The following is a 111,427-nucleotide window of genomic DNA, read 5'->3' on the forward strand; positions in this document are numbered from 1 at the left end:
TATGCCCACCGCCCGCGTGACCGGCTATGATGCCGACCCGGAGGTCCGCGCCATCGCCGGCCGTATCGACCTGTGCGACGATATCGCCGACACGCCCGGCACGGCGGTGATCGACGCCGATCTCGTTATCCTGTGCGTGCCGGTCGGCGCGATCGGCACGGCAGCGGCGGCCATTGCCGACGATCTGCCGGCCGAGGCGATTGTGAGCGACGTGGGCGGCGCCAAGGCCAGCGTGTTCAAGGCGATGCGCGAAGCATTGCCCCAGGCCACCATCGTCCCGGGCCATCCGGTGGCGGGCACCGAGCATAGCGGGCCGGAATCGGGCTTTGCCAGCCTGTTCCGCGGCCGCTGGTGCATCCTCACCCCGGACGGCGCGACGCCCGAGGCGGCGACCGCGCGCGTCTCCGCTTTCTGGGAGGCGCTGGGCGCCAATGTCGAGCTGATGTCGCCCGAGCATCATGATCTTGTGCTCGCCGTCACCAGCCATGTTCCGCATCTCATCGCCTATTCGATCGTCGGCACGGCCTCCGACCTGGAACAGGTGACGCAGAGCGAGGTCATCAAATATTCGGCGGGCGGTTTTCGCGACTTCACCCGCATCGCCGCGTCGGACCCCATCATGTGGCGCGACGTGTTCCTCAACAATCGCGAGGCCGTGCTGGAAATCCTCCAGCGGCTGACCGAGGATGTGTCGATGCTGCAGCGCGCCATCCGCTGGGGCGATGGCGACACATTGTTCGACCTGTTCACCCGCACGCGCGCCATCCGCCGCGCGATTATCGACGAGGGGCAGGACGATCCCGCGCCCGATTTCGGCCGCAGCCACAAATAGAGCATGATCCGGGTCGTCAGGGGAGTCCACCTGACCTGAAAATGCTCTGGCCCGTCGGCAGGTTCAGTCTGCCGCGCCGTTCAGCGCATTGATCGCCGCATGGGCGCGCGCTTCCGCCTCCGCGCGCGGCAGGCCCGGCGGGATGGTTTCGCCGACGCGATAGGTGATGATGCCGGGCCGCTTGCGCAGCTTGCCCCGTGGCGCCAGCCGGCCGGTGTCGAGCGCCACCGGCACCACCGGCACGTTCAGCAGCGCGTACAGGCCGGCAAAGCCGGCGCGCAACGGCGGCGCTTCGCCATGGGGCACCCGCGTCCCTTCCGGGAACAGGCAGATCGGCCGGCCGGCGGCCAGCGCTTCCTTCGCGGCGGCGCGTAGCGATCGCATCGCCCTCGCCCCCGCCTGCCGCTCCACCGGAATGACACCGAAGCGGCGCGCCACCCAGCCCCAGAGCGGAATGTCGATCAGCTCGCGCTTGGCCGCGATGGCCGGCGTGCGGAAGAAGCAGAGCAGGTCGATCGTCTCGAACATCGATTCATGCTTGAAGACATAAAGGCAGGGCCGGTCGGGCAATATCCCTTCCAGCCGCACCTTCTGGCCCAGCAGCACATAGGCGCATCGGCGGTGGAAACGGCTCCATCCGCGGGCGACGGCATGCAATGCCCCCGGCCCCAGCATCGCGGCGGCAATCGCCGCCAGAATCCAGAAGACGGTCAGCCCGTAGAAGACGACGGTGAAAGCAAGGGAGCGGAGAAGAATCATATGCCTGGGGGACCGGAAATCTCTCTGGGATGCACGATCAATCTGTCTTTTTCGTTTGCCGCATTTTCCGAATCGTCCGGCGGGTCCGGCTGCTTCGAAAACGCTCTAGATACCCAGCAGGGCGGCGGCCCGGCGGAGCAGATATTTATTATATTCCTTGACCAGCACGGTCAGGCTGGGGCGGCTGGGGACCGCATCATAGACCAGCTCCACCCGCGCGGGGAGCGCCTGTCGCAGCTCGAAGGCGGCGCGGCGCATATGCCAGTCCGTCGTGATCAGGCGGACCGTCATCGGCTTCCCCTTGTCGCGGCGGCCGATCCAGCGCGCGGTTTCCAGCGCATTGGAACGGGTGTCGATGGCTTCGCGGCCCAGGGTCACGCAACAATCGAACAGCCGGCGCGGCGTGTGATAGCGCACAGCCAGTTCCTGCGCCCGCACCGACCGGTCGACGCCCGAAATCAGCACCCGGCGGCTCGCCCCGGCCCTTAGCAGCGCCAGGCCGCGATCCACCCGCCCTGCCCCGCCGGTCAGCACCACGATCGCATCGGTGGTGCGTTCGTCCAGCGGCTGGGGCAGCAGCAACGCGAACCAGGCAAAGCCCAATATCCAGGCCAGCACCAGCAGCGATGTGAACCGCGCGATCACAGCCGCCGCCCCAGGGCACGCAGCACCGTCATCCGCGCCGTCAGCGTCGCCAGCGCCACGCCGGCGACCGGCAGCGCGACCAACGCGGCCCAGGCAAGGGGCGAGAGCGCCGTCGCCTGCAGCAGTTCCGATCCCGTCGCGGCCAGCCGCTGCCCGACCAGCAGGATGGCCAGCAGCGCCACGACAAAGCCCAGCGCCGATCCGAACAGCGCATCCAGCGCGATCCGCCGCTGGAACAGGCGGGCGATCTGCACATCGGTCGCGCCCATCAGGTGCAGGATGTCGATCGTCCCCTGATGCGCATCATAGGCACTGCGCGCCGCCAATATGACGACGGCGCCCGTCGCCACCGCCATCAGCAGCACCAACGCCAGGGCGATCCACCCGAGCGTGGCGGTAAGGCCCGCCACCGGCGCCAGGAAATCGGCATGGGCTTCCACCCGGGCCTGCGGCGCGATCCGTTCCACCAGCCGCCTGAGCCCGATTATGCCCGGCCCGCCCTTTCCCTGACCTTGGCCCAGACCTTGGCCCAGACCTTGGCCTTGCCCCAGTTCCACGTCGATCAGCGCCGGAACGGGCAGCATGTCGCCTTCGACATCGCTGCCCAGCCATGGGCGCAGCTGCGCCATCAGCACATCCTCCGCCACCGGGCGGACCGAAAGGATGCCGGGGGCGCCGCGCAGCCCGCCGGTCAAGGCCCTGACCGCCTGCGCCCGGCGTTCGGCATCGGCCTCCACGATCTGGATCGTCGCGCCGCCCGCCAGGTCCGCGCTCATCGCCCGCGTGGCCGAGGAAAGCGCGAGCGCCGCCGCCCCGGCCAGCACCATCAGGCACATCATGATGGCGATCACCCAGGGCATCGGCCCGGCCACGCGGCCTTCGGGCAACAGCCGGTTGCGGGCCGCCGTCGCGCTGCCCCCGCCTCTTGTCGGGCGCGCCATTGTCATGCCGGTTCCACCTGGCGCGGGGGATAGCGCAGCGATCCGGTGGGGTCGGCCAGCCGCCCCTTGTCCAGCCGCATCATCTGCGCGCCCGGCACCCGGTTGATCAGCGGCAGGTCGTGGGTCGCGACCACGATGGTCGTCCCCAGCCGGTTGAGCGCCTCGAACAAGGAGAGCAGCCGCTGCGCCATGTCCGGATCGACGTTACCCGTCGGCTCGTCCGCCACCAGAATCTCCGGCCGGCCGATCACCGCGCGGGCGATGGCGACGCGCTGCTGCTCGCCGCCCGAAAGCGTCGCCGGGCGCGCATCGGCCCTGTCCGCCAGCCCGACCCAGGTCAGCATCTCCTCCACCGGCGCGGCGATCGCCGATTCCTCCAGGCCGGACACGCGCAGGGGCAAGGCGATATTGTCGGCGGCCGACAGATGCGGCACCAGCCGGAAATCCTGGAACACCACGCCGATGCGCCGCCGAAACCCGGGCAGGCGGCGGCGCGGCAATGTCACCACATCTTCGCTGAACAGGCGGATGACGCCCCGGCTGGGGCGCTGCGCCAGATAGAGCAGCTTCAGCAGCGACGTCTTCCCCGCGCCGGACGCGCCCGTGAGGAAATAGAATCCGCCGCCGTGAAGCGAGAAACTGACATCGGACAGCGTCTCCGCGCCCAGCCCATAGCGCAGGCCCACATTCTCGAACTGGACGATGCTGGACATCGAAAAACCCTGTGAAAAACCGTGTATCTGCCCCCTTCGCGCGTCCATGCCGCGCGCCCCGGACCCGAGCCATCGCACAGGCGGGAAGGCCCGTAAAGCCTGCCGCGGGACAGGACGCCTGTGCAGTGCAGCAGCGTCGGTGCTTGCCCTCGACTCCCGCTGGTGCTTATGAAGCGGAATGATCCTGCTGTGTCCGAACTGCGCCACACGTTACATCGTGCCCGACAATGCGATCGGGCCGGTCGGGCGGCAGGTCCGCTGCGCCTCCTGCAAGCATAGCTGGTTCCAGGAGGCAGCGCCGCTGCCATCCCCTCCCGCCGCGCCGGCGGAAGCGCCCCAGCCGGCCCCGCTTGCCTCGGCCCCGCTCACCTCGCCCCCCCTCACCTCACCGGCGTCTCCTGTGGAAGCGCCGCCTCCCCCGCCACCGGTGCGGGCAGCGGAATCGGCGGTTGCAGATCCGGTTGCACCGGTAGCAGCAGCCGATGAGCCGGATGATGAACAGGCTGGCGAAGCGGCCCCGGTCGCTCCGGCGGTCGCGGCCCCCATTTTTCCGGCCAGCGCGGCCGAGACCCCGGATTGGGCGGCGGAAGGGAGCAGCTTCGCGCCCGAGCCGCCCTTCCGCGCCCGTCGCAACCCGGCAAAGCTGTGGACCGCTGCCGCCATTGCCTTCGCGCTGGCGATCAGCGCCGCCGCCGGCGCCGTCTATATGTTCGGCATGCCCAGCTGGGCGGTGAATCTGGGGCTGGTCGCCGACAATGGCGAGCCTGACCTGCTCTTCTATCTCTCCAAGCCCGCCGAGCGGCGCAAATTGCCCACGGGCGAGGAATATTTCGCCTTCAGCGCGCGAATCGTGAACAGCGGCGACCGCGACCTTTCCGTGCCGCCGGTGCTGGTGGAACTGCGCGACAAGCAGGAACGGCTGGTGTTCAGCTGGACGACCAAGGCGGACAAGGGCCGGCTGAAGCCCGGGGAGGAAGCCGCGATCAACGAAAGCCGGCTGGATATCCCCAAAAATGCCGAGAATCTCTCGCTGACCTTCGTCGACAAGAGCCGCTGAGGCGCGGATATCGGGCCATGGCGCCCCTGTTCGCGCGACAATTGCGATTTCCCATGGTCCGCATGTAAAAGGGCGGCTTGCAACGCCCATCGGGAGTTGCTAATGGCCAGCGCCTACCAGGTGCCGGCCCGTCCGGTTCCCCTTGAAATGTGCGGTCGTGGCGGAACTGGTAGACGCGCAACGTTGAGGTCGTTGTGGCCGAAAGGCCGTGGAAGTTCGAGTCTTCTCGACCGCACCATTTCAATATTTTCCGACATGATATCAAAGTGATAGACGGGCATTACGCCCGCCCTACACTTTGTGTCCAGCCGCCGCGCAACCCACCATCCGGGCGCGGCATCCCCGTCTCAGATACGCTCGCCGGACAGGCGCAGGCACAGCATGTCGAGCTGATCCAGCGTGGAATAGCGCAAGGTCAGCGTGCCGGCCTGCCCGGTCGGCAGATGGGCGATTTCCACCTTCAGGCCCAATATGTCCGCCAGATGCTCTTCCAGCGCCGCCAGATCAGGGTCCTTGTTATATGCATGGACATCCAGCTTGGGCAGCCTGACCGAATCGCCACCGCGGCTGGTGCGCACCAGCTTTTCGGTATCGCGCACCGAAAGCCCCTTCGCCTCGACCGTCCGCGCCAGCCCCTCGCAATCGGGTGCGCCGATCAGCGCGCGGGCATGGCCCATGGTCAGCCGCTGCTCGACCACGGCCTGCTGCACGACGGCGGGCAGATCGAGCAGGCGCATCAGGTTGGCGATATGGCTGCGGGATTTCCCGACCAGCCGGCCCAGTGCCTCCTGGCTATGGCCGAATTCGGCGATCAGCTTGCGATAGGCCTCCGCCTCCTCGATCGGGTTCAGGTCCTCGCGCTGGATATTTTCGATCAGCGCGATTTCCAGCGTTTCGGCTTCGCTGAATTCGCGCACGATGGCCGGGATGCGATGCAGCTGCGCCTTTTGCGCGGCGCGCCAACGGCGTTCGCCCGCAACGATCTGATAACCGCCGCCAAAGGGCCGCACGATGATCGGCTGGATGACGCCCCGCTTGCTGATGCTGTCGGCCAGTTCCTGCAGCGCGTCGGCGTCGAAGTGCCTGCGGGGCTGCTCAGGATGCGGCTTTATAAGCGCGATTTCAATGCTTTGGATTGATTTTCCACCGGCGCCATCATTGGCGGCGGGGCTCGACGCGACCGGCGCTTCCTGTGCGACATCGCCCAGCAATGCGGAAAGGCCCCTGCCCAGCCCGTGGGGCCGGCGGATGGGCTTTACGGCCTTGTCACCCTCGCTCACGCGGCAATCTCCTGTGCGGGCAGGCGACCGATCAATTCACGCGCCAATTGCATATAGGCTTCGGACCCTGAACAGCGATAATCATAGATGAGTGCCGGCACGCCATGGCTGGGCGCCTCCGACAGCCGCACATTGCGGGGAATGACGGTGCTGAACACGACATCGCCCAGGCAGGCCCGCACATCGTCGGCCACCTGATCGGTCAGGCGATTGCGCCGGTCATACATGGTGAGCGCGACCCCCATGATCGACAGGCCGGGATTGAACCGCCCGCGAATACGCTCGACCGTCTGCAACAGCTGCGACAGGCCTTCGAGCGCAAAAAATTCGCACTGGAGCGGCACCAGCAGCGCGCGCGCCGCGACCATGGCATTGATGGTGAGCAGGCCGAGCGACGGCGGGCAATCGATCAGGCAGATATCCCAGCGCCCCTCCTGCCCGGCGTTCAACGCCGCGTCGAGGCGGTGGGTGCGCTCTTCATAATCGATCAGTTCGATCTCCGCACCCGACAGATCCTGGGTCGCGGTGACGATGTCCAGCTTGGGAATGCGCGTGGGCATCACCGCTTCGTCCAGCGTGCAATCGCCGATCAACAGGTCGTAGCTCGACCGACTGCGTTCGGCATGGGAGATGCCCAGCCCGGTCGACGCATTGCCCTGCGGATCGAGGTCGATCAGCAGCGTGCGGTGGCCGGTCGCCGCCAGCGCCGTCGCCACGTTGATCGCGGTGGTGGTCTTGCCCACCCCACCCTTCTGGTTGGCGATAGCGATACGGATCATGTGCGGCCCCTTCGCTTGCGCACCTGCTTGGCGACGACAATCGCGCTTTCTGCATCGGTGACGCTTTGTTCCACGTGAAACATACCCTGCCACGTCGGACCGATGCTTTCCAATTCATTCTTCCAGTTTCTGCCTTTTGGCAGCAGCCAGAGAGTCGAGTCGTTCGCCAGATGCGCCGAACCGGAAAGAAGACGGGGCATGGGCGCGAAAGCGCGCGCGGAAATCACGGCCGCGGGCTCATCGATCTGGAGCGTTTCCGCCCTGCCCTCCCATAATCGTGCATTATCCAGGCCGAGCGTTTCGATCACATGCGCCAGAAATTCGGTCCGCTTGCGCCGGGATTCCACCATCAGCACCGGCCAGTCCGTCAGGATCGCCACCACGATCCCCGGCAATCCCGCCCCGGAACCCAGGTCGATCCAGCCGCCCGCCGTCGCTTTGCCGGCCATCGGAATGAGCTGCGCACTATCGACAATATGCCGCGCCCAGACATGCTCCCTGGTCGATTCCGCGATCAGATTCTGCCGGCTCATCTCATCGAACAGCAGGGCGATATAGGCTTCCAGCCGTTCCAATGTTCCACGTGGAACAGAAAGACGGTCCGCCAACCAGGCGCGCGCCTCGTCTTCCGTCACGCCGCGCGCCGTGTCACATGGACGAGGATCGCGGCGACGGCGGCCGGCGTCACGCCACGAACGCGCGCGGCCGCCGCCAGGGTTTCCGGCCGCGCCAGTTCCAGCCGCTCCCGCATCTCCAAAGAAAGTCCCCCTATCGCCCCATAATCCAGACTCTCCGGAATGCGCACGGCTTCATTGTGCCGCATGTCCCGAAGCTCGGCCGCCTGCCGTTCCAGATATGGCGCATAGCGGGCATCCTCCAGAATCTCCGCGCGCAGGGTCTCATCGGCCTGCCCCAAAGCGGGTGCCAACGCGACCAACAATGCCTCGCTCACTTCAGGGAAACGCGCCCATGCAAACAGGGTACGGCGCATGCCGTCCTGCCGGACCGGCGCGCCGGCCTTGGCCATCTCCGCGGTGGTGAAGCTGCGTTCCAGTTGCGCGTCGATCGCGGACCGTTGCGCCTTCCGAGCATGCCACCGGGCCCGGCGCTCTTCGCCGATCAAGCCATGGGCGATACCCAGGCCCGTCAACCGCGTCGCCGCATTGTCCGCACGCAGGCTCAGTCGATATTCCGCCCGCGCAGTCAGCATGCGATAGGGTTCGGTCACGCCCTGCAGCACGAGGTCGTCTATCATCACGCCGATATAGCTGCTACCACGATCCAGGATCAGGGGCGGACGATCCAACGCATGGGCGGCCGCATTCGTGCCAGCCACCAGCCCCTGCGCCGCCGCCTCTTCATAGCCGGTAGTGCCATTGATCTGGCCGGCGCAGAAGAGGCCCGGCATCGCCGCCAGTTCCAGGGTCATGTTGAGCGCGCGCGGATCGACATGATCATATTCGACGGCATAACCCGGCACGGCGATCTTCGCCTGCTCAAGCCCGGCGACGGACTGGATCATGGCCAATTGCACATCGCTGGGCAACGATGTGCTGATGCCGTTGGGATAGACAAGCGCGTCGTCCAACCCCTCCGGTTCCAGAAAGATCTGGTGCCCTTCCCGATCGCCGAAGCGGACAACCTTGTCCTCGATCGACGGGCAATAGCGTGGACCGCGCCCTTCGATCGCGCCGCTGAACAATGGCGAGCGGCTCATGCCCTCGCGGATGATGTCATGGGTCCGGTTGTTGGTCCGCGTGATCGCGCAGGCCAGTTGCGGCAACAAGCGCCGCGATGTGAGGGAAGACATCGTCCAGCCGCCGCCGTCCGATGGCTGCTCCTCCAGACGCGCCCAGTCTATCGTGCGGCCATCGATCCGCGGCGGCGTGCCGGTCTTGAGCCGCGCCATCGGCAGGCCCAATGCGCGCAGCTGCTCAGCCATCGCGGTCGAGGCCCGCTCACCCACGCGGCCACCGACCTCCCGTTCCTCGCCCCGGAACAGGCGGCCGCCAAGGAATGTTCCGGTCGCCAATATGACGGCGCGGGCGCGGATGAGACGGCCGTCCGCGAGGAACACACCGGCGATGGCCCCCTGTTCCACGTGGAACAATGCGGCTTCGCCCTCGACGATATCCAGACCATCCGTCGCCGCGAGCAATACCTGGATCGCAGCGCGGTAGCGCTTGCGGTCGGCCTGGATACGTGGGCCCTGAACCGCCGTGCCCTTGCTCGCATTCAGCATGCGGTGATGGATCGCGGCGGCGTCTGCCGCCCGCGCCATCAACCCGTCGAGCGCATCGACCTCCCGGACCAGATGCCCCTTGCCCAATCCCCCGATGGCCGGGTTGCAGGACATGGCGCCCACCGTCTCGCGCGAGAAGGTGAGCAAGGCCGTCGCCGCGCCCATGCGCGCCGCCGCTCCCGCTGCCTCGCAACCGGCATGGCCGCCTCCGACCACGATCACATCATATACTGTCCGCATCGCCCGCTCTTACGGGATTTGATTTATCCGGTCAAAGCACTGTTCCACGTGGAACACCCAACGGCATCATTTGCCGATGCAGAAATTGCCGAACAGGGCATCGAGCATCGCTTCCGTGCCCGACCGGCCGGTCAACGCATCGATCGCCCGCCGGGCCTCGCGCAGATGCTCGGCGACCAGCAGCATGTCCGCCTGCGCCAATGCCTCACCCAGCGCATCGGTCATCGCATGGACCGCCGCGCGCTGACGCGCATGTAGGGCATAGTCTCCCTCCCCCGGCAGCAGCGCGCGGGCACGGGCGAGCAACAGGTCGCGCAATTCGTCCATCCCCTCCCCTGTCACGGCGGAGAGTTGAAGGTCAGCGCCCGCCGCATCATGCCCCGGCTCATCCATCCGCGCCGCAATCCGCACGGCGCCCTCGGGTGCGTCGTTCACCGGGCCGAGCCACAAGATGATGTCGGCCGCCGCAATCGCCTGCGCCGCGCGATCCATCCCGATCGCCTCGACGGCGTCGTCCGTTTCGGCGCGAAGCCCGGCGGTGTCGGTCAGGAGAAACGCGATGCCGGCGATGGCGACGGGCACTTCGATGCGATCCCGGGTGGTGCCGGCGATGGGCGAGACAATCGCCGCCTCTCGCCCGGCCAGCGCATTCAGCAATGTCGACTTACCGGCATTGGGCGGCCCAGCGAGCACGACACGAATGCCATCGCGCAAGCGCTCGGCATGCGGCCGCATGGATTCCGCGACGACCGCCCCGTGCAATGCCCCGATGCCGGCGACGATCATGCCCTCGATCCCCGCATCCGGCACATCATCTTCATCGGAGAAATCGAGCGCCGCCTCGACAAGGGCGGACAGGCGCAGCAGCTCCGCTTCCCAGTCCGCCACCAGCCGGGAAAAGCCGCCTTCCGCCATGGCCAGCGCGGCGCGGCGCTGGGACTGGGTTTCCGCCATCAGCAGATCGGCCAGACCCTCCGCGGCGTTCAGGTCCATCCGGCCATGTTCGAAGGCGCGTCGGGTGAACTCTCCCGGTGCGGCCAATCGCAATCCCGGAAGCTTTGCCAGCGCATCCAGGATCGCCGCGATCACCGCCCGGCCGCCATGACAGTGAAATTCGGCAAGATCCTCGCCCGTCGCCGCATCGGGTCCGGGGAACCACAGCAGCAGGCCGCGGTCGATCAGTTCGCCGCCGTCGGGATCACGCAGCGTCGACAGACTGGCGCGGCGCGGGGCCGGCATGCGCCCGGCCAGGGCTTTCATGGCGTCGCCCGCCGCCGGGCCGCTGACACGAATGATGCCGATGGCGGCAGGCGGCAGGCCGCCCGATGACGCGAAGATGGTATCCAGAACTAAATACCTGATTATTCGTCTTTTTTTGTCGATGTGCTGGCGCCGGCAAGGCCGATGTCCATCATCTGCTTGAACAGCTTGATACCGGTTTCGCCCATCGGCGAAAAACTGCGGATCAGATTCTGCATCTGATCCATGCTGACCTGCCCATTCATGCTTTCCATCATGGTCTGCACATATTTGTCATGGATCGGCGATAAGTCAGGCAGGCCCAGGAACCCACGTGCTTCTTCGGGTGTGCAATCGACATTGAAGGTGATCTTCATGGGCTCCGTCCTTCCCGCCTAGCGCGGCGTTCCCGCCTTCATGCCGCATGGCGCGGGTAAATGCCAGTTCCGCGCGCAAATGCCCCAATCCGCATCGCTGACCGCTTCCGTCCCTCTTTCCGCCATGGCATAGACGACCATCCACAGCGCATTTGCATTCATGTTTTCAGGAGTATGATCGATGGGTGAATTCACCGCCATCACCACCTTTGAGGGCGAGGGCGCGTTCGACGCCTATGTCGCGACGCCCGCAGCGCCCGCGAAGGCCGCGATCGTCGTCATCCAGGAAATCTTCGGCATCAATCCCGGCATCCGGCAGAAATGCGAAAAATGGGCCAAGGCCGGTTATCTCGCCATCGCGCCCGACCTCTTCTGGCGGATCAAGCCCCATATCGAGCTTGACCCCGACGTGCCCGAAGAGATGCAGCAGGCCCTGGGCCTTTACGGCCAGTTCGATCAGGACCAGGGCATTCGAGACATAGAGGCGACGATCAAGGCGGTGCGCACGATGCTGCCCGAAGGCGGCAAGATCGGTTGCGTCGGCTATTGCCTGGGCGGGCGCCTGGTCTTCATGTCCGCCTGCCGGACGGATGGCGATGCGTTTGTCGGCTATTATGGCGTCGGCATCGACGGGCTGCTGGTGGAACAGCATGCGATCGGCAAGCCGGTGATGCTGCACATCCCCACAGCCGACGGCTTCGTATCGCCCGAAACGCAGAAAGCGATGCATGACGGGCTGAAGGACAACCGGCATGTGACCCTTCACGACTATGAGGGGATGGACCATGGTTTCGCGGTGGAAAGCGGCAAGCGGCGCAATGATGCCGCCGCCACGCTGGCCGACGGCCGCACCGCGGAATTCTTTGCCGCCGCGCTGCTGTGAGCACCGGAATGACAGCGGATATCGCAGAAGGCTGGCGCCTTGTGGTACGGACGCCGGGCGGGCCGGAGGCGATCGTGCGGGAAGGCTTTGCCCTTCCCGCGCCCGGCCCCGGCGAACTGCTGATAGCGCAGGATGCCGTTGGCCTCAACTTCATCGACACCTATTATCGCAGCGGGCTCTATCCGGCGGAACCGCCCTTTACGCTCGGTTCGGAAAGTGCCGGCCATGTGATCGCGCTGGGTGATGGCGTCACCGGCTTTGCAGTGGGCGACCGGGTGGGCTGCGCCAGCGGCCTTGGCGCTTATGCGACGCACCGGATCATAGCGGCCGACCGCGCAGTGCATATTCCCGATGGCATCAGCCTGGAGGATGCCGCGGCGATGATGCTGAAGGGCATGACCGCCTGCTATCTTGCCGAAGACACGATATCGCTGGGCAGGGGCCAGGTGGCGCTGGTGCATGCGGCGGCGGGCGGCGTGGGCTCCGTGCTGGTGCCCTGGCTGATGGACAAGGGCGTGACGGTGATCGCCCATTGCGGATCGGCGGAAAAGGCGGCGCTGGTGAAGGCCGATCACAGCCTGCATGGGCCGTTCGACACGCTGGCGGCCAGGGTGCGCAACCGGACGGACGGCAAGGGCGTGGACGTGGTCTATGACGGCGTGGGCAAGGACAGCTGGGCGGTCTCGCTCGCCTGCCTCAAGCGGCGCGGCCTGATGGTCAGCTATGGCAATGCCTCTGGCGCGGTGCCGCCCGTCAGCCTGCTGGAATTGAGCCGGGGCGGATCGCTCTATGTCACCCGCCCCACTCTGTTCGACTATATCGCGACGGCCGAAGAACTTGCACACACCGCTGGCCGGCTGTTCGACCGAATGGAACGCGGCGTGGTGAAGGCGGTGATCGGCCAGCGTTTCGCCCTGGCGGACGCCGCCGAGGCGCATCGTGCGCTGGAGGGACGGAAAACGACGGGATCGACGGTACTCATCCCTTGAATTTACTTGCTCCTAGAGCGTTTTTCGATCATTCCGGATCATACCCGCATGACCTGAAGTAGCTGGTGCATTCGTGGGGCTGGAAGATGTCGAGGAGTTTGCCGATCAAACTCCACAGGCCGCTAACGGTACGCTCGCCCGCCTTACGGAGCATGGCCTTGAGGCGGGAGAATGCCTTCTCGATCGGGTTGAAGTCCGGGCTATAGGGCGGGAGAAAGCGCAGTGTAGCGCCGGCTGCTTCGATCCTGTCCTGCACTGCCGCCCGTTTGTGGCTCGACAGGTTATCCATGATCACAGTGTCGCCAGGCCGAAGCTCGGGCACAAGCACCTGGGCAACGTAGGCTTCGAACCAGTCGCCGTTGATCGGGCCGTCGAGTACCATCGGTGCGACCATGCCCGTCATGCGCAGACCCGCTACCAAAGTCGTGGTCTTTCGGTGTCCATGCGGGAAGCCCATCCGCAGCCGCTCGCCTTTCGGGCAACGACCGTGGCTTCGGGTCATGTTGGTCGCGGTCCAGGTTTCGTCGATGAAGACCAGGCGTTCCGGCTCGAGATCGAGTTGACCCTCGAACCAGTCCTGACGCTGCTTCAGGACGTCAGGCCGGTCCTGCTCTATCGCATGACCTGTCTTTTTTTGCGCGTCAGTCCCCGTCGAACGAAAAAGCGATGTAGCCCGGCAACGGAAACATCCATGCCCTTGTCAGCCAGCGCCGAACGCAGTTCTTCGAGGGTGATGTCCCTGCGCCCCTCCCAAATGGCCAGAATGTCCGCTGCCCGCTCTTCCATCCGCCGCGAGCGCATATCGCCGCCACGTGGCTTTGGGGCAAAGTCACCCGTCTCGCGCTGTTGTGCCCGCCAGCGGACTGCCGTTGATGCTGCAACACCAAACCGGGCTGCCGCAGCACGGCAACTCGATCCGCTATCCACCGCTGCCAATAGCCGAGAGCGCAAATCCATTGAGAGAGCCATCCATGCCGGCCTCCTTCACCAGCACGGATTCTGAACCACAAATCGCGGCCGAGGGGAATCCCTCGCGATTCAGAACGGTCGAAAACCGCTCTAAATGCCAGCTTCCGCGCACATTTTCTGGAGGATTGGCAAATCAACCTTTAGATTGCCTCGCTTTTTCATTTCATAAGCGTCGACTACGCTTATCACAGCACTACTCGCAGCTTTCAGGTCGATCATGAAACCAAATGCAAGCTGACCTGAAGCGGTTAGACTCTCGATATTTCGGTTATCAATTATGTAAGCCTCTTCTTTCCCCACGAAGAGACGTACACCTAACGTTGTTACCAAAGCTCGTGCTGCATTACGATCTTCGGATAGACCCTCAATTTCAGCAATTTTTCGGATCACAGTTTTTATACGAGCAGGCCGCATACCAATTTCAAGCATTCGATTAATAGATCGGAGAATGAGAAGATCTAAAAATGTGTATTTTCTCGCTCGGCCATGACGCCGGTCTTGGAAATTCTCACGGATGAAAATTCCTTCTCGCTCGAGATGTCCAAGCATCCAAGGCTTTTCAAATCCGGCCAGTCGACTGACTTCCGCTGCTGTAAATTCTGCCTCCATTTCCTGAGTAATGCGCAAAACTCATTATCAAACAAGAAGAACAAGACAGCAACCCAATATATAGGTTCTCGACTAAGTATCAGTCACAGGATGTTGATATGGTCGTCGCAGAAATCAGTTTTACTCACCTGAACGATTGGCGAGGCCAGCTCCGGGATACCGAAACTGGTTCAAAAATTGGTGGAGAATGGCGCGCAGAGCAACGAGGACAACTCATCGGAATGATGCGCAGTAAAGTTCCTCTCAGCCATCTACAATTTGTAGATTCCGAGCGGATACTTTAGGCAAACAGCGTCAGGATGCCCACATTGTGATCCACGATGCCCTCGTAGATCATCTTCACCGCCACATAGACGATCACGGCCAGACCGATATAGGCGATCCAGCGGAAGCGCTCGATATATTTGGCGATGATGTTGGCGGCGATGCCCATCAGCGCGACCGACAGGATCAGGCCGATGATGAGGATGCCGGGATGGTCGCGCGCGGCACCGGCCACCGCCAGCACATTGTCGAGGCTCATCGAGACGTCGGCAATGGCCACGGCCCAGGCGGCAGCGGCAAAGCTCTTTGCCGGACGCAGGCCGGAAATATCGTCATCGGTCGGATCGTCGGGCGTATCGCCGCCCCGCTTGGGGTGCAGCTCGCGCCACATCTTCCAGCTGACCCACAGCAGCAGCAGGCCGCCGGCAAGGATCAGGCCGACAATCTGCATCAGCTGGCTGACGACCAGCGCAAAACCGATGCGCAGCACCAGAGCGGCGATGATGCCGATCATGATGACCTTCTTGCGCTGCGCGACGGGCAGTCCGGCGGCGAGCGCGCCGACCACGATCGCATTGTCGCCGGCCAGCAGCACGTCGATCATCAGCACCTGGCCAAAGGCGGCGAGCGCGCTGGCAGACCCGATGTTCGAGAAATCGGTGACGATATGATCCACCACCGTCCCAAAAGAGAGCGGCACGGCAGCAGCGGAGGCAATGAGCATGTCAAGCATGGCAGGCTGATGTCACTCGCTTTTACTGGTTCATCGAGTCGAAGAAATCTTCGTTGGTCTTGGAGTCCTTCATCTTGTCGAGCAGGAACTCCATGGCGTCGACCGTGCCCATCTGCATGAGGATGCGGCGAAGCACCCACATCTTGGAGAGCTTGGCCTTGTCGACCAGCAGCTCTTCCTTGCGGGTGCCGGACTTGCCGACATCCAGTGCCGGGAAGATGCGCTTGTCCGCCACCTTGCGGTCGAGCACGATTTCCGAGTTGCCGGTGCCCTTGAACTCTTCGAAGATCACCTCGTCCATGCGGCTGCCGGTGTCGATCAGCGCGGTCGCGATGATGGAGAGCGAGCCGCCCTCCTCGATGTTGCGCGCGGCGCCGAAGAAGCGCTTGGGGCGCTGCAGGGCGTTGGCGTCGACACCGCCGGTCAGCACCTTGCCCGAAGACGGAACGACGGTGTTGTAGGCGCGGCCGAGGCGGGTGATGGAATCGAGCAGGATGACGACATCCTTCTTGTGCTCGACCAGGCGCTTGGCCTTTTCGATCACCATTTCGGCGACCTGGACATGGCGCTGCGCGGGCTCGTCGAAGGTCGAGGAGACGACCTCGCCCTTCACGCTGCGCTGCATGTCGGTGACTTCCTCAGGGCGCTCGTCGATGAGCAACACGATCAGGAAGACTTCCGGGTGATTGTCCGTGATCGCCTTGGCGATGTTCTGCAGCATCACCGTCTTGCCGACGCGGGGCGGCGCGACGATCAGCGTGCGCTGGCCCTTGCCCTGCGGGCTGATGATGTCGATGACGCGGGCCGACTTGTCCTTGACCGTGGGGTCGACGGTGTCGAGCACCAGCTTCTGTTCGGGATAGAGCGGGGTCAGGTTGTCGAAATTGACACGATGGCGCACCGCGTCGGGATCGTCGAAATTGACCGAGTTCAGTTTGGTCAGGGCGAAATAGCGCTCGCCATCCTTGGGCGCACGAATCTCGCCTTCCACCGTGTCGCCGGTGCGCAGGCCGAATTTGCGGACCTGGTTGGGCGAGACATAGATGTCGTCCGGGCCGGCGAGGAAATTCGCCTGCGGGCTGCGCAGGAAGCCGAAACCGTCGGGCAGCACTTCGATCGTGCCTTCGCCCATGATCTGCTCGCCATTCTCGGCCTCGGCCTTGAGGATAGCGAACATGAGATCCTGCTTGCGCAGCGTCGACGCGCCCTCGACACCCAGTTCCTCCGCCATGGAGACGAGTTCGGCAGGCGTGTTCTTCTTGAGGTCCTTGAGGTGCATCCGCGATGATCCGGGAAATAGAATAAATGGAAGGGGTTGTTCGAGGTCAGACCGGCTCCGGCCCACAAGGCGCGGGCGCCGTCGACTGGGAAGGCGTGGGAATCGTTAGGCGCGGGCCGGGTTCAAGTCAAGCTGGCGCGGGCCCTTAAGGGTTCAGAATGGCCGCACAATGACCAGGACGACGACCAGAGTCACCAATATGCCGGGCACTTCGTTGAGCAATCGCAGCCTCTTGTCGGTCAACGGCCGCTCGCCCCGCGCGAGTTTCTTCACATAGCCGCCGATCCAGCCATGATAGCCAGACAATGCCAGCACCAGCAGGAATTTCAGCTGGAACCAGCCCTGCGACCAGGCGCCCAGCTCCACCATCAGCATCAGGCCGAACAGCCACACCAATGTGATCGAGGGGTTGAGGATGATCTTCAGCAGCTTGCGCTCGCGGTCGATCCACTTCCTGTCCTCGTCCGATCCGGGCGCGCATTCCTGATGATAGACGAAGAATCGCGGCATCATGAACAATCCCGCCATCAGGAAGATGACGAAGATGACATGGGCGGCCTTCACCCACAGATAGGCGTTCCCCAGAAACGGCATCAGCGCGGCTCCCGCACCAGATTGATCAGTGCTTCGACATGGTCCAGCGGCGTGTCGGGCAGGATGCCGTGGCCAAGGTTGAAGATATGGGGCCGGCCGGCCAGCGCGGCGCGGATGTCGGCCACCGCCGCGCGCACCGCCTCGCCGCCCGCGATCAGCGCCAGCGGATCGAGATTGCCCTGGACGGGCATGCCGGCGGGCAGCACGGCATCGGCCCACCAGGGATCGACCGTTTCATCCAGCCCCACCGCGTCCACGCCCGTCTGCCGCGCATAATCGGCGAGCTTCGCGCCGGCGCCCTTGGGGAAGCCGATCAGCGGCACGTCCGGATGCAGGGCCTTCAACCGTTCCACGATGCGGGCATTGGGCGCGATCACCCAACGGTCGAATTCGCGCGGGGCAAGGCTGCCGGCCCAGCTGTCGAACAGCTGCACCGCTTCTACCCCCGCCGCGATCTGGCCGGAGACATAGGTGACGGTCGTATCGACAATGGCGTCGATGATCGCCTGGAACCTGGCCGGATCGCCATAAGCGAGGCGCCGGGCCGCGCCCTGATCCTTGCTGCCCTGCCCCGCCACCATATAGGTCGCGATCGTCCAGGGGCTGCCGGCAAAGCCCAGGAAAGTGACATCGGGGGCGAGCGTGGCCTTCACCTGCCGCACCGTTTCGTAGATCGCCTCGAAATGCCCGAAATTGGGGATGAGCACGGACAGGTCGCTGGCCGCGAGGATCGGGGCTAGGCGCGGCCCCTCGCCCGCCTCGAACCACAGCATCTGTCCCATCGCATAGGGGACGATCAGGATGTCGGAAAAGAGGATCGCGCCGTCAAAGCCGAAGCGGCGCAGCGGTTGCAAAGTCACCTCCGCGGCGGCGGCGCTGTCATAGACCAGTTCGAGGAATCCGCCCTTTTCCGCTCGCAGCGCCCGATATTCGGGCAAATAGCGGCCCGCCTGGCGCATCAGCCACAGCGGCGGCACCTCCGGGATGGCGCCGCGCAGCACGTCGAGCAGGGGCTTTCCCCTGCCCCGTCCTTCGGCGCTGGTCTCGGGCGCGGTGCGCTCCATGTCGGTCAACCGGTCGACTCCACTCATAATATAAAGACTTTATTAAAAGGTTGTTGGAAGTTGTTGGTCGGTTGGCAGCGGGGTTTATGCATTGTGCCCGCTTTTGCCAACAGATTGACTCATCGGCTCTACGGATTTCCCCGTGAGTCATCGCGGTTGTCCCCGTTATCCACAGGCTGTGGATGGAATTTTCCGCCTGTGCGCCGCCTGTGGATGAATCGCCGGACAGCGTGCGTGAAAGTGGCCGGGCGACTTATCCACCATTCTCTCCCTTGCTTTATCCACAAGGGGCCAACAGAACAGTCCCCATGACGCGGTTGCACCTCCATCTCCTGTCCGACTCCACCGGCGAAACGCTGGAAAACATCGCCAAGGCGGGCATCGCCCAGTTCGAGAATGTCGAGGCGATCCGGCATTTCTGGCCGATGGTGCGCTCCGACGTGCATCTCGACCGGATCATGCAGGAAATCGCGCAGCATCCCGGGCTCGTGCTCTTCACCCTCTCCAACCCGCTGCTGCGGCGCAATCTGGAAAACCGCTGCCGCGCGCTCGGCCTGCCGCATGTCGCCGCGCTGGATACGGTGACGGATGCGATGTCGAACATCCTGGGGCAGGAAACGCGCAACCGGCCGGGCCGCAAGCACATCCTGGACGAAGCCTATTTCGCGCGGATTGAGGCGATCCAGTTCACCATCGCGCATGACGACGGGGTCGCGCATGAGAATTGGGAGGAGGCCGACATCATCCTGGCCGGGGTGTCGCGCGCGTCGAAGACGCCGACGTCCATCTATCTCGCCAATCGCGGCTACAAGACGGCGAACATCCCGCTGGTACCCGAATCCCCGCCGCCCGACAGCCTCTATCGCCTCAAGCATCCGATGGTCGTGGGGCTGACCATCGGCCCGGACCGGCTGGTGCAGGTGCGGCGCAACCGGCTGCTGTCGCTCAACCAGGCGCCGGAAACCGCCTATGTCGACCTGGAGCAGGTGCAGGCCGAGCTTGCCTTTGCCCGGCGGATCTTCGCCGACAATGACTGGCCGGTGATCGACATGACCCGCCGTTCGATCGAGGAAGCGGCCGCGGCGATCATCAATATCTTCCACGAACGCGTGCTGGGCGCGGGCAGCGGTTCGACGGGGAGCGGTTTGGCCGGGAGTGGTCCGGGGGGCGCGGCAGGGGGCGAGATCGTGCCATGACCCTGATCCTCGCCTCGCAAAGCGCCAGCCGCCGGGCGCTGCTCGCGGCGGCGGGCGTGCCGTTCGAAGCGGTCTCGCCGGGCGTCGACGAGGACAGCGCAAAGGAAGCGCTGCGCGCCGACGGCCTCAACGCCCGCTCGCTTGCCGATGCACTGGCGGAACTCAAGGCGGTGAAACTCTCCCGCCGGGCGCCGGGCGACCTGGTGCTGGGCTGCGACCAGACCCTGTCGCTGGACGATGGCACGATGATCGACAAGGCGGTGGACCGGGCCGACGCGGCGCGGATATTGCGGCTTCTTTCCGGGCGGACCCATAGACTCCACAGCGCGGCGGTGGTCGCGCAGGGCGGCATCCCCGTCTGGCGCCATATCGAGCGGGTGGCGATGACCGTCAGGCCGTTGTCCGACGATTTCATCGCCGCCTATCTGGACGGCGACTGGGACGATTGCCGCTGGTGCGTCGGCTGCTATCGGATCGAGGGGCCGGGCGTGCAACTGTTCAGCCGGATCGAGGGCAGCCAGTTCGCGATTCAGGGGCTGCCGTTGCTGCCGCTGCTTGACTTCCTGCGCCTGCGCGGTGTTGTGGCGACATGACGGACAAGAGCGGACATGATAGCAACGGCAGCGGTGGCCTTCCCTATGCGGAGGTGATCGGCGACCCCATCATCCACAGCAAATCGCCGCTGCTCCACAATTTCTGGCTGCAAAAGCTGCAGATCGAGGCGGAGTATCGCAAGACGCATGTGACGCCGGACGGGCTTGCGGCCTATTTCCTGCAGCGCCGGGCGGACCCGGACTGGCTGGGCTGCAACGTCACCCTGCCCCACAAGATCGCGGTGATGGACTATACCGACGATCCGGGCGGAGTGCGCGAGCGGATCGGCGCGATGAACACCATCGCCTGCGAAACCGGCAGGCCGCTGGTGGGCACCAACACCGATGCCGGCGGTTTCCTGCAGCCGCTGATCCGCGACACATGGCGCGGCGACCATGCGGTGCTGATCGGCGCCGGCGGCGCGGCGCGGGCGATCCTGTTCGCGCTGTCGACCTTTGGCGTGCCGCGCATCACCGTGATGGTGCGCGATGTGGCGAAGGGCCGGGCGCTGCTGGACCGTGCCGGGCTTTCGGGCGACGTATTGGCGCTGACCGATCCGGTGCCGGCGGCCGACCTGCTGGTCAACAGCAGCCCGCTGGGCATGACCGGGAAGCCGCCGCTGGAGATCGACATCTCGCACCTGGGCAAGCACGCGACCGTCTATGACATCGTCTATGCGCCGCTGGAAACGCCGCTGCTGGCGCAGGCCCGCGCTCTGGGCCTGAAGACGATCGACGGGCTGGAAATGCTGATCGGCCAGGCGGCGCTGGCCTTCGACATCTTTTTCGATGCGCAGGCGCCGCGCGAGCATGATGCGGAACTGCGCGCGCTGCTGATGGCATGAAGCCCCGCAACATCTGGGGTTTGACCGGGTCCATCGGCATGGGGAAGTCCGCCGTGGTGCAGATGCTGCGCACGCTGCGCGTGCCGGTGTTCGATGCCGATGCGGAGGTTCACCGGATGCAGGGCCCCGGCGGCATATTGATCCCGGCGATCGAGGCGCGCTTTCCCGGCACCACCGGTCCGGCGGGAGTCGATCGGCCGAAGCTGGGCGCCGCGGTGTTCGACAAGCCGCATGAACTCAAGGCGCTGGAGCGGATCGTCCACCCCGCCGTCCATGCCGCGCGGGCGCTATTCCTGCGCCGTTATCGGGCAAGGCCGCTGGTCGTGCTCGACATCCCCCTGCTGTTCGAAGGCCATGGCGAACGGCGACTCGCGGGCGTTATCGTCGTGTCCGCGCCGGAATGGAAACAGCGGCGCCGGGTGCTGGCGCGGCCGGGCATGACGGAAGGAAAATTCCGCCGAATCCGCCATTTGCAGATGCCGGACGCGGAAAAGCGCCGGCGCGCCACCTATGTCGTGGACACGGGCGGCACCTTTGATCGCACGCGCGGGCAGATTCGGACGGTCGTCGCTTGCCTTCGCGGCCAAGCGCGCCGATAACGAAGATCAAGAGTCGGAAGAGGCGATGCGCGAAATCATCTTCGACACCGAGACCACGGGATTCGATCCCGCAACGGGCGACCGGATGGTCGAAATCGGCTGTATCGAGCTTATCAACAGGGTGCCGACCGGCATCACCTTCCACGCCTATTATAATCCGCAGCGCGCCATGCCTTCGGCGGCCGAGGCGGTGCATGGCCTGTCCGACCAGTTCCTGAACGACAAGCCTCTCTTTGCCCATGGCGTGGACGAGCTGCTGGCGTTTCTGGGCGATTGCCCGCTGGTCGCCCATAATGCCCGGTTCGACTTCGGCTTCCTCAACCATGAATTGAAGCTGTGCGGGCGCGACGCCGTGTCGATGGACCGGATGATCGATACGGTGGCGATGGCGCGGCAGCTGCATCCGGGCGCCAAGCACAGCCTGGACGCGCTCTGCACCCGTTATGGCATCGATCGCAGCCATCGCGTGAAGCATGGCGCGCTGCTCGACGCCGAATTGCTCGCCCAGCTCTATATCGAGCTGCGCGGGGGCCGACAGATCGGCCTGACCCTGGCCACCATCGAAGAGGAACGACAGGAAAGGCAACCGGATGTGCATGCCATGCAGGCGGCGCGCCCGGTTCGCCCCGCACGGCCCCACCAGGCCAGCGCGGAGGAGCTGGAGCGGCACAGGGCGTTCGTCGCAACGCTGGACCGGCCGCTCTGGCTTGACGGGGTTCAACCGGCCTGACCGGGGAACTCCTGATTACCGGCAGGCGTCCCCGACGGGATAGAGGCCGGCAAAAGCAAAGGAGAAGGCACTATGGATATTCGTGTTTCCGGACATCAGGTCGACACGGGCGACGCGCTCAAGGAGCATGTCTGGTCCCGGCTGGAGGCGGTGGCCGAGAAATATTTCTCCCGCGCGATCTCCGCGCAGGTGACCTTCCGGCCGGCACCCCATGGCGCGTTCCATTGCGATATCGTGTGCCATGTGATGACGGGCCTGATCCTGAAGGGGGCCGGCGAGGCGCAGGAAGCGCATCCGGCGTTCGATCAGGCCGCCGACCGCATCGAAAAGCAGCTGCGCCGCTACATGCGTCGGCTCAAGGACCGGCATAACCAGGCCGCCGCCGCCGAATCCGTCAAGAACGGCAATGGCAATGGCAATGGCGCCGTCAAGCTCAACGGCTTTGCGCCCGACGCGCTGGACGATGCCGGCTACACCGTGTTCGCCGTGCATGCGGAAGATGACGAACCGGCCGAATCGCCGCTGATCATCGCCGAAACCAAGGTGGACATCCCCCAGGCATCGGTCTCCGACGCGGTGATGATGCTCGACCTGCGCAACACCAATGCGCTGCTGTTCCTCAATGCCGGCACATCGGCCTATAATATGGTCTATCGCCGGCATGACGGGACGATCGGCTGGGTCGAACCCCGGGCCTGAACGGAACCTTGCGCGCAGGCGGCGGGGCCTCATCCCGAGCCCCGCCGCCTGCGGCCTTCCCGCCTCATTGCCCAAGGCCGTTGACCTGAGGCTCTTCCCGCTCTATGGGCCCGGCCTTTAGTTTCGGTTCCGCATGAAGGAACCTGCGTCGGATATGCCGGGCTACCGGGCGGCGGCCACCAGAGTGCGACATGACAGATTTTAACGATCTCATCGTGCCGGAAGCCCTGACCACGGGGCTGACCGTCAGCGGCAAGAAGCAGTTGTTCCAGAAAATCGCTGATCTTGCGACGAAGGCCTATGGGCTGGATACGGCATTGATCTTCGAACGGCTGATGGACCGGGAAAAGCTGGGTTCCACCGGCTTTGGCGGCGGCGTCGCCATTCCCCATGCCAAGATCGAGGGGCTGGACCGCGTGCGCGCGCTTGTGCTGCTGCTGGAACAGCCGATCCCGTTCGAGGCGGTGGACGATGCCCCGGTGGACGTGATCTTCGCGCTGCTTTCGCCGGTCGACAGCGGCGCCGAGCATCTGAAGACGCTGGCCCGCGTTTCCCGCTACCTGCGCAACGCGACGCAGCTTGCCCGCCTGCGCGGCGCGGGATCGAACGAGGCGCTGTACGCTCTGCTCTCCGGCAACGAAGCGCGTGACGCCGCCTGAAGACGGCCCTGCGCCCAGCGGCGAGGCGGCGCATTTCCGCGCCCTGGAACAGCTTTACCGTTCCGCCCCGATCAACCGGCTTTTCCCCTCGCGCCTGACGATATCGGATGCGGGCGTGTCGCGCATCGACTTCGATGTGGACGAGCGCGTCCATCATGCCGCCGGCGCGGCGCATGGCACCATCTATTTCAAGATGCTGGACGATGCGGCCTTCTATGCCGCCAACAGCCTGGTGACGGACCGTTTCCTGCTGACCACCAGCTTCAACCTGCTGTTCACCCGCCCGATCCGCAACGGGCCGATCCGGGCCGAAGGCCGGTGGATCAACGGCCGCCGCCGGGTCTATGTGGCGGAGGCGAGCCTGATCGATTCGGACGGCGAAGAGGTGGGGCGCGGCACCGGCACCTTCATGCGATCGCAATTCCCGCTCGCCGGTCTTCCGGGCTATGCCAGCGCGATGCTGGATGACTGAACGGCTGGCCAGCCACATGCTGATCGGCGCGCTGATCCGGCGCGCGCAGGATGCGGGGGGCTTTGCGACGGTGCTGCGCAAGGGCGATGCGACCAGCGGGGCGATTCTGGTCCAGTGCCTGGAAAAAGGGCGGGAAACGGCGCTTCTCGAACGGGTGCCGGATTATGAGGGCGGCTATCGCCTGATGCCCTGTGGCCCGGCATCCGGGGCGGAGCCGCAGGAGCGCGCGCACTATCTTGACCGCCGCCGCCGGGCCGACCCGGATCTGTGGGTGATCGAACTCGACATCGCGGAAGCGGAACGGTTCGCCGCTGAAACGATCTGCTGAACATTGACTTAATAAGGTGCCCCGGCCATAGGCCCCGGCAGCCTAACGCGCAGGTTGCCGAAAAACGTCCGAGGGGGGCGCCATCGGTGAACACGCAGACGGGGGGCGGATGGACGACAAGAATATAAGAGGATGCGTCGTCCCGGTCCGACCCACCGCATGATTTTGAGACGTAATGAGTTTTCGTTTGAAGGTCGCGACCGTGACCGCCTTTACATTGTCGGTTCTTGCCGCTGCCCTGGCAACCGACGCTTCCTTCGCTTCCGGCACCAGCGCCGGTGCGATAGAGATTATCCCGACCGCTGTCGTCGCGCCGCAAAGCCAGGCGCGCCCGGTCGGAAACGCGCAGGCCGTGCGCTTTGCCGCCCGCAGCGAGATCGTCCAGCCGCTTGAGGCGCCCGCGACGACCAACGCCAATCTGGTCATCAACAGCCAATCCATGCCCCAGGCCCTGCCGGGCGCGAACAGCCTTGCCGACCTGGTCGAAAACCAGGGCGCACCGGAAGATGTGGATGGCGACATGCGCTGCCTTGCCGGCGCGGTCTATTTCGAATCCAAGGGCGAAAGCCTGGAAGGGCAGCTTGCCGTTGCCCGCGTCATCATCAACCGGGCACAGTCCGGCCGTTTCGCCAGCAGCCTGTGCGGCGTCGTATACCAGCCCGGCCAGTTCAGTTTCGTGCGCAACCACGATATCCCGCCCGTGCCGCAGGCCAGCCGCGACTGGCGCGAAGCCGTCGCCATCGCCCAGATTGCGATGCAGGACAGCTGGGAAACCCCGGCCGAAGGCGCGCTGTATTTCCACGCCCGCCGCGTATCGCCCAACTGGGGCAAGACGCGCCTCGCCGCGATCGACAATCACGTCTTCTATCGCTGATCCCCGCTATCGGTGATCCCTTGGCGGATCGGGAAATGAAGGGCCGCCGGTCGACAACCACCGCGCGGCCCCTTTTCTTTGTTCCTGTCCTGTTCTAATCTATCGTCATGGCAACGGACGGGATTCGGGCGGTGGATGCCGCGCAGGGTGAAGGGGGCGTCACGCCATCCGGCGATGGCGCGCCGCTGACGGACGGCACGGCGCTCGCGGTGTCACGCGGTATCCTGCGGCTCTTCCGCCGCCACGATATCTTCGGCGTACTCGAAGCGCCGCTGCCCAATGGACGGCGGGCGGACATCATGGCGATCGATCAGTCGGGCCATCTGGTGATCGTCGAAATCAAGTGCAGCCGCGCCGACCTGCTCGGCGACATGAAATGGCCCGATTATTACGACTATTGCGATCGTTTCTACTGGGGGGTGCCGGCGGGATTCGATCTTTCGCCCTTCGATGGCGAGGCGTTGTGGCCGACCCGGTCGGGCCTGATCGTGGCGGATCGCTACGATGCCGAAATCCTCCGCCCGGCCCCCACGGAACCGCTGGCGGCGGCGCGGCGCAAGGCGGAAACGCTGCGCTTCGCCCGCCGGGCGGCGCGGCGGCTCACGGCGCTGGCCGATCCCGGAAGCGGTGACGAAGCGTCATTTTAGCGCCCGGACCTGATCCGGGGGCGAATGGGGATAGGTGCGCCGCAAGGCACGGGATTCTGTCCCGCGTGGCAGGGCCGTCAGAATGTCGGGCCCTGCACCGGCGCCTTGGTCGCGGTGGCGGCCTTGGCGGTGGAGAGCGCCTCCACCAGGCCGGGGGTGCGCGCATCGCGCTGGGCATAGTCGCGGGCGGACATGCCGGCGATGCTGTCCCGCTTGTCGGCATTGGCGCCCTGCGCCACCAACAGCCGCACCATGGCGATATCCCGCAGCTGCACCGCGCGGATCAGCGGCGTTTCGCCATTGTCATTGGGCTTGTCGACGGTCGCGCCACTGGCCATCAGCAGGCGGGCGCCTTCCTCGAAACGCAGCTGCACCGCGCTCATCAGCGGGGTGTCGCCGGCATCGTTGGCGATATCCGGCTTGGCGCCCTTGCCCAGCATGAAGCTGAGCCAGGTGATGTCGCGGCGCGCCACCACGACATGCAGCGCGGTTTCGCCGGTCTTGATGTCGCGGGCGTTGATGAGGGTCGCGCCGCCGGGCTTCTGGATCAGTTCCATCGCCTTGGTGCCATCGGCGTCGCGCACCGCTTTCAGGAAATTATAGCCGTCGGAAAACTGCGCATGCGCGGCCTGGGGCGCCATTGCGACACCGGCCAGGGGCATGGCGACCGCAGCCATCCATATCAGTTTTGGCCATATCGGCTTTGACCGCATCAGCTTTGAAAAGCCCCCTGATCCCCGCATCACGTCTCACATCCCGTTTGCAATTGCCAACGCCCCGCTAGCAGGGCATGGCTGGCTTCACCATGAACAAAGCATTGACCTGGGCACTGATCTGGTTTGCCGGTGCCGCACTTGCAAGCCTTTCCGCCTGTAGCGGTGGCAATAACGCCGCCACGGCCGACGCCGAACAGGGCGCGCTGGCCGGCGCCGCCATCGGCAAGCCCTTCACGCTCACCGACCAGGACGGCAAGCCCGTCCGCTGGGACGATTTCAAGGGCAAGTACCGCATCGTCTATTTCGGCTACACCTATTGCCCGGATGTGTGCCCGGTCGACCTGCAGCGGATCATGCAGGCCTATGCCCTGTTCGCGAAGCAAGACCCCGCGCGCGCCGCAAAGGTGCAACCGATGTTCATCACCGTCGATCCGGCGCGCGACACGCCGGCGGTGCTGAAAAATTATGTGACCGCCTTTTCGCCGAAGCTGATCGGCCTCACCGGCACGGCGGAGCAGATCGCGAAGGTCACGAAGGACTTTGCCGTCGTCTATGCGGTGGAAAAGACCAAGGGGTCGACCGACTATCTGGTCAGCCACAGCCGCACGCCCTATCTGTTCGGTCCGGACGGAGAACCGATGGCGCTCATCCCGGTGGACGATCCGGCGACGCCGGGCGACGACGGCGCGCCGCAGGCGGTGCTCGCCGCGCTCGACCATTGGGTGAAGTGAAGCGGGATTGGACAGCGGGACATTGAACGCAGGACCGACGAATTTCTGGGAAAAACCCCTCGACCAGCTCGACAGCGCGCAATGGGAAGCGCTGTGCGACGGCTGCGGCAAATGCTGCCTGCACAAGGTCGAGGATGAGGATACGGGGCGCATCTATTTCACCAATGTCGCCTGTCGGCTGCTCGACAGGCAGACGGCGCGCTGCACCAATTACCGTCAGCGCCGCCAGTTCGTGCCCGATTGCGTGCGACTGACCCTGGCGAAGCTCGATTCGATCCCCTGGCTGCCGCGCACCTGCGCCTATCGCCTGCGCGCCGAGGGTCTGCCGCTGCCGGACTGGCATTATCTGGTCAGCGGCGACCGCGAAGCGGTGCATCGGGCCGGCGAGTCGATCCGTGGCTGGACCGTGGCGGAAGTGGAAGCGGGTGATCTGGAAAACCATCTTGTCGAGCGCGCGCTTTAGCGTGGTGTCGAGCCGGATGGATTCATCTGGCGACCGGGGAATCACTGAACATAGGGCATCCCCTAGCGGGTTCCGGTTCAATCATCGGAAGCGGAACCCGCCTGGCGCGCGCCACGAACCGGCCCATGTTGGCGGCAGCGCGATGCGCCCCTCCGCCTGTGAACCAGCGGCGGCCTGACCGCATGTGGAGCGCCTTCAAATCGCGCCGGGGCCGTTCCGCAACGCCAAAGGCCGAGCCCCTTCACCAGATTATCGTCGATGGCGCGGCCATGCCCATCCGCGTGCGCAAGATGGCGCGGGCGCGGGGCTATCGGCTGACGATGGATGTCGCGCGCAGCGAACTGCGCCTGTCGATGCCCCCGCGCGCCGCCATTCGGCAGGCGCTGGCCTGGGTACAGGGGCAGGAGGCGTGGATCAGGGAGCAGATCGCCGCCGCGCCCGATGCGGTGCCGCTGGCGCCGGGCATGGCGATCCCGCTGGAGGGGCGGGAGGTGACGATCGTGCATGACCCGGCCCTGCCGCGCGGCGTGCGGGAGGATGGGGATCGGCTGCTGGTGGGTGGCGCGGCGGAATCCGTCGGCCCGCGCCTGCTGCGCTGGCTGCGCACGCGGGCGAAGAGCGTGCTGGAGGCGGAGACTCTGGCCTGCGCGGCGCGGGAGGGGTTGCGCGTCGGCCCCATTTCCATCGGCGATCCGCGCTCGCGCTGGGGGAGTTGCGCCTCGTCGGGCGCGATCCGCTATAGCTGGCGGTTGATCCTCGCCCCGCCGGAGGTGCGGCGCGCGACGGTGGCGCATGAGGTCGCGCATCTGATCCATATGGACCATAGCCCGGCCTTCCACGCGGCCCATGCCCGGTTGCTGGGGGCGGACCCTGCGCCAGCGCGGGCGTGGCTGCGTCGCCATGGCGCGGCGTTGCATCGGGTGGGGGGATAGAGTTTCCAATCGTCATTCCCGCGGAGGCGGGAATCCATCTCCCTTGCGTTGCGCTTGGTGAAGCGGTGGGAGATGGGTTCCCGCCTCCGCGGCAATGACGATGTGCGGCGTTTAAACCGTCTCGCCCAGTAATAGCCGGGGCAGCGATCCCGATTCCCCGCGCGCCTCGGCCATGAAACGCCCCTTGAGCGGCCCGGCCTTCTGCACGGTGGCCAGGCCAAAGCGGCGGATGGCCGAGGGCAGCTTGCCCGGCACGTCGAACAGGCGGACGAGGCCGTCCATCGCCACGGTGACGCTCAGCGTATCGAGCGCGCGCCAGCGCTGGTAGCGGCGCATGAGCTGCGCGTCGCCGGGGTCGAGGCCCAGGCGCATGCCCTCCACGATGACTTCCGTCAGCGCGGCGACATCGCGGAAGCCCAGATTGACGCCCTGCCCCGCGATCGGGTGGATGCCATGGGCGGCGTCGCCCACCAGCGCCATGCGCGTGTCGGTGATCCGCGCGGCATGGTGGAAGCCCAGCGGATAGCTGGAACGCGGCGCGGCGACCGAAATCTCGCCAAGGAACCCGCCCATGCGCTTTTGCGCTTCGGCCAGCCAAGCGCGATCGCCGAGCTTGAGCATCGCGGGGGCATGTTCGGTCGGCACCGTCCACACGATGGCGGAGCGGGTGCCCGGCTGCATCGGCAGCAGCGCGAAGGGGCCGCCGGGATAGAAGATCTCATAGGCGGTGTTGGCGTGCGGAATGTCGTGGTCGATCGCCGTCACCATCGCGACATGGCGATAGGCCCAGCGGGCGACGGTGATGCCGGCGGCCTCGCGTGTCGGGCTGTTGCGGCCTTCGGCGCCCACCAGCAGCGCGCCGTGCAAGGTGGCGCCGCTGGCCAGCGCCACGGTGACGCCATCCTCGTCGCGGTCGATCCGGGTGGCGCTGTCCGGCTGGAACAGGCTGAGCATGCCCTTTGCCACCATCTCCGCTGCCTGCGCCGCCAGTGCGAGCCGGGTTTGCCGATTTTCGAACATGATGCCCATCGGGCCGTCGCCCTGCGGCGGCACGAAATCCAGCGCGCCCGGCTCCAGCCCGTCGCTCACCCAGATGCGGTCGATGGGGCAGCCCTTGCCCTCCATCCGCGCGCCCACGCCGATGGCGGACAGCAGCTTCCAGCTGGCGCTGGCGATGGCGGACACGCGGCCGTCGAAATCGGGGGCGAGCGTGCTGGCGGGCTCGGCCGGGTCGATCACGGCGCAACGCACGCCATGGTGGCCCAGTGAAATGCCGAGCGTCAGGCCAACCAGCCCGCCGCCCAGGATGATGACGTCGAACCGTTCCATCTGCGCCTTCCCCTTGTCCGTCAGCCCTGCGCGCTGAAGCCGTACATGCGCCGGCTCCACTGATAGGCGATCACTCCCGCCTTGGCCGGGCGGATCATCAGCAGGCAGAGCATGAGGCCGATGGACGGCCACAGCGCGATCTGCACGCCCATGGGAATCGCAAAGGCCAGGTTCACCTCGATCATGGTCGGCACCAGCAGATGGCCGAGCAGCAGGATCACGATATAGGCGGGAAAATCATCGGCCCGGTGGTTGAGCCAGGATTGCCCGCAGGCGGGGCAATGGTCCACCGGCGTCAGGAAACCGGAGAAGAGCGGCGCATTGCCGCAGGCCGGGCACCGGCACCGCAGCGCATGGCGAAGGGCCGGGCCGAAGGGCCGGTCTTCCTGCGCGGGCTGTTCCTTGGACATGCCCTGCCGATAGGCCATTGGCCGGCATCGCGCAATCGCGGGCTTTCCCCGATGGCGCGATGGCACGAAAGATCGTGCCCGGGGGGCTGGCCATCGGTGCCGGTCATTGCTTCCGGCGCTTTGCACTGGCCGTAAACGCCGCGCGGTGCCAAGAGATGCCGATGCACCTGCCCGATCCGACAGAGCCGTTCCTGCTGCTGGATGACGCCCGCGCCACCGGGGCGGCGCCGGCGCGCTTCTATCGCGATCCGGTGGAGATCGTCGTCGCCCGCACCCTGGACGACGTGCAGCCCGCGCTCGACCGGATCGGCGAAGCGCGCGAGGATGGGCTGCATGCGGCCGGCTATCTTTCCTATGAGGCGGGCCATGCGCTGGAACCGCGCCTGTCCGGCCTGTCCAGGGCCTGTGGGCCGCAGGACATGCCGCTGCTGTGGTTCGGCCTGTTTTCGGATTATCACCCGGTCGCGGCGGACGCCGTCGCGGCAATGCTGCCCGATCCTGCCGGTGTGCAGGTCGGGCCGCTGCGCCCGCGCGTGTCGCGGGAGGATTATGGCGTTGCCTTCCGCACGGTGCAGGCGCTGATCGCCGCGGGCGACATCTATCAGGCGAACCTGACCTTTCCCTGCGACCTGCCGCTGCGCGGCGATCCGCGCGCCATCTATGCCGCGCTGCGTGGCCAGGCGCGGGCGGGCTATGGGGGGATCGTGCATACGGGCGAGGACTGGCTGCTGTCCTTTTCGCCCGAGCTGTTCTTCACGCTGGTGCGTGGCCAGCTGACGGCGCGGCCGATGAAGGGCACGGCGGTGCGGCGGGCGGACCCGGCACAGGATGCCGCCGCCATCGCGGCGCTGGTCGCCGACCCGAAGCAGCGGGCGGAAAACCTGATGATCGTGGATCTGCTGCGCAACGACCTGTCGCGCGTGGCGCGTGTCGGCAGCGTCACCGTGCCGGAACTGTTCCGGGTGGAAAGCTACCCCACCGTCCACCAGATGATCTCCACCGTGCGCGCCAGAATCCTGCCGGGGCTCTCCGCCATCGACGTGCTGCGCGCCATCTTTCCCTGCGGTTCCATCACCGGCGCGCCCAAGATTCGCGCGATGGAAGTGGTCGACATGGTGGAAAGCGCGCCCCGGGGCCCCTATACGGGGGCCATCGGCCGCATCGATCCGGATGGAAATGCCGCCTTCAATGTTGCCATTCGTACGATTTGTGCGAAAGGCGGTTCTGACGTCGGGCGGATCGGCCTGGGGTCTGGGGTGGTCGCGGATTCGGACGAAGAGACCGAGTGGCGCGAATGCCTGGACAAGGGGCTGTTCCTGGCGGGAACGGCGCTGGAGCAGGCATGACCGGAATGATGGACGTTGCAGGGAGGGACCGGGGGCTGGTGTCGGACACGCGCTTCGATCTGCTGGAAACCATGGCCTTCGACCCGGTCGAGGGCATTCAGCTGCTGGATTTCCACATGGCCCGGCTGGATGCCAGCGCCATCGCGCTGGGCTATGCGTTCGATCGCCATGGCGCGCGCAACGAGCTGCAGGCCGCGACATTCCGCCTGCGCGAGAAGAGCCGGTTGCGGATGCTGCTTTCCCGCCAGGGGTCCATCGCCATCGAAGTGCGCGAGCATCGCACCTGGCCGGCGGCGATCCTGCCGCTCGCGGTCGTGCAGCGCCCGGCCGCCGCCAGCGATCCGCGCCTGCGCCACAAGACCACGGACCGCAGCATCTATCGCGAGGCGCTGGCGGCCGGCGGCACCTATGAGGTGCTGATGACGGACGAACAGGGCTATCTGACCGAAGGCTGCTTTTCCTCGCTGTTCGTCGAGCGGGGCGACAAGCTGGTGACGCCGCCGCTTTCGCGCGGGCTGCTGCCCGGCGTGCTGCGCGCCAGCCTGATCGCGCTGGGCGAGGCGGTGGAAGGCGATTTGCGCCGGCATGATCTGGAAAACGGCTTTTTCATCGGCAATGCGGCGCGGGGGCTGGTCGCCGCGACGCTGGCGCCGCGTTGAGTGAAGGGCGATCGGGCGCCAATTTCCTGACGCTGGCGGTTGCCCCTCCGATCATTGCGCACTAAGGAGCCGACCGTCGCACCACCTGTGCGAACCATGGGTTAGCCACGAAAGATTATTGCCATGACCAGGACTTCCGCCGCCTTGGGCCGTATCCAGCCGAGTGCCACTCTCGCCATGAGCGCGAAGGTGAACGAGCTGAAACGCGCGGGCGTGGACGTGATTGGCCTGTCGGCGGGCGAGCCCGATTTCGATACGCCCGATTTCGTCAAGGAAGCCGGCATCGCGGCCATCCGCAATGGCCAGACCAAATATACCGATGTCGACGGCACGGTGGAATTGAAGGACGCGATCGCGCTGAAGTTCAAGCGCGACAACGGCCTTGCCTATGATCGCAGCCAGATCAGCGTCAATTCGGGCGGCAAGCACACGCTGTTCAACGCGCTGGTCGCGACCGTGGACGTGGGGGACGAGGTCATCATCCCCGCGCCCTATTGGGTCAGCTATCCCGATATCGTGAACTTTGCGGGCGGCACGCCGGTGTTTATCGCCGCGCCGGCATCGCAGGGCTACAAGATCACGCCGCAGCAGCTGGACGCGGCGATCACGCCGAAGACGCGCTGGGTGCTGCTCAACTCGCCGTCCAACCCCTCGGGCGCGGCCTATTCCTTCGATGAACTGAAGGCATTGGGCGAGGTGCTGCTGCGCCATCCGCATGTGCTGGTGATGACCGACGACATGTACGAGCATGTCTGGTACGCGCCCACGCCCTTCGCCACCATCGCCCAGGCATGCCCCGATCTTTACGAGCGCACGCTGACCGTCAACGGCTGTTCGAAGGCGTTTTCGATGACCGGCTGGCGCATCGGCTTTGCCGGCGGCCCGGCCTGGATCATCAAGGCGATGGGCAAGCTGCAGTCGCAGTCGACCTCCAACCCCTGCTCGATCAGCCAGGCGGCGGCGGTCGCGGCGCTGACGGGCGACCAGGATTTCCTGGAAGAGCGCAATGCCGCCTTCAAGAAGCGCCGCGACATGGTGGTGGCGATGCTGAACGATGCGCCGGGCCTTAACTGCCCGATGCCCGAGGGTGCGTTCTACGTCTATCCCGACGCCAGCGGCCTCATTGGCAAGACCACGCCCAAGGGGGTGAAGATCGACAGCGACGAGACGCTGATCGCCTATTTCCTTGAGGAAGCCCGCGTCGCGGCGGTGCATGGCGGCGCCTTCGGCCTCAGCCCCGCCTTCCGCATCAGCTATGCGACGTCGGACGAGATCCTCAAGACCGCCTGCACCCGCATTCAGCAGGCTTGCGCGCTGCTGAAGTAAAAACGGAAACGCTGCGTTCCACGCGTGCCCTCTTGAATGCGCGGGCGCGCGTGCTACATGCACGTTGCGTTTTGCAACCAATTGTCACTGGTCGAAAATTATATGCCGTTCGCCGGGTCCATGTGACCTTCGTCACGGCATTCAGCCACAGGCAATGCTGTAACGCGCAGGCAGACTCGCTACCCGGCGAATATGTCGGCGCCGTGACATTATGGACCAAGGTTATGATGACGTTCTTGAAATCCGATCTGTTCGCCAAGTTCATGGGCGGTTTCGTGCTGGGCGCGATCGGCGTCTTCACGCTGAACCCCGTGCTGGCCAGCTCGCATGCCCCACGGGACAGCGATGCCGTGAGCAGCATCACCCAGGTCGCGGCACCCACGGATGGCGCGCGCTAAGCCCCTCGCTTTTTCCCTGATTGCAGGCGCCGGCCTGTTCGGCGCCCTGTGGGCCTTGCCCCTCGCGAATATCGCCCCTGCCCTTGCCGCCGAACATGCGGTGGCAGCGCCAGTCCCCCGGATCGACCCGCCTTCTGCCAGCAGCAGCGAGACCGCGATCTTCGCCGGCGGCTGTTTCTGGGGCGTCGAGGGCGTCTTTTCCCATGTGCGCGGCGTGCGCTCGGTCGAGGCGGGCTATGCCGGCGGGCCCAAGGGCCGGCGCGTCACCTATGATCTGGTGGGCGGCGGTGACACGGGTTTCGCCGAATCGGTGCGTGTCACCTATGATCCGCGACAGCTGCGCTACGGCACGCTGCTGCGCATCTTCTTCTCGGTCATCGCCGACCCCACGACGCTCAATTATCAGGGGCCGGACCGGGGCAGCCAGTATCGCAGCGCGCTGTTCCCGCTCAACGACGCGCAGGACAGGGTGGCGCGCGCCTATCTGGCGCAACTGGACGCGGCGAAGCTGTGGCGCGGTCCGATCGTGACGAAGGTGGAGCCGGTGGGCAGCTTCCAGCCGGCCGAGGGCTATCATCAGGACTTCATGGCGAATAATCCGCGCCACCCCTATATCCTGCGCTGGGATGCGCCCAAGCTGGCGGCGTTCAAGGCGATGTATCCCGCGCTCTACAGCCCGCGCGCCGTGCGCTGAGAGCATCCTGCTGTAAATCGGGATCAGCCAATCAGCCACCCCGTTCGGGCTGAGTCGAAGCCCTGTCCTTCCCTGCAAGAAAGAACGGCCCCTTCGGCAGGCTCAGAGCCTGCCCCGGACCCGATCCGCGGGCGAACGGTTCCGTTGGATCGGGACTGTTTCCTCGCGCGCGAGGACGGCCAGCGCCCCAAAACCTTCGGGCGAGGCCCGTTTCCAGACCCCGCCCGTAAAATTTTGCGATTCGCCCCGCCTTATTTCGGCGCGAGCACCATCAGCATCTGGCGGCCTTCCATCCGGGGATAGGCCTCCACCTTCGCGATTTCCCCGACATTTTCCGCCACGCGCTGGAGCAGCGCCATGCCGAGTTGCTGGTGGGAAAGCTCGCGGCCGCGGAAGCGCAGGGTGATCTTCACCTTGTCGCCTTCGCCGATGAAATCATGGACCTTCTTCATCTTCGTATCATAATCATGATCGTCGATGTTCGGACGCATCTTGATCTCTTTGAGTTCCTGCGTCTTCTGGGTCTTGCGGGCGATATTCGCCTTTTTCTGGGCTTCGTACTTGAACTTGCCGATGTCCAGAAACTTGCAGACCGGCGGATCGGCATTGGGGGAGACCTCGACCAGGTCAAGGCCGACTTCGGCCGCCTGCTCGATCGCTTCCTGCGTAAACATCACGCCCAGATTTTCGCCTTCATCATCAATGACCCGAACCTTGGGCACGGTGATGAACTCATTATAGCGGGGGCCGGATTTCGGCGGCGGCGCCAGTGGTCGGCGCATCATGGGGGGACGTATAGCGGCTTCTCCTGTAGTTCCTGAATCGGACGGCTCTTAGCGGCATTTGGCAATGCCGAAAAGGGGCGGCGCCACGACTCGCGTCGAGGCTGCCGACCCTGTGGCATTGCTGCCTCACTGCATATCGGGCGCACGCGCCTCTTTTGCAAGACGTGCGATGGCTTCATCGACCGAAAGCATGGTCTGCCCCTCGCTGCCCAGCACGCGCAGGGCAACGGTGCCCTCATCCGCCTCGCGCCGGCCGACAACCAGCAAATTCGGGACTTTTGCGAGGCTGTGCTCGCGCACCTTGTAGTTGATCTTCTCGTTGCGCACGTCCACTTCGGCGCGGATGCCGGCGGCGCGCAGCTTCTCGACGACAGCATGCGCATAATCGTCCGCATCGGACACGATGGTCGCGACCACGGCCTGCACGGGCGCGAGCCAGAGCGGGAATCGCCCGGCATGATGCTCGATCAGGATGCCGATGAAGCGCTCGAACGTGCCCAATATGGCGCGGTGGAGCATTACCGGACGGTGCCGGCCGCCATCTTCGCCGACATAGCTGGCGTCGAGTCGTTCGGGCAGCACCGTGTCCGTCTGCAGCGTGCCGCACTGCCATGTGCGCCCGATCGCGTCGGTCAGGTGGAATTCCAGCTTGGGCGCGTAGAAGGCGCCCTCGCCCTCCAGCTCTTCCCAGCCATAGTCCGCTGTCGCGCGGCCGGCCTCCGCCACCGCCTCGCGCAGCGACTGTTCCGACCAGTCCCACATCTCGTCGGAGCCGAAGCGCTTTTCCGGGCGCAGGGCGAGCTTGATCGCATAGCGTTCGAAGCCCAGATCCTTGTAGACCACGTCCAGCAGGTCGCAGAAGGCCTTCACTTCCTCGACCAGCTGATCCTGCCGCACGAAGATATGCGCGTCGTCCTGCGTGAACTGGCGCACGCGCATGATGCCGTGCAGCGCGCCATGCGCCTCGTTGCGGTGGCAGCAGCCGAATTCGGCAAGGCGCAGCGGCAGGTCGCGATAGGATTTGATGCCCTGGCGGAAGATGAGGACATGCGCGGGGCAGTTCATGGGCTTCAGCGCCATCATGTCCGCCTCGCCGGAGAGCACCGGGCCTTCGTCCTCGGTGTTCGGCACTTCGTCGGGCACGACGAACATGTTCTCGCGATATTTGCCCCAGTGGCCGGACTGCTCCCACTGGCGCGCGTCCATCAGCTGCGGCGTCTTCACTTCCTCATAACCCGCCGCGTCCAGGCGGCGGCGCATATAGGCCTCCAGCTGGCGCCAGATCACATAGCCCTTGGGATGCCAGAAGACGGAACCCTGCGCCTCGGACTGGAGGTGGAACAGGTCCATCTCCTGCCCGATCTTGCGATGGTCGCGCTTGGCCGCTTCCTCCAGCCGCGTCAGATGCTCCTGCAGCTGCTTTTTATTGAGCCAGCCAGTGCCGTAGATGCGGGAAAGCATCGCATTCTTCTGGTCGCCGCGCCAATAGGCGCCGGACACGCGCGTCAGCTTGAACGCCTGCGGGTCGAGCCGGCCCGTGGAGGCAAGGTGCGGGCCGCGGCACATATCCAGCCAGTCGTCGCCCGACCAGTAGACGGTCAGCGGCTCGTCGCCCGGCAGCTCGGCGGCCCACTGCGCCTTGAACGTCTCGCCTTCCGCCTGCCAGCGGGCGATCAGGTCTTCGCGGCTCCACACTTCGCGGCGCAGCGGCTTGTTGGCGGCGATGATCCTGCGCATCGCCTCCTCGATCGCGGGCAGGTCTTCATCGGTGAAGGGCCGGTCCTTGCCATCGATTTTTGGCGGTGCGAAATCATAATAGAAGCCGTCGTCCGTGGATGGGCCGAAGGTGATCTGCGTGCCCGGGAACAGCTGCTGCACGGCTTCCGCCAGCACATGGGCATAGTCGTGGCGCGCCAGCTCCAGCGCATCCGCCTCGTCCCGGCTCGTCACCAGCGCGAGGGCCGCATCGGCCTCCAGCGGCCGCATGATGTCGCGCAGCTCGCCGTCCACCCGCGCGGCGATGGCCGCCTTGGCAAGGCCGGGACCGATGTCCGCCGCGATGTCCGCCGGGGTCGTGCCGAGCGCGACTTCGCGCACGGAACCATCGGGCAGGGTAATCTTGATCATGGCGGACACAGGATGGGCTTTCTGTCGAAGGGGGCGCAAAACCCCGGAAATTGCAGGGCATCCCTTAAATGGGCGCCCTTGGCTGTCAATAGAAGGTCTGGCAATAGAGGGTCTGGAGCGCGGGCAAAAGGATGCAGCCTTTAGTCTAGCGGGGCGTATCCCGGGGGCACAGGGCGTTATTACCCAACGGCCCGGACAATCGCGGCGTCGAAAAATCAGGAGCGGTTCCGCGTGAACGCAAACCATTCTAAGCCACCATCATGACCGATGCTCCCCCTCCCCGCTTTCTTGCCCGCCCCGATGGCCTTCGCCTTGCCTATCGCTTCACGCCCGGCGACGGCCCCACCATCGTCTTCCTGCCGGGCTATATGTCCGACATGGCCGGGTCCAAGGCGACGGCGCTGTTCGACTGGGCGGTGGCGCGGGCGCGCGCCTGCCTGTTGCTCGATTATGCCGGCAATGGCGCGAGCGAGGGCGCGTTCGTGGACGGCACGCTCACCAGCTGGCGGGACGATGCGCTGTTCCTGATCGACAGCGTGACGCAGGGGCCGTTGGTCGTCGTCGGATCGTCCATGGGCGGGTGGATCGCGCTGCTGGTCGCGATCGCGCGGGCGGAGCGGATGGCGGGGCTGGTCGGCATCGCCGCCGCGCCCGACTTCACCGACTGGGGCTTCACCGATGCGCAGAAGGCGCGGCTGCGGGCCGACGGGCGGATCGAGGAGCCCAGCGATTATGGCGACCAGCCCTATGTGACGACGTTGGCCTTCTGGGAGTCCGGGCAGGCGAGCCTGTTGCTGGGCACGGCCATGCCCATCGACTGCCCCGTCCGCCTGCTGCAGGGGCAGCAGGATGCGGATGTGCCGTGGGAAACGGCGTTGGGCATCGCCGCGGCGGTGCGTTCATCCGACGTGCAGACGTTGTTGATTAAGGATGGCGACCATCGCCTGTCGCGCGATGCGGATATCGCCCGGCTGATCGCCACGGTCGCCGCGCTTGTCCAGCCCCCGGAGCCTGCATGATCCTGACCGCCCTGCTGCTGTTGCAAGCCTATTCCCCCGAGACAGAGGCGGTGATGAACCGGTCCCGCGCCAGGGCAGCGGAAACACGGGCGGCGGCGGAAAATGCCGCGAAGCCGGCCGCTTCGAATGGCGGGACGGCGGCTTCCGCTGCGCCCGCCACGCTTCCCCTGCCGCCGGAGGTCGCGGCGAAGCTGCAGGCATGCACCGACGCGGCGGTGGCGGACCCGGACAGGGGCGTCGCCTTCGCCAATGCCTGGCGGCTTGACGGCGGCGGCTATCATGCGCGGCAATGCATGGGCTTTGCCTATGCGCGCGCCGAGCGCTGGTCGCCCGCCATGGTCGCCTTCAGCCAGGCCGCCGACGAGGCGGAGCGCACCGGCGGCGATGGCAGTGGGCGGCTGTGGGCGCAGGCGGGCAATGCCGCGCTCCTCGGCGGCGAACCCGCCAAGGCCCGCGAATTTTTCGATGCGGCCTTTGCGCGCGGCCTGCCGGACGGACTTGAGAAAGGCGAGGCCTATCTGGACCGCGCCCGCGCGCTGGTGGCGCTGGGGGACATGGTGAAGGCGCGTGGCGATCTGGACAATGCCGTGGTGCAGGCCGCGCCCGATCCGCTCGCCTGGCTGCTGTCGGCCACGCTGGCGCGGCGCACCGGCAATCTGGCGCTGGCGCGCACGCATATCGCGCAGGCCGTGAAGCTTTCCCCCGACGATGCCTCGGTCGCGCTGGAGGAAGGCAATATCGCGATACGGTCCGGGCAGGACGACATCGCCCGTGCCGCCTGGAGCCGCGCGGCGAAGCTCGCGCCGCAGGGCGATGCGGGCAAGGCCGCCGCCGACAGTCTTTCCCGGCTGGAGGCGGAGGCGAAAGTACCGCCAGCTGCCGGCAGCAAATAATCCCCGGCCTCTTTATCGGGAACAGCGTTCGGGAGATGGCTCCCCACCTGCGCGGGGATGACGGTTAATCTCTCCGGGAATTTCTCTTACGCCACCAGCGCGCGTGCGACCTCGCGGATATAGTCGCCGATATCCTCGCGCTCCAGCGCCAGCGCCAGATTCGCCTCGACATAGCCGGCCTTCGATCCGCAATCGAAACGGCGGCCGTCGAAGGTCAGGCCATGGAAAGGCTGGGTGCCGATCATCGCGGCCATGGCGTCGGTCAGCTGGATTTCACCGCCGGCGCCCTTTTCCTGAGTCGCCAGGATCTTCATGACTTCGGGCTGCAGGATGTAGCGGCCGGGCAGGATGAGGTTGCTGGGCGCGGTGCCGGCGGCGGGCTTTTCGACCAGGCCCTTGACCTCGGTCAGCGGACCGTCGCGGAAACCGGGATCGATCACGCCATAGCTCGGCGTCTGCTCCATCGGGATTTCGAGCGCGCAGACGAGGTTGCCGCCGACATGCGCATAGGCATCGACCATCTGCTTCATGCAGCCGGGCGCACCATGCATGAACTCGTCCGGCAGGATGATGGCGAAGGGTTCGTCGCCGATGATGTCGCGAGCGCACCAGATGGCATGGCCAAGGCCGAGCGGCTCCTGCTGGCGGATGAAGACGGCATTGCCCGGCGCGAGCCGCGTGCCTTCCAGCGCGGAGAGATCCTTGCCGCGCTCGCGCTGGGTCGTCTCGCATTCGAAGGCGATGTCGAAATGATCCTCGATCGCGCCCTTGCCGCGGCCGGTGACGAAGATCATCTGCTCGATCCCCGCTTCCAGCGCTTCGTCCACCGCATATTGGATGAGGGGCCGGTCCACGATCGGCAGCAATTCCTTGGGAACGGCCTTGGTCGCCGGAAGGAAGCGTGTGCCGAGACCGGCGACGGGGAACACCGCCTTGCGAATTGTCTTGCTCATTGACCTCGCCTGCATGGATTTGCCTGTGTGGACTTGCCCATATGGACTTGCCCGCGTGGATTATGCTGCGCCGCAACACTTCGCTGCTTGCCTCGCGGAGGTCAAGCCCCATACCGGTCCGCAAGCGGAGCTATCGGATCGTGCGGGCGGATCGTGCGGGATGCGCGGCGGGATCAGAGCGCCAGGACGCGCTCGCCGATGGTGTCCAGCCGTCGGGTCTCGCCATCCAGCTGGTCGATGGAGACATGGACGAGATTGTTCTTCGCGTCGCGGCAGGCAAAGCCGCAGTCCTCCGGCGTGACGAAGCCTGACAGCACGAGGCCGCGAAAGCGGTCGATGCGCTGGATGTCGCTCTCGATATGCGCGATTTCCTTGAGCGCGGCGGCGTTGCGGCGGTCGCGCATGGAAATCATCGCGCGCAGTTCGCCCATCAGCCGGGCGGTGCTGGGCTTGGTGCGCGATCCCAGGATGCGCACGTCGCCGGAGGCCGCGCGCAGATCGGCGATCTTGGCTTCCAGCCGCTGTTCCAGCCGGCTCCAGGCGCAGATGATCCGGCCCAGCCCGCACAGCAGCCTGACCTCACCCATGTCGCCCAGTTCGTTCCATTCCCCTGCGACCGTCATATGACCCATTTTCACACCGTTTCTGTTTTGCATGCGTGCCCGGCAACCCGCGCCCTGTGGACGCCGGAGCTTAGACGAGCCGGGCGTGGGTGCCATGCCGGCTGCCCGCATCACGGGCACGCCCCGGCGAGAGCCGTGCAAAAATCCGGTCGAACGGTGGACGGCTTTCGCGCGGCACACCGGAAAATGTCATGATTCCATGCGTCTGCCATTAGGGGCCTCTGCCATTCGGGCAGATGTCAGAAATCTGTCAGAAATCGACGGCGATGCCCTTATGCTCCCAATCGCCATAGCGGGTGGGGCTGAGTTTGCCGTCATGGTCGACGCTGCCGTCGACCGCCGCGTCGATGGGGTCGGGCTCGGGCACGGGCGGGCTCTTGGAGAGATGGGCGGGCGGTTTCACATGGGCGGGGCGCTGGGCCATATTTTCAAATCCTTCCAAAGCGTTTTCGAAGCAGGGATAATGCCCTGCTGACTCGGAAAACGCGGTAAACCAAAACGACCCTGGGGAAGAGGCTCCGATTGACGGACGTCGGCGGCAATCCCACATTCATGGCTGATCCACTATCTGGGCGATGAAGGCGTATTTCTCAAGTGAACGGTTTGAAGACCACCCTGCTGCTTTCGGCGCTGACGGCGCTGTTCATGGCGCTCGGCTATACGCTGGGCGGCAGTGGCGGCGCGGTGATCGCGCTGCTGGTGGCGGCGGGCATGAACCTGTTCACCTTCTGGAATGCCGACCGCATCGTGCTCGCCATGCACAATGCGCGGGAGGTGGACGCGAATAGCGCGCCGGAATTTCATGGCCTCGTCGCGGCACTGGCGGCGCGTGCCGGCCTGCCGATGCCGCGCGTCTACCTGATCGACGAACCGCATCCCAATGCCTTCGCCACGGGCCGTGATCCCCGGCATGCGGCGGTGGCGGCGACCACGGGGCTGCTTTCCATGCTCTCGCGTGAGGAGATCGCCGGCGTGATGGCGCATGAGCTGGGCCATGTGCGCAACCGCGACACCCTCATCATGACGATGGTGGCGACCATTGCCGGCGCCATCTCCATGCTGGCGAATTTCGGCCTGTTCTTCCGTGGCGGCGGCAATGAAGGCAATCACAACATGGCGGCGAGCCTGATGGCGGTGATCGTCGCCCCCTTTGCCGCGATGATCGTGCAGATGGCGATCAGCCGCACCCGCGAATATGGCGCGGACCGGGCGGGCGCGGAGATCAGCGGCAATCCGCGTGCGTTGGCCTCCGCCCTTGCCAGGATTTCCGGCATGGCGCAGCGCATCCCCAATCCGGTGTCGGAACGCAATCCGGCGGCGGCGCAGCTTTACATCGTGCCGACGCATGTGAGCGCGCTGTTCTCCACGCACCCGGCGACCGAAAGCCGCATCGCCGCGCTGGAGGAACTGGCAGACAGCATGGGCGCGCCTGCTCCGGACATGACCCCGCGCGCGGCCCCGCATATAGCCCCGACGGGCACCGCGCCCGGCTCCGCCCTCTTCCCCTATGGCCGGCCGGAGCGCGTGCGCCGCCGCTCCAGCGCGCTCGACCCGCTGCGGCGCGACTGAGCGCTGTGACCAGCAGGTGACGGCGCGGGCAAATGGCGTTAGGGACCGGCGATGACGACCCCACGCTATCCCGCCAAGCCACCCCGCCCCGCGACCCCGCCCGGCGTCCCTGCCCGCCGCGCCGCTTTGAAGCTGATCGATGCGGTGCTGCGCCGTGGCGAGCCGCTGGAGATCGCGCTGCATGGCGCGACCCAGGGGCTGCCCGACCGCGCCGACCGGGCGCTGGTCCATGCGATCACCGCCGAGACGCTGCGCCACCTGCCCGATCTGGATGCGCTGATCGACAGCGCCACCCCCAATCCGCTGCCCGACGATGCGAAGGCGCGGGCGGTGCTGCGCATGGCGCTGGCGCAGGCGCTGCTGCTGGGCACGCCGCCCCATGCGGCCATCGCCACCGCCCTGCCGCTGGTCGATGGCGGCCCGCGCAAGCTGGTGCATGGCGTGTTCGGCACGCTGATGCGCGGCGGCGCGCATTTGCCCGCAATCCCCTCGCTCCCGGCCGATCTTGCCGCGCGCTGGTCCGCGATGTGGGGCGAGGCGATGGTGGAGGGCGCGGCGCGGGCCTTTGCCGTGCGCCCGCCGGTGGATGTCACCCTGCGCGATTCCGCCGATACGGAGGGATGGGCGCAGCGTCTGGGCGGCGTGTCGCTGGCGCCCGGCCATGTGCGCCTGTCCAGCGATCATGACGCCATTGCGGCGTTGCCCGGCTTTGTCGAGGGGGCGTGGTGGGTACAGGATCTCGCCGCCTCGCTGCCCGCGCGGCTGCTGGGTGCCGGCGAGGGGCAGCATGTGCTGGACCTGTGCGCGGCGCCGGGCGGCAAGACGATGCAGCTTGCCGCCGCCGGCTGGCGCGTGACGGCGCTGGACCAGTCGGCCAAGCGGCTGGCGCGGCTGGCGGAGAATCTGGAGCGCACCGGGCTTGCGGCGCAGACCGTCACCGCCGACCTGCGTGCCTGGGAACCGGAGGCGCTCGCCGACGCGGTGCTGCTCGACGCCCCCTGCAGCGCGACCGGCATCTATCGCCGTCACCCCGACGTCATCCACCGCATCGGTCCGCGTCAGATCGCCGAACTGGCCGAATTGCAGGCGACCCTGCTGGATCGCGCGGCATTGTGGGTGAAGCCGGGCGGCACGCTCGTCTACGCGACCTGTTCGCTGGAGCGGGCCGAAGGCGAGGACCAGATCGCCGCTTTCCTGGCGCGGACGCCGGGCTTTGCCGTCGTCCCCCCAGAGGCCGACGAACTGCCCGACGGCATCGTGCCGACCGCCGAGGGCTGGGTGCGCACATTGCCCGGAACGCTTGCCGAAGCGGGCGGGACGGACGGCTTTTTCATCGCCCGGCTGCGGCGGGGCTGATCATATTATCATGCCCTTTCCATAGCTTCGCGAATCGCCGCCCGATATGCCTCCACAATGGTTGCATGGGCCGATTCGCCCGGCTAGAGCGGTTTGCGATCCGATTGCATCGGATCAACCGCTCCATGCTTTTTATGTGCCGCATTTTCCGGGCCGCCAGGTGATTCCACCCGACTGGAAAATGCTCTAATGCGATGCTTCCATGACGATATCCACACCCCGCCCCGTCCTGATCGCCCCCTCCATCCTCTCTGCCGATTTCGCGCGGCTGGGCGAGGAAGTGCGCGCGATTGACGAGGCCGGTTGCGACTGGGTGCATGTGGACGTGATGGACGGCCATTTCGTGCCCAACATCACCATCGGCCCGATGGTGGTGAAGGCGATCCGCCCGCACACGCAGAAGCCGCTGGACGTCCACCTGATGATCTCGCCGGTCGACGCCTATCTGGAAGCCTTCGCGGCGGCCGGAGCGGACATATTGACCGTGCATCCCGAAGCCGGGCCGCATACCCATCGTACCGTTCAGGCGATCAAAGGGCTGGGCAAGCTGGCGGGCGTGGTGCTGAACCCCGCGACCCCGGCCAAGATGCTCGACTATCTGATCGAGGACGTCGACCTGGTGCTGGTGATGAGTGTGAACCCCGGTTTCGGCGGGCAGAGCTTCATCGAAAGCCAGTTGCGCAAGATCGAGGCGATCCGCAAGATGATCGACAAGACCGGCAAGGACATCAGGCTGCAGGTCGACGGCGGCATCGACATGGGGACGGCGCCGCGCGCCATATCCGCCGGCGCCGACGTGCTGGTGGCGGGCACGGCGACCTTCCGCGGCGGCGCGCACGCCTATGCCGACAATATCCGGGGGCTGCGCGGGGGGTGAACGACTGGTCCCGCCTTCCGCCCCGCTCCCAGCCGCCGGCCGGCGAAGAGGAGATCGAGGAGGGCAAGCGCCTCATCCGCCTGCCGGATGACAAGGGCGTGTCGCTGGCGACCCGGCTGGCCAATCATTTCTACCGCCTCACCTGGGCGACGCCGATCCACGCCAAGCGGCTGAAGGGCAAATATCCGCTGAAGCTGCTCGCCGTGCCGGAGGATACGATCCCCGGCGATCCGCGCGCGGGCAAGGCGATGCGCGCGGGCTATTTCCTGTTCCGGGGCATGAAGCAGCCGATCGACACGCTGGATTTCGCCACGCTGGACGTGGCGCCGGCCTTTTCCGACTATATCCACAGCTTCCGCTGGCTGCGCGACCTGTCGACCGTCGCGACGCGCGAACAGGGCGCGCCGATTGCCGAGGCGATCATGCGCAAATGGCTGGCCGCCCATGGCGACCGGCCGAGCGAGCCGGCATGGCGGGCGGACAATGCCGGCTGGCGCATCTTTTTCTGGACAGCGCATGCGCCGCTGATCCTCTCCTCCAGCGATCTCGTCTATCGCTCGCTGGTGCTCAACTGCATCGCGCGCACCGCCCGGCATCTGGATCGCGGCGCGGACAAGGCGCCGCAGGGCCTGCCCCGCCTGGTCGCCTGGGGCGGCATCGTCGCCGCGTCGCTGCTGATCCCCGGCGGCGGCCCGCGCCGCCATTTCGGCGAGGCCGGGCTGCGCCGCGCCGTCGACGATGTCTTCTATCCCGATGGCGGCACGATCTCCCGCTCGCCGATGGCGCAGCTGGATGGCATCATGCTGCTGGCGATGGTCCACGCCGTCTATGAGGCGATGCGCGAAGCGGCGCCCGGCTTCGTTGCGGAGGCGATGGCCCGCACGGTGCCGGCACTGCTGGGCCTGACCCATGGCGATGGCGGGATCGGCAACTGGCAGGGCGCGGGTGCCGTGAGCGCCGAGAAGCTGGCCGCTGTGATCGCGGCCACCGGCGTGCGCGCACGGCCACTGCGGCAGGCGCGCGACTGGGGCTATCAGCGGCTTTCGGCGGGCTCCACGATCATTCAGGTGGATGCAGCCCCGCCGCCGGTCGCGCGGCTGGCGGTGGCCGGCTGCGCCTCGACCGGCGCGATCGAGGTGAGCGACGGACAGCACCGCCTGATCGTCAATTGCGGCGGCGCCGGGCTTGCCGGCGCGCAGATTCCCGAAGGGCTGGCGCAGGGCCTGCGCACGACCGCCGCGCACAGCACCCTCATCCTGTCGGACAGCAACAGCACCGCCATCCTGCCCGACGGCACGCTGGGTCGGGGCGTGACCGAGGTCGAGTTCAGCCGGCAGGAGTTCGAGACCGGCAGCCGCCTCGACATCAGCCATGACGGTTATGTGCGGCGGCTGGGCTATATGCATCGCCGGCTGCTGATGCTGTCGAACGACGGCAAGGAAATCCGGGGCGAGGACATGTTGCTCCCCGCCGAGCGGCGCAGGAAGCCCGCGCCCGTGCCCTTCGCGCTGCGCTTCCACCTCGCCCCCGGTGTCGAGCCGACATTGACGGCGGATGAAAAGGGCGCGTTACTGCGCATCGACATGGGCGCCCTGTGGCAATTCCGCGCGGGCGCCGGCACTATTTCCATTGAGGAAAGCCTGTGGGTGGATGGCGATGGCCGCCCCCACGCCACCAACCAGCTTGTCGTTACCGGCGAAGCATTGCCGGGTGGCATCAGTATCGGCTGGCTGCTGAAACGCGTAGGATAGAAAGACGAACATGACTGACGTAACGATCCGCCGGGCTCTGCTTTCGGTGTCGGACAAAACCGGCCTTGCCGATCTGGGCAAGGCGCTCGCCGGCCATGGCGTGGAACTGGTGTCGACCGGCGGCACGGCGAAGGCGCTCCGTGAGGCTGGGCTGGAGGTCATGGACATCTCCGACCTCACTGGCTTCCCCGAGATGATGGACGGGCGCGTCAAGACGCTGCACCCCAAGGTGCATGGCGGCCTGCTGGCGGTGCGGGGCAACCCCGAGCATGTCGCGGCGATGGACGCCCACCAGATTGGCGCGATCGATCTGGTCGTCGTCAACCTCTATCCCTTTGCCGCGACCGTCGCCAAGGGTGCCGAGCGTGAGGAGATCATCGAGAATATCGACATCGGTGGCCCCTCCATGGTCCGTTCGGCGGCAAAGAATCACGAAAGCGTCGCGATCCTGACCGATCCCGCCGACTATGCCCGGCTGATCGCGGAGATGGCGGACAATGCCGGCGCGACCAGCTATGATTTCCGCCGGATGCTGGCGGGCAAGGCCTATGCCGCCACCGCCGCCTATGACAGCATGATCGCCGGATGGTTCGCCCATGCCGACCAGGGCGTGATGTTCCCCGAGACGCTGAGCGTCGCCAGCAGGCTCTCGACCACGCTGCGCTATGGCGAGAATCCGCACCAGTCCGCCGCGCTCTATTTGCCGCTCGGCCCCACGGCCAACGGCATCGCGCAGGCGAAGCAACTGCAGGGCAAGGCGCTGAGCTACAATAATTACAACGATGCCGACGCCGCGCTGGAACTGGTGAGCGAATTCCGCGACGGGCCGCCGACCGTGGTGATCGTGAAGCACGCCAATCCCTGTGGCGTGGCGACCGGCGAGACGCTGATCGAAGCCTATGAGGCGGCGCTTGCCTGTGACAGCGTGTCGGCCTTTGGCGGCATCATCGCGGTCAATCGCCCGCTGGATGGCCCCACGGCGGAAGCGATCAGCGGCATCTTCACCGAAGTCGTTGCCGCGCCCGATGCGGACGAGGATGCGAAGGCGATCTTCGCGAAGAAGAAGAACCTGCGTCTGCTGCTGACCGGCGAACTGCCCGATCCCGCGCGGCCCGGCCTGGCGATGAAGAGCATCGCCGGTGGGCTGCTGGTCCAGAGCCGCGACAATGGCCGTGTCGACCGCGCCGCGCTGCAGGTGATGACGAAGCGCGCGCCGACCGAGCAGGAACTGACCGATTGCCTGTTCGCCTGGACGGTGGCCAAGCATGTGAAGTCGAACGCCATCGTCTATGCCAGGGGCGGCAGCACGGCGGGGATCGGCGCGGGGCAGATGAACCGCCTCGAATCCGCGCGCATCGCCGCATGGAAGGCGAAGGATGCCGCCGACAAGGCCGGTTGGGCGGAAGCCCGCACCATCGGTTCCGCCGTCGCATCGGACGCCTTCTTCCCCTTCGCCGACGGTCTGCTGGCCGCGGTGGAGGCGGGCGCGACGGCTGTCATCCAGCCCGGCGGCTCTATTCGCGACGCCGAAGTGATTGCCGCGGCGGATGAGGCCGACCTGGCCATGGTCTTCACCGGAATGCGCCATTTCCGCCATTGATGGCGGTTCTGGTGCGGCGCAGCGCCGTCTGACGCGTTGCAGCAGATAGGCAAGAGATGGCGGAAAAATGCCGGGAGACTGGCATTTTTCCGCCATTCTCCTTATGTTTCACGCACCCGATCGGCCCATGGCGCGTTCTGCGTCGGCCGGGCGGCAAAAAAGATATGAGAGGATGTTCGATGCACAAGACCCTGATGATGGCGGGGGCAGCGCTGCTGTTGCTGCCGCTGTCGACAATCGCCGACAGCGCGGGCTGGGCCACCCAGCTGGACAATGACGACATGGTGGTGACGGGCCAGTCCGGCCGGGAAACCCGCACCATGCGCGTGTCGCTTGCCGACCTCGACCTGCGGCAGGATCGTGCCGTCACCCGCGCGGGCTATCGCATCCGCTATGCGTCCAAGACCGTCTGCCGTGCTGACGATGTGCGCGACCTGTATCAGCTGGGCGATTACCGCCTGTGCTATGATGGGGCCTATTCCGGCGCGCAGCGCGATCTTTCCGCGCGCGTGGCGGCTATGCGCGCCAGCTGACGCCCAATGGCGTGGGGCGGGCCGGCCCGATCGCCAGCCCGCCCCTCCCCTTCCGTCGCCAGAAGTTATGGCGGCGTTAACCACTTCTTAGAGCATTTCCTTCACCCCGAAGCTACGAAGCTTATCCGGGGGATCAATATCATGCCGCGTTCGGAGCAGGACGTCGACGTCGCGATCATCGGGGCTGGCCCGGCGGGCCTGACCGCCGCCTATCTGCTGACCAGGCAAGGCTACAGCGTCACCGTGATCGAGAAGGACCCCGTCTATGTCGGCGGGATCAGCCGCACCGTGGAACATGACGGCTTTCGATTCGATATTGGCGGCCACCGCTTCTTCTCGAAATCGAAGGAGGTCGTGGACCTGTGGAACGAGATCCTGCCGCATGATTTCATCCAGCGGCCGCGGATGAGCCGCATCTATTATGAGGGCAAGTTCTACAGCTATCCGCTCCGCGCGTTCGAGGCGCTGTGGAACCTGGGCCTGTGGCGGTCGACCCTGTGCATGGCGAGCTTCGCGAAGGCGCGGCTGTTCCCCAACCGCAATGTCCGTTCCTTCCAGGACTGGACTGTCAACGCCTTCGGCCACAAGCTCTTCTCCATCTTCTTCAAGACCTATACCGAAAAGGTGTGGGGCATGCCGTGCGACGAGATGTCGGCGGACTGGGCGGCGCAGCGGATCAAGGGGCTGTCGCTCTGGGGCGCGGTGAAGGACGGGCTCAAGCGATCGCTGGGGCTCAACAAGCGGCCCAATGACGGCATGGAAACCAAGACGCTGCTGGAAAGCTTCCGCTATCCGCGCCTTGGCCCCGGCATGATGTGGGATGCCGCGCGCGACCATGTGGTGGCCGGCGGTAACAGCGTGCTGATGGGCCATGCGCTGAAGCAATTGTCGCAGGATCAGGTGACGGGCCGCTGGACGGTGCAGGCGACGCGCGCCGATGGGCAGATGGTGGCGATCAATGCCGCCCATGTCATCAGCTCCGCGCCGATGCGCGAGCTGGCCGGGCGTATCCATCCGCTGCCGCAGATCATGCCGCAGGCGCTGGACCTTAAATATCGCGATTTCCTGACCGTCGCGCTGATGATCCGGTCCGACGACCTGTTCCCGGACAACTGGATCTACATCCACGACAGCAAGGTGAAGGTCGGCCGCATCCAGAATTTCCGCAGCTGGTCGCCCGAAATGGTGCCGGACGAAAGCCTTGCCTGTGTGGGCCTGGAATATTTCTGCTTCGAGGGCGACGGCCTGTGGGCGTCGGCCGACGACGATCTGATCGCGCTCGCCACGCGCGAGATGGCGACGCTGGGCCTGTGCCGACCGCAGGATGTGGTGGGCGGCGCGGTGGTGCGGCAGGAAAAGGCCTATCCGGTCTATGACGATGCCTATGCCGCCAATGTGCTCGCCATGCGCACCGAGCTGGAGGCGCGCTATCCCACGTTGCACATGGTCGGCCGCAACGGCATGCACCGCTATAATAATCAGGACCATGCGATGATGACGGCGATGCTGACCGTGCGCAACATCGTGGCGGGCGCGCGGGTCTATGACATCTGGGCCGTCAACGAGGACGCCGAATATCATGAAAGCGGCGAGGAAGGGCAGGATGCGGCGGGCGAGCGCGCGGCGCTGGCCAGCGAGCGCCTGGTGCCGAGCCGCGTGCGTAGGGCGGCCTGAGCGACGATGGGCGCGCGGCGATGACCTGGCCGGCCGAGCGGATGTGGCGCCGCACCTATGCCCGCTATCTCGCGGCCAGCGCGACGGCGCTGGCTGTCGACGGCGGCCTGTTCCTGCTGTTGCTCAATGCCGGCATGCCCGCTGCCGTGGCTTCGGTGCTCGGCTATGGCGCGGGCATCGGCGCGCACTGGCTGCTGTCCAGCCGCTCCGTGTTCATCGGCCATATCGCCTATTCGCGTGAAGGGCGTGCCCGGCAGAAGGCGCTGTTCCTGGGATCGGCGGTCGCCGGCCTTGCGATCACCGCCGCGATCGTAGGCATTGGCGACATGCTCGGGCTTGATCCGCGCATCGCCAAGCTTGTCGCCGTCGCCGTCAGCTTCCAGGCGACCTATATGCTGCGCAAGTCGGTCGTGTTCGCATGTCGATAGTCCAAGGGGTTGACGTGCGATGACCGATTCTGGCCCGCGCCTGATCGACCGGCGGCCATATCTCGTCATCATGCTGCTGTGGCTGGCCTGCTGCCTGTTCATGCTGTGGCAGTCGGGCGACGGCCTGTGGCGCATGGGCTTTCGCGATCCTGACGATGCCATGCGGTTGCAGCAGGTGCGCGATCTGATCGCGGGGCAGGGCTGGTTCGACGTCAGCCAGCATCGCGTCAATCCGCCGCTTGGCGGGCCGATGCACTGGTCCCGCATCGTCGACCTGCCGATCGCCGCGATCATCCTGCTGTGCCGCCCGTTGCTGGGCGCGGCGCAGGCGGAACTGGTCGCCTGCATTGCCGTGCCGATGCTGCTGCTGCTCGCGCTGTGCATTGCGTTGCACCGCGCCGCGCGCCTTGTCGCCGGGCCCAGGCTGGCGTTGCTGGCGGTGGGCCTGCTCGTCACCACGCTTTCCATCCTCGTGCAGTTCACGCCGCTGCGGATCGACCATCATGGCTGGCAGATCCTGATGGCCGCTGTCGCGCTTGGCGGCGTGTTCGATAGCAAGGCGCGGCGCGGCGGCATGGTCGCCGGGCTCGCCATGGCGACATGGTTGCAGATTTCCAGCGAAGGGCTGCCCTATGCCGCGATGATCGCGGGGCTGCTGGCGCTGTGGCAATTCGTGCGGCCGCAGGAGGGGCCGCGTCTGCGCGCCTATGCCGGCGTGCTGGCGGGGGCTTCGCTGCTGTTGCTGCTGGGCGGCAGGGGATGGAGCGCCGGGCTGGTCTCGCACTGCGATTCGCTTTCGCCGGTCTATCTGTTGCCGCTGATCGGCTTTGCCCTGGCATTGGGTGTGGGGCGGATGATGCTTCCGATGCCGGGGCCGGTCGCGCGCCTTGCGATTCCGGCGGCGGGCGGCGCGCTCGCCATTATACTCTTCCTTGCCCTTGGGCAGCAATGCCTGGCAGGGCCGTTCCAGACGCTCGATCCGCTGGCCTATCGGCTGTGGTATCTGCAGGTGATAGAGGGGCGGCCGGTCTGGGAACAGGCGCCTGCCCTGCGCGGCGTGCTGCTGCTGCCCTCGCTGCTCGGCCTTGCCGCGACGCTCGGCGCCATGCGCGCCGCGCGGGACCGGGACGCTGGAGCATTTTCAAGTCAGGTGGCATCAGCTGACGACCCGGAAAATGCGGAAAACAAACGGACCCGGAGCCGGTTCTGCTTCAATCCGGGCGAAACCGGCGCCCAGGATCGCTGGATCGCCATGGCGCTATTACTGGCCGGGGCCATTCTGGTTTCCGTCATGGTCCTGCGTGCGATGACGGTCGCGCATCTCTTCGCCCTGCCCGGCATCGCATGGATGCTCGCCACGCTTGCGGCGCGGGTGCAGCGTTTCGCGCGCGCACCGGCGCGGGTGGCGGCCATGGTGCTGCTGGTGCTGCTGACCCCGGTCGGCATCGCCTCGGCGTGGATTGCGCTTGCGGGCGATCGGCAGGCAAAGGCGGAAGCGCCGAAGGCCGATTGCGCTGCGGCGGCCACCATCGCGCCGCTCAATGCGCTGCCGGGGGGCGTGATCCTCGCGCCGCTCGATATCGGCCCGGCCATCCTGATCGGCACCGGGCACAGCGTCGTCGGCACCGGCCATCATCGCAACGTCGCCGGGATCACCACCGTCATCCGCGCCTTCACCATGCCGCCTGAACAGGCGCGCAGGGCAATGGCGGGCATCAATGGCGGGCGCGGGCCGGATTATCTGGTCGTCTGCCCCGGCCTCAACGAACTGTCCGGCTATGCGAAGGAAAACCCCGACGGCCTTGCCGCGATGCTCGCCAGGGGGCGGTTGCCGCATTGGCTGCGGCCCGTGGCGATCAAGGGGCCGCTCAAGGCGTATCGCGTCGTCCGCTAGAGCGTTTTCACTATGAGCGAAAACGCTCTCGTCCTTTGTTGTCGCATTTTCCGAGCCATTGACCGTAAACGGTCAATTTGAAAATGCTCTAGGCTTGTGTCGGCGTGAAGATCATCGCGTCGCCATTCATGCAATAGCGCAGGCCCGTGGGCTTCGGCCCGTCATCGAAGACATGGCCCAGATGGCCGCCACAGCGCGCGCAATGCACTTCCGTCCGTGCATAGCCCAGCATCCGGTCGGTGCTGGTGCCCACGGCGCGGGGCAGCGGTTGCCAGAAGCTGGGCCAGCCGGTGCCGCTGTCGAACTTGGTGGCGGAGGAAAACAGCTTCTGCCCGCAGCCCGCGCAGGAGAAAATGCCCTTGCGATGTTCCTTGTTGAGCGGGCTGGTGAAGGGATATTCCGTCGATTGCTCGCGCAGCACGGCATATTGCCGGGGCGTCAGCTTTTTCTTCCACTGCTCGGGCGTCATGGTGACGGGATAGGTGGCGGCGTCCGCTGCGCCCCAATTCGGGCCCCAATCCGGGCCAATGCCGATCGCCAGTGCCATGGCGGTTAGCGCGCCGCCGGCCAGCGCGGCCCGTCTGCTCATCATTGCGTTCATGCGCTGCTCCTTCCATGCCGGTGCTGCGAGGGCATCCGCGTGTCCGCCCGCTGACGTCACGGATGGCGCGTCAGGATGGTACGGATCGTTTCCGGAATGTGAAGATGCGGCCGCCGCCGCCCGATTTCAACACATGGCGGCGGAACAGCCGCACGCCCACCCGCAGGATGATCGCCACCCACAGCAATTGCCAGCCCAACGCCAGCACATGCGGCCAGATCGCATCGCTTTGCGTGGCGCGGGCGATCATCGCGAAGGGGGAGCTGAAGGGAAAGACGGCGGCGCCGATTTCCTGCGCGCTACCCATACGGTCGACCGAATAGCTGGCGATGAAGAACATGACCAATTGCATCATCGTGACCGGCATCGACAGCGTCTGCACCTCTCGCACCGTCGTCGCCTGCGCGCCGATGCCCAGGAACAGCGACCCCAGCAGCGTATAGGCGGTGGCGAAATAGAGGATGCCGAGCAGCGCGAAGAGCGGCCAGCCCACCGCCGGCGCGGGCAGGCCGCCACCGCTGCCGCCGCTGACCAGCGCGATGCCGATCGCGGCGGCCGACCCCCAGACCGCGATGCCGGTGAGCGACATGGCCAGCATCGCCAGCAGCTTGCCCAGGAAGATCGCGTCCACCGGCACGGCGGCGGCCAGCACCTCGATCACCTTGTTGGTCTTTTCCTCGACCATGTTGGAGAGGACCATGCCGGCGAGCAGCATCGTCAGCATGAACATCAGCACCTGCGCGGCGCGGCCGGTGAGGAGCCGTGCCCGGCCGGGCGCGGCGCCGCCCGCCACCTTCACGATCTGCGTGCGGACGGCGGTCTGTGGCAGGGCATTGCCCGCCCGCGCCATGCTGGCCATCAGGGCGACGTTTCCGCGCAGCATGTCGATTGCGCTCCTGGGGCCGGTCAGCACAGGGGCCTGTAGCGTGCCGGAGAGGACGAGCACCGCCTTCTGGTTCTTCGCCGCCAGCAAGGCGCGGGGATCGCTCCCCTGCGGATGGCCGATGAGGTTGGGCAGGTCGCCCTCCCCCATGTCCCGCGCCAGCCGGGCGTGGACGCGCTCGATCGCGGCGGCATCGGCCGGCGCCATGGCGATGGCGATCAGCGGGCGGGCGGCGGCATCGCCCATGCGCTCGCCCAGATTGCCGGCCACCACGCCGATCAGCAGCGGAAAGAGCGGGCCGATGAGGAACAGGATGAACGCCTTGGAAAAGATGACGGCGGTGTAATCCCGCCGGGCGATGACGAGCGCGGCGCGCCAGATGCTCATGCCGCTGCCTCCGCTTCGTCTTCGATGGGGGCATCCGGCCCCATGTCCAGTGCGGCCGCTTCGCCGGCGATGGCGACGAAGGCATCGTGCAGGCCGGGCCGCTCGATGGAGAGGCTCTCGATTCCCGCATGGCCGGCGATCAGCGCGCCGAGCAGCGGTTCGATCCCCGCTTCGGGCAGCGGAAATTGCCAGACGCGGCCATGATGCTCCGCCCCGGCGGGGATGGCCGTGCGCCATGGCCCGTCCTGCGCGCGGGTTTCCAGCCGCACCTGCGGCGCCAGCCGGTCGCGCGCGTCGCTGACCGATCCTTCGAAGCGGATGCGCCCGCCCGCGACGATGGCGATGCGTTCGCACAACCGCTCGGCATGGGCGATGACATGGGTGGAGAACAGCACCGTCACGCCGCTTGCCGCATGGGCGCGGATCAGCGCTTCCAGCTTGCCCTGGTTGATCGCGTCGAGCCCGGAAAAGGGCTCGTCCAGCACGATCAGCCGGGGGCTGTGGACGATGGTGCCCATCAGCTGCACCGTCTGCGCCATGCCCTTGGAGAGGGTGCGGATGGGCTTGTCTGCGGCGTCGCCCAGGCCATGGGCGTTGAGCAATGCGCGGGCCTTCACCCGCCCGATCTTCAGCGGCAGGCCGCGCAGCGCGCCCATGAAGGCGATGGCTTCGGCCGCCTTCATCGCGGGATAGAGCCCGCGCTCCTCGGGCAGATAGCCGACCTGGCGGGCCATCTTCAGCGGCTGGGCATTGCCGAGCAGCGATCGGGTGCCTTCATCCGGGTCGATGATGCCCAGCAGCATGCGCAGCAGTGTCGTCTTGCCCGCGCCATTGGGGCCCAATATGCCGAAGATGCTGCCTGTCGGCACGTTGAGGTCGATGCCGTCCACCGCGCGGAAATCGCCGAATGTCTTGACAAGTCCGTGCGCTTCAACGGCATAGCGGTGCGATGTGGGATTACCGGTCATTGGCCCCACGATAGCGACACGTGATGACGGATCAAACACAAAGCCTGGAAGCGCGCCTGAAGGCGCAGGCGATCGCGCTCGGCTTTGCCGATTGCGCCATCGCGCCTGCCGATGCCGCGCCGGAAACGGCGGCGCGGTTGCGGGCCTGGCTGGATGCGGGCTGCCATGGCGACATGCTGTGGATGGCGGACCGGGCGGAGCAGCGCAGCGCGCCCGTAGCGCTGTGGCCGGAGGTGCGAACGGTCATCATGCTGGGGATGAGCTATGCGCCCGGCCGCGATCCGCTGGCGCTGGAGGGGGTGGGCGACCGGGGGCGCATCTCCGTCTATGCGCAGGGGCAGGATTATCACGACATCGTGAAGAAGGCGCTGAAGGCGCTGGCCCGCTGGCTGGTGGAAACGGTGCCGGATACGCAACTCAAGGTGTTCGTGGATACCGCGCCGGTCATGGAAAAGCCGCTGGCGCAGGCGGCGGGGCTCGGCTGGCAGGGCAAGCACAGCAATCTCGTCAGCCGTACTGCGGGCAGCTGGCTGTTCCTGGGTGCGATCTACACCACGCTGGATCTGAGCCCGGACGCGCCGGGGCAGGACCATTGCGGGCGCTGCACTGCCTGCCAGACGGCGTGCCCGACCGACGCTTTTCCCGCGCCCTACCGGCTGGATGCGCGCCGCTGCATCTCCTACCTCACCATCGAGCATAAGGGGCCGATCCCGGAGGAATTCCGGGTGGGCATGGGCAACCGCATCTATGGCTGCGACGATTGCCTGGCGGTGTGCCCATGGAACAAGTTCGCGCAGGCGGCGTCTGCGCATCGCGCCTTTGTGGGCCGGGCGGAACTGGCCGCACCCGCGCTTGCCGATCTGCTGGCGCTGGACGATGCGGCGTTCCGGGAGGTGTTCTCGGGATCGCCGATCAAGCGCATCGGGCGCGGGCGGATGGTGCGCAACGCTGCGATCGCGGCGGGAAACAGCGGCGATCCGGCGCTGCTCGGCGCGCTGGCGCCGCTGCTCCAGGATGAGGATGCGGTGGTCGCGGAAGCGGCGGCATGGGCGACGGCGCGGTTGCTAGGCAATGCCCCTCTCTCGCCGTCATCCTGACGAAAGTCAGGATCCATGGGCGCAAGCCAAGCATGGCATGAATGCTCTGGCGCTTGCGCTCCTGGATCCCGGATCAAGTCCGGGATGACGGCAAGGAGAAAGCTGCTTGCTCAGTCCCGCAGCAGGTCGTTGATCGCGGTCTTGGAGCGCGTTTGCGCGTCCACGCGCTTCACGATCACGCAGCAGGCAAGGTTGGGGCCGGGCGTGCCGTCGGGCAGGGGCTTGCCGGGCAGGGAGCCGGGGACGACCACGGAATAAGGCGGCACGTGCCCGACGAAGACTTCGCCGGTGGTGCGGTCGACGATCTTGGTCGTGCTGGTGATGAACACGCCCATCGACAGGACGGAACCCTTGCCGATGCGCACGCCCTCCACCACTTCGGAGCGCGCGCCGATGAAGCAGTCATCCTCGATGATGACCGGGTCCGCCTGCAGCGGTTCCAGCACGCCGCCGATGCCGACGCCGCCCGAAAGATGCACATTCTTGCCGATCTGCGCGCAGCTGCCCACCGTCACCCAGGTGTCGACCATCGTGCCCTCGTCCACGAAGGCGCCGATGTTGACGAAGCTGGGCATCAGGATGACGTTCTTCGCCACATGCGCGCCGGCGCGGGCGAAGGCGCCGGGCACCGCGCGAAAGCCGGCGGCGCGGAATTCCGCCTCGCCCCAGCCGGTGAACTTGCTGGGCACCTTGTCCCACCAGAAGCTGGCGCCGGGGCCGCCGGGGACCAGCGCATTGTCGTTGAGGCGGAAGGAGAGCAGCACCGCCTTCTTCAGCCACTGGTTGACCTGCCAGCCGGCTTCGGTCGGCTGCGCGACGCGCGCCTCGCCCGCGTCCAGCATGGCCAGCGCCTTGTTGACCGCGGTGCGGACATCGCCGCCGGTCGAAAGGCCGATGTTCGCGCGGTCCTCCCACGCGGCCTCGATGGTGGAAATCAGCTGCTCGCTCATGTCAGGCTCCAAGAATGTGCCCCAGAAAAGGGGTCAGATGGTCGGTTTCATGGTCGATATGGTCGGGATGGGCATCGACATGGCCCGCCTCCGATCCGTTATTGACCCAGATGGTGGTCATGCCGATCGCCTTGGCCGGCTTCAGGTTGCGCGCCATATCTTCGAAAAAGGCGGCGCGGGTCGGCGCCACGCCATAGGCGCTGCACAGCGAGCGATAACCCGAGGGATCGGGCTTGGGCACATATTCGCAGGCGTGGATGTCGTGGATCAGCTCGAACGCGCCGGTCAGGCCCAGCTTGTCGATCACGCGCACGGCATAGTCATGGTCGCCATTGGTGAAGATCAGGCGGCGGCCGGGCAGTGCCGCGATATGCGCGTTCAGCGCCGGATCGACCTCCAGCCGGTCCAGCGAGATGTCGTGGACATAATCGAGGAAAGCGCGCGGCTCGATGCCATGATGGCGCATCAGCCCCGACAGCGTCGTGCCATGCTCCATGAAATAGCGCTTCTGCACGACACGCGCCTGCGCCGGGTCGCAGCCCAGCAGGCCCTGGATGAACTCGCCCATCTTCACGTCGATCAGGGCAAACAGGTCCACCTTCGCCGGATACAGCGTATTGTCCAGATCGAAGATCCAGGCGTCGACATGGGCGAATTCGGCGCGCATGGCCGCGTGCCTAGTCCCCGCCTGTGGCAAGGGCAAGCGGCGAGCGCATGGATCGCGTCAAATTTATGGGCGCGCGATGGCGGCCGGGCTATGAGGGGCGTGGGGCGCATTGGGGGATATGGGATGGGCGGGACCGGATTGCGGGAGAGGCGTTGCCGTCTTTTGCGGTCGCTGCCGTGCATCGGCCTGGCGCTGATGCTGGCCGGGTGCGGCGGTGGTGGCGTGAACGCGACGCCCACGCCTGCGCCCGCCCCCACGCCCGCGCCCGCGCCCTCCCCTGCGCCCACGCCCGGCGCCTTTGCCACAAGCGAATATGCGCGCTCCGGCGGGCCGGCCGCCCATGGTGCGCTGACCGCCTATGCGGCGGGCGCGAGCGGCGCGGGCGTTGCCGTGGGCGTCATCGATTCGGGGATCGCCACGGCCAACAGCGAATTTGCCGGGCGGATCAGCAGCGCCTCGGCCGATTTCGCGGGCAATGGCGGGATCGAGGATGCGGGCGGCCATGGCACGGCGGTCGCCACCGTGCTGGCGGCCGCGCGCGACGATCGCTTCGTGCTGGGCATGGCCTGGGGCGCGACCATCATGGCGCTGCGCACCGACACGCCGGGCAGTTGCGCGGGCGGGATCACAAGCGAGGGCAGCAGCTGCAGCCACAGCACCACGGCCATCGCCAGCGCGCTCGACCATGCGCGGGTGAACGGCGCGCGGGTGGTCAACATCTCGCTTGGCGGGGCGGCCGCGACAAGCGATCTGGTGGCGGCGGTGGATCGCGCGACGGCGGCCGGCATCGTCATCGTGATCGCGGCGGGCAATGACGGCGCGGCATCGCCCGATCCGCTGCCCGCCTCGCTCGCGGGATCGGCGGTGGCGCGCGGGCTGGTGATCGTTGCCGGATCGGTGGATGCATCGGGCACGAAGAGCGCGTTTTCCGACGGCGCCCAGGGCTTCGAGGACGCGACCCTGTTCGCGCTGGGGCAAGGCGTGCTGTCGCAGGACCAGAACGGCACTGCCTATGATTTCGACGGCACCTCCTTTTCCGCGCCGCAGATCGCGGGGGCGGCGGCATTGCTGGCGCAGGCATTCCCCAATCTTTCCGGCGCGCAGATCGTGCAGTTGTTGATGAACCGGGCGAAGGACGCGGGCGCGACGGGCACGGATGCCGTCTATGGGCGCGGCATATTGGATGTCGCCGCCGCCTTTGCCCCCTCCGGCACGACCAGCCTTGCCGGCAGCGCGACGCCGATCTCCCCGACCGCCAATGGCACGCTGTCGGCCGCGATGGGCGATGCCTCGGCGCAGGCTTCGCCGATGGCGGTGATGGTGGACGGGCTGGGCCGCGCCTATGCGCTGGACGTGAAGGCGACGCTGCAACGCGCTGCGCCCGAACAGGTGCTTGCGCCCGTGCTGGCCTTTGCGCAGCGGCAGGTGGCGTTGGCGAGCGGGCCGCTCTCCCTGTCCCTGCGTTTCGCGCCGGGCATGGCTGTGCGCGACGATGATGGAGGCGCTTCGCTGACGTCGACGGGCCGGGCGCGGGGCCGCGCGCTTTCGGGCAGTTTCAGCATGGCGCTGGGAGGCGGAACCGCCGTGACCATGGGCTTTTCCCAAAGCGCGGCGCCGGCCTTGGCCGATGCGGCGGGCGGATCGGATGCGGGCGCTTTCCTGCTGGCGCAGCGCGCGGGCAACGACCATGGCTTTGCCGCGCAGGGGATGGAGAGCATGGCCGTGCGCCAGCGGCTGGGCGGCGGCTTCGCGCTGACGGCGTCGATGGCGCGGGGACAGGTGGGGGCCACGGACCTCGCGCCGGATGCCGACGCGCCCCGCCTCGATCCCCGGCGGGATGCCCGTGGGGATGGCTATGCCAGCGCTTCCGTGGCGATGGACCGGCAGTTCGGGCCGATCGGCCTGTCCGCCGGCCTTGGCTGGCTGAAGGAGGACCGGACCTTGCTGGGCGCGCGGTTCGATGCCGCCATCGGTCCGCGCGCCGGGCAAAGCCTGTTTCTGGATATGGCGGCACAGGCCGCGCTTGGCGGTGGCTGGCACTTGGGTGCTGCCATGCGGCAGGGGTGGACGCGGGCGGCCGATACGCGGCTGCGCAGCGATGCCTGGTCGGTCGATCTGTCGCGGCGGGGGCTGCTTTCCCGCGACGATCATCTGGCGCTGCGCCTCGCCCAGCCGTTGCGGGTCAGCCATGGCGGGATCATGCTGACCCTACCGGGCGCCTATGATGATGCGACCGGCACCGCGCAATGGACGCGCCAGCGCCTGGGCCTCGCACCGCGCGGGCGGGAGCGGGACGGCGAGCTCAGCTATGGCCTGTGGTTCGGGCCGGGCCGGCTGGATGCCAATGGCTATTGGCGGCATGAAGGCGGCAACAATGCCTGGGTGCCGGCGGAGCTGGGCGGCGCGCTGCGTTATGCGGTGGGATTCTAGAGCGGTTTGCGGCTCCATGAGCCTCAGACCGTGAAGCTCTCGCCGCAGCCGCAGCTGCCCTTGGCATTGGGGTTGTTGAACACGAAGCCGGCGGTGAAATCGTCCTCCACCCAGTCCATCGTCGATCCGATCAGGTACAGCACCGATGCGCCGTCGATGTAGAAGGTGCCGCCGGGTGTCTCGATCTTTTCATCGAACTTGGCTTCCTGCGTCACATAGTCGACCGAATAGGCAAGGCCCGAGCAGCCGCGGCGTGGCGTCGACAGCTTGACGCCGATGGCCCCTTCGGGTGCCTTCGCCATCAGCTCGGCGATGCGCGCCTCCGCGGTTGCCGTCAGGATGACGGCGGCGGGGCGGGCGCGGGTCTTGGTCTCGGTGGTCATTACAGCATTCCCAGTTCGAGCTTCGCTTCGTCGCTCATCTTGGCCGGGTCCCATGGCGGGTCCCAGACCAGGTTGACTTCCACGTCGCCTGCGCCCGGCACCGCGCCGACACGCAATTCGACCTCGGCCGGCATGGATTCGGCGACCGGGCAATGCGGCGTCGTCAAGGTCATGGTGACGATCACATGCCCGCCATCGGCGATGTCCACGCCATAGATCAGGCCAAGGTCATAGATGTTCACCGGGATTTCCGGGTCGTAGATTTCCTTCAGCGCATCGATCACCGCGTCATACAGGTCGCCGCCCGGTTCCCCGGCCGCGACCGGCGTGGGGGTGGTGGACAGGAAGCCGTCCAGATAATCGCGCTTGCGCTCGCCGGTTCCGGCCCCGGTTCCGGCGACGGGTGCCGGATCGGGGGCGTCATCGACGCGCACCTTGGGCGGGGCCGCGACCTCGCTCACTTCTTCCACCACGATCTTGCGTTCTTCGTTCATATGCTCAGCCATTGCCGAAAATCTTCCTTACGCGCGCAATGCCGCGCACCAGCGCATCCACGTCGCTTTCGTCGCTGTAGATGCCGAAACTCGCCCGCGCCGTTGCCGCCACGCCCAGATGCTGCATCAGCGGCTGGGCACAATGGTGGCCGGCGCGGATCGCCACGCCTTCCTCGTCCAATATGGTGCCGACATCGTGGGGATGCACCCCCTCCACCTCGAAGGAGAGGATGCCGGCCGAATCCTCCGGGCCGAACAGGCGGACGCTGTTCATGGCGCTCAGCGCCTCGCGCGCCCTGGCGACCAGCGCGCATTCATGGGCGTGGATGGCATCCAGGCCGATGCCCTCCACATAGTCGATCGCGGCGGCAAGGCCGACGACGCCGACGATATGCGGCGTGCCCGCCTCGAACCGGGTCGGCGCGGGGGCGTAGGTGGTCTTCTCGAACGTCACCTTGTCGATCATCGATCCGCCGCCCTGATAGGGGGGCATGGCGTCCAGGATGTCCTTGCGCGCCCACAATATGCCGATGCCGGTCGGGCCATAGAGCTTGTGCGCGGAAAAGACGTAGAAGTCGCAATCGAGCGCAGCCACGTCCACCGCAAGGCGCGGCACGGCCTGGCAGCCGTCGATCAGGATCTTCGCGCCGACCGCATGGGCGATGTCCGCCGCGCGCCGGGCGTCGAGCACCGAGCCCAGCACGTTGGAGACATGGGCGAGCGCGACCAGCTTATGTGCCGGCGTGATCATTGCGGCCATGGCGTCGAGGTCGATCCTGCCGTCCGCGGTCAGCGGCACGACGTCGATCTGCGCGCCGACCCGTTCGGCCAGCATCTGCCACGGCACGATATTGCTGTGATGCTCCAGCATCGACAGCAGGATGCGGTCGCCGGCCTTCAGGTTCCCCTCGCCCCAGCTGTGGGCGACAAGGTTGATGCCCTCGGTCGCGCCGCGCACATAGACGATCTCGCTGTCCGACGCCGCGCCGATGAAGCCCGCGACCTTCCGCCGGGCGGCCTCATAGGCGAGCGTCATATTGGCGGAGCGGGCATAGACGCCGCGATGCACGGTCGCATAATCCTCGCCATAGGCGCGGGCGATGGCGTCGATCACGGCTTGGGGCTTCTGCGCAGTGGCGGCGCTGTCGAGATAATGCCAGTCGCCGATGCCGGGAAAGTCGCTTCTGCGTTTCAGGAATCCATCCAGGCCGAGCCTGTCGATGCCCTGTTCCTCCATCGCGGAAAAGAGCGGCCCTTCCATCAGTTCGGGACGCATGGTGGAGGCGGTGTCGTCGTTCATGCGTCCACCCCCGCCAGCGACGCCAGCTTGGCGAGCGCGGCCGCTTCCAGCATGTCGCGGGCCTCATCGTCCGCTACGCCGTCGAACACGCCGGCGACGAAGGATTGCAGCAGCAGCGTCTTGGCGGTGGCCGGGTCCATGCCGCGGCTGGCCATGTAGAACAGTGCCGTCCTGTCCAGCTCGCCCACGGTCGCGCCATGGGCGCATTTCACGTCGTCGGCGTAGATTTCCAGCTCCGGCTTGGCATTGGCGGTCGCGGTGCGATCCAGCAGCATCGCCTTGACCGACTGTTCCGCGTCGGTCTTCTGCGCGCCGCGCGCCACCGCGATCTTGCCCAGATAGCTGCCCGTCGCGCGGCCGCCCAATATGGAGCGGATGGTCTGGTGGGATGTCGCCTCCGGCGCGGCATGGGTGACGGTGGTGACGATCTCCAGCGTCTGTTCGCCGCCGCCGATGATGGCGCCGCCCAGCGCGAAATGCGCGCCCCGGCCCAGCGTCACATCCAGCGTCACGCGGCCCAGCGTGCCGCCGATGTTGAGCAGGTGAAAGTCCAGCGTCGCGCCGTCGCCCACATGGATCACATAGTCATGGATCGCGGTCGCGCCCTCGGCGGCATCCTGCAGCAGGTGGCGATGCGCGCTTTCGCCCGCCGCCACCGCGATTCGCTCCGGTGCGGCCGGCGGCCATGCGCGCGCAGCGGCATCCAGATCGCTGTAGCGCCAGGCTTCATCCTTGCGGGTCGGAAGGGCGATGGTCGTCATCACACCCCCTCGCCATGCCGGACATGATCCGGCATCCATGAGCGCTTGGGTTGCGCATCTATGCGACGCAGGGCCAATGGTTCCCGGATCAGGTCCGGGATGACGGTTGGGGGAAAGGCGACGCTGCGCATCATGCCGCCAGCACCTCGGCATAGCCTTCGCGTTCCAGTTCCAGCGCGAGTTCCGGGCCGCCCGACTTCACGATGCGGCCGCCGGCCAGCACATGCACGAAATCGGGCGCCACATAGTCCAGCAGGCGCTGATAATGGGTGATGAGCAGCACGGCCTTGTCCGGCCCGCCCTCCTTCTGGCGCATGATCGCGTTGATGCCTGCGCCCACCGTCTTCAACGCATCGATGTCGAGGCCGCTGTCGGTTTCGTCGAGGATCGCGAGTTTCGGGTCGAGGATGCCCATCTGCACCATCTCCGCCCGCTTCTTCTCGCCGCCGGAAAAGCCGACATTCACCGGGCGCTTCAGCATCTCCATGTCGAGGCCCAGCAGCGCCGCCTTTTCCTTGGCGAGGCGGATGAATTCGGCGCCGTTCAGCTCCTTCTCGCCGCGCGCGCGGCGCTGGCTGTTCAGGCTCTCGCGCAGGAACTGCAGGTTGGACACGCCGGGGATTTCGACCGGGTACTGGAAGCCCAGGAACAGCCCGGCGGCGGCGCGCTCATGCGGCGCCATCTCGAACAGGTCGGCGCCCTCGAAGGTCGCGGTGCCGCCCGTCACCTCATAGCCGGGGCGGCCGCCCAGCGTGTAGGCGAGCGTCGACTTGCCCGCGCCGTTCGGCCCCATGATCGCATGGATCTCACCCGCATTGATGCTGAGCGACAGGCCCTTCAGGATCGGCTTGCCGTCGATTTCGTTGGTGAGGTTCCGGATGTCGAGCATCACTTCGCCTCTTCCTTTTCAAGGACGCGCTGCAGGCTGCGCGCGGTCCAGAACGCCATGTCGCGCACGTCGCCCGGCGCGGGGAAGAGCGTGTCGATATAGCGCTTGATCGGCATATAGGGCCACCAGTCGGCGTCCGCCGGCGGGCCCTTGGCGAACAGCTCCGTGACGAAATCCTGCACCGGCTCCATGCGCGCCAGATTGGGCGCCTTCGCCTTCTGGAACGCCTTGTCGGTGCGCAGGCGCTCGGTCATCGCGCTGTCGCCCGTTTCCAGCGCGGCACGGCATTCCGCCTGATAGGCGTCGAGATCGCCGAAATCCTTGATGGCGCGCGGCTCCAGCTCGCCTTCTTCCAGTTCATAATCCTCGGTCAGGATGCGGATGGCGGCAGTCCACGCCTGTCCGTTGCCGACATCTTCCGCGAAATCGGCGAGGGCATCCTGGATATCGTCTTCGTCGCTCAAAATTCAGTCCTTCAACGTTTCAGTTCCGCGATCGTCCCGCGAATTTCGGCATGTCTTCTTCGTCACCCTGAACTTGTTTCAGGGTCCATCGTGCCCCACGCGACCACTGCGCGAGAGGAGGAATGGATGCTGAAACGAGTTCAGCATGACGAGCGGGAATGCGTGCGGATGTCACCCCACGCTCCCCTCAAGGGAAATCCCCAGCAGCTTCTGCGCTTCCACCGCGAATTCCATCGGCAGCTGTTGCAGCACTTCCTTGGCGAAACCGTTGACGATCAGCGACACCGCGCTTTCCTGGTCCAGGCCGCGCTGCATGGCATAGAACAGCTGGTCGTCGCTGATCTTGCTGGTCGTCGCCTCATGCTCGATCTGGGCGCTGGGGTTGCGCACCTCGATATAGGGCACGGTATGCGCGCCGCACTGGTCGCCCAGCAGCAGGCTGTCGCATTGGGTGAAGTTGCGCACGCCCTCGGCCGTGGGGCTGACGCGGACGAGGCCGCGATAGGTGTTGTTGCTCCTGCCCGCCGAAATCCCCTTCGACACGATGGTCGAGCGGCTGCCCTTGCCCAGGTGGATCATCTTGGTGCCGGTATCGGCCTGCTGCCTATTGTTGGTGAGCGCGACGGAATAGAATTCGCCGACGCTGTTTTCGCCCGCCAGCACGCAGCTGGGATATTTCCAGGTGATGGCGCTGCCGGTTTCCACCTGGGTCCAGCTCGTCTTGCTGTTCTTGCCCTGGCACAGCGCGCGCTTGGTGACGAAATTATAGATGCCGCCCTTGCCCTCCGCGTCGCCGGGATACCAGTTCTGCACGGTCGAATATTTGATCTCGGCATCGTCCAGCGCCACCAGTTCCACCACGGCGGCGTGCAGCTGGTTCTCGTCGCGCATCGGCGCGGTGCAGCCTTCCAGATAGCTCACATAGCTGCCCTTGTCGGCGACGATCAGCGTGCGCTCGAACTGGCCGGTATTCTCCGCATTGATGCGGAAATAGGTGGAAAGCTCCATCGGGCAGCGCACGCCCTCCGGAATGTAGACGAAGGTGCCGTCGGAGAAGACCGCGCAGTTCAATGTCGCGAAATAATTGTCGTGCATCGGCACGACCTTGCCCAGCCACTTCTTCACCAGCTCGGGATATTCGCGCACCGCCTCGCTGATCGAGCGGAAGATGACGCCCGCTTCCTCCAGCTCCTTGCGGAAGGTGGTGGCGACCGAGACGCTGTCGAACACCGCGTCCACCGCGATCTTGCGCGCGCCCTTGACCCCGGCGAGCACTTCCTGCTCGGCAATGGGGATGCCCAGCTTCTTGTAGGTGGCCAGAATCTCCGGGTCGAGCTCGTCCAGCGAGTTCAGCTCCGCCTTCTTCTTCGGCTCGGCATAATAATAGGCGTCCTGATAGTCGATCGGCGGCACGTTGAGCTTCGCCCAGTCCGGCGCCTCCATCGTCTTCCACATGGCGAAGGCTTTCAGGCGCCAGTCGAGCAGCCATTGCGGCTCGTTCTTCTTGGCCGAAATGAAGCGGACGGTATCCTCGTTCAGCCCCTTGGGCGCGAAATCCTGTTCGATGGCCGACGACCAGCCATGTTCGTAGACGGACGCGCGGTCCGCCGCTTCCTGCGCTTCGCGGTTCCTGATGGTCACGTCTTCGGTCATGCGGGTTCCCGGGAAAGGCTGGCAATGCTGACGCCGGCAAGGGCCTGGCGCACAGCGGCATTGGCGATGTTCATATGCGGCTTCACGCGGCAGTCCTGCTCCAATGTGCAGTCATGCGCGCCCTGGTCGGCGCAGGGGGTCATGGCGATCGGGCCTTCCACCGCCTCCACCACGTCGGCAAGGGAGATGGTGGCGGGCGGACGGCTGAGGCGCACGCCGCCGCCGGTGCCACGGGTCGATTCCAGCAGGCCGGCGGCCGACAGGCGACTGACCAGCTTCTGCGCGGTCGGCAGCGGGATGCCGGTTTCGGCGGACAATGTCGTCGCGTTCATCTTCGGCCGTTTTGCGTTGGTCGCCGGGTCAAGCCCGGCGTGGCCGCAATGACGGGCGGCGGCGGACATCATCACCACCGCATAATCGGCAAGGCTGGAGAGTCTCATTCGCTCTGGCTCATTAGCTCTGGCACATTGTCCTGGCGGCGCCCGTTCGTGACGTTTCCTGCGAACCATTCTCAAATCAGAGTGATTCGATCCGATTACGCATGTGGGCGTTCGGGATCGGGAAATCAACCCAAAAGGGATCAGCTGATCCGGTTGATCTCCGCCACCGCGCCGCCCATGTCGCGCCGCTGCAGGGTGAGGCGCGCGACGTCGGTCGGGTCGGACATCAGCTGATGCGGGGTCAGGCCGATGAAATGGCGAATCTCGCGGATGAAATGCGACTGGTCGTAAAAGGTGCCCTCGTCGCACAGCTCCGCCCAGGGCCGCTTGTCCACCACGATCTTGGCGGCGCAGCGCAGCGCGCGATATTTGCGGGCGAGCAGCTTGGGCGGGGCCCCGTAAAGGCGGTTGGCCAGACGCGCGCGCTGCCGGCCCGACAGATCCGTGACGCCCGCCAGCATTTCGATGCGGGGCGAATTTTCGTTGGCGAGCCAGTCGTCCACCGCCGCCACGAAGCGCGCGATGGCGGGCGGCGGTGCCGGCACCTGCGTCTTCAGGAAGCACCAGATGGCATCGACGGCCTGATCGACGCCGTCGATGCCGCGCAATTGCGTGAGCAGGGCGCGATAGGCGGGGTCTGCCCCGGTCTTGTCGGCGAGGCGGTCGCTCATCGCGCTTGCGTCCCCACAGTCGAGCGCCAGCCAGCCCAGCGGCAGCAGCGAAACCCCGATGACACAGCCCGGCCCGTCGAGCACGAAGCGCGTCGCGCCGAATGTCGGGCCGAGCAGGCAGACTTCGGGCGTGGGCAGCGCTCGTCCATCGTGGAAATGATAGAAGCCGCCCCCGTTCAGCATGAAGCGCAGTTGCCCGAAGTCGGCCCGCGTGGTGTCGGTGAATTGCGTGCGGTCGGCCGTGAACAGATAGAGCGCGCCAAAGGCATGGCGCAGTGATTCCGGTGGCGCAAAATAGCGCAAGCCGACGAATCCGTTCGGCTGTTGATCAAGAAATGCGTGGCGGCGGGGCACTGTTCAATCGCGCGCCACGGTCCCTTGGTCGCACTTTGCTTGACCCAATGCCGTGATCACCATCTTTTAGTCTCCCGAACCGCCTTCCTTCTGCGACAGGCTTTGCCACAGTGCAACAGCAGAAGCATAGTTAATGGCAAAGCGCGGCAACGGCGGAAGCCATGGTTCGGCAGGTGGCTGCAGCAGTACGCCAACAAAATGGCCCGGCAGGACGAATCCCACCGGGCCAGGAAAAGGTCTCTTTGTCACACGACCAAGAGCCCTTCGGGTCGCTAGGCGGCTCTACGCCACTCTGCCTGTCGGTTTATTGTATGGAATCGACATTTTGCGGTCGAAAACGGGGTATTTTCGCGGGTTTCGGGCACTGGAAATTGCGCAGGATCACGCCGCCCGTGTTTCCCGGAAACGACTCGGACTTTTGACGGGCGCATCCGCCGCTGGCATAGCCGCGCCATGATCTATGCCCTGCTGCGCCCGCTGCTTTTCCGCCTCGATGCCGAATCGGCCCACGCCTTCACCATCGCGATGCTGCGGCGCCTGCCGACACCGCGCGCGGTGTCGGCCGATCCCATGCTGGCGACCCGGGTTGCGGGGATCGATTTCCCCAATCCCGTCGGCCTGGCGGCGGGTTTCGACAAGGATGGGCTGGTCGCGCACAAGATGCCGGCGCTGGGCTTCGGCTTTGCCGAACTGGGCACGCTGACCCCCCTGCCCCAGGCCGGCAATCCGCGCCCGCGCCTGTTCCGGCTGGTGGAGGACCGGGCCGTCATCAACCGCATGGGCTTCAACAATGGCGGGCAGGCCGCCGCGGCGGCGCGGCTGGCGGCATTGCGCCCGCGCTTGCCCGACCGGGGCGGCATCATCGGCGTCAATATCGGCGCGAACAAGGATGCGGCGGACAGGATCGCCGATTATGCCACCGGCGTGCAGGCCATGTCACCCCATGCCGATTACCTGACCGTCAACATTTCCTCGCCCAACACGCCGGGCCTGCGCGCGCTGCAGGATCGCGGGGCGCTGGACGCGCTGCTGGCGGCGGTGATGGCGGCGCGGGGGGCCGGCGGCCCGCCCATTTTCCTCAAGGTCGCGCCCGACCTGGAGCCCGCCGATATCGACGATATCGCGGCCTGCGTGCTCGATCACCGGGTCGATGCGCTGATCGTGTCGAACACCACCATCGGCCGTCCGCCGCTGCGGTCGCGCTGGGCCGGGGAGACGGGCGGGCTTTCGGGCGCGCCGCTCCATGACATGGCACTGGCCCGGCTGCGCGATTTCCGCAAGGCAACCGGGGGCGCCGTGCCGCTGATCGGCGCGGGCGGCATATCGCGCGCGGACCAAGCCTATGCCCGCATCCGCGCCGGCGCCAGCCTGGTCCAGCTCTACAGCGCCATGGTGTATGAAGGGCCGTATCTCGCCCGGCGCATCGCCCTTGGCCTCAAGGCGCTGATGCAGCGCGATGGCCATGAAAGCATCGCGCAGATAGTGGGAATCGACGCCTGAACCGTCCTTTCGCGTAGAACAGGGACGAGGTGACGACATGACGGGACAAAGCACTTGCAGCATCGGGGCGGGCCGATAGGGTGCGCGCCATGATCCGTCGCATATTGATGGCGTTCGCCGTCCTCGCCCTTCCCGTCACCGTCCATGCCCCCGTTCATGCCCAGGGTGTCGTTTCCGCTGCCGATCCGCGCGCGAGCGCCGCGGGGCAGGAAATCCTGAAAAAGGGCGGCAGCGCCACCGACGCGGCGATGGCGATCATGCTGGCGCTGACCGTGGTGGAACCGCATAACAGCGGCATCGGCGGCGGCGGCTTCCTGATCCATCATGACGGCAAGACCGGCGTGCTGGACACGATCGACGGGCGGGAGACCGCGCCGGCCGCCGCGCGACCCGATCGCTTCATGGGCGCCGACGGCAAGCCCCTGCCCTTCATCCAGGCGTGGCCGGGCGGCTATTCGGCCGGCGTGCCGGGCAATCTGCGGCTTGCCGCCATGGCGCATGCCAAATGGGGCAAGCTGCCCTGGGCCGATCTGTTCGCGCCGGCCATCCGCTATGCCGAAGAGGGTTTCGAGATCCGTCAGCGGCTGTCCACCGCGCTGACCGCCGTCGAGCCGGTGTGGAAGGACTTCCCGGAGATGCGGGACCTCTATTATCAGGATGGCAAGATTCCGCCCGTCGGCACCGTCTTCAAGAACCCGAAGCTGGCCGCGATCCTGAAGCGCATCGCCGCCGAGGGGCCGGAAGCCTTCTATAGCGGGTCCAATGCGGAGGCGCTGTCGGCCGCCGTCACCCATGCGCCGAAGAACCCGGTGCCGATGACCCTGGAGGACATCGCCGGATACAAGGCGAAGGAGCGCCCGCCGGTCTGCGGCAAATATCGCGTCTACACCATCTGCGGCATGGGGCCGCCCTCCTCCGGCGCCGTCACGGTGCTGCAGATATTGGGCATGGTCGAGCGGTTCGACCTCAAGGCCATGGGCAAGGACAGTCCGCTCGCCTGGCATGTGATCGGCGAAGCGATGCAACTCGCCTATGCCGACCGCGAGAAATATCTGGGCGACCGCGATTTCGTTTCCGTGCCGCTCGCCGGGATGATCGACCCCGCCTATCTGGCCCGCCGCTCGCGCCTGATCTCATTGAAGAAGACGCTGCCGGCCTATGAGGCGGGCACGCCGCCGGGGGCGCAGCCGCGCACGGCGGCGATCTCGTCCGAAGTCGCGGGCACCAGCCATTTCGTCGCGATCGACAAGAATGGCGACATCGTGTCGATGACCTCCACCATCGAAAGCTTCTTCGGCAGCCAGCTGACCGCCAATGGCTACAGCATCAACAACGAGCTGACCGACTTCACCTTCGCGCCGGAAAAGGATGGCGCGCCTGTCGCCAACCGGGTGGAGGCGGGCAAGCGCCCTCTCTCCTCCATGTCGCCCACCATCGTCTATGACGAGGCCGGAAAGCCGATCTTCACCGTCGGCGCGGCGGGCGGCAAGACCATCATCATGCAGGTGGCCAAGGCGCTGATCGCGCATTTCGACTGGGGCCTTTCGGCGCAGGATTCGATCGCCATGGGGCTGGAGTTCTTCAACAAGGACGGGCTGGTGCTGGAGCAGGGCACCGACCTGGAGAAGATGAAGGCGTCGCTGGAGGCGCTGGGCCATAGCGTGTCCGTTGCGAAGATGGGGCTGAAGGCGAATGCGGCGGAGAAGGTGGGCGATCATTGGGTGGGCGCCGCCGACCCGCGCAGCCCCGGCGTCTCGCTTCAGGAATAGGCCGGGCGGCGCGATCGCCGACGCGATATTTTCGGATGGTCCTGCGGGAATCGTCGTCCTATAGCGCTGGTCAGGCGACAGCGGCGCGCGCCCGGCGCGCGACCCAAGATCGCGCGCAGGAGCCATGATGTCCGATAGCCAGGGATTCCCCAATCTCGTCACCATGTTCTTTATCCGCGCGGCCGAGCGCGGCGACGCGCCGTTCCTGTGGCGCAAGATCGAGGGGCGATGGACGCCGATCAGCTGGGCGGAGGCCGCGCGGCAGGTGGCGGCGCTCGCCGCCGCGCTGAAGCGCGAGGGGCTGCGCACCGGCGATACGGTGATGCTGGTCAGCGAGAACCGGCCGGAATTCTGCATTGCCGATCTGGCGATCATGGCGGCCGGGGGCGTCTCCGTGCCAACCTACACCACCAACACGACCCGCGATCATGAGCATATCCTGACCGACAGCGGCGCCTGTGCCGTCATCGTCTCCACCGCCAAGCTCGCCAGAACGCTGATGCCCGCGGTGCTGCGGTCGCGCGCGCGGCTGGTGATCGGCATGGAGCCGCTGCGCGCGATGCAGGGCGACGCGCTGAAGGTGCGGGACTGGAGCGCGCTGGTGGCGGGCGAGCATGCCGATGTCGCGGCCTGCGCGGCGGCGCAGACGGCGCAGCGCGCCGACCTGGCCTGCATCATCTACACCAGCGGCACCGGCGGCGCGCCGCGCGGCGTAATGCAGCATCACGGGGCCATCCTCTGCAATATCGAGGGTGCCTATGCGCTGGTGGAAGAGGATTTCGGCGTGGGGGAGGAAGTGTTCCTCTCCTTCCTGCCCTTGAGCCATGCCTATGAGCATAGCGGTGGCCAGTTCCTGCCGATCATGGTCGGCGGCCAGATCTATTATGCCGAAGGGCTGGAAAAGCTGGCCGCCAATATCGAGGAAGTGCGCCCGACGATCATGGTCGTCGTCCCCCGCCTGTTCGAGGTGCTGCGCACCCGCGTGCTGAAGGCGGTGGAAAAACAGGGCAGGCTGCCGATGTTCCTGCTGGAACAGGCGATCCGGCTGGGCGCGAAGGAACTGGCGGGCAGGCAGGGCATATTGGATGCGCCGATGAAGCTGCTGGTCGATCGCACCATCCGGCCGAAGGTGCGGGGCCGCTTTGGCGGGCGGATGAAGGCGATGGTGTCGGGCGGCGCGCCGCTCAACCCGGATGTCGGCAACTTCTTCCAGGGGCTCGGGATTCCGCTGTTGCAGGGCTATGGCCAGACCGAGGCCGGGCCGGTGATCAGCTGCAACCGCCCCTCTGCGGGCATCAAGATGGATACGGTCGGCCCGCCGCTCAAGGGCGTGGAGGTGAGGATCGCCGACGATGGCGAAATCCTGGTGCGCGGCGAAATGGTGATGCTGGGCTATTGGCGCAATCCGGTCGAGACCGAGCGGGTGCTGGTCGACGGCTGGCTGCACACCGGCGACATCGGGCAGATCGACCGGCGTGGGCGCATCCGCATCACCGACCGGAAGAAGGACCTGATCGTCAACGACAAGGGGGACAATGTCGCGCCGCAGAAGGTGGAAGGCATGCTGACCCTGCAGCCGGAAATCGGCCAGGCGATGGTCTCGGGCGACCGGCGGCCCCATATCGTCGGCCTGATCGTGCCCGATCCCGAATGGATGCTTGAATGGGGCAAGGCGCATGATGTGGAGCCGACGCTGGCGGTGCTGCGCGACGATGCCGGTTTCCTTGCCGCCTTGCGGGCGGCGGTGGACCGGGTGAATGAGGAACTGTCCGTCACCGAGCGCGTGCGCCGCTTCATCCTGGCCGACGAACCCTTCAGCATCGAAAATGGCGAGATGACCCCGTCCATGAAGATCCGCCGCCACATGCTGCGCGCGCGCTATCAGGAGCGGCTGGACGCGCTGTATCGGGCCTAGTGCCGGTCGACGTTCAGCCCAATTCACAAGAGATGCTCATTTTTGTGTTCCTGCGAAGGCAGGAACCCGGCAAGGAATGTGACGTATCGAAACGTTCCAGCGCCCCTCACCCGGCCGGCCGCAACCCCGCCAGCCATTCGCCGATCATCGCGCGGCCGGCCGTGACCGCGCCGGGGCCATGGGCGGCGTGATCCTCCCGCAAGGCGTGGGGGCATTGCGCGCAGCTGTCCAGATCGGCCCAGAAATGGGTCAGCCAGTCCTCGAAGCGCGGATCTTCGCCCATTTCGGCGTGGAATTGCAGCGCGAGCAGATTGGGGCCACGCCGGAAGGCCTGATGCGCATAGGCCGCCGTCGAGGCGAGCAGTTCCACGCTGTCGGGCAGGTCGAAGGTGTCGCTGTGCCAGTGCAGCACCGGCACGTCCGCCAGATGCCGGACCGGCGAGGCATGGCCTGACGCGTTGAGCGCCACCGGCGCGAAGCCCAGCTCCATCGTCCCGCCCGGATAGACCGGCGCGCCCAGTGCCGCCGCGATCATCTGGCTGCCCAGGCACACGCCCAGCGTCGGCCGATCCCGCTCCAGCCGCGCCGCGAGCTTTTCCAGCTGCAGCGCGATCCACGGGTGGGCTTCCTGCTCGTAGACCCCCATCGGGCCGCCCATCATGATCAGCAGGTCGGGCGAGATCAGGTCCGCCTGCGCAAAGGCCGGGTCGGCCACATCCACGCGGACGATCTCGTACCCCGCCGCCTCGATGGGGTGCAGGAAACCGGCGGCCCCTTCGCGGGGAACATGGCGGACGATGAGGGCGGTCTTCACGGATGGGGCTTCAGGGGGTTCGGCATGATCTGGCTGGTGTTTTCGGGATCAGGAATATGGCGGCAATGCCGAAAGGGCCAGATATCGCTTCTTGGCGGGGGTGAAAGTGGCCTATCCTGCTCATTATTGCCAAATGGCTGCCTTGCGGGGCATCGTACAACCACCCGGAGCTTGACGATGACCATTACCATTACCGCCTTTGAACGGTCCCCCGATCGCGGCAGGGGACTGGCGCGTGACATGCCTGTTCGCTGGGCGCTCGAAGAAGTGGGCCAGGCTTACGACGTTCGTCTTCTTTCATTCGGTGCGATGAAGGAGCCCGCGCATCGTGCGCTGCATCCTTTCGGACAGATTCCGACCTATGAAGAAGGCGATCTCGTCCTGTTCGAATCGGGGGCGATCGTGTTCCATATCGCGGAGCGGCATGCGGGCCTGCTGCCGGAGGATGCGAATGCGCGGGCGCGTGCGATCACATGGATGTTTGCCGCGCTCAGCACGATGGAGCCGCCGATCGTCGATCGGACAATCGTCAAGCTCATGGAGCATGACAAGAGCTGGTACGCGGAGCGGCTGCGTGTTGTCGAGGATCGCATCCGTGGCCGGTTGGACGAACTTTCCAGACGGCTTGGCGATGCCGACTGGCTGGACGGTGGGTTCAGCGCCGGCGACCTGCTGATGGTGGCGGTACTGCGCAGGTTGAGCGGATCGGGTATATTGGAAGGCTATCCGAACCTCTTCGCCTATGTCGCCCGCGGCGAAGCGCGGCCCGCCTACAAGCGGGCGTTCGATGCTCAACTGGCGGTTTTCACCGGCACCGCACCGACCGGCTGATAGCGGCGGCCTTTGGGCTTTGGGGCGTTTTCCAGTCAGCTCGACTCATCTGGCGGCTCGGAAAATGCGTTAAATCAAAAGCATGGAGCGTTTGATCCGACGCAATCGGATCGCAATCCGCTTTCGCGCGTGACAATTGCGAACGGACACCATTGACCGGAAGCAGGCTCAACGCCTCTTCACGTCAGCATGGGCCGCAGCCCGGATCAGAACTTGAAGACCGTCCCCAGATAGACGGCCTGGCTGTCCTGCCGGTCGTCGGTCATCGGGGCAAGGCGCATGGAGCCGCGATAGCGGACGCCCGCCGTCACATTGACGTTGCGGGTCAGCGAATAGGAACTGGCCACGTCAAGCGAATAGGGTTTTTCGGTGCCCAGCGTCACGCCGGTGCCGGCATCATGCTTGGCATCGACCAGGACATTGGTGCTGAACCGGCTCTTCTTCACCGTATCGAGCGTGAAGCTGCGCGCATTGCCCGAAAGCGTCACGACGGGCGCTTCGTCGAGGTCGCGCTTGCCGACCGATTCTGGCAAGGCGAACTTGCGCCAGCCACGCGACAGGTCGAGGTTGAAGGCCACCGGCGTGATCGACACGCCCGGCACCGAGCGATCGGCCCGGTCGCCATTGTCGCCCGCGCGCACCAGCACGGTGATGGAGCGGCGGCCGCTCATCGATCCGCTGGTCGGCGTGAAGCGGAAGCTCTTGCGCGCGCCGCTCAGCACAGCCTTTTCATAGGCGGCGGCAAGGCGCTGATCCCGGGTGATCGGGGTGAAGGAGCCGATGCTGCCGAGGCGGGCGAGGGACACGGGCAGATCGCTGCGCGCGGCCATCATCGCGCCGGCCGCGCCCATGGCGGGAGACAAGGCGACAGCCATCGCGGCAATCGCCACGGCTCCCGAAGCCAGATATCCCCTTTTTACGCGCATCGGACTCGACTCAATTGCCCCAACTTCAAACGTTACAACGCCATAACATTGCAAAACCGCCATTGGCTAGTGCGGCCCTGGCTTTTGTGTACAGCTGTTGCACGGAACACACAGAATCGCGGGCTTGCCGATTGGCGCTGCGTCACTATAGATGCCGGGATTGCCCGCTGCCTGCAAGGAAGTGCCCAGATGACCCGCCGGCCCCCCATTCGCCGCTTTTCCTTCACCCTCGTCGCCGCTGCGGCGCTGTTGCCGCTCGCTGCCTGTGGCGGCGGCACGAAGGACCGCCCCAAGGCCGACCTTGCCGCGTCGAAGGTGACGACCATCGGCGTCAACAGCTATCTGTGGCAGGCGAGCCTTGAAACCCTGTCGTTCATGCCGCTGCTGCAGACGGATTCGAACGGCGGCGTGATCGTGACCGACTGGTATGCCAATCCGCAGAGCCCGTCCGAGCGGATGAAGCTGACGGTATCCATCCTGGACCAGGATCTGCGCGCGGACGCCGTGCGCGTCGCCGCCAGCCGCCAGGTGATGCAGGGCGGGCAGTGGATCGACGCGCCGGTACAGGCCGCGACGGTGCAGAAGCTGGAGGAAATCATCCTCACCAAGGCGCGCGACCTGCGCCGCATGGCCATTAACGGCTGAGACCTGGCAACGGTTGGGATTGGCAACGGCCAGGATCGACCCGGCGGGCGCCGGCCAGAGCCGCCGCCCGCGCCCCCGCAAGGAGTAATTGATGCAAAGGCGGTTCAATCCGTTTGAGGCCGACGCGCGCTGGCAGGCGGTGTGGGACGAGCGGCAGAGCTTTCGCGCGTCCGACGACGCCGACAAGCCGCGTTCCTATGTGCTGGAGATGTTCCCCTATCCTTCCGGGCGTATCCATATCGGCCATGTCCGCAACTATTCCATGGGCGACGTGCTGGCCCGCTTCCGCCGGATGACCGGCCATGAAGTGCTGCACCCCATGGGCTGGGACGCCTTCGGCATGCCGGCTGAAAATGCCGCGATGGAGAAGAAGGTGCATCCGGGCGACTGGACGCGCCAGAACATCGCCACCATGCGCGCGCAGCTCAAGAAGCTGGGCTTCGCGCTGGACTGGAGCCGCGAACTCGCCACCTGCGAGCCCGATTATTACGGCCATGAACAGGCGTTGTTCCTGGACATGCTGGAAGCGGGCCTTGTCTATCGCAAGGAATCGGCGGTCAACTGGGACCCGGTCGACATGACCGTGCTCGCCAATGAGCAGGTGATCGACGGCAAGGGCTGGCGCTCCGGCGCGCCGGTGGAAAAGCGCAAGCTTTCCCAGTGGTTCCTCAAGATCACCCAATTTGCCGACGACCTGCTGGACGGGCTGAAAACGCTCGATCACTGGCCCGAAAAGGTCAAGCTGATGCAGGAAAACTGGATCGGCAAGTCGGTCGGCCTGCAGTTCGGCTTCGCGCTGGACCGCGCCGTGGGCGACATCGACCGGCTGGAGGTGTTCTCCACCCGCCCGGACACGATCTTCGGCGCGAGCTTTGCCGCCATCGCCGCCGATCACCCGATCGCGCTGGCGCTGGCCGAAAAGGATACCGCGCTCGCCGCCTTTGCCGATGAATGCCGCCAGACCGGCACCGCCGCGGCCGAGGTGGAGACGCAGGAGAAGAAGGGCTATGACACCGGCCTGTCGGTGATCCATCCCTTCCTGCCCGATTGCAGGCTGCCGCTGTTCGTCGCGAATTTCGTGCTGATGGACTATGGCACCGGCGCCGTGATGGGCGTGCCCGCGCACGACCAGCGCGACCTGGATTTCGCGCGCAAATATCTGCTGGCCGTCGAGCGCGTGGTCGCGCCTGAAGGCGACGAACAGGCGCCCATCCATGACGAGGCCTATACCGGCCCCGGCAAGCTGGTGAACTCCCGCTTCCTTGACGGCATGGCCGTGGAAGAGGCGAAGGCCGAGGTCATCAAGCGCGCCGAGGCGGAAGGCTGGGGCACCGGCACCACCGTCTGGCGGCTGCGCGACTGGGGCGTGTCGCGCCAGCGTTATTGGGGCACGCCGATCCCGGTCATCCATTGCGAAAGCTGCGGCCCGGTGGGCGTGCCCAAGGACCAGCTGCCCGTGATACTGCCCGAGGACGTCGGCTTCGACATCCCCGGCAACCCGCTGGACCGGCACCCGACATGGAAGCATGTCGATTGCCCGGCCTGCGGCAAGCCCGCCGTGCGCGAGACCGACACGCTCGACACCTTCGCCGATTCGAGCTGGTATTTCATCCGCTTCGCCAGCCAGCCCAAGGACAAGCCTTTCGACCGCGCGACGGTGGAGAAGTGGCTGCCCGTCGGCCAGTATATCGGCGGGGTCGAACATGCGATCCTGCATCTGCTCTATGCCCGTTTCTGGACCCGCGCGCTGCAGCATATGGGCCAGATCGGTTTTGCCGAGCCGTTCACCGGCCTGTTCACCCAGGGCATGGTGACGCACGAGACCTACAAGTCGCCCGAGGGCGCATGGCTTGCCCCGCAGGATGTCGAGCGGCGCGGCGAGAGCGTTGTCATGGTCGAAACCGGCGCGCCGGTGACGATCGGCCGCGTCGAGAAGATGTCCAAGTCCAAGAAGAATGTCGTCGATCCCGATGACATCATCGGCCAATATGGCGCGGACGCGGTGCGCTGGTTCATGCTGTCCGACAGCCCGCCGGAGCGCGACCTGCCCTGGACGGAAAGCGGCATCGAGGGCTCATGGCGCTTCGTCAATCGCTTGTGGCGGCTCTTCGGCCAGATCGATTCCGGGGCGCAAGGCGAAGACAAGGCTTTGGACCGCAAGCTACACCAGACGATCGACGGCGTGGCCAGGGATATCGAGGCATTGTCCTTCAACAAGGCGGTGGCGAAGATCTACGAACTCACCAACGCCATCGAAAAGGCCGCGCCCTCCGCCTCGCGCAGTGCCGCCATCCGCGCGCTCGCCCTGCTGGTGGCGCCGATGACGCCGCATCTGGCCGAGGAAGCCTGGGCGGACATGAGCGCGGACAATGGCTGCGAGGGCCTGATCGCCGATGCGGCCTGGCCGCCGGTCGATCCGGCGCTGCTGGTCGATGACGAAGTGACCATCGCCTGCCAGGTGATGGGCAAGCTGCGCGACACCATCACCGTGCCCAAGGGGACGCCGAAGGACGAGCTGGAGCGTCTGGCGCTGGCCGCGCCCAATGTCGCCCGCACGCTGGATGGCGCGAGCCCGAAGAAAGTGATTGTCGTGCCCGACCGGCTGGTCAATCTGGTCATCTGAACCCGAATGCCATCCGTTCGGGCCGGGCCTGTCGAGGCATTGTCCTTCACGTCAAGGAAGAACGGCATGTCAAGGAAGAACGGCCCCTTCGACAAGCTGGGGGCGAACGGCTAAAGGTTGGTCCATGAAGCGTTTGCTGCCCCTTCTCGCCGTCACGGCATTGCTCTCCGCCTGTGGCCTGCGGCCCGTCTATAGCGGCGGCAGCAGCGGGCCGGTCGCCCGCTCGCTCTCCAATGTCGAGGTTGCGCCGATCGAGGGGAAGGCCGGCTGGTTGGTGCGCAATGCGCTGGTCGACAAGCTGCCCAAGGGCGGGAACGGGCCGCGCTATCGGCTGGTCGTGAAGCTGGATGACAATATCCAGGGCTTCGGCGTGCGCGCGGACGATGCGATCACGCGGGAGCGGCGGACCCTGCGCGCCCGCTACCAGCTGTTCGACGGCGCGACCGGCGTGCAGATGGTGGACGATACGGCCGGCTCCGATGCGGGCATCGACGTCGTCAGCAGCGAATATGCGACCATCGCGGCGGAAGACACCGCGATGGAGCGCCTGTCGGGCATCGTGGCCGACCAGATCATCGGCCGCCTCGCCTTGTTCGCCAGCAAGGGCGAGGCTGCAGCCCCTCCTTCCCCCGCCCCTCTTCCGGCACCAGCCTCATCTTCGGCGCCGACTCCCGCCGCCCTGCCCCGTGAAGGCCAATAAGGGCCAGATCGAGCGGGCGCTGGATGCGCCGCCCGCCGACATCCGCCTGTTCCTGCTCTATGGCCCGGACGAATCGGGCAGCGCCGCGCTGGCGAAGCGGCTGGAGCGGGCCATGGGGCCGGACGCCGAGCGGATCGATCTGGATGCATCGACGCTGAAGGGCGATCCCGCCCGCCTTGCCGACGAAGCCGCCGCGCTTTCCATGTTCGGCGACAAGCGCTGGATTCGCGTGATGCCCGCGGGCGACGAGATCGTGCCGGCGGTCGAGGCGCTGATGCAGGCGTCGCAGGCCGGCAACCCCGTCGTGGCGGTGGCCGGCGCGCTCAAGGGCACGTCGAAACTGGTGAAGCTGTGCCTTGAGAACAAGGCGGTCATGGCCTGCATCAGCTATGTGCCCGAGGGCCGCGACGCCGAGCAGATCGCCATAGGCATCGCCCGCGACCGTGGCCTGCGCCTTTCGCCCGACCTTGCCCGGCGCATCACGGCGCTGGCCGGCGGCGACCGCGCGTTGATGGCGGGCGAGATCGAGAAGGTGGCGCTCTATCTCGATGCGGCGCCCGACCGGCCGGCGGAAGCCACGGCCGAAGTGCTGAACGCGCTCTCCGCCGACAGCGTGGACGAGGATGGCGGCGCGCTGGTGAATGCCGTGCTGGGCGGCGATCTGCGAACGATGAACCGGGAAATGGTCCGCGCGGGATCGAATCTGGCGGCCGTGCTGCGCCCGTTGCAGAACCGCGCCATGCTGATCGCCGGCATCCGCGCCGATTTCGACCGCAGTGGCCGGGTGGACGAAGCGGTGAAGGCCGCGGGCAAGGCGGTGTTCTGGAAGGACGAGAAAGCGGTGCAGCGGCAGGTGCGGCTATGGGATTGCGCCGGCATCGCCCGCGTCATCGCCCGGCTTGGCGCGGCGGAGCGGGCCAGCCGGTCGGGGCGGGGCGCCGCCGACGTGCTGGTCGCGCACGAACTGCTGGCCATCGCCCGGCAGGCGGCACGGGAACGCTGAGTTGCGTGTCAGTTGCGGGATTGATCCGCCCCGCGCCTTTCCCCATATTCGCCCCATGGAAAAGCTGAACCTGACCGAAGCGGAATGGCGCGAGAAACTCGGGCCGGAGCGTTATCACATCCTGCGCGAAGGCGGCACGGAGCGGGCCTTCACCGGCGCATATAATGCCAACAAGAAGGACGGCGTCTATTATTGCGCCGGCTGCGGTGCCGAACTGTTCGACGCGCAGGAAAAATATGACAGCGGCTCGGGCTGGCCGAGTTTCACCGCGCCGGTCGATGCGGACGCGGTGGAGGAGCTGCGCGACTCCAGCCATGGCATGGTCCGCACCGAAGTGCGCTGCGCCACATGCGAAGGGCATCTGGGCCATGTGTTCCCGGATGGACCGGGCGTCACGGGCCTGCGCTACTGCATGAACAGCGCCTCGCTCGATTTCAAGCCGCACGAGGATTGATTGTCGGCACATTGCCCGGCCGCATGCTGACGATGTCCGTCCCCCACCCGGCGACATGGCCGGCGTTCAGCAGACATAAATTGTCGATCGGCTCATACCGCCCCGCTTGTATGGCGCAGGGCAAGCGCGTATCCGGAGCGGCAGATCATGGCACGAGCGGGCAAGAGCACTAAGGAGCGCGGGCGCGCAAGGCTGTGGGCGATCCGGGCGGTAAAGGCCGGCGCGCTGGCGGCGGTTGGCGCTCTCATCGCGCTGGCGATCGCCGTGGTGGTGGCGATGCAATCGCTGCCCAGCTTTGAATCGCTCAAATCCTCGCCCAATGGCCAGATGATCCGCGTGCATGCGGCCGACGGCAGCGTCATCGTGTCGCTGGGGCCGAGCTTTGGCCGCTGGCTTTCCTTTCGCGATATTCCGCCGGTGATGGCGGAGGCGATGGTCTCCGTGGAGGACAAGCGTTTCTACCATCACCCCGGCGTCGACCCCATTGGTCTGGCGCGTGCCGCCTGGCTGGCCTTCGACCGGCGCGGGCAGGGGCGCCGTTTGCAGGGCGCCTCCACCATCACCCAGCAGGTGACGCGCAACATCTTCCTCAACAACAGCTATAGTTTCGGCCGCAAGGCGCGGGAGATGATCCTGGCGCTGGCGCTGGAGCGCAAGTTCAGCAAGCAGCAGATATTGGAGCTGTACCTGAACAAGGTCTATTTCGGCGGCGGCGCCTATGGCATTGATGCGGCCAGCCGCAAATTCTTCGGCCATGATGCGACGCATCTGAGCCTGGCCGAATCGGCGATCATCGCCGGTCTGGTGAAGGCGCCCTCCAGCTATTCCCCCACCGCCGACGCGGAGGCCGCCATCGGCCGCGCGGGCGTGGTGCTCAACGTCATGCGCGAAAATGGCACGATCACCAGCCAGCAGCTGCAGGACGCCGATCTGGCATCGGTGAAGATGGCGCCCGAGCCGCCGCAGAACAGCGTGCGCTATTTCACCGACTGGGCGCTGCCGCAGCTCGACCTGCTGGTGGATGAAAAGACCGAGCCGCTGGAGGTGTGGACCACCATCGACCTTGGCATGCAGAGCGCGGCGACCTCCGCCATCCAGGCCAATGTGCCCAGGGGCACGCAAGGCGCGCTGGTCGCGCTGGACCGTGACGGCGCGGTGCGCGCGATGGTGGGCGGGCTCGATTATGTGGGTTCGAACTACAACCGCGCGACGCAGGCGGTGCGCCAGCCGGGCTCTGCCTGGAAACTGTTCGTCTATATGGCGGCGCTGGAGGCGGGCTACACGCCCGACACCGCGGTGACGGACGAGCCGGTGAACATCAATGGCTGGCAGCCGCGCAACAGTTCCGGCCGCTATTCGGGCAATATCGACGTCCGCACCGCCTTTGCCTATTCGATCAACACCGTCGCGGCGAAGCTGGGCGTGGAGGTGGGCTTTCCCACCATCGCCGACATGGCCCGGCGCTTCGGCATCTCGACGCCGATCAACACCCATCCCTCCATGGTGCTCGGCACGTCCGACGTGCGCCTGATCGACATGACGCGCGCCTATGCCTCGGTCGCGCGCAAGGGCATTGCGGTGGCGCCCTATGGCATCACCCGCGTCACCACCGCCGACGGGCGCGAACTCTACCGCCATGAGGATGACACCAGCCGCGTGCTCGTGGCGCCCTGGGTCGCGGCGGGGATGACCGACCTCATGCAGACGGGCGTCTCCATCGGCACCGGCAAGGCCGCGCAGATCGGCCGCCCGGTGGCGGGCAAGACCGGCACGACCAGCAGCAACAAGGATGGCTGGTTCATGGGCTTTTCCAGCGGCATCACGACGGGCGTGTGGATGGGCCGCGACGATGCGCGCGCTGTCGGCGGGCTGCAGGGCGGCCGCGCCCCGGCGCAGGCCTTTGCCCAGTTTATGAAGGTTGCGGTGGCCAAACGCCCCGTCGAGCAGTTCGAAACCCAGGTGACATTGCCCGAATGGCAGCTGGAGCCGGATGCGGAGAGCTATTACGGCCAGCCCGACAACGGCCAGTTCGTGGACGAGAACGGCATGCCGATCGAAGGCCGCGCCCAGCCGCAGGATCAGCAGGACGAAGACGCCCCACCCCCCGCCGCCGGCCCGACCCAGCCGGCCCTGGAAGCACCGCCCCGGATCGACCAGCAGTGGATCGACAATGTGCTGGGCCGCGACCGCCAGCAACAGGGCCAGCGCCCGACACAACCCCGCACCCGTCCTCGGGAGGGGGATCAGGGGAATTAGGGCTGGGGTGTGGAGTGGCGGGGATGGCGAAATGGGTGGAGGGCAGACGATTGGACGACGACTACCAGTTGCCGCCTATCTTGGAGATTTGCTCAAGGAGCGCCGTCTTGGAGGCGGTGCGGCGTGTTCCAGCATTCCTGGGCACGCTGACTTCACCCACGACGATGCGCCGCGCCGCGATTTCTTCGCCCAGCGCTGCGAGGCTGATAGCCTCACGCTTCGTCTTCAAGGTCTTGAACGCCATAATCTTGCGCCGTCTCTTCACGAATCCTGCGATCCATATAGTCACGATCCAGTCCTTTAGAAAGCTTGAACAGCGCCTTTGCCTGGTCAAGCATTTCGTTCGCTGAGCCCGACGCGAATTGTCCCATGCGATCCGCAATCAAATCTTCGACGGAGATGACGGCCACGGAGCCATGGTCGCCTATCTCGATCACCCGCAGGAGATCATTGTCTGCCAAGCCGTCAAGCAACCGACTGCCGACCACCTCAAAGCCGAGCTTGAGGTCGGGATGAATCCAGCCTCGCAAGGAGAGACCTGCTCCCTTTGGCCGGACAAAACCGTGCTGGGCCATTATCGTCTCCAGCATTGTTTGCTGTGATGAAACCAGATCGAAATCGCCGGTATTCAACACCCCTTGTGTGTAGAGCTCAACAGCACCGCCACCGACGAGAATGGGCGGCCTGTGGCCATGTGCGTCCATTGCCGAACTGATCTGCGCCAGCATATTCAGGGCTGCTTCAAACTGGGGGCGCCATAGTGACATCAACTTCAACTTCGGTTTGGGATGGTGTTAAAGACGACGGCTCATGCTCTTATCATACTCTAAGGCCTGTGGGGATTCATCGTGAGTTGATGACGGCGGCAGTGAGGTAGATCATTGCCTCGAAGCTCTGATCGATTTTGCAGGCGCGCATGGCAATGCGTTTGAACTCTTTGAGTTTGCAGAAGAAGTTTTCGATGAGATGTCGCTATTTGTACATCTCGGCATCGAGCGGGATCGGCTTGGCCCGGCGGGGTGCTGCGAGATAACGATCTGCGCGCCGCGATGGTCGAGATTGGCGACGATGGTGTTGCTGTCGAAGGCCTTGTCGGCGATGAGGGGCCCGAACCCGACGCCATCGATCAGCGAGGCGACGCCGACGGTATCGAAGCGATGACCCGGCAAGCCGACACCCCCCTAAAACTCCACCTCAAGCTCGATCATCTCCACCGGCTCGGCCCTGGCCGCTTCCAGCCATTCGATCATCGGCGCCCAGGCCATGATCGTGTCGCAATAGGCGGCGCTCTTGTCCGACATCGGCACGGCGTAGGTGAGGAAGCGGGTGGCGACGGGGGCGAACATCGCGTCGGCGACCGTGGGGGTCGCGCCGAACAGGAAGGGGCCGCCGTAGCGCGTCAGGCATTCCTGCCAGATCGTCTCGACCCGCTCGATATCGGGCTTGGCGCCGGAAAAGATCGGGAAGGTCTCATGCCGGACCTGCAGGTTCATCGGCAGCGCCGAGCGCAGGTTGGTGAAGCCGGAATGGATTTCGCCGGAAATCGAGCGGCAATGCGCGCGGGTGATGCGGTCGGCCGGATACATGCCGGCATCGGGGTACAGCTCGTTGAGATATTCGGCGATGGCCAGCGTGTCCCACACGCTCGCGCCTTCATGCGTGAGGCGCGGCACCAGCACCGAGGGGGACAGCAGCAGCAATTCGGCGCGGTTCGCCGGATCGTCCATGCTGATGATCTGCTCCTCGACTTCCAGCCCCGCCAGCTTGCAGAGCAGCCATCCGCGAAGGGACCAGGAGGAATAATTCTTGCTGGAGAGCGTAAGTTGCGCCTTGGCCATAATGTCCCCCGCTCCCGACCTGCACGACGATCATGCTTGCTTTCGGTCATGATGCAACGCAGCATAGATGCACAAATGATGGCAAAGGAAAAGGGCCAACCTTCCCGGGAAGCAGGAGGATGCCCGATGGTCGCGTGGGGGATATGGTTTTGTATCAGGGATATCAGGCTTTTACGGATGCGATGACGCCGCTCCGCATGGCCGCGCAACTTTCACTGTCATGGCGCGACCGTTGGGGAACGCTGGGGCAGGGGCCGATGGCGCGGCGTGGATTCGCGCTGGCGGAGATGCTTTTGTCCGCCCGTTTCACCCATGACCGGCCGTCCTATGATATCACGCAGGTCCAGTCGGGCAATGCGATGGTCGGCGTGCGCGAGGAAGTGGTCACGCAATTGCCCTTCGGCAACCTGCTGCATTTCGCCAAGGACGATGTGGGCGCGCCGCAGCCCAGGATGCTGGTCATCGCGCCCCTTTCCGGCCATTTCGCGACCTTGTTGCGCGATACGGTGCATGTGCTGCTGCGCGACCATGATGTCTATATCACCGACTGGAAGAATGCGCGGGACGTGCCGCTTTCGGCGGGGCGCTTCGGTTTCGAGGACTATGTGGATTATGTGATCCACTTCATCCAGGATCTGGGGCCGCGCGCCAACATCCTGGCGGTGTGCCAGCCCTGCGTGCCCGCGCTCGCCGCCGTGGCGCTGATGGCGGAGGACAACGACCCCAGCCAGCCGCGCACGATGACGCTGATGGGCGGGCCGGTCGATACCCGCGTGTCGCCCACCGTCGTCAACGAACTGGCGACCAGCAAGTCGCTCGACTGGTTCGAGAAGAAGCTGATTTCGCGGGTGCCGTGGCGGCACAAGGGCGGCGGGCGGCGGGTCTATCCCGGCTTCCTGCAGCTTGTCGCCTTCATGTCGATGAACCTTGAGCGGCATGGCGCGCAATATCGCAAGCTCTACCAGCATCTGGCCGATGGCGAGCCGATGGAAGCGACCCGAATCCGCGACTTCTACGACGAATATTTCGCTGTGCTCGACATGCCGGCGGAATATTATCTGGAAACGGTGGACCTGGTGTTCCAGCGCGCCGCCCTTGCTGCGGGCGAGCTTACCCATCGCGGGCGGCCGGTGCGTCCGGAGGCGATCCACCGCACCGCCCTGCTCACCGTCGAGGGCGAGCGGGACGATATCTGCGCCGTGGGGCAGACCTCTGCGGCGCATCTGCTCTGCTCCAGCCTGCGGCCGCATCTCAAGCGCCATCATCTGCAGCCGGGCGTGGGCCATTATGGCATCTTTGCCGGCAGCAAATGGGAAAAGCAGGTCTATCCGCAGGTGCGTAACATGGTGCTGGCGATGGCCTGACGCGGGGCGTGAGCTTGGGTGTGAAATGCTGCTTCCGGTCCGTTATCCGGAAGTGTAATGCGTTACATAGGGATTGTCCTGCTGCACATTGCGTCTCCGGGTGACTCAGGATGCGGGGAGCAATGGACCCTGAACCAAGTTCAGGGTGACACGCCTTCCGATGGCATGAATTTCGTTTCCCTCACAGGAACGCGGGCTATTTGACCCTCAATGCCGCCGCGCAGGCGCGTGCGTCCGTGTCGGTGCCATTGGGCAACCGGCTGTCGACATGGGCGACGACCGGCTCCTTCTTCCCTTGTGGATAGAGATAGGCGTCCAGCACGCAGCGGCCGTTGGAAAATTGCAGCTTGCGCATCGTCTGTTCGCGGATGTCGAGCCGGGGCGCGCCGAACATGGTGGTGAGGGCGCGGGCGGTAAGGCCGATCAGTTCGGGCGCCTTGCCATAGCTGCCCGCGCTCGGCATCGGCGGCGGGGGTGGGGGCGCGATGGCTGGGCCCGCCTGGGGCACGGCAGCGCAGGCGGAAAGCGCCATCGCGGCGGCAAGGCCGGGCACCCGCCGGCAGGCCGCAGCCATCCTCCACATCGCGCGTTCAGCCATGGGTCCGCTCTCCCTCCGTCCGCCGCCGGTCGCGGCCGTGCAGCACATGCACGGCCATAGCCGCGCTCCAGATCGGCGCAAGCAGGTTGACGACGGGTATCAGGAACAGCAGCGCCGAAACGAGGCCCATCAGCCAGCGGGTCCGTTGCGGGATGGGGTGCAGGTCCGGATGGCGGCTCTCGACCATGTCGGCCAGGTCGCGCCCGGCGACATGCGCATTGACCGCCAGGAACAGCAGCATGGTGCCGATGCCCGTCACCAGCAACGCGATGTAGAAGGGCAGGGCGATGAGGTTCCAGCCGAGGTTGCGCCCCAGCGACCGCAGGGCCAGCGCGATGCCCGCCGCCATCGTCACCGGCCGGGCGGTGCGCGCGGCATCGGGATAGCTTTCCCGTTCCACGGCCACCACCACCGCATCGGAAAACAGCCCGACGATGACGGTCGCGACCGCGCGGAACAGCAGCCAGCCGACGAGGATCGCGATGGCGGCGGCGCCCGCCGCCTGCGCAAGGCTGCTGCCATCCCCGCCCCAGCCGATCCAGGCGAAGAAGGCGCGCAGGCCCAGCCACGCCAGCACGCCCGCGCCGGCAAAGACCAGCAATGTCAGCGCCAGCGATCTGATGAGGACCGCGCGGGCGGCTGGGTGAAAGATCTGGGGCAGAGCCCGCCACAGCGCCTGGACGATCATGCCCATGCTTATCCCCGGCGCGGCTGCCGCCGTCAATCGCCGCGCCCGCCGGCTTGCCCGTGGTTGCCTCTGGCGCATCGGGCATTTATGCGGGGAGCCAGAACCCGTTGCCCGCTTGTCCAGCCGGGCGCTCTTCCACCCGAATATCAGGAACCCGCATGACCCAGCCCAGCCTCGACATCGTCGCCATCGGCAATGCGATCGTCGACGTCATCGCCCGCGCAGACGATGCGCTGCTCGCCAGCCACGCGCTCACCAAGGGCGGCATGCAGCTGATCGACACCGACATGGCCGAGCTGCTCTATGCGGACATGGGCGCGGCGGTGGAGATCAGCGGCGGTTCGGCCGCCAATACGCTGGCGGGCATCGCCATGCTGGGCGCGCGCTGCGGCTTCATCGGCCAGGTGCGCGACGATCAGCTGGGTGCCGTCTTCGCGCATGACATCCGCGCGCTCGGCATCCATTTCGATACGCCCGCGCGTGAGAGCGAGCCGCCGACGGCCCGCTGCCTCATCCTGGTGACGCCCGATGCGCAGCGCACGATGAACACCTTCCTGGGCGCCTCGCAGTTCCTGCCCGCAGCGGCGCTCGACGGCGATCTCATCCGGTCGGCCGGCATCCTCTATCTGGAAGGCTATCTGTGGGACCCGCAGGAGCCGCGCGCCGCGATGCGATCGGCCATCGCCATGGCGCGGGAGGCGGGCCGCAAGGTCGCCTTCACCCTGTCCGACACCTTCGTCATCGACCGCCATCGCGCCGACTTCATGGCCCTGATCGATCAGGGGATGATCGACATCCTGTTCTCCAACGAGGGCGAGATCGCATCGCTGACGGAGCAGGACGATTTTGAAACCGCGCTCGCGGCATTGGCCGGCAAGGTGCCGGTGCTGGTGTCGACCCGCAGCGAAAAGGGCGCGGTCGCGATTGTCGATGGCCAGCGTTACGAAGTGCCCGCCGCGCCGGTCGAACGGATTGTCGACACCACGGGCGCGGGCGACCTGTTCGCCGCCGGTTTCCTGGCCGCGCTGATCGAGGGGCGCGACCCGGCCGATTGCCTGACGCTGGGCGCGGCGGCGGCGGCGGAGGTCATCTCCCACTATGGCGCGCGGCCGGAAGCGGACCTGACGCTGATGAAGGCGAAGCTCTTCGCCTGACCGTTATGCGGCGCGGGCCGGGCGGTCAGGCCGATCGGGCGCGACGGAAGAGCGCCCGGTCGTCCGGCCCGAAGCCCCGCCGCCAGATGACGAAGCCATAGCCGAGCAGGATCGCTGGCACGCCGAAAACCAGTTCCACCCATTCGAAATGCGGGGGCAGCGCGACAAAGGCTGCGCCGATCAGCGCGCCCACCGCCGCCGCCCATAGCAACGCCCAGCGCCAGGCATTGACCGGCGCGTGCAGCAGGCTGGAGAGCAGCCGGGCCTTCACCAGCGATCCGACGCCCAGCGCCAGGCAGAGCGCCAGCGCCGGGGCCGCCGCCACGACAAGCGGGCCAAGCTGCAGCCGGCGCGCGCCCATGATGAGCGCGAAGCTGAGCGCGGCCTGCAACGCGATCATGCCCAGCGAGATCATCAGGTTGCGCATGCGCGCCATGTAGACCAGCGCCGATTCGCTGACCACGGCGGTCGCCGCCACCACTTCGGCGGCGAGCAGGAAGGCGAGCGCCCCGGTGCCGCCGACAAATTCCCGCCCGACCAGCCCCATCACCGCCTCGCCCGGCAGGCCCAGCGCAAGCGCGATGCCGGCCTGCGCCGCGATGATCCAGAAGCCGACCTGGCTCACCTGCCGCGCGATGCCGGCCAGATTGCCTTCGGACAGGTTGCGGGTGATCACCGGCCCCAGGATGGGGTCGAAGCTGGTCTTGAGCTTTTGCGGCAGCGAGGCGACCTGCTGCGCGACATAATAGATGCCGACGACGAAGGGCGCGGAAAACAGGCCCAATATGGCCATGTCGAGCCGGCGCGATCCCCATTCCACCGCATCGGCGGCGGCCAGCGGCAGGTTGTGCCGCGCGATCCGCCACAGCCGCATGGGGGAGGGGCGCCAGCCGGCGGGGATGCCGTAATGGCGGCTCATCGGCACGATCGAGGCGACGAACGCGGCGATCATCGAGAGGACATAGGACAGGATCAGCCCATCCCGCGTCGAATAGAAATAGAAGGCGAAGGCACCGATGCTGATCGCCCAGGGTTCGATGATCGACCGCGCCCGCACCGTCGCGCCGATGTCGAAGCGATAGGCGCAGGCGGCGAGCGCCACGTCGGACCCGGCCACCGCAATGATGATGAGCGGCAGCAGCCTGTCCAGCCCGTTGAGGCCGCTATTGGGGAACATCGCCTGCGGCACCGCCATCAGGATCAGCGCGGCCGCCACCGCCGCGATCAGCGTCACCAGCATCGCGTCGGTGACGACATGGGCATGGGGGCGATCGGTGCGGGAAAGTTCGCCGGCAAGGCCGCGCTTCAGGCCCAGCGTGGCAAGCTGCGCGGCAAATTCCACCACCAGGATCGCATAGGCGAAGCGGCCCAGCACGTCGGGACCATAAAGGCGCCCGGCGATGAACAGGAAGGGCAGGCGCGCGGCCAAGCGCAGCAGAAAGCCGAAGATATTGGTCCGCCCGCCCTTGGCGAGCGCGGCGATGTCTTCATCATCCCGCGCCGAATCAACGGGCGTTATGCCCATGTTCGGGCCGGAAGTTGCGTCTGTCGCCAAATGCGTCCTCTGCCCTGCGTTTCGTCTCGGGTGAATGCTATGGGAAAATTACCCGAACGCGAAAGGATTATTCAGCGCGCAGGGGGCGGGCGAGCAGCGCCTCGACGATGGCGCCGACCGGAGCCTTCCCGTCGAGCAGCGCGCATACAGCCTCTACGATAGGCATGTCGACCCCTGCCGTGCGTGCCGCGTCACGCAATACCGGCGCCGTAAAGGCGCCTTCGGCCACGGTGCGGCGGTTCGCGAGCAGTTCCGTTGCCGGCACGCCCTGCCCCAGCGCCTTGCCCAGCGAGAAATTGCGCGAATCGGTGGAGGAGCAGGTGAGCACCAGATCGCCCAGCCCGGCGAGGCCCGCCAGCGTTTCCGCCCGGCCGCCGCGCGCCAGCCCGAAACGCGTCATTTCGGCAAAGCCCCGGCTGATGAGCGCGGCGCGGGCGTTGAGGCCCAGCCCCGCCCCCTCCGCCACGCCGCAGCCGATGGCGAGCACATTTTTCACCGCGCCGCCGATCTCCGCGCCGATCACATCGTCCGACAGATACAGGCGAAAGGCCGGGCGGGCGAGCCGGGCGGCGATGCGCGTGCCCAGATCGGGGTCGCCGCAGGCGAGCGTCAGCGCGCAGGGCAGGCCGCGCGCCACTTCATGCGCGAAGGAGGGGCCGGAAAGCACGGCGATGGGCGAGCCGGGCCGCACCTGCTGCGCCACCTGCGACATCAGCAGGCCGGTGCCCGCCTCTATGCCCTTGGCGCACAGGATCAGTGGAATGCCGGCGGGGGCGTTGGCGATGATGCCGCGCAGATGCTGCGCCGGGGTGACGACCAGCAGCGCGTCGCAGCCGGCCAGGTCGGCCATGTCGCCGGTTGCGGACAGGCTGGGCGCCAGCGTCACGCCGTCCAGATAGAGCGGATTGCGGTGGGCGGCGTTGACCTGCGCCACCACCTCCGGCTCATAGGCCCACAGCAGCACGGCTTCGCCGCCGGATGCCGCGACCTGTGCCAGTGCCGTGCCCCAGGCGCCCGCGCCCAATACGCCTATCTTCATGCCTTCACCCCCGCGCCGCGCGCCTTTTCCGCCAAGGGGTCGAGCGGCCAGCGCGGCCGCGCCGGCACGTCCAGCCCGTCCGTCATGCCCAGCGCAAAGCGTTCCGCCCCGGCCCATGCGATCATCGCGCCGTTATCCGTACACAGCCACAGCGGCGGCGCGACGAAGGGCAGGCCATGCGCGGCCGCCAGCGCTTCCAATGCGCCACGGATCGCATTATTTGCCGCCACGCCGCCCGCCACGACAAAGGCGGTGACGCCCTCGCTCGTGATGATCTGCCGCCGGCTGCGGTCGACCAGGCAATCGATCACCGCCTGCTGGAAGCTCGCGGCGATATCCTCGACGCTGTATTTGCCGGATTGCGCCGCGCGCATCACCGCGCTCTTGAGGCCGGCGAAGGAAAAATGCGGCTCGTCCGTACCCAGCAGCGGTCGGGGCAGGGGCACGGCCTTCGGATTGCCGCCCGCCGCCGCGCGTTCCACCGCCGGGCCGCCGGGATAGCCAAGGCCCAGCAGCTTCGCCGTCTTGTCGAAGGCTTCGCCGGCCGCATCGTCTATGGTGGTGGCAAGGCGTGCATAATCGCCCACGCCGCGCACCAGCAGCAGCTGGCAATGGCCGCCGGAAACCAGCAGCAGCAGATAGGGGAAGCGCAGCGACGGGTCGGCAAGGCGGGGGGAGAGCGCATGGCCCTCCAGATGATTGACCGCGACCAGCGGCTTGCCCGCCGCATGGGCCAGCGCCTTGCCGGTGACGAGGCCCACCATCACGCCGCCGATCAGCCCCGGCCCCGCCGTCGCGGCGATGGCATCGACATCGGCCAGGGTCAGCCCGGCATCGGCGAAAGCGCCTTCGATCAGCGGGGTCAGCGCCTCCACATGCGCGCGCGCCGCGATCTCCGGCACCACGCCGCCATAGGGCTTGTGCTCGGCCTCCTGCGTGGCCAGGCGATGGGCGAGGATCTTGCCTTCGCCCGTCACCAGCGCCGCTGCCGTTTCGTCGCAGCTCGATTCCAGGCCGAGGATGATGGTCATTGCGCTTCCCTCTAGTCGCCATGGTCTCTAGAGAAAAGCGGGATATGTCCGATCAGCCCTCTTCTCCGCCCGCCCCCCTCAATCTCGGCACGCGCGGTTCGCCGCTGGCGCTGGCGCAGGCCGATATGGTCGCCGCCGCCCTGCGCGCGGCCCATGGCTGGGATGAGGGCGCCATCCGCATCGTCACCGTGAAGACCAGCGGCGACCGCATTCAGGACCGCGCGCTCGCCGATATCGGCGGCAAGGCGCTGTGGACCAAGGAGCTGGACCGGGCGCTGCAGGACGGCGAGATCGACTTCGCCGTCCATTCCATGAAGGATGTGGAGACGATCCGCCCGGAGGCCATCGCCATCGCCGCGATGCTGCCGCGCGCCGATGTGCGCGACCGACTGATGGGGGCGGATAGCCTGGCCGCGCTGCCGCCGGGCGCCATCGTCGGCACCAGCTCGCCGCGCCGCTCCGCGCAGGTGCGCCGGGCGCGGCCCGATGCGCGGATCGTGCTGTTCCGCGGCAATGTCGCCACGCGCCTTGCCAAGCTGGACGCGGGGGAGGCCGATGCGACGCTGCTCGCGGCTGCCGGGCTCGACCGGCTGGGGCAAGGCGATCTGGGCGCGGCCATCCCCATCGACACCATGCTGCCGGCGCCGGCGCAGGGCGCGGTGGGGATCGAGGCGCTGGCCGGCAATGACGCGGTGCGCGCGCTGCTTGCCGCCATTTCCCATAGCGATACCTTCGATTGCGTGATGGCGGAGCGGGCGTTGCTGCTGGCGCTGGGCGGCACCTGCCATTCGCCGATCGCGGCGCTGGCGGTGATCGCGGGCGAGGGCATCCATCTGCGCGCGGAAATCCTGAGCGAGGACGGCGCCGAGCATGTCATGGGCGAAGCGCGATTCGCGCGCGGCGATCATGAGGCGCCGGCGGCGCTTGGCCGCGACCTGCTGGATCGTGCCGGCCCGGCCCTGCGCGCGCTGTTTGCATGAGCGGGCCGTTGCTCGTCCTGCGTCCGGCGCCGGGCAATGAGGCGAGCGCCGCCGCCGCCCATGCGCGCGGGCTCGACGTGGCCTGCTATCCGCTGTTCCACATTGCCGCCCTGCCCTGGACCGGGCCGGAACCGCATCTGGTCGACGCCGTGATGATCACCAGCGCCAACGCCCTGCGCCATGGCGGGCCACAGCTTGGCCGGTACACGCATCTGCCCGCCTTCGCCGTCGGTGCCGCCACCGCCCGGGTTGCGCGCGAAGCGGGGTTCGCCGTCGCGCATGTCGGCACCGCCGGCGTGCAGGCCGTGGTCGATGCGCTGGCGCAGGCGGGGCATCGCGCGGTGCTGCACTTGTCGGGGCACAATATCCGTCCCTTCGATCCCGGCGCGCTGCGCGTGACCTCCATTCCCCTCTATGCGGCGGTGGACAGTGGCGATGCGCAGGGACTGGCGCAGGCGAGCCCGCCCGGCACCATCCTGCTCGTCCATTCGCCGCGCGCGGGGCGGCGGCTGGCGGCGCTGATCCCGCCTGCCGCCCGCGCCGGGCGGCATGTGGTGGCGATCAGCCCGGCCGCGCTTGCCGAAGCCGGGGACGGTTGGGCCTCGGCCCACGCGGCCGTCAGCCCGGACGATAATGCGATGCTGGCCCTTGCCGCAGGATTATGCGAATGACATCGGTCGAAACGACAGATCGTGGGAGCGCGATGGACGGCCAACAGCCAATCGGAGAGAGCGTGACCATGCCCGTCGCCCCGCCTGCCGCCCTGCCGGCGCGCCGCCGGTCCCGTGGCCCGCTGCTGGCGATCCTGCTGCTGCTGGGTTTTGCCGCGGGCGTGGCGGTGACGGTGCTGGCACTGCCGAAAATCCGGCAATGGTGGTCGCCGCAAGTGACCCAGCCGGGCGCCTTGCCGATGGTCGATACGCGGCAGGCCGCCGCGCAACGGCCGCTCAACGCCACCAGCCTCGACCTGCTGGAATTGCGCGCGGCCGAACTGGACGACCGCCTTACCCGTATCAATGTGGAGGCGCAGGCCGCATCGGGCAACGCCGCGCGCGCCGAAGGGCTGCTGGTCGCCTTTGCCGCGCGCCGCGCGCTCGATAACGGCCAGCCGCTGGGCTATATCGAGGGGCAGATCCGCCTGCGCTTCGGCCAGGCGCAGCCGCGCGCCGTCGCCACCATCATCAATGCCTCGCGGGAGCCGGTGACGCTGGTCGATCTGCAAGCCGATCTCGCCGAAATCGCGCCGGACCTGTCGGTCTCGCCGCAGACGGACTGGTGGTCGGCGCTGGTGCGGGAAGTGGATGGCCTTGTCACCATCCGCCGCACGACATCGCCCTCGCCGGTGTCCGATCAGGCCTATCAGCGGGCGCGTCGCCTGATCGAATCGGGCCGTGTCGACGCGGCGCTGACGGAGGTGGAGCGGATGCCCGGCCATGCCGCCGCCGACCGCTGGCTGCAGATGGCGCGCCGTTATCGCGAGGCGCGGCGCGCGCTCGACCTGATCGAGACCGCGGCAATCCTGGAACCGCGGCAAATCCGCACCGGAACCGGCGCGGTGGTGACGCAGACGTCGCCGCTCGCCCCCTGAGCCGCCAGTGAGCCCATGATGAGCCGACAGGCTGTCTCATGACGGAAATGTAATCGCCATAAATCTTTCATAAATGCGTTTTGCGGTTATAGTCGCGGCATGGCCACTGCCTCCGCCCTTCCGCTTCGCGCGCCTATTTCCTCAGCGCCGCCGCCGGCATCGCTGCTCGCGCGCGAACTGGGGGCCTTTGCCTATACCCGCTATATGGCGGCGTTCGGCAGGGCGGTGCCGCTGCCGGCAGCGAAACGCTCGGCTCCCGTCGTCGTGATTCCCGGCTTCATGGCTTCGGACAGCACGACCGCGCGGATGCGTCGTTCGCTTGGGCAAGCCGGTTTTGCCGTGCATGGCTGGGGGCTTGGCCGCAATCTGGGCGTCGATGCCCGCTTGCTGGACCGGCTGGACGCGCAGATCGATTCGCTGGAACTGGAAGAGCCGGTAACGCTGATCGGCTGGAGCTTGGGCGGGCTGATCGCGCGCGAATATGCGAAAAGGCAGCCGCAGCGCATCGCCCGCGTCATCACCCTGGGCAGCCCCTTTTCGGGCGATCCGCGCGCGAACAACGCCTGGCGCACCTATGAACGGATTGCCGGCCATCCGGTCGATTGCCCGCCGATCGATTGCGTTCTTGGCGAAAAGCCGCCGGTCGAGACCATTGCCTGCTGGTCGGCCCGCGATGGCGTGGTCGCGCCGCTTTCCGCGCGAGGGCGCCGGCATGAGCGCGACCGGGCGATGGAGCTGGATTGCAGCCACATGGCGTTCGTCGCCTCGCCCAAGGCGATCCGGACCGTGGCGAGCCTGATCGCGGGCTGATCGCAGCGATTGTGGTGGTGGAGATCGGGGCGAGGGGCTTCGCGCCTGTTTCCCCTCATTGTCATTCCCGCGCAGGCGGGAACCCATCTCCTGACCATTCACCTAATCATCTGGAACAGAAATTCGTCACATAAAGATTGTCATGCTGAACGCGTTTCAGTGCAGCTGAGGCCCGTGACTCGGCTGCATATCGTGCCTCCGGGTAGCGCGGAATATGGGGATAGATGGACCCTGAACCAAGTTCAGGGTGACGACCTTATGATGGCATGACTTTCGTTCCCATCATACCAGGCGCTTGCCGTGGGAGATGGATTTCCGCCTGCGCGGAGATGACGGGTGGGTGAGGATGCGCATCACGCCAGAAACGGCGCGGCGACCTCCGGCGGGATGCGCAATAGCCGGCCCGTCTCCCGATCGATCAGCGCCCAGGTGGATTTCGCCGCGACCTTCACCTTGCCGTCCGCGCCGGTGAATTCCATCAGCCGGTCGAAGCGCGCGCCGCGCGGTGCTGGCCCGACCCAGGTGCGCGCCGTCACCGTCTCGCCCGGCCCGACATTGCCGCGATAGTCGATCTCGTGCCGGGTCACGACCCAGAGATAGGCCGCGACATGTGCCGGATCGGCCACGGCCATCCAGTGCCGCGTCGCGACCTCCTGAATCCAGCGGACCCACACGGCATTGTTGACGTGGCCCAGTTCGTCAATGTCCTCCGGCGCGGCGGTGATCCGGGTGGTGAAGGGTGTGGGCATGATCGGTCCTGTCGCGGCCTCGCCTCTGCTTCGTCGCTGCCTCAGCCCGCTATGCCCAGCTGCCAGAGCATGAAGGCGAATTCCTCCGCCCCCTCGCGCAGGCTGTCGAACCGGCCGGATTTGCCGCCATGGCCCGCGCCCATATTGGTCTTGAGCAGCAGCACATTATTGTCCGTCTTCGTCGCGCGCAGCCTGGCGACCCATTTGGCCGGTTCCCAATAGGTGACGCGCGGATCGTTGAGGCCAGCCGTCACCAGCAGCGGCGGATAGGCCTGCGCCTTCACATTATTATAGGGGCAGTAGGACAGGATCGTCTCGAACGCATCCTTGTCCTCTATGGGATTGCCCCATTCGGGCCATTCGCCCGGCGTCAGCGGCAGCGAGGCGTCCATCATGGTGTTGAGCACATCGACAAAGGGCACATGCGCGACCACCGCGCCCCACAGTTCGGGGTTGGAATTGATCACCGCGCCCATCAGCTCGCCGCCGGCCGAGCCGCCCGAAATGCTGATCCTGCCAGCGCTGGTATAGCCGCGTTCGACCAGCCCCTTCGCCACATCGACGAAATCGTTGAAGGTGTTGATACGCTTGTCCAGCTTGCCGTCCAGATACCATTGCTGGCCCAGATCGTCGCCACCCCGGATATGCGCCAGCGCGAAGGCAAAGCCCCGGTCGAGCAGCGACAGCCGGCTGGTGGAAAAGCCCGGCTCCATCGCGATGCCATAGGCGCCATAGCCGTAAAGATGCAGCGGCCCGCTGCCGTCGCGCGGAAAATCCCTGGGGTAGACGATGGAGACCGGCACCGGGGTGCCGTCCCGCGCCGGGATCAGCAGGCGTTCGGTGGCATAAAGCGACGCGTCATAGCCCGAGGGGATTTCCTGCACCTTCAACACTTCAAGGCGGCCGGCCTTGAAGGTCTCGTCCAGATGATAATCAAAAATGGTGTCGGGCGTGACCATCGATTCATAGCCGATGCGCAGCGTCGTCATGTCATATTCGGGATTGTCGTCCAGCGACGCGGAATAGCTTGCCTCGGGTAAGGGGATGCGGGCGGCGCTGTGCGTCGCGTAATCGCGCAATTCGATCTGGTCGAGCCCGTCCTCGCGCCCCTCGGTCACATAGAAGCGCTTGAACAGGGTGAAATCGGTCAGGTAGAAATGGGCGGAGGCCGCGATCACCTCTTCCCACTGGTCGGGCGTCTCCATCGCTGCCTTCACCAGCCGGAAATTGGGATGGGTGTCGTTGGTGCGGATGTAGAGCGTGCCTTCATGCTCATCGACATCATATTCGCGGCCCGGCTGGCGCGCGGAAACGAGGCGGGGCGTGGCGGTGGGGTCGTCGGCGGGGATCAGCCAGGCTTCGCTGGTCACATGATCGCCGGTGCCGATGACGATCCATTTTTCCGATGAGGTGAGGCCGAGCGAGACCCGGAAACCCTCGTCATCCTCGTGGAACAGCTCGACATCGTCGGTGATCGGCGTGCCCAGCCGATGCAGCCGGGCATTGTCCGTCCGCCAGTTCTCATTGGCGAGGCTGTAGAGCAGCCCCTTGTTGTCGCTGGTCCACACCAAAGCGGAAAGGGTGCCGGGGATCACCTCCGGCAGCAGCTCGCCGGTCGTCAGATCCTTGATCTTCGCCTCGAAGCGTTCCGACCCGTCGGTATCGACGGCAAAGGCGAGCAGCTTGCCGTCCGGGCTCACCGACATGGCGCCCAGGCGGAAATAGTCATGCCCCTCCGCCAGCGCCGGCTCGTCCAGGATCAACTGGTCCTGCGCGGCGTCGTCGCCTGCCGCGACCGGCCGGCGATACCATTTGCGATATTGCCCGCCCGTTTCGAATGCGCGCCAATAGACATAGTCGCCATCCTTCTGCGGCACGGACCGGTCGTCTTCCTTGATCCGGCCCTTCATTTCCTGGAACAGCGTCTCGACCAGCGGCGCATGCGGCGCCATCGCCGCCTCGAACCAGTCATTTTCCGCCTTCAGATAGGCAAGCACGCTCGTATCGGTGACTTGGGGATAGCCCGGATCGCGCAGCCAGGCCCAGGGATCGCTCACGTCATGACCATGGGCGGACAGGATATGGGGGCGCTGCTCGGCGACGGGGGCGTTATCTGTCAGTATCATCGGGGAAATCCATCGGAAGGGTGTGGCGCCGTTAACGGGCCGTGCTTATGTTGTGCGCAACACTGTTGAAACAAGGATTACCGCATGTCCACCTATGAAGCCCGTCTGGCCGCACTGCGCGCGCAGTTGAAGGAAGACCGGCTTGATGGTTTCGTCGTCCCGCTGACCGACGAACATATGAGCGAATATGTGGGCGCCTACGCCCAGCGCCTGGCCTGGCTGACGGGTTTCCAGGGCTCGGCCGGCAGCGCCGTGGTGCTGCCGCAGGAGGCCGCGATCTTTGTCGACGGCCGCTATACGCTGCAGGTGCGCGAGCAGGTGGACGGCGCCCATTGGCAATATGAAAGCGTGCCGCAGACCAGCGTCGCGCAATGGCTGGGCCAGCATGCGCCGGGCGGTGGCCGCATCGGCTATGATCCGTGGCTGCACACCAGCGCCTGGGTGGGGCAGGCGACCGCCGCGCTGGCCGAACGCGGGGCGGAACTGGTGTCGGTGGACAGCAATCCGATCGATCGGGTGTGGACCGACCGGCCCCAGCCCAGCATGGCCAAGCTGGTGGTGCATGAGGACCGCCATGCCGGCAAGGGCGCGGCGGCCAAGCGGCAGGAGATGGCGGACTGGCTGACGGCGAAGAAGGCGGACGCGGTCGTGCTGTCCGCCCTCGATTCGATCGCCTGGACCTTCAACATCCGTGGTCAGGATGTGGACCGCACGCCGGTCGCGCTTGCCTATGCCATCGTCCATGCCGATGCGACGGCGGATCTTTATGTGGCGCCGGAAAAGATCGACGAGGCGGTGATCCAGCATCTGGGCAATGCCGTGCGCGTGCATGACCGCAAGGATTTCCCTGCCGCGCTCAGCGATCTGGGCGGCAAGACCGTGGTCGCCGATCCGCAGCGCGCCGTGGCCGCGATCTTCAACCTGCTCGAAGCGGGCGGCGCGAAGATACTCTCCCTGCGCGACCCCGCCGTGCTGCCCAAGGCGATCAAGAATCCGGTGGAGATTGCCGGGCACAAGGCCGCGCAGGCGCGCGATGGCGCGGCGCTGAGCCGTTTCCTGCACTGGATGTCGGTGGAAGCGCCCACGGGCGGGCTGACGGAACTTGGCGTGACGGACGTGCTGCGCGGCTTCCGCGAGGAGACCGGGGCGCTCAAGGACCTGTCCTTCGACACCATTTCCGCCTTCGGCCCCAATGGCGCATCGCCGCATTACCGGGTGGACGAGCAGAGCAGCCTGCCGATCGTGCCGGGCAACCTCTATCTGGTCGATTCGGGCGGGCAATATCTGGACGGCACGACCGATGTCACCCGCACCATCGCCATCGGCGCCCCGACCGACGAGATGCGCACCCGCTTCACGCTGGTGCTCAAGGGCCATATCGCGCTGGCCCGCGCCGTCTTCCCGCACGGGACGGGCGGTGGCCAGCTCGACGTGCTGGCGCGGCAATATCTCTGGGCGGCGGGCCTGGATTATGCCCATGGCACCGGCCATGGCGTCGGCAGCTTCCTGTCGGTGCATGAAGGGCCGCAGCGGATCGCGGCCTTTGGTGGCGGGGACGAGCCGCTGCAGGCGGGCATGCTCCTCTCCAACGAGCCCGGCTATTACAAGGCGGGCGAATATGGCATCCGCATCGAAAATCTGGTGCTGGTCGAGGAACGCGACGTGCCGGGTGCCGAGCATCCGATGCTGGGCTTCGAAACGCTGACCTTCGCGCCGATCGACCGGGCGGTGATCGACGCTTCGCTGCTGTCGGCCGGGGAGCGCGCCTGGCTCGACGCCTATCATGCCAGGGTGCTGGAGATTGTCGGCCCGCAACTGGAAGGCGAAGCGGCGGCGTGGCTGAAGGCTGCCTGCGCGCCGCTCTGAACGCAGTGGTGCGCGCGGCGATCAGGCGGGGGGCGTATCGTCCCGCGAATCGGGCGCGGGGATATCCTGGCCGCGCGTCGCCTGCTCCTCCCTGGCCTGGGCCTTGCGGCGGCGCAGATTGTCCCGCAGCGCCTGCGCCAGCCGTGCCTTGCGTTCTTCTTCGGCGTTCATGCGCGCGATGCTTAGCGAAATTGCATGCCGACCGGCAAGCCGCCTTGACAATCGTGCGGACAAAAGGCCATAGGCCCGCTTCCCGTCCGGCCCCGCCGGTCAGACGGGCGCAAAATGGTGATGCTGCCGTAGCTCAGTGGTAGAGCGCATCCTTGGTAAGGCTGAGGTCGTGAGTTCAATCCTCACCGGCAGCACCATTTTTTCATTCAGAATCAATGTGATATAACCGCGAAAGCGGAACCCCGCCCGCATCTGTGGGCAGGTGGCCGGGCATGTGCGCATTCTGCAGGCCGCCCGCGCCGCATGTTTTTCCGCATGGTCCATGCGCGAGGCACGATTTCCCGCGGGAATGCGCCATGTTCATCGCCCCGCTTCCGGTCTTTGGCATGGGGCGAAATCCAGCGCCCGTGGGGCTTGTATGCCATCGGTCCACGGGATCATTCGATCCAATCAGGAATGATTGCAAGGCTCCCTTAAGCGAGGTTCGGCTATCAAAGGGTCACTCCTGCCGGCGCGATCTTCAATTCCCGGATCGCGCCGGCTTGAGCGGGGATGGATGGCGCAATCCTCAGGGCGCGATGGACCGCCGCGAGACAGGACATCCCATGACATCCGGTTGCCGAATGCGGGCGCAATTATATTTTCGGTCGAAAGCATGTGTGTATGGAGAAGATCAAGGTCCTGATCGTAGACGATTCGCTCACCATAAGAGCGATGTTCGAGGAACTGCTTGAGCGAGATCCCGGCTTCCAAGTCGTGGGCACCGCTGCCAGCGCCGAAGAGGCCATGCGGCTGGTTCATCGCATGTTGCCGGACGTTGTTGCGCTCGACATCGCGATGCCCGGCACCGGGGGCATGGCCCTGCTGGATCAGATGCGGGACTTCTGGCATGACACGGCGTTCGTCATGGTCTCCAGCAGCACCACGCAGGACGCGCCGATTTGCAAGGAAGCATTTGACCGGGGCGCCTTTGCCTGCTTCGACAAATCCTATCTGATAGCCAACAAGGCAAAGCTGGTGTGCCTTTTGAAAGAGGCCGCCACCGGCAGGGTCAAGCGTGCAGGGCATCGGGGGGATGGCACGACATTGCCCACGCCCGACGCGGCCGGGATATGAAGCGGGCCTGTCGCATGCCGGACAGCGCGTCATTCATATGTTCGTCAATCGCCAGGCGCTCATCCGCGCGCGATAGGGCGAGGCCGGGACGCCGGCGGATCGCCGGCATCATTGCCGACCGGGCGCGTTCATCGCCGCGCGGGATCGGAAATCCCGGTCGCGCCGCCGCGGTCGATTGATGATCTGGATGCACAGATGCTGTGTATCCGCACGCCCTTATCATCCACGCGCCCATGCCTCACATCGCGGCCACAGCAATCGTGAACCGTAATCGTGACAGGAGTTTTCGCAATGGATCTGCAATTGGGCGGCAAGACCGCGCTCGTCACCGGATCGACCGCCGGCATCGGCCTCGCCATCGCCAAGCGGCTGGCGGCGGAGGGGGCCGAAGTGGCGATTTCCGGACGCAACCAGGAAAAGCTGGATGCCGCCGCCGCCGAAGTCGCCGCCGTCGGCACGGTCCGCGCGATCCTGGCGGACCCGGCCACGGCCGCCGGTGCGCAGACGTTGATCGCGCAGGTGCCGACCGTCGACATTCTGGTCAACAATCTGGGCATCTACGAAGCCAAGCCCTTCGCCGAGATCACCGACGCGGACTGGCACCATTTCTTCGAGGTCAATGTGGTGAGCGGCGCGCGGCTGGCGCGGCATTATTTCCCGCAGATGCTGGCGAACGACTGGGGCCGCATCATCTTCATCGCCAGCGAGAGCGCGCTCGTGATCCCCGGCGAGATGATCCATTATGGCATGACGAAGACGGCGCAGCTGGCCATTGCGCGCGGCCTGGCCGAGCAGACGCGCGGCACCGGCGTCACCGTGAATTCGGTGATGCCCGGACCGACGCGTTCGGAGGGCATTGTCGAGTTCATCCGTTCGGTGGTCGACAACAAGGATGCGCCCGAAGCCGAGCGCGAGGCGGAATTCTTCACCAAATTGCGCCCGCTCTCGCTGATCCGCCGGCTGATCGAGGCGGAGGAGATCGCCGCGACGGTCGCCTTCCTCGCCAGCCCGCTCGCCGCCGTCACCAATGGCGCCGCGATCCGGGCGGAGGGCGGCATCATTCCCACCATCGCCTGAATGATGCGCCCAGCCCCGGCCCCGCCCCCGGCCCGGCAGCCGGCGCGCCGCTGCCTGCCGGGGCCGGGGTTTCAGCGGGTGGCGGGCGCTGTCGACCCCCGCAGGATCATCCGGCAATCGAGATGGGCGATCCGGGAATCGGTCGCGCTGCCCCGGCCCGCGATCAGCATGTCGGCCGCGACCTGCGCCATTTCGGCGATGGGTTGATGCACGGTGGTCAGCGCCGGCCAGACGCTTTCGGCGATCCAGCTGTCGTCGAAGCCGACGACGGAAAGCTGGTCGGGAATGCGGATGCCAAGCTGGGCGGCGGCGGCGAAGACGCCTGCGGCCATATCGTCATTGGTGGCGAAAATCGCCGTGGGTGGCTGGTCCCTGCAAAGCAGGGCAAGGCCGGCGGCGATGCCCGAGGGGAAGGTGAAATTGCCCTCCGCTTCCACAATCTCTCCTTCCGCGACGCCATGCCGGGCGAGGGCGGCGAGAAAGCCCTGGCGGCGCCAGTTGGCGGCGGCATGGGCGGGCGGGCCGTTGGCGATGCCGAAATGGCGATGCCCCAGCGCCCATAGATGCTCGACCACATCTTCCGCCCCGGCGCTGTCATTGGTCGCCACGGCGGAGGAACGGCCTGGGAAGCGGCCGGGGGACAGCCGCACATAGGCGACATGATGCGCCTCTATGGCGCACAGCGTCTGGTCGGAATCGGTGATGGGCGGCGTGACCACCAGCCCGTCGAGCCGGCGATTGGTGAGCATCGCGTCCATCGCCCCAGCAACATCGCTGCCGCCGGTGTCGACATGTTCGATCACCAGCTGATATCCCGCGCGTTTGCAGGCGGCATAAATGCCTTCCTGCACCTTCATGGTGTAATTGGGGCTGGGATTGTCGAACAGCACGCCGATCACGAAGGAACGCCCCGCCGCCAGCGATCGTGCCGCCAGATTGGGGCGGTAGCCAAGGTCATGCACCGCCGTCATCACCCGTTCGCGCAGCGCCGCGCCGACATTGGGTTCGGCATTGATGACCCGCGATACGCTTTTCATCGAAACGCCCGCATGTTTCGCGACGTCCGTGATCGTGACTTTCTTCATTCACCTTCCCGCATGTCTCCTGCCGTTCCCGTTCGAAGCGGCGGGATGGGCTCTAGAGCATGATCCGATCGGATTGGATCGGGTCATGCGCTATTTGTCTTTTGTTTTCCGCATTTTCCGAATCGTCCGGTGATGCCACCTGACGTGAAAATGCTCTAGCACAGGCAAATCCCGGCTGAAACTTCAAATGACAACGCTATCTTGACAGCGCTGTATCGTGCTGCATAAACATGCGCGGACCATGGCGATGCGATGCGGGGAAGGGGCGGTCGTCCTTGACCTTCGGGCATGAGGCGGCGGGCATGCAGGGCGGTTCCGGCTTGCCGGCGGCGCACACATCGCAGACACCCGGCCAGCGACATGCGCCGGCCGGGTGTCTGCGATGGAGGGGTTTCCCCTCCTTGTGATTTTCAGGAATGTAGCGCGGCCTTGTGGCCCGCTTCATCCTGCCGGGCGGGCAACTGCACGTGTCCGCCCGGCAGGTTCGCTCCTCTCCCGAAGCATTATTGCGCCGGATATCCGCATCTGGCGCTGCGGCAAAAGTCCCGCTTTATCTCAGCTGACCCGCCCGAGGCGGTGGTAGAGATTGGCATATTTGATCGATTCCGGCTGGTCCTCGACCTCGCGCAGATAATGCGCGATCGCGGTGCGGATCAGCCCGAAATCCTCCTGCGAGAACACGGCGCGCGAACGCCGGGGTTCGGTGGGGGTCATGGTCGTGTCGGCGTTCATGTCAGTCACTCCGATATCCTTGCGTTGCCTGTGCGCGGGCGGCGATGGCTGCCCGATAACCCCTCTGTGGCCCGGATGGCCGGCGAGCGGAAGGGCGATTAGTGACGGCAGGTCACATTATAAATTGTTCATACTGTCATGATATGACATAATGACAGTATGAAGGATGTGCCCGACAGGAAGCTCTATCTTGGTCCGCGCCTGCGGGTGCTGCGCCGCGACCTGGGCCTGAACCAGAGCCAGATGGCGGACGAACTGGGGGTCAGCCCCAGCTATCTCAACCATCTGGAACGCAACCAGCGGCCGCTGACCGCGCAGATGCTGCTGCGCCTTGCCAATACCTATGACATCGACATCCGCGATTTCGTGGCCGGCGCGGGCGATATCGCGGCGGGGCTGGGGGAGATCCTGTCGGACGATCTGGTGCGCGACATCGGCATTCCCCGGCACGAGATATTGGACGTTGCCGAAAACTACCCCTCCGTGGTGGAGGCGGTGACGCGATTCTACCGGGCGCTGGTGGACCTGCGCCGCGTGCCCGACATGCTGGAACGGATGGACAGCAAGGGCCAGGTCGCCGGATCGGCGCTGGACTGGCTGCGCGAGTTTGTCGGCCAGCGCAATAATCATTTCGCCGACCTGGATGGCGCGGCCGAGGAGATCGCTGCGGAACTGGGCGAAGACCCCGGCCAGCTGGAGGCGGACCTGCGCGAGCGGCTGCGCGCGCGCCACGGCGTGACCGTGAAGGTGACGCCGCAATCGGTGCTGGTCGGCACGATGCGCCTTTACGACCTCCATCGCCGCCGCCTGATGCTGTCGGACCGGCTGGACGGCGCCGCCCGCCTGTTCGCGCTCGCCTATCAGCTGTGCATGGTCGAGCTGGCCGAGCCGATGCAGGCGCTGCTGGGCCGCGCCGATGCGCCCGATGAGGATGCGCGCCGGCTGCTGTCGGTGGCGCTGATGAACTATGCCGCCGCCGCCCTCATCATGCCCTATGACCGCTTCCGCACCCTGGCCGAGGAAAGCCGTTACGATCTCGACCATCTGCAGGCGCGCTTCGGCGTTTCGTTCGAGCAGCTGGCGCACCGGCTGACGACACTGGGCCGCAGCGGCGAGCGCGGCATCCCCTTCTTCATGCTGAAGATCGACGGGGCAGGCACCGTCTCCAAGCGGTTCCATGGCGAGAGCTTTCCCTTCGCGCGCTTCGGCGGCGCCTGCCCGCGCTGGAACCTTTATGAAAGCCTGCATGGTGACGGGCGGCCGATGACGCAGCTGATCGAGGCGCCGGACGGCAAGCGTTTCGTGACCATCGCGAAAAGCCTGCGCGCGGGCGGCGGCGGGCGGCTGGGCCGCGCGGCCATCGGCCTTGGCTGCGACATCAAATATGCCCCGCGCCTGGGCTTTGCCGATGCGCTGATCGCGGAGGGCGTCGCGCCGACCACGACCGGCCCGGCCTGCCACCTGTGCGAGCGGGAGGGCTGCCCCGATCGGGGACTGCCACCCATCACCCGCACGATCGAGGCGACCCATTATCTGCGCGCCACCACGCCCTACGCCTTTCGCCGGGTCTGATCGCGCGCGGCTGGCCCTGCTGGATGACGTCATGGGGCCGGGGCTGACAAATGACCGTTGACCTGCGTCGGTCTGCCGATCATGTCGGCACCATGCGTTTTTTCTCAGACAATGCCGCCCCGGTCAGCCCTCAGGTGATGGCGGCGATCGCCGCCGCCGATATCGTCGACACCGCTTATGATGGAGACGCGCTTTCGGCGCGGCTCGATGGCGCCTTTTCCGACCTGTTCGAACGCCCCGTCGCCGCGCTGTGGATCGCCACCGGCACGGCGGCCAACAGCCTTGCGCTGGCCAGCCTCTGCCCGCCCTTTGGTGGCATCCTGTGCCATGAGGAAGCGCATGTGCAGGTGGATGAAGGCGGCGCGCCCGAATTCTATACCCATGGCGCAAAGCTGCTCACCCTGCCGGGCGATGGCGGGCTGATCGCGCCCGATGCCGTGCTGGAAAAGCTCGGTACGATCCGCGACGATGTGCATCAGGTGCCGCCGCGCGCGCTCACCATCACCAACGCCACTGAATATGGCCGCGTCTATACCCCCGATGCGGTCGCGGCGCTGGGCGACATCTGCCGGGCGCGCGGGCTGGGTTTCCACATGGATGGCGCGCGCTTCGCCAATGCCGTCGCGCATCTGGGCTGCGCGCCTGCCGACGTGACCTGGCGCGCCGGGGTCGACATCCTGTCCTTCGGCTTCGTCAAGAATGGCGGCATGATGGCCGAAGCGCTGGTCTTCTTCGATCCCGCCATGGCGCAGGAATGCAAAAGGCGGCGCAAGCGCGGCGGGCATCTCTTCTCCAAGGGGCGTTACCTCGCGGCACAGTTGCTGGCGCTGCTGGAGGGCGATCTGTGGCGCCACAACGGCCGGGCGGCCAATGCGGCGGCGGCGATCGTTGGGGCGGCGGCTGGCGTGCGGCTGCTCCAGCCGGTGGAGGCCAATGAGGTCTTCCTGCGCCTGACCGCTGCCGAGGCCGCGGCCCTGCGTGCTCAGGGGTTCGATTTCTACGACTGGGGCGAAGGCGCCGCGCGGCTGGTGACGAGCTGGCATCATGGCGCGGCGGATGTGCGTCCGCTTGCCGATGCCATTTTGGCGCTGGGCGCCGGCGGATGAGCGACGATGGCGCGCCGGCCGGCGTGCATCGTCCGGCGGCGTCCCTGGCCGATCCCGCCATTCTCCTGCCCTTCCTGGTCGTCACCTTCATCTGGGGATCGACATGGCTCGTCATCCGGGATCAGATCGGCAGCGTGCCGGCGAGCTGGTCCGTCGCCTATCGCTTTGCGGTCGCCGGCATCGCGATGGCGGCGCTGGCCATGGCGCGCGGCGTGCCGATGGCCATCGGGCGGAACGGCATGCTGTTCGCGGCGGCGCTTGGCGTCGCGCAGTTCACGCTCAACTTCAACTTCGTCTATCGCGCGGAGGCGTGGCTGACATCCGGCGTGGTGGCGGTGCTGTATGCGCTGCTCATCCTACCCAACAGCCTGCTTGGCTGGGCCGTCTTTCGCCAGCCCGTGGGGCGCGCGGTGCTGCTGGGCGGCGGGATCGCCATCATCGGCGTGGCGCTGCTCTTCATGCATGAATATCGCGCGGCGACGGCTGGGCCGGCGCAGGTGCTGGGCGGCATGGCCTTTGCGCTTTGCGGCCTGATGAGCGCTTCGATCGCCAATGTGATGCAGGGCGCGCAGATCGCCCGGCGGCTGCCGATGCTGAGCGTGCTGGCCTGGGCGATGCTGATCGGCGCGGTGGTGGATGCGGCCTTTGCCTGGTGGCAATCCGGCCCACCGGTGTTCGATCCGCGCCCGGCCTATGTCGGTGGCATCCTGTATCTGGCGATTGCCGGATCGGTCGTGACCTTCCCGCTTTATTTCCGCCTGATCCAACGGGTCGGCCCCAGTCGCGCGGCCTTCAGCGGCGTGCTGGTGCCGGTGATCGCGATGCTGCTCTCCACCCTGTTCGAGGGCTATCGCTGGTCGCTGCTGGCGGTCGCGGGCGCCGCGCTCGCCATTGTGGGCGTGCTGGTCGCGATCCGCGCCCGCGCCTCATAGGCAGGCGCGCAACCCTTCCGCATAGGTCGGGTAGCGGGGCGTCCAGCCGAGCAGGCGTTTCGCCCGCCCGTTGGCAACCCTGCGGTTCTCCGCATAGAAGGCACGCGCCGCCGGCGATAGTCCGGCCTCGTCCGGCGAGAGCAGTGGCGGCAGCGGCGCGCCGGTCATCGCGCAGGCGGCCTTGATCACGCGGTTCTGCGGGCAGGGCAGGTCGTCCGCCAGATTATAGGCGCCCGGCGGCCCGCCGAATGACGCCATGACGCCGCCGACGATGTCGTCCACATGCACCCGGCTGAACAGCTGCCCCGGCACATCGATGCGATGCGCGGTGCCGGCCCGCACCCGATCGATCGGCGAGCGCCCCGGCCCGTAGATGCCCGGCAGGCGGAAGCGGAAGATGTCGTCGCGCAGCGCGCCCCATTGCCGGTCGGCCTCCGCACGCGCGCTGCGCCGGCCGCCGCCCATGGGCGCGCTTTCATCCACCCAGGCGCCGCCCGTGTCGCCATAGACGCCAGTGGAGGAAAGATAGCCGACCCAGCGCGCGGGGGCCGTAGCGATGGCGTCGCCGAACCGTGCCAGCACCGGATCGTCCGCGCCCTCGGGCGGTACGGAGGAGAGGATATGCGTGGACGTCGCGATCGCGGCGCGCACCGCCGCTTCGTCGGAAAAGGCAAGAATGCCGGCCCCGGCCTCCCGCCGCACGCCGACAATGGCCCAGCCTTCCGCGCGCAGCCGTTCGGCAAGGCGACCGGCGGTGAACCCAAGGCCAAGGATCAGCATATGCGGCATATCGCCCCTCTTGCCGTGCGCGCGCGGACAAGGAAAGCCGATTGCGGCCATTTTCATGCGCTTTTCCATGCCGGCCGGATTGTGCCGCCGCGTCCCGCCCCCTAGGTTGCCATGATGGCCGACATGCAATCCACTGGCGCCGCTGCGCCCACCGTCATCCGCCGCCTCGATTATCGGGTGCCCGACTGGCTCGTGCCCGATATCGCGCTGGACGTTCGGCTCGATCCCGCGGTGACACAGGTGCGTGCCCGCCTCTCCGTCATGCGCAATGGCGATCATGGCCGGCCGCTGCGGCTGGACGGCGACGGGCTGATGCCGCTGGCGGTGACGGTGGATGGCGTCGTGCTGGACGAGACCGGCTGGTCGCTGGACGCGGGCGCGCTGGTCATCCCGCTGACGGGCGACGCCCATGTGATCGAGACGCTGGTGGAGATCGCGCCGGAGAGCAATACCCAGCTCATGGGCCTCTATGCCTCGGGCGGGCTGCTCTGCACCCAGTGCGAGGCCGAAGGCTTCCGCCGCATCACCTTCTTCCCGGACCGGCCCGATGTGCTCAGCCGCTATGACGTCAGGATGGAAGCGGACAAGGCGCGCTATCCGGTGCTGCTCGCCAATGGCGATCCGGTGGACCAGGGGGACCTGCCCGATGGCCGCCACTGGGCGCGCTGGACCGATCCGTTCCTCAAGCCCTGCTATCTCTTCGCGCTGGTGGCCGGCGACCTGGCCTGCAATGCGGACAGCTTCACCACCATGTCGGGCCGCAAGGTGGCGCTCGGCATCTGGGTGAAGGAGGCGGACCTGCCGCGCACCGGCCACGCCATGCAGGCGCTCAAGGATTCCATGGCCTGGGACGAGCGCGTCTATGGCCGCGAATATGACCTGGACGTGTTCAACATCGTCGCCGTGTCCGACTTCAATTTCGGCGCGATGGAGAACAAGGGGCTCAACATCTTCAACTCGCGCTACATCCTGGCCGACCCGGATACCGCGACCGACTTCGACTATGATGCGGTCGAGGGCGTGGTGGCGCATGAATATTTCCACAACTGGTCGGGCAACCGCGTCACTTGCCGCGACTGGTTCCAGCTCTCGCTGAAGGAAGGCTTCACCGTCTTCCGCGACCAGAGCTTCTCGGCGGACATGAGCAGCCATGCCGTCAAGCGGATCGAGGATGTGCGCACGCTCCGGGCCGCGCAGTTCCAGGAGGATTCGGGGCCGCTCGCCCATCCGGTGCGCCCGGAATCCTATATGGAGATCAGCAATTTCTACACGGCGACCATCTACAACAAGGGCGCCGAGCTGATCCGCATGATGGCGCTGATGCTGGGGACGGAACGCTTCCGCGCCGGCACCGACCTGTATTTCGCGCGGCATGACGGGCAGGCCGCGACCTGCGAGGATTTCGTCACGGCGATGG

Annotated in this window: 115 protein-coding genes and 2 tRNA genes (2 of these 117 cut by a window edge); 62 read left to right on the forward strand and 55 right to left on the reverse strand. The window is 66.4% G+C overall.

The genetic code is table 11. From position 1 onward, the window contains the following. Positions 1–832, forward strand: the 3' portion of a protein-coding gene (locus WFP78_RS11225; RefSeq protein ID WP_336962339.1) for a prephenate/arogenate dehydrogenase family protein. It extends 77 nt beyond the left edge of the window; only the last 832 of its 909 coding nucleotides appear in the window; its start codon lies beyond the left edge, outside the window; its stop codon occupies positions 830–832. Between the two features lie 63 nt (positions 833–895). On the opposite strand, the gene WFP78_RS11230 is transcribed toward WFP78_RS11225, so the two are convergent. The 4 genes from WFP78_RS11230 to ftsE form a co-directional block, all read right to left on the reverse strand. Beyond that, positions 896–1,591, reverse strand: a complete 696-nt coding sequence (locus WFP78_RS11230; protein WP_336961946.1) for a lysophospholipid acyltransferase family protein — start codon at positions 1,589–1,591, stop codon at positions 896–898. Between the two features lie 105 nt (positions 1,592–1,696). Next, positions 1,697–2,236 (reverse strand): YdcF family protein, encoded by a 540-nt coding sequence (locus WFP78_RS11235; RefSeq protein ID WP_336961949.1) that lies wholly within the window; start codon positions 2,234–2,236, stop codon positions 1,697–1,699. Beyond that, on the reverse strand, positions 2,233–3,183 hold the full coding sequence (locus tag WFP78_RS11240; RefSeq protein WP_336961952.1) for a cell division protein FtsX: 951 nt from the start codon (positions 3,181–3,183) through the stop codon (positions 2,233–2,235). The genes WFP78_RS11235 and WFP78_RS11240 overlap by 4 nt, the downstream gene beginning before the upstream one ends. Then, a complete protein-coding gene (gene ftsE / locus WFP78_RS11245; RefSeq protein WP_336961954.1) occupies positions 3,180–3,890 on the reverse strand; it encodes a cell division ATP-binding protein FtsE in 711 nt (236 codons plus the stop codon). The genes WFP78_RS11240 and ftsE overlap by 4 nt, the downstream gene beginning before the upstream one ends. A gap of 178 nt (positions 3,891–4,068) precedes the next feature. On the opposite strand from ftsE, the gene WFP78_RS11250 reads away from it, so the two are divergent. Both WFP78_RS11250 and WFP78_RS11255 read left to right on the forward strand, forming a co-directional pair. Then, complete coding sequence (locus WFP78_RS11250; protein WP_336961957.1) at positions 4,069–4,947, forward strand: MJ0042-type zinc finger domain-containing protein; 879 nt, start codon at positions 4,069–4,071, stop codon at positions 4,945–4,947. A 151-nt stretch (positions 4,948–5,098) separates the two neighbouring features. Next, a tRNA-Leu gene (locus WFP78_RS11255) sits at positions 5,099–5,185 on the forward strand. 109 nt (positions 5,186–5,294) lie between these two features. On the opposite strand, the gene WFP78_RS11260 is transcribed toward WFP78_RS11255, so the two are convergent. From WFP78_RS11260 to WFP78_RS11285, 6 genes are all read right to left on the reverse strand, one after another. Then, complete coding sequence (locus tag WFP78_RS11260; protein ID WP_336961960.1) at positions 5,295–6,227, reverse strand: ParB/RepB/Spo0J family partition protein; 933 nt, start codon at positions 6,225–6,227, stop codon at positions 5,295–5,297. After that, entirely contained in the window at positions 6,224–7,006 is a 783-nt protein-coding gene (locus WFP78_RS11265) for a ParA family protein (protein WP_336961963.1), read from the reverse strand. Before WFP78_RS11265 ends, WFP78_RS11260 begins: the two co-directional genes overlap by 4 nt. Then, positions 7,003–7,641 (reverse strand): 16S rRNA (guanine(527)-N(7))-methyltransferase RsmG, encoded by a 639-nt coding sequence (gene rsmG, locus WFP78_RS11270; RefSeq protein WP_336961967.1) that lies wholly within the window; start codon positions 7,639–7,641, stop codon positions 7,003–7,005. The genes WFP78_RS11265 and rsmG overlap by 4 nt, the downstream gene beginning before the upstream one ends. Further along, positions 7,638–9,488 (reverse strand): tRNA uridine-5-carboxymethylaminomethyl(34) synthesis enzyme MnmG, encoded by a 1,851-nt coding sequence (gene mnmG / locus WFP78_RS11275; RefSeq protein WP_336961970.1) that lies wholly within the window; start codon positions 9,486–9,488, stop codon positions 7,638–7,640. Before mnmG ends, rsmG begins: the two co-directional genes overlap by 4 nt. A gap of 66 nt (positions 9,489–9,554) precedes the next feature. Beyond that, positions 9,555–10,835, reverse strand: a complete 1,281-nt coding sequence (mnmE, locus tag WFP78_RS11280; protein ID WP_336962341.1) for a tRNA uridine-5-carboxymethylaminomethyl(34) synthesis GTPase MnmE — start codon at positions 10,833–10,835, stop codon at positions 9,555–9,557. A 14-nt stretch (positions 10,836–10,849) separates the two neighbouring features. Beyond that, positions 10,850–11,104: a DUF6489 family protein gene (locus WFP78_RS11285; RefSeq protein WP_336961973.1), complete on the reverse strand. Its 255-nt coding sequence runs from the start codon at positions 11,102–11,104 to the stop codon at positions 10,850–10,852. 181 nt (positions 11,105–11,285) lie between these two features. On the opposite strand from WFP78_RS11285, the gene WFP78_RS11290 reads away from it, so the two are divergent. After that, the gene (locus tag WFP78_RS11290; RefSeq protein WP_336961975.1) at positions 11,286–11,987 is read left to right on the forward strand and encodes a dienelactone hydrolase family protein; all 702 of its coding nucleotides are present in this window, start codon (positions 11,286–11,288) and stop codon (positions 11,985–11,987) included. An 8-nt stretch (positions 11,988–11,995) separates the two neighbouring features. Then, on the forward strand, positions 11,996–12,976 hold the full coding sequence (locus WFP78_RS11295; RefSeq protein ID WP_336961978.1) for a quinone oxidoreductase family protein: 981 nt from the start codon (positions 11,996–11,998) through the stop codon (positions 12,974–12,976). 28 nt (positions 12,977–13,004) lie between these two features. Here WFP78_RS11295 and WFP78_RS11300 read toward each other — a convergent pair. Both WFP78_RS11300 and WFP78_RS11305 read right to left on the reverse strand, forming a co-directional pair. Beyond that, a protein-coding gene (locus tag WFP78_RS11300; protein ID WP_336961981.1) for an IS630 family transposase occupies positions 13,005–13,945 on the reverse strand; the annotation gives its coding sequence in 2 pieces (ribosomal slippage) (positions 13,005–13,600 and positions 13,600–13,945; 942 coding nt in all). Between the two features lie 90 nt (positions 13,946–14,035). After that, on the reverse strand, positions 14,036–14,554 hold the full coding sequence (locus WFP78_RS11305; protein WP_336961984.1) for a MerR family transcriptional regulator: 519 nt from the start codon (positions 14,552–14,554) through the stop codon (positions 14,036–14,038). A gap of 98 nt (positions 14,555–14,652) precedes the next feature. Here WFP78_RS11305 and WFP78_RS11310 point away from each other — a divergent pair, with 98 nt between their 5' ends. Further along, positions 14,653–14,838, forward strand: a complete 186-nt coding sequence (locus WFP78_RS11310) for a hypothetical protein (protein ID WP_336961986.1) — start codon at positions 14,653–14,655, stop codon at positions 14,836–14,838. Here the strand turns inward: WFP78_RS11310 and WFP78_RS11315 are convergent. The 4 genes from WFP78_RS11315 to hemE all read right to left on the reverse strand — a co-directional run bounded on the left by WFP78_RS11315 (position 14,835) and on the right by hemE (position 18,488). Beyond that, positions 14,835–15,551, reverse strand: coding sequence for a YjbE family putative metal transport protein (locus WFP78_RS11315; RefSeq protein WP_336961989.1), 717 nt, complete (start codon positions 15,549–15,551; stop codon positions 14,835–14,837). The two genes, WFP78_RS11310 and WFP78_RS11315, sit on opposite strands and share 4 nt — an antisense overlap. A 22-nt stretch (positions 15,552–15,573) precedes the next feature. Then, entirely contained in the window at positions 15,574–16,830 is a 1,257-nt protein-coding gene (gene rho / locus WFP78_RS11320; RefSeq protein WP_336961992.1) for a transcription termination factor Rho, read from the reverse strand. Between the two features lie 153 nt (positions 16,831–16,983). Further along, positions 16,984–17,424, reverse strand: coding sequence for a CopD family protein (locus tag WFP78_RS11325; protein ID WP_336961995.1), 441 nt, complete (start codon positions 17,422–17,424; stop codon positions 16,984–16,986). Beyond that, complete coding sequence (gene hemE / locus WFP78_RS11330; protein WP_336962343.1) at positions 17,424–18,488, reverse strand: uroporphyrinogen decarboxylase; 1,065 nt, start codon at positions 18,486–18,488, stop codon at positions 17,424–17,426. Before hemE ends, WFP78_RS11325 begins: the two co-directional genes overlap by 1 nt. A gap of 308 nt (positions 18,489–18,796) precedes the next feature. Between hemE and WFP78_RS11335 the strand changes: the two genes are divergently transcribed. The 11 genes from WFP78_RS11335 (at position 18,797) to WFP78_RS11385 (ending at position 26,130) form a co-directional block, all read left to right on the forward strand. Further along, positions 18,797–19,684 (forward strand): pyruvate, water dikinase regulatory protein, encoded by an 888-nt coding sequence (locus WFP78_RS11335; RefSeq protein WP_336961998.1) that lies wholly within the window; start codon positions 18,797–18,799, stop codon positions 19,682–19,684. Beyond that, complete coding sequence (locus WFP78_RS11340) at positions 19,681–20,277, forward strand: Maf family protein (protein WP_336962000.1); 597 nt, start codon at positions 19,681–19,683, stop codon at positions 20,275–20,277. Before WFP78_RS11335 ends, WFP78_RS11340 begins: the two co-directional genes overlap by 4 nt. Beyond that, positions 20,274–21,122 (forward strand): shikimate dehydrogenase, encoded by an 849-nt coding sequence (gene aroE / locus WFP78_RS11345; protein ID WP_336962003.1) that lies wholly within the window; start codon positions 20,274–20,276, stop codon positions 21,120–21,122. The genes WFP78_RS11340 and aroE overlap by 4 nt, the downstream gene beginning before the upstream one ends. After that, entirely contained in the window at positions 21,119–21,721 is a 603-nt protein-coding gene (gene coaE, locus WFP78_RS11350) for a dephospho-CoA kinase (RefSeq protein WP_336962006.1), read from the forward strand. Before aroE ends, coaE begins: the two co-directional genes overlap by 4 nt. 25 nt (positions 21,722–21,746) lie before the next feature. After that, positions 21,747–22,451: a DNA polymerase III subunit epsilon gene (gene dnaQ / locus WFP78_RS11355; RefSeq protein ID WP_336962009.1), complete on the forward strand. Its 705-nt coding sequence runs from the start codon at positions 21,747–21,749 to the stop codon at positions 22,449–22,451. A 72-nt stretch (positions 22,452–22,523) separates the two neighbouring features. Next, positions 22,524–23,150 carry a ribosome hibernation-promoting factor, HPF/YfiA family gene (hpf, locus tag WFP78_RS11360; RefSeq protein ID WP_336962011.1) on the forward strand — a complete coding sequence of 209 codons (627 nt, stop codon included), beginning with the start codon at positions 22,524–22,526 and terminating at the stop codon, positions 23,148–23,150. 191 nt (positions 23,151–23,341) lie between these two features. After that, the gene (locus tag WFP78_RS11365; RefSeq protein ID WP_336962014.1) at positions 23,342–23,809 is read left to right on the forward strand and encodes a PTS sugar transporter subunit IIA; all 468 of its coding nucleotides are present in this window, start codon (positions 23,342–23,344) and stop codon (positions 23,807–23,809) included. Continuing rightward, positions 23,796–24,281, forward strand: coding sequence for a PaaI family thioesterase (locus WFP78_RS11370; protein WP_336962017.1), 486 nt, complete (start codon positions 23,796–23,798; stop codon positions 24,279–24,281). The genes WFP78_RS11365 and WFP78_RS11370 overlap by 14 nt, the downstream gene beginning before the upstream one ends. Continuing rightward, entirely contained in the window at positions 24,274–24,609 is a 336-nt protein-coding gene (locus tag WFP78_RS11375) for a DUF1491 family protein (RefSeq protein ID WP_336962020.1), read from the forward strand. The genes WFP78_RS11370 and WFP78_RS11375 overlap by 8 nt, the downstream gene beginning before the upstream one ends. Before the next feature lie 175 nt (positions 24,610–24,784). Then, complete coding sequence (locus WFP78_RS11380; protein ID WP_336962023.1) at positions 24,785–25,483, forward strand: cell wall hydrolase; 699 nt, start codon at positions 24,785–24,787, stop codon at positions 25,481–25,483. 185 nt (positions 25,484–25,668) lie between these two features. Next, a complete protein-coding gene (locus tag WFP78_RS11385) occupies positions 25,669–26,130 on the forward strand; it encodes an MmcB family DNA repair protein (protein WP_336962346.1) in 462 nt (153 codons plus the stop codon). Positions 26,131–26,207: 77 nt separating this feature from the next. On the opposite strand, the gene WFP78_RS11390 is transcribed toward WFP78_RS11385, so the two are convergent. Continuing rightward, on the reverse strand, positions 26,208–26,792 hold the full coding sequence (locus WFP78_RS11390) for an ankyrin repeat domain-containing protein (protein WP_336962026.1): 585 nt from the start codon (positions 26,790–26,792) through the stop codon (positions 26,208–26,210). Positions 26,793–26,920: 128 nt separating this feature from the next. On the opposite strand from WFP78_RS11390, the gene WFP78_RS11395 reads away from it, so the two are divergent. The 3 genes from WFP78_RS11395 to WFP78_RS11405 all read left to right on the forward strand — a co-directional run bounded on the left by WFP78_RS11395 (position 26,921) and on the right by WFP78_RS11405 (position 28,972). Further along, positions 26,921–27,577, forward strand: coding sequence for an SCO family protein (locus tag WFP78_RS11395; protein WP_336962029.1), 657 nt, complete (start codon positions 26,921–26,923; stop codon positions 27,575–27,577). 22 nt (positions 27,578–27,599) lie between these two features. After that, entirely contained in the window at positions 27,600–28,040 is a 441-nt protein-coding gene (locus tag WFP78_RS11400; protein ID WP_336962032.1) for a YcgN family cysteine cluster protein, read from the forward strand. A gap of 269 nt (positions 28,041–28,309) precedes the next feature. Further along, positions 28,310–28,972, forward strand: a complete 663-nt coding sequence (locus WFP78_RS11405) for a M48 family metallopeptidase (protein WP_336962035.1) — start codon at positions 28,310–28,312, stop codon at positions 28,970–28,972. A 111-nt stretch (positions 28,973–29,083) separates the two neighbouring features. Here WFP78_RS11405 and WFP78_RS11410 read toward each other — a convergent pair whose 3' ends face one another. Both WFP78_RS11410 and WFP78_RS11415 read right to left on the reverse strand, forming a co-directional pair. After that, positions 29,084–30,301, reverse strand: coding sequence for an FAD-dependent monooxygenase (locus tag WFP78_RS11410; protein WP_336962037.1), 1,218 nt, complete (start codon positions 30,299–30,301; stop codon positions 29,084–29,086). Positions 30,302–30,321: 20 nt separating this feature from the next. After that, entirely contained in the window at positions 30,322–30,711 is a 390-nt protein-coding gene (locus tag WFP78_RS11415) for a DUF983 domain-containing protein (protein WP_336962040.1), read from the reverse strand. Between the two features lie 161 nt (positions 30,712–30,872). Between WFP78_RS11415 and pabB the strand changes: the two genes are divergently transcribed. The 5 genes from pabB (at position 30,873) to msrA (ending at position 35,134) form a co-directional block, all read left to right on the forward strand. Continuing rightward, the gene (pabB, locus tag WFP78_RS11420) at positions 30,873–32,057 is read left to right on the forward strand and encodes an aminodeoxychorismate synthase component I (protein ID WP_336962043.1); all 1,185 of its coding nucleotides are present in this window, start codon (positions 30,873–30,875) and stop codon (positions 32,055–32,057) included. Continuing rightward, positions 32,054–32,716 carry an aminotransferase class IV gene (locus WFP78_RS11425; RefSeq protein WP_336962045.1) on the forward strand — a complete coding sequence of 221 codons (663 nt, stop codon included), beginning with the start codon at positions 32,054–32,056 and terminating at the stop codon, positions 32,714–32,716. The genes pabB and WFP78_RS11425 overlap by 4 nt, the downstream gene beginning before the upstream one ends. A 123-nt stretch (positions 32,717–32,839) precedes the next feature. Beyond that, positions 32,840–34,042: a pyridoxal phosphate-dependent aminotransferase gene (locus WFP78_RS11430; RefSeq protein WP_336962048.1), complete on the forward strand. Its 1,203-nt coding sequence runs from the start codon at positions 32,840–32,842 to the stop codon at positions 34,040–34,042. A gap of 224 nt (positions 34,043–34,266) precedes the next feature. Next, a complete protein-coding gene (locus WFP78_RS11435; protein ID WP_336962051.1) occupies positions 34,267–34,440 on the forward strand; it encodes a hypothetical protein in 174 nt (57 codons plus the stop codon). Continuing rightward, the gene (gene msrA, locus WFP78_RS11440; protein WP_336962055.1) at positions 34,427–35,134 is read left to right on the forward strand and encodes a peptide-methionine (S)-S-oxide reductase MsrA; all 708 of its coding nucleotides are present in this window, start codon (positions 34,427–34,429) and stop codon (positions 35,132–35,134) included. The genes WFP78_RS11435 and msrA overlap by 14 nt, the downstream gene beginning before the upstream one ends. A 251-nt stretch (positions 35,135–35,385) precedes the next feature. Here the strand turns inward: msrA and infC are convergent, their stop codons facing one another. Both infC and thrS read right to left on the reverse strand, forming a co-directional pair. Next, positions 35,386–35,919: a translation initiation factor IF-3 gene (gene infC, locus WFP78_RS11445; RefSeq protein ID WP_336962058.1), complete on the reverse strand. Its 534-nt coding sequence runs from the start codon at positions 35,917–35,919 to the stop codon at positions 35,386–35,388. A gap of 126 nt (positions 35,920–36,045) precedes the next feature. Continuing rightward, complete coding sequence (gene thrS / locus WFP78_RS11450; RefSeq protein ID WP_419722952.1) at positions 36,046–38,046, reverse strand: threonine--tRNA ligase; 2,001 nt, start codon at positions 38,044–38,046, stop codon at positions 36,046–36,048. A gap of 260 nt (positions 38,047–38,306) precedes the next feature. On the opposite strand from thrS, the gene WFP78_RS11455 reads away from it, so the two are divergent. Continuing rightward, entirely contained in the window at positions 38,307–39,065 is a 759-nt protein-coding gene (locus tag WFP78_RS11455; RefSeq protein WP_336962064.1) for an alpha/beta fold hydrolase, read from the forward strand. Then, the gene (locus WFP78_RS11460; protein WP_336962066.1) at positions 39,062–39,958 is read left to right on the forward strand and encodes a tetratricopeptide repeat protein; all 897 of its coding nucleotides are present in this window, start codon (positions 39,062–39,064) and stop codon (positions 39,956–39,958) included. Before WFP78_RS11455 ends, WFP78_RS11460 begins: the two co-directional genes overlap by 4 nt. Before the next feature lie 86 nt (positions 39,959–40,044). Here the strand turns inward: WFP78_RS11460 and WFP78_RS11465 are convergent, their stop codons facing one another. The 3 genes from WFP78_RS11465 to WFP78_RS11475 all read right to left on the reverse strand — a co-directional run bounded on the left by WFP78_RS11465 (position 40,045) and on the right by WFP78_RS11475 (position 41,958). Further along, positions 40,045–40,911 (reverse strand): UTP--glucose-1-phosphate uridylyltransferase, encoded by an 867-nt coding sequence (locus WFP78_RS11465; RefSeq protein WP_336962069.1) that lies wholly within the window; start codon positions 40,909–40,911, stop codon positions 40,045–40,047. Positions 40,912–41,084: 173 nt separating this feature from the next. Continuing rightward, a complete protein-coding gene (locus tag WFP78_RS11470) occupies positions 41,085–41,534 on the reverse strand; it encodes a hypothetical protein (protein ID WP_336962072.1) in 450 nt (149 codons plus the stop codon). 250 nt (positions 41,535–41,784) lie between these two features. Beyond that, the gene (locus WFP78_RS11475) at positions 41,785–41,958 is read right to left on the reverse strand and encodes a DUF1674 domain-containing protein (protein ID WP_336962075.1); all 174 of its coding nucleotides are present in this window, start codon (positions 41,956–41,958) and stop codon (positions 41,785–41,787) included. A gap of 170 nt (positions 41,959–42,128) precedes the next feature. Between WFP78_RS11475 and htpX the strand changes: the two genes are divergently transcribed. The 9 genes from htpX (at position 42,129) to WFP78_RS11520 (ending at position 53,216) form a co-directional block, all read left to right on the forward strand. After that, on the forward strand, positions 42,129–43,103 hold the full coding sequence (gene htpX / locus WFP78_RS11480; protein ID WP_336962078.1) for a zinc metalloprotease HtpX: 975 nt from the start codon (positions 42,129–42,131) through the stop codon (positions 43,101–43,103). A 51-nt stretch (positions 43,104–43,154) separates the two neighbouring features. Continuing rightward, positions 43,155–44,459, forward strand: a complete 1,305-nt coding sequence (locus WFP78_RS11485) for an RsmB/NOP family class I SAM-dependent RNA methyltransferase (RefSeq protein ID WP_336962081.1) — start codon at positions 43,155–43,157, stop codon at positions 44,457–44,459. Between the two features lie 202 nt (positions 44,460–44,661). Beyond that, positions 44,662–45,336: a ribulose-phosphate 3-epimerase gene (rpe, locus tag WFP78_RS11490; protein WP_336962086.1), complete on the forward strand. Its 675-nt coding sequence runs from the start codon at positions 44,662–44,664 to the stop codon at positions 45,334–45,336. After that, positions 45,333–47,087 (forward strand): heparinase II/III family protein, encoded by a 1,755-nt coding sequence (locus WFP78_RS11495; protein ID WP_336962089.1) that lies wholly within the window; start codon positions 45,333–45,335, stop codon positions 47,085–47,087. Before rpe ends, WFP78_RS11495 begins: the two co-directional genes overlap by 4 nt. Before the next feature lie 10 nt (positions 47,088–47,097). After that, positions 47,098–48,687 carry a bifunctional phosphoribosylaminoimidazolecarboxamide formyltransferase/IMP cyclohydrolase gene (gene purH / locus WFP78_RS11500; RefSeq protein ID WP_336962091.1) on the forward strand — a complete coding sequence of 530 codons (1,590 nt, stop codon included), beginning with the start codon at positions 47,098–47,100 and terminating at the stop codon, positions 48,685–48,687. Between the two features lie 179 nt (positions 48,688–48,866). Next, positions 48,867–49,220, forward strand: coding sequence for a UrcA family protein (locus WFP78_RS11505; RefSeq protein ID WP_336962094.1), 354 nt, complete (start codon positions 48,867–48,869; stop codon positions 49,218–49,220). A gap of 141 nt (positions 49,221–49,361) precedes the next feature. Next, positions 49,362–50,894, forward strand: a complete 1,533-nt coding sequence (locus WFP78_RS11510; RefSeq protein ID WP_336962096.1) for an NAD(P)/FAD-dependent oxidoreductase — start codon at positions 49,362–49,364, stop codon at positions 50,892–50,894. A gap of 20 nt (positions 50,895–50,914) precedes the next feature. Then, on the forward strand, positions 50,915–51,322 hold the full coding sequence (locus tag WFP78_RS11515; protein WP_336962098.1) for a GtrA family protein: 408 nt from the start codon (positions 50,915–50,917) through the stop codon (positions 51,320–51,322). A gap of 19 nt (positions 51,323–51,341) precedes the next feature. Next, entirely contained in the window at positions 51,342–53,216 is a 1,875-nt protein-coding gene (locus WFP78_RS11520) for a hypothetical protein (RefSeq protein WP_336962100.1), read from the forward strand. Between the two features lie 88 nt (positions 53,217–53,304). On the opposite strand, the gene msrB (WFP78_RS11525) is transcribed toward WFP78_RS11520, so the two are convergent. The 3 genes from msrB (WFP78_RS11525) to WFP78_RS11535 all read right to left on the reverse strand — a co-directional run bounded on the left by msrB (WFP78_RS11525) (position 53,305) and on the right by WFP78_RS11535 (position 56,055). Beyond that, positions 53,305–53,817: a peptide-methionine (R)-S-oxide reductase MsrB gene (gene msrB / locus WFP78_RS11525; protein ID WP_419722953.1), complete on the reverse strand. Its 513-nt coding sequence runs from the start codon at positions 53,815–53,817 to the stop codon at positions 53,305–53,307. 70 nt (positions 53,818–53,887) lie between these two features. Then, on the reverse strand, positions 53,888–55,087 hold the full coding sequence (locus WFP78_RS11530; protein WP_336962103.1) for an ABC transporter permease: 1,200 nt from the start codon (positions 55,085–55,087) through the stop codon (positions 53,888–53,890). Further along, complete coding sequence (locus WFP78_RS11535; RefSeq protein WP_336962106.1) at positions 55,084–56,055, reverse strand: ABC transporter ATP-binding protein; 972 nt, start codon at positions 56,053–56,055, stop codon at positions 55,084–55,086. Before WFP78_RS11535 ends, WFP78_RS11530 begins: the two co-directional genes overlap by 4 nt. A 23-nt stretch (positions 56,056–56,078) precedes the next feature. Between WFP78_RS11535 and queG the strand changes: the two genes are divergently transcribed. After that, entirely contained in the window at positions 56,079–57,152 is a 1,074-nt protein-coding gene (gene queG / locus WFP78_RS11540; protein WP_336962109.1) for a tRNA epoxyqueuosine(34) reductase QueG, read from the forward strand. Between the two features lie 110 nt (positions 57,153–57,262). Here queG and dapD read toward each other — a convergent pair whose 3' ends face one another. Both dapD and WFP78_RS11550 read right to left on the reverse strand, forming a co-directional pair. Next, entirely contained in the window at positions 57,263–58,102 is an 840-nt protein-coding gene (gene dapD, locus WFP78_RS11545) for a 2,3,4,5-tetrahydropyridine-2,6-dicarboxylate N-succinyltransferase (RefSeq protein ID WP_336962111.1), read from the reverse strand. 1 nt (position 58,103) lies between these two features. Then, a complete protein-coding gene (locus WFP78_RS11550) occupies positions 58,104–58,769 on the reverse strand; it encodes a pyrimidine 5'-nucleotidase (protein WP_336962113.1) in 666 nt (221 codons plus the stop codon). 162 nt (positions 58,770–58,931) lie between these two features. On the opposite strand from WFP78_RS11550, the gene WFP78_RS11555 reads away from it, so the two are divergent. Next, positions 58,932–61,199, forward strand: coding sequence for a S8 family peptidase (locus tag WFP78_RS11555; protein WP_336962115.1), 2,268 nt, complete (start codon positions 58,932–58,934; stop codon positions 61,197–61,199). 23 nt (positions 61,200–61,222) lie between these two features. Here WFP78_RS11555 and WFP78_RS11560 read toward each other — a convergent pair whose 3' ends face one another. From WFP78_RS11560 to WFP78_RS11600, 9 genes are all read right to left on the reverse strand, one after another. Next, complete coding sequence (locus WFP78_RS11560) at positions 61,223–61,582, reverse strand: HesB/IscA family protein (RefSeq protein WP_336962119.1); 360 nt, start codon at positions 61,580–61,582, stop codon at positions 61,223–61,225. Continuing rightward, a complete protein-coding gene (locus tag WFP78_RS11565) occupies positions 61,582–62,076 on the reverse strand; it encodes an SUF system Fe-S cluster assembly protein (protein ID WP_336962121.1) in 495 nt (164 codons plus the stop codon). The genes WFP78_RS11560 and WFP78_RS11565 overlap by 1 nt, the downstream gene beginning before the upstream one ends. 4 nt (positions 62,077–62,080) lie before the next feature. Further along, positions 62,081–63,313 carry a cysteine desulfurase gene (locus tag WFP78_RS11570; protein ID WP_336962351.1) on the reverse strand — a complete coding sequence of 411 codons (1,233 nt, stop codon included), beginning with the start codon at positions 63,311–63,313 and terminating at the stop codon, positions 62,081–62,083. A gap of 59 nt (positions 63,314–63,372) precedes the next feature. After that, a complete protein-coding gene (locus tag WFP78_RS11575) occupies positions 63,373–64,137 on the reverse strand; it encodes a SufD family Fe-S cluster assembly protein (RefSeq protein ID WP_336962123.1) in 765 nt (254 codons plus the stop codon). Between the two features lie 130 nt (positions 64,138–64,267). Continuing rightward, positions 64,268–65,026 carry a Fe-S cluster assembly ATPase SufC gene (gene sufC / locus WFP78_RS11580; RefSeq protein ID WP_336962126.1) on the reverse strand — a complete coding sequence of 253 codons (759 nt, stop codon included), beginning with the start codon at positions 65,024–65,026 and terminating at the stop codon, positions 64,268–64,270. Continuing rightward, entirely contained in the window at positions 65,026–65,490 is a 465-nt protein-coding gene (locus WFP78_RS11585; RefSeq protein ID WP_336962129.1) for a hypothetical protein, read from the reverse strand. Before WFP78_RS11585 ends, sufC begins: the two co-directional genes overlap by 1 nt. A gap of 171 nt (positions 65,491–65,661) precedes the next feature. Beyond that, positions 65,662–67,143 carry a Fe-S cluster assembly protein SufB gene (gene sufB / locus WFP78_RS11590; protein WP_336962132.1) on the reverse strand — a complete coding sequence of 494 codons (1,482 nt, stop codon included), beginning with the start codon at positions 67,141–67,143 and terminating at the stop codon, positions 65,662–65,664. Beyond that, the gene (locus WFP78_RS11595) at positions 67,140–67,583 is read right to left on the reverse strand and encodes an RrF2 family transcriptional regulator (RefSeq protein WP_336962134.1); all 444 of its coding nucleotides are present in this window, start codon (positions 67,581–67,583) and stop codon (positions 67,140–67,142) included. The genes sufB and WFP78_RS11595 overlap by 4 nt, the downstream gene beginning before the upstream one ends. A 140-nt stretch (positions 67,584–67,723) precedes the next feature. Beyond that, positions 67,724–68,557 carry a helix-turn-helix domain-containing protein gene (locus WFP78_RS11600; protein ID WP_336962136.1) on the reverse strand — a complete coding sequence of 278 codons (834 nt, stop codon included), beginning with the start codon at positions 68,555–68,557 and terminating at the stop codon, positions 67,724–67,726. A 504-nt stretch (positions 68,558–69,061) separates the two neighbouring features. Between WFP78_RS11600 and WFP78_RS11605 the strand changes: the two genes are divergently transcribed. From WFP78_RS11605 to WFP78_RS11615, 3 genes are all read left to right on the forward strand, one after another. After that, positions 69,062–70,108, forward strand: coding sequence for a quinone-dependent dihydroorotate dehydrogenase (locus tag WFP78_RS11605; protein WP_336962137.1), 1,047 nt, complete (start codon positions 69,062–69,064; stop codon positions 70,106–70,108). A gap of 89 nt (positions 70,109–70,197) precedes the next feature. Continuing rightward, complete coding sequence (gene ggt, locus WFP78_RS11610) at positions 70,198–71,877, forward strand: gamma-glutamyltransferase (protein ID WP_336962139.1); 1,680 nt, start codon at positions 70,198–70,200, stop codon at positions 71,875–71,877. Positions 71,878–72,004: 127 nt separating this feature from the next. After that, positions 72,005–73,792: an AMP-dependent synthetase/ligase gene (locus WFP78_RS11615; RefSeq protein WP_336962141.1), complete on the forward strand. Its 1,788-nt coding sequence runs from the start codon at positions 72,005–72,007 to the stop codon at positions 73,790–73,792. Positions 73,793–73,898: 106 nt separating this feature from the next. Here WFP78_RS11615 and WFP78_RS11620 read toward each other — a convergent pair whose 3' ends face one another. Continuing rightward, on the reverse strand, positions 73,899–74,606 hold the full coding sequence (locus tag WFP78_RS11620; protein WP_336962144.1) for a glutamine amidotransferase: 708 nt from the start codon (positions 74,604–74,606) through the stop codon (positions 73,899–73,901). Between the two features lie 24 nt (positions 74,607–74,630). Between WFP78_RS11620 and WFP78_RS11625 the strand changes: the two genes are divergently transcribed. Next, positions 74,631–75,437, forward strand: a complete 807-nt coding sequence (locus WFP78_RS11625; protein WP_336962147.1) for a glutathione S-transferase family protein — start codon at positions 74,631–74,633, stop codon at positions 75,435–75,437. A gap of 206 nt (positions 75,438–75,643) precedes the next feature. On the opposite strand, the gene WFP78_RS11630 is transcribed toward WFP78_RS11625, so the two are convergent. After that, positions 75,644–76,363, reverse strand: a complete 720-nt coding sequence (locus WFP78_RS11630; protein ID WP_336962150.1) for a hypothetical protein — start codon at positions 76,361–76,363, stop codon at positions 75,644–75,646. Between the two features lie 189 nt (positions 76,364–76,552). Between WFP78_RS11630 and WFP78_RS11635 the strand changes: the two genes are divergently transcribed. From WFP78_RS11635 to WFP78_RS11660, 6 genes are all read left to right on the forward strand, one after another. Continuing rightward, positions 76,553–77,008: a DUF3576 domain-containing protein gene (locus tag WFP78_RS11635; RefSeq protein ID WP_336962153.1), complete on the forward strand. Its 456-nt coding sequence runs from the start codon at positions 76,553–76,555 to the stop codon at positions 77,006–77,008. 91 nt (positions 77,009–77,099) lie between these two features. Further along, the gene (leuS, locus tag WFP78_RS11640) at positions 77,100–79,631 is read left to right on the forward strand and encodes a leucine--tRNA ligase (protein ID WP_336962156.1); all 2,532 of its coding nucleotides are present in this window, start codon (positions 77,100–77,102) and stop codon (positions 79,629–79,631) included. A 124-nt stretch (positions 79,632–79,755) separates the two neighbouring features. After that, positions 79,756–80,331 (forward strand): LPS assembly lipoprotein LptE, encoded by a 576-nt coding sequence (lptE, locus tag WFP78_RS11645; protein ID WP_336962159.1) that lies wholly within the window; start codon positions 79,756–79,758, stop codon positions 80,329–80,331. Beyond that, positions 80,318–81,334, forward strand: coding sequence for a DNA polymerase III subunit delta (holA, locus tag WFP78_RS11650; RefSeq protein WP_336962162.1), 1,017 nt, complete (start codon positions 80,318–80,320; stop codon positions 81,332–81,334). The genes lptE and holA overlap by 14 nt, the downstream gene beginning before the upstream one ends. A 55-nt stretch (positions 81,335–81,389) precedes the next feature. Then, positions 81,390–81,788: a peptide-methionine (R)-S-oxide reductase MsrB gene (msrB, locus tag WFP78_RS11655; RefSeq protein ID WP_336962164.1), complete on the forward strand. Its 399-nt coding sequence runs from the start codon at positions 81,390–81,392 to the stop codon at positions 81,786–81,788. Between the two features lie 147 nt (positions 81,789–81,935). After that, entirely contained in the window at positions 81,936–84,044 is a 2,109-nt protein-coding gene (locus tag WFP78_RS11660; protein WP_336962167.1) for a transglycosylase domain-containing protein, read from the forward strand. Between the two features lie 61 nt (positions 84,045–84,105). Here WFP78_RS11660 and WFP78_RS11665 read toward each other — a convergent pair whose 3' ends face one another. From WFP78_RS11665 to WFP78_RS11680, 4 genes are all read right to left on the reverse strand, one after another. Continuing rightward, positions 84,106–84,288: a hypothetical protein gene (locus WFP78_RS11665; RefSeq protein ID WP_336962170.1), complete on the reverse strand. Its 183-nt coding sequence runs from the start codon at positions 84,286–84,288 to the stop codon at positions 84,106–84,108. Then, positions 84,257–84,772, reverse strand: coding sequence for a hypothetical protein (locus WFP78_RS11670; protein WP_336962172.1), 516 nt, complete (start codon positions 84,770–84,772; stop codon positions 84,257–84,259). The genes WFP78_RS11665 and WFP78_RS11670 overlap by 32 nt, the downstream gene beginning before the upstream one ends. Positions 84,773–84,922: 150 nt before the next feature. Beyond that, positions 84,923–85,213 carry a hypothetical protein gene (locus tag WFP78_RS11675; RefSeq protein WP_336962175.1) on the reverse strand — a complete coding sequence of 97 codons (291 nt, stop codon included), beginning with the start codon at positions 85,211–85,213 and terminating at the stop codon, positions 84,923–84,925. A gap of 12 nt (positions 85,214–85,225) precedes the next feature. Next, positions 85,226–85,882, reverse strand: a complete 657-nt coding sequence (locus WFP78_RS11680; protein WP_336962178.1) for a glutathione S-transferase — start codon at positions 85,880–85,882, stop codon at positions 85,226–85,228. 143 nt (positions 85,883–86,025) lie between these two features. Here WFP78_RS11680 and WFP78_RS11685 point away from each other — a divergent pair, with 143 nt between their 5' ends. Continuing rightward, entirely contained in the window at positions 86,026–87,246 is a 1,221-nt protein-coding gene (locus tag WFP78_RS11685) for a polyhydroxyalkanoate depolymerase (RefSeq protein ID WP_336962354.1), read from the forward strand. Between the two features lie 196 nt (positions 87,247–87,442). Here the strand turns inward: WFP78_RS11685 and WFP78_RS11690 are convergent, their stop codons facing one another. Together WFP78_RS11690 and WFP78_RS11695 are read right to left on the reverse strand one after the other, a co-directional pair. After that, positions 87,443–87,844 carry a hypothetical protein gene (locus WFP78_RS11690; RefSeq protein WP_419722954.1) on the reverse strand — a complete coding sequence of 134 codons (402 nt, stop codon included), beginning with the start codon at positions 87,842–87,844 and terminating at the stop codon, positions 87,443–87,445. Beyond that, positions 87,837–88,532 (reverse strand): EI24 domain-containing protein, encoded by a 696-nt coding sequence (locus tag WFP78_RS11695; protein ID WP_336962360.1) that lies wholly within the window; start codon positions 88,530–88,532, stop codon positions 87,837–87,839. Before WFP78_RS11695 ends, WFP78_RS11690 begins: the two co-directional genes overlap by 8 nt. Positions 88,533–88,690: 158 nt before the next feature. On the opposite strand from WFP78_RS11695, the gene WFP78_RS11700 reads away from it, so the two are divergent. Continuing rightward, entirely contained in the window at positions 88,691–89,686 is a 996-nt protein-coding gene (locus tag WFP78_RS11700) for an adenosine kinase (RefSeq protein ID WP_336962180.1), read from the forward strand. Between the two features lie 25 nt (positions 89,687–89,711). Here the strand turns inward: WFP78_RS11700 and WFP78_RS11705 are convergent, their stop codons facing one another. The 3 genes from WFP78_RS11705 to tsaD all read right to left on the reverse strand — a co-directional run bounded on the left by WFP78_RS11705 (position 89,712) and on the right by tsaD (position 93,311). Further along, positions 89,712–91,211 carry a lipopolysaccharide biosynthesis protein gene (locus WFP78_RS11705; RefSeq protein WP_336962183.1) on the reverse strand — a complete coding sequence of 500 codons (1,500 nt, stop codon included), beginning with the start codon at positions 91,209–91,211 and terminating at the stop codon, positions 89,712–89,714. Between the two features lie 97 nt (positions 91,212–91,308). Next, a complete protein-coding gene (locus tag WFP78_RS11710; RefSeq protein WP_336962187.1) occupies positions 91,309–92,280 on the reverse strand; it encodes an NAD(P)H-dependent glycerol-3-phosphate dehydrogenase in 972 nt (323 codons plus the stop codon). Beyond that, positions 92,277–93,311 (reverse strand): tRNA (adenosine(37)-N6)-threonylcarbamoyltransferase complex transferase subunit TsaD, encoded by a 1,035-nt coding sequence (gene tsaD, locus WFP78_RS11715; RefSeq protein WP_336962190.1) that lies wholly within the window; start codon positions 93,309–93,311, stop codon positions 92,277–92,279. The genes WFP78_RS11710 and tsaD overlap by 4 nt, the downstream gene beginning before the upstream one ends. Positions 93,312–93,355: 44 nt before the next feature. Between tsaD and hemC the strand changes: the two genes are divergently transcribed. The 4 genes from hemC to WFP78_RS11735 all read left to right on the forward strand — a co-directional run bounded on the left by hemC (position 93,356) and on the right by WFP78_RS11735 (position 96,689). After that, the gene (hemC, locus tag WFP78_RS11720) at positions 93,356–94,291 is read left to right on the forward strand and encodes a hydroxymethylbilane synthase (protein ID WP_336962194.1); all 936 of its coding nucleotides are present in this window, start codon (positions 93,356–93,358) and stop codon (positions 94,289–94,291) included. Positions 94,292–94,299: 8 nt separating this feature from the next. Next, entirely contained in the window at positions 94,300–94,962 is a 663-nt protein-coding gene (locus WFP78_RS11725) for a uroporphyrinogen-III synthase (protein ID WP_336962196.1), read from the forward strand. After that, complete coding sequence (locus WFP78_RS11730) at positions 94,959–95,879, forward strand: hypothetical protein (RefSeq protein WP_336962198.1); 921 nt, start codon at positions 94,959–94,961, stop codon at positions 95,877–95,879. The genes WFP78_RS11725 and WFP78_RS11730 overlap by 4 nt, the downstream gene beginning before the upstream one ends. A gap of 99 nt (positions 95,880–95,978) precedes the next feature. Then, a complete protein-coding gene (locus tag WFP78_RS11735; protein WP_336962201.1) occupies positions 95,979–96,689 on the forward strand; it encodes an esterase/lipase family protein in 711 nt (236 codons plus the stop codon). A gap of 353 nt (positions 96,690–97,042) precedes the next feature. Here the strand turns inward: WFP78_RS11735 and WFP78_RS11740 are convergent, their stop codons facing one another. Next, positions 97,043–97,438, reverse strand: coding sequence for an acyl-CoA thioesterase (locus WFP78_RS11740; protein ID WP_336962205.1), 396 nt, complete (start codon positions 97,436–97,438; stop codon positions 97,043–97,045). 41 nt (positions 97,439–97,479) lie between these two features. Further along, a complete protein-coding gene (locus WFP78_RS11745; RefSeq protein WP_336962208.1) occupies positions 97,480–99,564 on the reverse strand; it encodes a S9 family peptidase in 2,085 nt (694 codons plus the stop codon). An 84-nt stretch (positions 99,565–99,648) separates the two neighbouring features. Here WFP78_RS11745 and WFP78_RS11750 point away from each other — a divergent pair, with 84 nt between their 5' ends. After that, entirely contained in the window at positions 99,649–101,430 is a 1,782-nt protein-coding gene (locus WFP78_RS11750) for an aminopeptidase P family protein (protein WP_336962211.1), read from the forward strand. Between the two features lie 21 nt (positions 101,431–101,451). Here WFP78_RS11750 and WFP78_RS11755 read toward each other — a convergent pair whose 3' ends face one another. Next, positions 101,452–101,601: a hypothetical protein gene (locus WFP78_RS11755; RefSeq protein ID WP_336962214.1), complete on the reverse strand. Its 150-nt coding sequence runs from the start codon at positions 101,599–101,601 to the stop codon at positions 101,452–101,454. Between the two features lie 122 nt (positions 101,602–101,723). On the opposite strand from WFP78_RS11755, the gene WFP78_RS11760 reads away from it, so the two are divergent. The 3 genes from WFP78_RS11760 (at position 101,724) to WFP78_RS11770 (ending at position 103,794) form a co-directional block, all read left to right on the forward strand. After that, positions 101,724–101,798 (forward strand) — tRNA-Thr (locus WFP78_RS11760). 466 nt (positions 101,799–102,264) lie between these two features. Continuing rightward, entirely contained in the window at positions 102,265–102,717 is a 453-nt protein-coding gene (locus WFP78_RS11765; RefSeq protein ID WP_336962217.1) for a response regulator, read from the forward strand. A gap of 291 nt (positions 102,718–103,008) precedes the next feature. Beyond that, on the forward strand, positions 103,009–103,794 hold the full coding sequence (locus tag WFP78_RS11770; protein WP_336962220.1) for an SDR family NAD(P)-dependent oxidoreductase: 786 nt from the start codon (positions 103,009–103,011) through the stop codon (positions 103,792–103,794). 71 nt (positions 103,795–103,865) lie between these two features. On the opposite strand, the gene WFP78_RS11775 is transcribed toward WFP78_RS11770, so the two are convergent. After that, positions 103,866–104,879: a LacI family DNA-binding transcriptional regulator gene (locus WFP78_RS11775; RefSeq protein WP_336962223.1), complete on the reverse strand. Its 1,014-nt coding sequence runs from the start codon at positions 104,877–104,879 to the stop codon at positions 103,866–103,868. 555 nt (positions 104,880–105,434) lie between these two features. Continuing rightward, positions 105,435–105,620 carry a hypothetical protein gene (locus WFP78_RS11780; protein ID WP_336962386.1) on the reverse strand — a complete coding sequence of 62 codons (186 nt, stop codon included), beginning with the start codon at positions 105,618–105,620 and terminating at the stop codon, positions 105,435–105,437. A gap of 150 nt (positions 105,621–105,770) precedes the next feature. Here WFP78_RS11780 and WFP78_RS11785 point away from each other — a divergent pair, with 150 nt between their 5' ends. The 3 genes from WFP78_RS11785 (at position 105,771) to WFP78_RS11795 (ending at position 109,221) form a co-directional block, all read left to right on the forward strand. Next, positions 105,771–107,183, forward strand: a complete 1,413-nt coding sequence (locus WFP78_RS11785; protein ID WP_336962226.1) for a helix-turn-helix domain-containing protein — start codon at positions 105,771–105,773, stop codon at positions 107,181–107,183. Between the two features lie 92 nt (positions 107,184–107,275). Further along, on the forward strand, positions 107,276–108,289 hold the full coding sequence (locus tag WFP78_RS11790; protein WP_336962363.1) for a threonine aldolase family protein: 1,014 nt from the start codon (positions 107,276–107,278) through the stop codon (positions 108,287–108,289). Then, on the forward strand, positions 108,286–109,221 hold the full coding sequence (locus tag WFP78_RS11795) for a DMT family transporter (protein ID WP_336962228.1): 936 nt from the start codon (positions 108,286–108,288) through the stop codon (positions 109,219–109,221). The genes WFP78_RS11790 and WFP78_RS11795 overlap by 4 nt, the downstream gene beginning before the upstream one ends. Here WFP78_RS11795 and WFP78_RS11800 read toward each other — a convergent pair. Further along, complete coding sequence (locus WFP78_RS11800) at positions 109,216–110,010, reverse strand: Rossmann-fold NAD(P)-binding domain-containing protein (protein ID WP_336962367.1); 795 nt, start codon at positions 110,008–110,010, stop codon at positions 109,216–109,218. The genes WFP78_RS11795 and WFP78_RS11800 overlap by 6 nt on opposite strands. A 114-nt stretch (positions 110,011–110,124) precedes the next feature. On the opposite strand from WFP78_RS11800, the gene pepN reads away from it, so the two are divergent. Continuing rightward, on the forward strand, positions 110,125–111,427 hold the 5' portion of the coding sequence (gene pepN / locus WFP78_RS11805) for an aminopeptidase N (RefSeq protein WP_336962370.1). 1,298 nt of this gene lie beyond the right edge of the window; only the first 1,303 of its 2,601 coding nucleotides appear in the window; it begins with the start codon at positions 110,125–110,127; its stop codon lies off the right edge, out of view.

The organism is Sphingobium aquiterrae (assembly GCF_037154135.1).
Lineage (GTDB): Bacteria > Pseudomonadota > Alphaproteobacteria > Sphingomonadales > Sphingomonadaceae > Sphingobium > Sphingobium aquiterrae.

Coding starts and splice junctions, on each gene's coding strand:
- WFP78_RS11230 (WP_336961946.1), bottom strand. CDS start 1,591: ATGATTCTTCTCCGCTCCCTTGCTTTCACCGTCGTCTTCTACGGGCTG.
- WFP78_RS11240 (WP_336961952.1), bottom strand. CDS start 3,183: ATGACAATGGCGCGCCCGACAAGAGGCGGGGGCAGCGCGACGGCGGCC.
- ftsE (WP_336961954.1), bottom strand. CDS start 3,890: ATGTCCAGCATCGTCCAGTTCGAGAATGTGGGCCTGCGCTATGGGCTG.
- WFP78_RS11250 (WP_336961957.1), top strand. CDS start 4,069: ATGATCCTGCTGTGTCCGAACTGCGCCACACGTTACATCGTGCCCGAC.
- WFP78_RS11265 (WP_336961963.1), bottom strand. CDS start 7,006: ATGATCCGTATCGCTATCGCCAACCAGAAGGGTGGGGTGGGCAAGACC.
- mnmG (WP_336961970.1), bottom strand. CDS start 9,488: ATGCGGACAGTATATGATGTGATCGTGGTCGGAGGCGGCCATGCCGGT.
- WFP78_RS11285 (WP_336961973.1), bottom strand. CDS start 11,104: ATGAAGATCACCTTCAATGTCGATTGCACACCCGAAGAAGCACGTGGG.
- WFP78_RS11290 (WP_336961975.1), top strand. CDS start 11,286: ATGGGTGAATTCACCGCCATCACCACCTTTGAGGGCGAGGGCGCGTTC.
- WFP78_RS11295 (WP_336961978.1), top strand. CDS start 11,996: ATGACAGCGGATATCGCAGAAGGCTGGCGCCTTGTGGTACGGACGCCG.
- WFP78_RS11305 (WP_336961984.1), bottom strand. CDS start 14,554: ATGGAGGCAGAATTTACAGCAGCGGAAGTCAGTCGACTGGCCGGATTT.
- WFP78_RS11310 (WP_336961986.1), top strand. CDS start 14,653: ATGGTCGTCGCAGAAATCAGTTTTACTCACCTGAACGATTGGCGAGGC.
- WFP78_RS11315 (WP_336961989.1), bottom strand. CDS start 15,551: ATGCTTGACATGCTCATTGCCTCCGCTGCTGCCGTGCCGCTCTCTTTT.
- rho (WP_336961992.1), bottom strand. CDS start 16,830: ATGCACCTCAAGGACCTCAAGAAGAACACGCCTGCCGAACTCGTCTCC.
- WFP78_RS11325 (WP_336961995.1), bottom strand. CDS start 17,424: ATGCCGTTTCTGGGGAACGCCTATCTGTGGGTGAAGGCCGCCCATGTC.
- hemE (WP_336962343.1), bottom strand. CDS start 18,488: ATGGAGCGCACCGCGCCCGAGACCAGCGCCGAAGGACGGGGCAGGGGA.
- WFP78_RS11335 (WP_336961998.1), top strand. CDS start 18,797: ATGACGCGGTTGCACCTCCATCTCCTGTCCGACTCCACCGGCGAAACG.
- WFP78_RS11340 (WP_336962000.1), top strand. CDS start 19,681: ATGACCCTGATCCTCGCCTCGCAAAGCGCCAGCCGCCGGGCGCTGCTC.
- aroE (WP_336962003.1), top strand. CDS start 20,274: ATGACGGACAAGAGCGGACATGATAGCAACGGCAGCGGTGGCCTTCCC.
- coaE (WP_336962006.1), top strand. CDS start 21,119: ATGAAGCCCCGCAACATCTGGGGTTTGACCGGGTCCATCGGCATGGGG.
- dnaQ (WP_336962009.1), top strand. CDS start 21,747: ATGCGCGAAATCATCTTCGACACCGAGACCACGGGATTCGATCCCGCA.
- hpf (WP_336962011.1), top strand. CDS start 22,524: ATGGATATTCGTGTTTCCGGACATCAGGTCGACACGGGCGACGCGCTC.
- WFP78_RS11365 (WP_336962014.1), top strand. CDS start 23,342: ATGACAGATTTTAACGATCTCATCGTGCCGGAAGCCCTGACCACGGGG.
- WFP78_RS11375 (WP_336962020.1), top strand. CDS start 24,274: ATGACTGAACGGCTGGCCAGCCACATGCTGATCGGCGCGCTGATCCGG.
- WFP78_RS11380 (WP_336962023.1), top strand. CDS start 24,785: ATGAGTTTTCGTTTGAAGGTCGCGACCGTGACCGCCTTTACATTGTCG.
- WFP78_RS11390 (WP_336962026.1), bottom strand. CDS start 26,792: ATGCCCCTGGCCGGTGTCGCAATGGCGCCCCAGGCCGCGCATGCGCAG.
- WFP78_RS11395 (WP_336962029.1), top strand. CDS start 26,921: ATGGCTGGCTTCACCATGAACAAAGCATTGACCTGGGCACTGATCTGG.
- WFP78_RS11405 (WP_336962035.1), top strand. CDS start 28,310: ATGCCCATCCGCGTGCGCAAGATGGCGCGGGCGCGGGGCTATCGGCTG.
- WFP78_RS11410 (WP_336962037.1), bottom strand. CDS start 30,301: ATGGAACGGTTCGACGTCATCATCCTGGGCGGCGGGCTGGTTGGCCTG.
- WFP78_RS11415 (WP_336962040.1), bottom strand. CDS start 30,711: ATGTCCAAGGAACAGCCCGCGCAGGAAGACCGGCCCTTCGGCCCGGCC.
- pabB (WP_336962043.1), top strand. CDS start 30,873: ATGCACCTGCCCGATCCGACAGAGCCGTTCCTGCTGCTGGATGACGCC.
- WFP78_RS11425 (WP_336962045.1), top strand. CDS start 32,054: ATGACCGGAATGATGGACGTTGCAGGGAGGGACCGGGGGCTGGTGTCG.
- WFP78_RS11430 (WP_336962048.1), top strand. CDS start 32,840: ATGACCAGGACTTCCGCCGCCTTGGGCCGTATCCAGCCGAGTGCCACT.
- WFP78_RS11435 (WP_336962051.1), top strand. CDS start 34,267: ATGATGACGTTCTTGAAATCCGATCTGTTCGCCAAGTTCATGGGCGGT.
- msrA (WP_336962055.1), top strand. CDS start 34,427: ATGGCGCGCGCTAAGCCCCTCGCTTTTTCCCTGATTGCAGGCGCCGGC.
- infC (WP_336962058.1), bottom strand. CDS start 35,919: ATGATGCGCCGACCACTGGCGCCGCCGCCGAAATCCGGCCCCCGCTAT.
- thrS (WP_419722952.1), bottom strand. CDS start 38,046: ATGATCAAGATTACCCTGCCCGATGGTTCCGTGCGCGAAGTCGCGCTC.
- WFP78_RS11455 (WP_336962064.1), top strand. CDS start 38,307: ATGACCGATGCTCCCCCTCCCCGCTTTCTTGCCCGCCCCGATGGCCTT.
- WFP78_RS11460 (WP_336962066.1), top strand. CDS start 39,062: ATGATCCTGACCGCCCTGCTGCTGTTGCAAGCCTATTCCCCCGAGACA.
- WFP78_RS11465 (WP_336962069.1), bottom strand. CDS start 40,911: ATGAGCAAGACAATTCGCAAGGCGGTGTTCCCCGTCGCCGGTCTCGGC.
- WFP78_RS11470 (WP_336962072.1), bottom strand. CDS start 41,534: ATGACGGTCGCAGGGGAATGGAACGAACTGGGCGACATGGGTGAGGTC.
- WFP78_RS11475 (WP_336962075.1), bottom strand. CDS start 41,958: ATGGCCCAGCGCCCCGCCCATGTGAAACCGCCCGCCCATCTCTCCAAG.
- WFP78_RS11485 (WP_336962081.1), top strand. CDS start 43,155: ATGACGACCCCACGCTATCCCGCCAAGCCACCCCGCCCCGCGACCCCG.
- rpe (WP_336962086.1), top strand. CDS start 44,662: ATGACGATATCCACACCCCGCCCCGTCCTGATCGCCCCCTCCATCCTC.
- purH (WP_336962091.1), top strand. CDS start 47,098: ATGACTGACGTAACGATCCGCCGGGCTCTGCTTTCGGTGTCGGACAAA.
- WFP78_RS11505 (WP_336962094.1), top strand. CDS start 48,867: ATGCACAAGACCCTGATGATGGCGGGGGCAGCGCTGCTGTTGCTGCCG.
- WFP78_RS11510 (WP_336962096.1), top strand. CDS start 49,362: ATGCCGCGTTCGGAGCAGGACGTCGACGTCGCGATCATCGGGGCTGGC.
- WFP78_RS11515 (WP_336962098.1), top strand. CDS start 50,915: ATGACCTGGCCGGCCGAGCGGATGTGGCGCCGCACCTATGCCCGCTAT.
- WFP78_RS11520 (WP_336962100.1), top strand. CDS start 51,342: ATGACCGATTCTGGCCCGCGCCTGATCGACCGGCGGCCATATCTCGTC.
- msrB (WP_419722953.1), bottom strand. CDS start 53,817: ATGAACGCAATGATGAGCAGACGGGCCGCGCTGGCCGGCGGCGCGCTA.
- WFP78_RS11530 (WP_336962103.1), bottom strand. CDS start 55,087: ATGAGCATCTGGCGCGCCGCGCTCGTCATCGCCCGGCGGGATTACACC.
- WFP78_RS11535 (WP_336962106.1), bottom strand. CDS start 56,055: ATGACCGGTAATCCCACATCGCACCGCTATGCCGTTGAAGCGCACGGA.
- queG (WP_336962109.1), top strand. CDS start 56,079: ATGACGGATCAAACACAAAGCCTGGAAGCGCGCCTGAAGGCGCAGGCG.
- dapD (WP_336962111.1), bottom strand. CDS start 58,102: ATGAGCGAGCAGCTGATTTCCACCATCGAGGCCGCGTGGGAGGACCGC.
- WFP78_RS11550 (WP_336962113.1), bottom strand. CDS start 58,769: ATGCGCGCCGAATTCGCCCATGTCGACGCCTGGATCTTCGATCTGGAC.
- WFP78_RS11560 (WP_336962119.1), bottom strand. CDS start 61,582: ATGACCACCGAGACCAAGACCCGCGCCCGCCCCGCCGCCGTCATCCTG.
- WFP78_RS11565 (WP_336962121.1), bottom strand. CDS start 62,076: ATGAACGAAGAACGCAAGATCGTGGTGGAAGAAGTGAGCGAGGTCGCG.
- WFP78_RS11570 (WP_336962351.1), bottom strand. CDS start 63,313: ATGGAGGAACAGGGCATCGACAGGCTCGGCCTGGATGGATTCCTGAAA.
- WFP78_RS11575 (WP_336962123.1), bottom strand. CDS start 64,137: ATGACGACCATCGCCCTTCCGACCCGCAAGGATGAAGCCTGGCGCTAC.
- sufC (WP_336962126.1), bottom strand. CDS start 65,026: ATGCTCGACATCCGGAACCTCACCAACGAAATCGACGGCAAGCCGATC.
- sufB (WP_336962132.1), bottom strand. CDS start 67,143: ATGACCGAAGACGTGACCATCAGGAACCGCGAAGCGCAGGAAGCGGCG.
- WFP78_RS11595 (WP_336962134.1), bottom strand. CDS start 67,583: ATGAGACTCTCCAGCCTTGCCGATTATGCGGTGGTGATGATGTCCGCC.
- WFP78_RS11605 (WP_336962137.1), top strand. CDS start 69,062: ATGATCTATGCCCTGCTGCGCCCGCTGCTTTTCCGCCTCGATGCCGAA.
- ggt (WP_336962139.1), top strand. CDS start 70,198: ATGATCCGTCGCATATTGATGGCGTTCGCCGTCCTCGCCCTTCCCGTC.
- WFP78_RS11615 (WP_336962141.1), top strand. CDS start 72,005: ATGTCCGATAGCCAGGGATTCCCCAATCTCGTCACCATGTTCTTTATC.
- WFP78_RS11625 (WP_336962147.1), top strand. CDS start 74,631: ATGATCTGGCTGGTGTTTTCGGGATCAGGAATATGGCGGCAATGCCGA.
- WFP78_RS11630 (WP_336962150.1), bottom strand. CDS start 76,363: ATGCGCGTAAAAAGGGGATATCTGGCTTCGGGAGCCGTGGCGATTGCC.
- WFP78_RS11635 (WP_336962153.1), top strand. CDS start 76,553: ATGACCCGCCGGCCCCCCATTCGCCGCTTTTCCTTCACCCTCGTCGCC.
- leuS (WP_336962156.1), top strand. CDS start 77,100: ATGCAAAGGCGGTTCAATCCGTTTGAGGCCGACGCGCGCTGGCAGGCG.
- lptE (WP_336962159.1), top strand. CDS start 79,756: ATGAAGCGTTTGCTGCCCCTTCTCGCCGTCACGGCATTGCTCTCCGCC.
- msrB (WP_336962164.1), top strand. CDS start 81,390: ATGGAAAAGCTGAACCTGACCGAAGCGGAATGGCGCGAGAAACTCGGG.
- WFP78_RS11660 (WP_336962167.1), top strand. CDS start 81,936: ATGGCACGAGCGGGCAAGAGCACTAAGGAGCGCGGGCGCGCAAGGCTG.
- WFP78_RS11665 (WP_336962170.1), bottom strand. CDS start 84,288: ATGGCGTTCAAGACCTTGAAGACGAAGCGTGAGGCTATCAGCCTCGCA.
- WFP78_RS11670 (WP_336962172.1), bottom strand. CDS start 84,772: ATGCTGGCGCAGATCAGTTCGGCAATGGACGCACATGGCCACAGGCCG.
- WFP78_RS11680 (WP_336962178.1), bottom strand. CDS start 85,882: ATGGCCAAGGCGCAACTTACGCTCTCCAGCAAGAATTATTCCTCCTGG.
- WFP78_RS11685 (WP_336962354.1), top strand. CDS start 86,026: ATGGTTTTGTATCAGGGATATCAGGCTTTTACGGATGCGATGACGCCG.
- WFP78_RS11690 (WP_419722954.1), bottom strand. CDS start 87,844: ATGGCTGAACGCGCGATGTGGAGGATGGCTGCGGCCTGCCGGCGGGTG.
- WFP78_RS11695 (WP_336962360.1), bottom strand. CDS start 88,532: ATGATCGTCCAGGCGCTGTGGCGGGCTCTGCCCCAGATCTTTCACCCA.
- WFP78_RS11700 (WP_336962180.1), top strand. CDS start 88,691: ATGACCCAGCCCAGCCTCGACATCGTCGCCATCGGCAATGCGATCGTC.
- WFP78_RS11705 (WP_336962183.1), bottom strand. CDS start 91,211: ATGGGCATAACGCCCGTTGATTCGGCGCGGGATGATGAAGACATCGCC.
- WFP78_RS11710 (WP_336962187.1), bottom strand. CDS start 92,280: ATGAAGATAGGCGTATTGGGCGCGGGCGCCTGGGGCACGGCACTGGCA.
- tsaD (WP_336962190.1), bottom strand. CDS start 93,311: ATGACCATCATCCTCGGCCTGGAATCGAGCTGCGACGAAACGGCAGCG.
- hemC (WP_336962194.1), top strand. CDS start 93,356: ATGTCCGATCAGCCCTCTTCTCCGCCCGCCCCCCTCAATCTCGGCACG.
- WFP78_RS11730 (WP_336962198.1), top strand. CDS start 94,959: ATGACATCGGTCGAAACGACAGATCGTGGGAGCGCGATGGACGGCCAA.
- WFP78_RS11735 (WP_336962201.1), top strand. CDS start 95,979: ATGGCCACTGCCTCCGCCCTTCCGCTTCGCGCGCCTATTTCCTCAGCG.
- WFP78_RS11740 (WP_336962205.1), bottom strand. CDS start 97,438: ATGCCCACACCCTTCACCACCCGGATCACCGCCGCGCCGGAGGACATT.
- WFP78_RS11745 (WP_336962208.1), bottom strand. CDS start 99,564: ATGATACTGACAGATAACGCCCCCGTCGCCGAGCAGCGCCCCCATATC.
- WFP78_RS11750 (WP_336962211.1), top strand. CDS start 99,649: ATGTCCACCTATGAAGCCCGTCTGGCCGCACTGCGCGCGCAGTTGAAG.
- WFP78_RS11755 (WP_336962214.1), bottom strand. CDS start 101,601: ATGAACGCCGAAGAAGAACGCAAGGCACGGCTGGCGCAGGCGCTGCGG.
- WFP78_RS11765 (WP_336962217.1), top strand. CDS start 102,265: ATGGAGAAGATCAAGGTCCTGATCGTAGACGATTCGCTCACCATAAGA.
- WFP78_RS11770 (WP_336962220.1), top strand. CDS start 103,009: ATGGATCTGCAATTGGGCGGCAAGACCGCGCTCGTCACCGGATCGACC.
- WFP78_RS11775 (WP_336962223.1), bottom strand. CDS start 104,879: ATGAAGAAAGTCACGATCACGGACGTCGCGAAACATGCGGGCGTTTCG.
- WFP78_RS11785 (WP_336962226.1), top strand. CDS start 105,771: ATGAAGGATGTGCCCGACAGGAAGCTCTATCTTGGTCCGCGCCTGCGG.
- WFP78_RS11790 (WP_336962363.1), top strand. CDS start 107,276: ATGCGTTTTTTCTCAGACAATGCCGCCCCGGTCAGCCCTCAGGTGATG.
- WFP78_RS11795 (WP_336962228.1), top strand. CDS start 108,286: ATGAGCGACGATGGCGCGCCGGCCGGCGTGCATCGTCCGGCGGCGTCC.
- WFP78_RS11800 (WP_336962367.1), bottom strand. CDS start 110,010: ATGCCGCATATGCTGATCCTTGGCCTTGGGTTCACCGCCGGTCGCCTT.